Genomic DNA, 115,343 nt, shown 5'->3' with positions numbered 1-115,343 from the left:
GGTTCCGCCGTTTCAGCGGTCGCTGACGTCTCGCCTTCCGCATTTGCCGTCACCGGTTCATCGAGACAAGGTATGAACAGTTCCATCCCAACGGCAAGACTGCCCGGATCAGGTCCGATAATCAGCCTGTTGCGCTGGTGAAGGTTTTCAACCTCCTGTGTTGTGCCATAAGCCCAAGCAGAGATATTCGACAGGCTGTCTGCCTTTTCGACCACATAGGTTGTGTCACATTTGATTTCGTCAGAATGGGCATGGGCGGTCACCGCAAGGTTCGCGCAAATCAGCGACAGTGCGGATACCGAAATACCGGGCAATTTCATGTCTCTCTTTCCCTAAATAACTTACAAACGATGCCATCATTGAATATCATGCTGGCAAAACTAAGGCGACGGGCGTGCCGCGGTCAGATCTGGTCAGACAACCAGCGGCTTTAATCCCTCTGCGAGCAGGTCCCACACGCGCCTGATCCGCGGGGTCTGGCGCATCGCTTCGTGCGCAGTCAGCCACACCGGCAAGGTGGGTAGGGGAATTCCGATGTCGATCTCTTCAATCAACGGATCGTTTCGCCCGATATCGGCTTGGGCAAACCCGATCCCGCAGCCCGCGCGCACCAGTTCCCAATAGGCGATATTGTCATCGCAGCGGGTCTTGAAGAAGTCCCGTTCGACCGGAATGCCAAATTCGGCAAACCCGTTGATGATGTCAGGGTTCGTGTCATAGCCGACAAAATCATGCGCGGGCAGATCAGCCAGGGATTGCGGCTTGCTCCGCTCGGCTAGGTACGACTTGGCAGCAAAGACCCCCAGCGGGATATCCCCGATATGCTGGGTGACCAGGTCCAATTGGGTCGGGCGGTACATGCGCACCGCGATATCCGCCTCGCGATAAAGCAGGTTGCGGCTGTCATCGCTGGGAACAAGCTCAATGGCGATTTCGGGCTCCAGCCTGCGGATACGTGCGATGACCGTTGGCAGATGCATAGCCGAGGTGGCCACGCTGGCGGTGATCCGCACAGTCCCTTCCAGCCGGGCCTGCTGGCCTGCGGCGGTCAGTGCGATCTGCTGGACGGCGGCGCGCATCGCCTGCGCCGGTGCGACGAGATCGGCGCCGGTCTTGGTCAGGGCAAAGCCACGCGGCTGCCTGCGAAACAGCTCGGCCCCCAGTTGCGCCTCGATCGCCCTGATCTGGCGGCCCAGCGTCGGCTGGCTGGTGCCAAGTTCGCGGGCCGCCCCTGAAAGGCTGCCGGTTTCGGCCACCGCCAGAAACGCTTGTACCAGTGACCAGTCCAATGACGAGAGCGGCTTATCCATTCATTCATGAATACATGATCTGCGATTTTCGGCAATTTATTTGACGACATGAATAGATCATCTTGGCTGCAACTGCCCATCAACAGGAGCGATCCCATGCAGCAGACAGTTCTCATTCTTGGTGCCAACGGCAAGATCGGCAGCCATGCCGCCGACGCGTTCTGGAACGCGGGCTGGGCCGTGCGTCACTTTGAACGCGGCACCGACATGGTCGCGGCGGCCAAGGGTGCCGATGTCATCATCAATGGCCTGAACCCGCCCGCCTATCACAACTGGGCCGAAGCGATCCCGGCGATCACCGATCAGGTGATTGCCGCCGCCCGTGCCAGCGGGGCGACAGTTATCATCCCCGGGAATATCTACAACTTCGGTGATCAACCCGGTGTTCTGGATGAAAACACCCCGCAAACCGCCCAAACGCGCAAAGGCCAGGTCCGGGTCGCGATGGAGGACGCCTATAAAGCCTCTGGCGTGCAGACGATCATTCTGCGGGCAGGCAATTTCATCGACCCCAAAGGCAATGGCGATTACATGAGCCTGCTGGCCTTGCGCGACATTGGCAAAGGCAGGGTAACGGCGGCTGGCGATCCAGATGCGTTGCAGGCCTATGCCTATGTGCCCGACTGGGCGCAAGCGGCGCTGGCGCTGGCGGAAAAGCGGCATGATCTGGCACAGTTCGAAGACGTGCCCTTCCCCGGCCATGCCTTTACCACAAATCAGCTTCTAACCGAATTGCAGGCCGTATCGCCCCGCAGGCTGCGGCTGGCCCACTTTCCGTGGTGGCTGATGACCGCGCTGGCCCCGTTCTGGGAACTGGCCCGCGAAATGCGTGAGATGCGCTATCTTTACAGCATGCCCCATCAAATCGGATCAGCCAAATTCAACCGGCTGCTGCCGGGCTTTCGCCCGACCGGTCTGACCGAAGTCATGCGCACTGGCCTACCGGCTGATATCCACCCAGACCAGGTGATGAGGTCCGGCGGCAAGACCATCGCTGCCGAGTAATCCGGTCCCCGGCGCGGGCCAATAGACACCCGCGTCGGCAACCCGCCAATCTGCAGATGGCAGCACATAGCTGACCCGCAGATTGCCTGGCCCGCCCTCTTCGGGCCAGTCCGCGGTATCAAGACCCGGCAACGGATCGTGCAACCGGGGATCCGCGAGAAAATCTGCCATGGCGTCTGAAAACCCGTCGCCGTCCACCGGGTCAAGATTGGCATTGCCCGCAATGACGAAACTGTCCGGCGCAGAACCGAAACCGCCATCCAACACCACCTGCCACAGCCGCAATTCATCGCGGTTGCGCAATCCGTTGCGGTCCTCTGGCCCGTCGAAAACCGGCGGGGTCGCGGCAAAAGCCATCAGCGACAGCGGCCCATCGGGCAGATCAATCCGAACAATCCAATGGCCGGAAGTGGACAGGCGCTGCACCTCCAGCACCTCTGGCGGGTAAAACCCTTCGGGCAGCGTCGCACCCGGCAAATCCCGCCATAGCAGGTCCGAAAGATCCGTCACCTCGTCCAACGCGAAACGCGACAGGATCGCCATGCCCCCATCACCGGCAAAGCGGCCATAGCCGATAGCATCGCGCGGCTCACCCAGTCGCCCGTTGCGGTCTAGATCCAGACCAGTCGCAAGACCGGTGTTCGGACGCAAAGCAAAGCGATACGGGTACAAATCACCAAACGTATCGGCAAAGGCGTTCAGGGCAACGCCATCAAGATCGTAATCGAAATCAGTCAAAATCAGAACATCCGGGGCGATATGGACGATGACCGCTTGACTGGCCGCGATCTGGCTATCCTCGGCCTTCAGAATATCGCGCAGCAGCAGGCCCGGACCATCACGGCTCAGCGGGGTGGCATAGGTGGCAATCCGATAGGTGTCAGCGGCTGCCACCGCCGGTAGGCCGGCCAGAATCAGGCAGGCAGTAACCGATCGGCCGCCGCCTTTTTTGAGGCCTTTTGGCGCTGCTGATGGATCATGCGGGCCACACGGGTCAGCGCGATCCCCCGCATCAGAATACCTGCAGGCAAAAATGCCCATGCTGTCACCGTCCAGATCATGGTGTGCGGATCATCAAGGCGAATGGGTGCCCCCAGATAGCCCGAAAACTTCACCATCGCTGGCACTAAGAAGGGCAGCAGAAATCCTAAGATAATGTTAATCCAGCCATCCCGGCGCAGGCGTTTGACCACGTCGCCACCCGATGTCGGGTCGAATGTTGGCAGGTTGATCCAAACGTTGAACGATCCGCCCCGCGGGGGCCATTGCTGTAGACGCAGCAGAATCATAAACCAGATGATCGACAACAGCGAAAGCAGATAACTGAACCCGGCTGCATCGCGCATCGTTTCGATATATTGTGGGGTGGTAGATGGCGGCATGATCGACACCATCAACCGGACCGGCGAATAAGGAAAATCAATCATCCGCCCGATCTGGGCCCCGCTCATCTGAAAGAATTCAGTCAGCGTGGACGGCGCTACATAACCCCGAAAGATAATCGACAGCGACAACACCGTGGCGAACAGGGCACAGAACCGGACCCGGTTAAACGGCGGCGCGTCGCGAAATTCGACAAGGCTGGGGCTACTGGCGCTATATTCCACCAGAGTAAAAAGGGCCGCAAAGATCGCGATGAGGACGATAACCTGCGTCCCGTCACTGGACCGCCCGGGGACAAGCGCCGCAGGAAGCCCGATCAATATCACGACGAGCACTGCGCGAACCAAAGCTCCTGGCAGTCGAAATAGCAATTTATCCCGTACCCTCATATGATCTACGCCGCGCGGCGGCGTGACCGATGTCCCGATTAGCATGCCGTCCCGACATGCGTCTTTCCTAAGGTGTAACCGTCACTAATTCTTTATGTCCCGACTATATTTTAAAACCCGCAATGCATTTGTCCAATGCTTTGCGTGTAACATGTGGGGACAATGCAACTGATAAATGATAGATCAGCGATCCATCAGCAATGATCAGACCTTTAAGATACACGGATAAATGGCGCAAAGTGAAGGGTTATTTGCGCGACGTCACGCATCCGGCGCGTCGGCGCGCAAGACCACGCGGCCTTGCGCGGATCGTATTACACCCAAGGGCGTGCGGCGGTGGCCTCAGCCTCAAAGCTGTCGATGGCAGCCGCTTTTTCCATTGTCAGACCGATGTCGTCCAGACCGTTCAGCAGGCAGTGCTTTTTGAAAGGATCCACATCAAACGCAAACACATCGCCATCGGATGACGTGATCGTCTGCGCCTCAAGATCAACCTCGATCCGGGCGTTCGACCCTTTTTCGGCGTCTTTCATCAGCACATCGACCTGTTCCTGCGGCAGGGCGATCGGCAGGATGCCGTTCTTGAAGCAGTTATTGTAGAAAATATCGGCATAGCTGGGCGCAATGACACAGGTGATCCCGAAATCGGCGATGGCCCATGGCGCATGTTCGCGCGACGACCCGCAACCGAAATTCTCACCGGCCACAAGGATCTGCGCACCGCGATATTGCGGCTTGTTCAGCACGAAATCCGGAATCTCGTTGCCATCATCATCGTAGCGCATTTCGTCGAACAGGTTCACCCCAAGGCCCGACCGCTTGATCGTCTTCAAGAACTGCTTGGGGATGATCATATCGGTGTCGATATTGACCAGCGGCAAGGGGGCGGCGATCCCGCTCAGCTTGGTGAACTTTTTCATTTGCGTCTCCGTTGAACCGGCCCTGTTGGGGGGGCGTGGCTGTTTCACCAGTCCTTAATCAACTTGATTGCATCTTTCCAGCCCTGCCCCTTCTTTGCATCGGCAATCGCTGCGTCCATGATGGCGTAATCGGCATTCTCATATGCATCCAGCGGCACAGGTCTGCTCAGCACAGGATTGATCCGCGCCATCCGGTGGCCCAACAGGCGGTCGGCGATGGACCCGGCGTTCTGCGCCGACAGATCCATCGTCATGACCAGCAGTGCTGTGGCGGGCGCACCCCTGCTCGATTTCCAAGGCCGCAACCACGACGTCACCCCCCAACCCAGCGGCTTGCCAATCGCCTTGGGCGAGATCCCCTGCGGGGTCAGGCCCGTACCGAACGAGATGACCTCGATATCAGCCAGCGCTGACGCTTTGCCCGTACTCAGCGCCACTTCGATGGCATTCATCACCGGATTATTGGCAAATGTACCGCCATCGGCAAAATAGCCGCGCTTTCCGATCTGATGCGGCGGGAAATAGGTCGGCGCGGCAGAGGTTGCCAGTGCGGCATCCGCCAGCAGGATATCACCATAATCATCGCCGGCCTTCAGGTTATTCAGGGTGACAGGCATCCAACCCGGCGGTTTGGACCCATCATCAAGCAGTTGCGCCGTATTGACGGCAATCATCTTGCCCGTGGTGCCACCCAAGGTAGCTGTCTTGTCCGGCAGCAACTCGTCGATAACTTGGCGCAGACCCGTCGCCACATATTCACATTCGAAAATCCCTGGCCCGGCCCGCAGACCCTCGGCCTCAACCGCCTGACGCATCGCCATATCGGTGGCATCGGCGCTAAAGAATGTGTTTTCTTTGAAAATCGTTGCCGCCTTGGTGGCATAGACCGAAACGATGTCGTCAATCGGCACGCCCGCGCCCAGCGCAATCGAAATCAACCCCCCGGTCGATGTGCCAGCAAACCCGTGCACCCCGTCCAGCAGTTTGCCATTGGTTTCGGTGTTCAGCGCCTTGATCAGCGAACTGGAAAGATAGCCGCGAATGCCGCCGCCATCGCAGGACAGAATACGAAATGTCATCGGAAAATCCCCATCTGAATGTATCAGGGTGCAGTCTAACAGCCGCATCCCGGCTTTGCCGGTGTCCAAGGACACACACGGCAGCGCATCTTTGCCAATGCCACATTCAGGTCATGCTTTGATCACGAATCCGCGTTCTAGATGCCCACCACCACAGATTGACAACCGGACCAGATTTCATGCCCATTCTCATTGCAATCATCGGGGCCGCCACGGCCTTTTACTTTTTCGTCATCCGCGCCCGGAACGCGGCCAATATCGCAACCGATATGATGGATATGGCCAATGATGTGCGGCTGGCCGCCCGCCGGTTCGGCTTCAAGCGGCAAACCAACCTGCACCCGGTGGAAAGCATCGAAGACCCCAACCTTGCCATCACAGCCATCGCGCTCAGCTTTCTGGAACTCAACGACCTGCCCACGCAGGACCAGCGCAACGCGATGGTCGTGCAGGCGCAATCAACACTTGGCATCAGCAAGACCGATGCCGAGGAAATGATGGTGCTGGGCCGCTGGCTGATGAATGAATGCAACGGTGCCGATGGGGCGATCAGCCGGATCAGCCGCAAGCTCTTCAAACTGGACGGCGCGAACGGTTTCGATCCGCTGATGACGCTGGTCAAATCGGCCCTGCCCGAAGACGGGCTAAACGACAAACAGCGCGATGCGCTGGACGACATCAAACGGGCGTTCAAGATCAGGTAGGGCTCTACAAAAGCGGAAGGCCGTGCTGACCTAAGACCTTGTTCTGGCATTGCACGCGACCAGCCAACCTCTCCGCTTCGGTCGGGCCATTCTCAACCCAGCGCGGAGTTTCGTAGTAAATGCAAACATCCAGCGCCTTCGCCCTGATGCTACGGATCGCACAGGCCTCGTCATCCAGATCTTCCCGAGATTCACGCGACCGGTCTGCGCATCGTCCGCGGTAGTAAGCCAAACGTTCGTCTGCTGTTGTTGACAGAAACCATGTCTCTCCGCCAATGCGATCCGGATCAGGCACGTTATCTCCACAATACCCCGTCGGATTGTGACAACCCAACACTGTAGAGCATGAGACTACGCCGAAACCCAGCAGAACAAATGAGAAGCTGATCCAGACCCATTTCATCGAATATCACCAAATGTGAGCGGCGCGTCGGTCACATCATCTCCCGCACATCCGTCAGCCGCCCAGTTATCGCCGCAGCCGCCGCCATCTGTGGCGACATCAGGTGGGTGCGTCCGCCCCGGCCTTGCCGTCCCTCGAAGTTGCGGTTGGATGTGGCCGCACAGCGCTCGCCGGGTGCCAATTGGTCGGGGTTCATCGCAAGGCACATCGAACAGCCCGCAAGGCGCCACTCAAACCCAGCCTCCTTGAAGATATCCGCCAGCCCTTCCTCTTCCGCCTGCGCACGGACAAGACCCGATCCGGGCACAACCATCGCCCGCAACCCGTCCTTCTTCTTCTTGCCTTTCAGGATCGCGGCAGCGGCGCGCAGATCCTCGATCCGGCCATTGGTGCAGGAGCCAATGAACACCGTGTCGATCTCAATCTCGGACAAAGGCGTGCCGGGCTTAAGGTCCATGTAGTCCAGCGAACGCTGCGCGGCACCAACCTTACCGCCCTCGAAATCGTCGGCGGCGGGGACTGTGGCTGTGATCGGCAGCACATCCTCTGGCGATGTACCCCATGTCACCACCGGCGCGATATCCTCACCCTTCAGCGTCACGACCTTGTCGAAATGGGCACCCTCATCAGTGTAAAGCGTGCGCCAATACGCCTCTGCCGCTTCCCATGCGGCACCCTTGGGAGCATGCGGACGGCCCTTGCAGTATTCGAACGTCTTTTCGTCAGGGGCAATCAGACCGGCGCGCGCGCCGCCTTCGATGGCCATGTTACAGACGGTCATCCGGCCTTCCATGGACAGATCGCGGATCGCCTCACCGCAATATTCGATGACATAACCCGTGCCGCCAGCCGTTCCAGTGGCCCCGATCACGGACAGGGTGATATCCTTGGCGGTGACACCGGGGCGCAGCTTGCCCGTGATCTCGACCTTCATGTTCTTGGATTTCTTCTGGATCAGGGTCTGGGTGGCCAGCACATGCTCCACCTCTGACGTGCCGATGCCATGGGCCAGCGCGCCGAAGGCGCCATGGGTCGCCGTATGGCTGTCACCACAAACCACGGTCATGCCGGGCAGGGTCCAGCCCTGCTCCGGCCCCACGATATGCACGATACCCTGACGGACATCGGAAACAGGGTAATAGTGAATACCAAACTCCTTGGCATTGGTATCCAGCGCGGCCACCTGAATGGCACTATCTTCCGTCATGTTCTTGGGATCATCACGCCCCGGCGTTGTCGGCACATTGTGGTCCGGCACGGCAATCGTCTTTTCCGGCGCACGCACCTTGCGGCCCGCCATGCGCAGACCCTCGAACGCCTGCGGGCTGGTCACCTCGTGCACCAGATGGCGGTCGATATAGAGCAGGCATGTGCCGTCCTCGGCTTCGTGGGCGACATGCGCGTCCCAGATTTTATCATAGAGCGTTTTGGGGGACATGGGTCCTCTCCCGTATCTGGTGTCAGTAAAAGGCAGGCGTGCGGAAACGGGGGCGATCAGCCCCGGGCAAGGATCGTGCAGTTGGCACCGTAAAACCGCCATGGCAGGCGGGCGCGGTCATCCATGTCAAAAACCTGTTTCATAAGGGGTCAGATACATCGGCATCGCCTGTCCCGCAAGGGTTCTCAACCTGCTGACCATGCGGTTTTCCGGCTTGCCGCTTTCGCTTGGTCCGGGCATCCTGCCAAAAACCGGAGGTATCATGCGTTTTCTGATCCTGTTTCTGCTTTGGGCCAGTCCGGTAGTGGCCGAACGCGAACTGCATGTCATCGGCGTTTATGAACGTCACAACGACATTCGTGATCGGCCCGAACTGGGGCCCGTCCCCGTGATCGTGGATCGGCCCGATGCCGACGTCACCCTGCTTTTGACCAATTACGAACCTGTGTTCTGGGATGTGACGCTCACCCCCGGCACCCGGATTGAGCGTGTTTTGCTGGGCGGCTATGAGCCTGACCGCAGCCAGGTCACCCTGAACGGCATTCCCTATCCCGGTGTGGACATCGTCACGCTTAGGCATAGCTACACGCGCGACAACATCAAGTTCCGTGCCATCGTCATGGCCGCGCCAGAGCTTGGGGGCTTTGTCAGACCGTCCAGCTTTGAAGGATCATATGAAGCACCGCGCGACGGATTTGTCATAGACGCTGTGCAAACCGACCCGGAACTGGGCCCCGACTATCTGGCCGATGTACTAGCCCCGCTGGATGTCGTCCCTGTCAGCCTGCAACCCCGCCTGACCGACCCTGCCCGCCCCGGACCGACGGTGCGCTTTGAAAATGACGGTGTCACTCTAACCCTTGAAGACGGGGACGCGACATTCTTTCCGATCCCACCCGATTTGCCACGGATCAGCTGGGGGGCCGACGCCATCTATGTCCCCGACCGAAACACGATCTACGCCGTCACCATCGGAGGCGACGGCTTTCTCTATGACATCAACGTCCGAACGGGCGCATGGCGTCTGGCGGCCAACATGCAAGGGTACGACGCCCAGGGGCTGATCTATGACGACGCCCTCGACCGGCTGATCATGACCGGCGGCGGCTTTATGCCCCCCAGCATCCGCATCTATGATCCCGATGGCGAAAGCTTTACCGAGGTGCCGCTGGCCGGGGCCGCACTGATCGGGCTGACGGATATCTATGACCGGGCCAATGAGCGTCCGCCCGCGCTCAGGCCCATTGGCATCGCCGGTGACATGGTGCTTTTGCGCGCATCACCCGACGCTTTCAGGTTTCGCGGCCCCGGCGATCCACCCTACCGGATTTGGCTTGTCGACCTGACCACCGGCACGGGCCAGCTTGTCGGCTATTCCGCAGCCCAACCGACCTGTCCGGAGGGGAGCGGCTGCAAGCCCGAAAACAGGGACTGACGCCACAAAAGTGATCCCATACGCCCTCACCCCCGTAACAGTGTTACGGAGGAAAAAATGATCAGATCCGCAACCATCCTTGCTGCCGGGTTGGCGACGACCACAGCAGCCGTGGCCCAGGACAGCTATAACGGCTACGAAACGCCGCGCTATACCGTGGTAGCGCAGGACGGACGCTATGAAATCCGCGAATACAGCCCCAGCATTCTGGCCGAAGTGACAGTGAAATCCGAACGGTCACAGGCCTTGCGTCAGGGTTTCCGCGTGCTGGCAGGATATATCTTTGGCGGCAATACCAGCGCCGACAAGGTGGCGATGACCACGCCTGTGGCCCAGACTCCCGCGGAAAACATCGCCATGACAACACCTGTGACCCAAACCGGAGAGGCGGGGTTGTGGACCGTCAGTTTCATGATGCCGCGGGAATACACGCTTGATAGCCTGCCAACCCCCGACAGCAACGCGATCCGGTTCAGGCAAACACCGCCTGACACCCAGGTGGTCCTGCGGTTTTCCGGTTGGGCGACACAATCCAGACTGACGCAGCACGAGGCCGATTTACGCCGCTACGCGATACAGGCTGGCCTGTCAGTAAAGGAGCCCGTTCGCCACTATTACTACGACGACCCCATGACGCTGCCATGGAAACGGCGGAACGAAGTGGCGTTCAGTATCGAGTGATTTTGATCAGCCTGGCGGGCTTGTGTTCAGGAAACCAGGCAACGCATTCTTCACGGTCTCTAACGTCGCTTCAGGATTGAACAAGGTGAAATCAGCCTCGGTCAACACATCATCCGGCCCCGGCTCGGGGATATCGTTGTCCGTCAGCACAACCGCAAAATCGCTTTCGTCCAAACTCGCAATAGTGGCACCACGCAGAAACGCGCGGGACACTTCATAATCAAAATCCGGATCGGTTGGATCGCCCATCGCATCCTCGAACCGGGCCTCAACCAGAACGCCGTCTTCACCGTCCAAACTGGTTTCTGTCAGTACAAAATCCACAGCGGGCGCTGTCGCCCCGTCAAGATCAGCGTCAATGGTCAGGACCAGTTTGTGCTGCGCAGGATTGAATTCGACAATCGTCGCCAGCGTGTCCTGATCATCCTCCAGATTGGCGAAGGCGAAAAAGTTGGTGGGGCCTTCGTCGTCCTGCAGATCGGACTCACCGGTCACCAGGATCAACTCATCCAGTTCAGGGGGGCCCACTTCACCCGGCGGTGCACTGTTCACCCCGCCTACAGCCAGGCTCAGGCCCTTCGGATTATCCGGTGTGCTGTTATCGCTGTCATCACCCCACATGAACAGCGTATCCTCGCCCCCCTGACCGCGAATGATGTCCAGCGTCTCAGTCGCATTCACCAGTTCATTGTCGATCAGGCGCGCATTAAAACCGCTTTTGATGACATCGGTGCCACGGCCACCCAGAATGGTGTCTGAACCATAACCGCCGTCGATCGTATCATCACCTGCGCCGCCCTCGATCCGGTCATTGCCGTTATCACCATTGATAATATCGTTGCCTGCGCGACCCTGGATGACATCGCGACCGTCGCCGCCATTCACCGTATCATTACCCAACCCGGCATTGACGAAATCATTACCGCCACCGGCATTAATAACGTCGTCACCCGCCAGAGCAAAAATGCTGTCCGCACCCTCTGTGCCGTTGATCGGTTCGCCTTCGGGACTGCCATCAATCCGGTTGGCCTCATCGTCATCATCGTCCCCACCCAGAAATGGCACGGCCAGGGCCAAACCGAGGCCGAGAAGCAAAAGAATGGAAAGATCCATGATGGCTGATCCAGTACAAATATCCGTTAAGAGTTTGTAAACCTTTCATCGCAGCCGCGACAAGGCTTGCAAAAGGACAGCGTTAATTGCGCATCTCAACTGTGCGTTCGGTGCCATCCCAATGGTCACGAACGGAAACAAAGCCCAGCCTTTCGTAGAATGGTATCCCTACGATGGACGATCGGACGGTAAATCGGTTGATCCCGCTTTCGGCGGCCTTGGCGACCACATGCGCATAAAGCCGCGCACCAATGCCGAGGCGCTGCATGCGCGCATCCACAAAGATGGTTTTGACCGCCGCCGTCTGACCATACTCATCCAGATCAAGACTGGCCGTCCCCACAATTCTGTCGCCCTGTAACGCCACAAACGTGGCATGCCGGTTGCCAAGCATGGTTTTCACGTCCTCCACACTGAAATGACCGGCAACACGGGCGACATTCTCGGCCCCATAATCGGCAAGGTTAGAGGCATAGAGCACCGCAATGACAAGTTCTGACAGGGCGGGCGCATCCGCCGTTACCGCAGGGCGCACGGTAATTTCCTCAGCCATTTCAGCACCTCACCTGTTTGCGGCAACTTGCCTGCCCGGTCCGGCCCGTGCAACACTTGTCCAAACAGCCACCACTGCAGGACCCCCATGTCGCGTCACGTCAATATGAAAGGCCCCGATGACGCGATCACCGAAATGGTGCCGGAAGAGGCGCTTGAACAGGCGCTGACCATTGGCACCGATCTTTACGATCAGGCCCAGGTCTTTATCAGCAGCATGTTCCGGACCTGGAACCTTTATCAGATCCTGATTGCCATTGGTCTGTTCATTCTGGCCCATTTGATGCGCAAGGTTCTGGGCCCGCGTATTCGCGCCTGGATGGGTGCACGGCATGACTGGCCCAAATGGCGCATGCGTATCCTTGTGGTGGTTCACCAACGACTACGGGCGATCTTCTTTGTCGGGCTGATCTGGGCCACGATCTACATCATGCGCGAGGTCACATGGCCCAGCCGCAGCTATCTGCTCAGTATCATCGGGACGCTGGCCTTTGCCTGGCTGGTCATCGCCTTCCTGACGCGCCTGATCAAAAGCCCGTTTTTGCGAAAAATGGTGCGCTACGGGGCGTGGACTTATGCCACATTGGTCATCCTCGGACTGCTGGATCAGGCAGAACAACTGCTCGACGCGGCCGGTTTCCAGATCGGGGAAATCCGTTTTTCCCTGCTGCTACTGGCGCAGGCGCTTGTGGTTCTCGGGGCCACGATCACGCTGGCCCGGTTCCTGACGACAACCACAGCCGGGCGGGTGCGCACCAACGAAGATATCAGCCCGTCCATGCAGGTGCTGATTATCAAAGGTGTGCAGATCGCCTTTTATGGGGCCGCCTTCTTTGTCGGGGTCCGGGCGCTTGGGATCGACCTGACCGGGCTTGCCGTACTGTCTGGTGCTATCGGTGTGGGCCTTGGTTTTGGTCTGCAAAAGGTGGTGTCAAACCTAGTCTCAGGCGTCATCATCCTGCTCGACAAATCGATCAAACCCGGCGACGTCATCAGCCTCGGCGACACGTTCGGCTGGATCAATTCGCTGGGCGCGCGTTACGTGTCCGTCGTCACCCGTGACGGGCGTGAATACCTGATCCCGAACGAAGACCTGATCACCGGTCAGGTCGTCAACTGGTCCCATTCCAACGATTTCGTCCGGCTCGACATCCATTTCGGTACATCCTACGCGGACAACCCGCATCAGGTGCGCCGGATCGCGATCGAGGCCGCGCAAAGCGTTGACCGCGTGCTGAAAAACCGGCCGACCGTCTGCCATATCGTGGGCTTCGGGGACAGTTCGGTCGATTACATCCTGCGGTTCTGGATCAGCGACCCGACCGGCGGGCTGACCAACATTCGGGGGAATGTGTTTCTGGCGCTCTGGGATGCGTTCGCCGAAAATGATATCTCGATCCCCTTCCCCCAGCGCGAGGTCAAGCTGCTGGACAGCGAGACGGTAAATGTCGCCATGGATGGCGGCAGGCCCAATCTGCAAAAGGGTGCTGCGGAATAAGCCTGTACTTACGTGTAGAACTAGCCAGCGGGCTCCGGAAACCACGATGCAGGACTGTGCCTAAACTCGAAAAGCGGGAAACATCTGTTCTTTCCTGACAGGAACTGGCAGCAGCCCCTGCTACTTCGCTGTCAGACACAAGCAACAGGAGAAGCCCAATGATCACCCTCTACTACTCACCACAATCCCGTTCGACCAGCGTTCTCAGCCTGTTGCGCCTTATGGGAAAGGAAACGGAGGCAAAGATCGAAACGGTCCATATCCAGCGTCAGAGCGGCGCCGGGAAAATAGACCCGCGCAACCCACACCCCGACGGCAAGGTCCCTGTACTTGAGGTTGATGGTCAAGTGATCAGAGAACGGGCCGCGATCATGCTGTGGCTGACGGACCATTTTGACAGCGACCTGGGGCGCGGTATCTCGTCACCGGGCCGTGGCGCTTACCTGTCCTGGCTCTTTTACTACGGCAATGTCATGGAACCACTGCTGTATCTGGGCTTTCTCGAAATGGCCGACAACCCACTGGTCAAAAGCTGGTGCCGCGACAGTGCCACCATGTATTCAACAATCGAAGCCGCCCTCGCCCGCCATGACTTTTTGATTGATGATCAGTTTTCGGCAGCCGATCTGCTGATGGTATCACCATTCTCCTGGCTGCCCGATGCCATTCCAGACAGCAAACCGATCCGTGACTGGATCGCCCGCTGCGAGGCCGCACAGGATATGGCATTTATCGCCGAGACGGAAAATGCCGCCATGAAAGAACTTGGGCTGCCAACCGGCGACGAACCAGCAACTTAGTGGCAGAACCCCAGGTCATGACCAACGTCGCATAGGGCGAATCCCTTTGCCCGTGCGAAACTATCCTCTCAATGAGTGGGAGGAACGACTTTGCTTGATACGACAACAAACGATCACGTCACCACATTCCTGAACGATTTCGGCGGTGCGCTGGAGGCTGGCGATATCGACGCCGCCGTCGCCATGTTCGTGGATGATTGTTACTGGCGCGATCTGGTCAGCTTCACCTGGAACATCAAAACCATGGAAGGACCCGATCAGGTCCGCGACATGCTGAACGCCCAACTGGCCAGCACCAAACCATCCAACTGGCAAATCGCCGAAGGTGAAACCGCGGCCGAGGATGGGGGCATCACCACCGCCTGGATCACGTTCGAAACCGGCATCGCCCGCGGCTATGGCCTGCTGCGCCTGCGCGACGGGAAAATCTGGACGCTGCTCACCACGATGTCCGAATTGAAAGGGCACGAGGAACCGCTGGGCCACGAACGCCCGCTTGGGGCCAAGCACGGCGCAGGCAAGCACCGGCTGACCTGGGCGGAAGAGATCGAGAAAGAACGCGCCGAACTCGGCTACAAAACCCAACCCTACACCGTCATCATCGGCGGCGGGCAAGGCGGCATCGCGTTGGGTGCGCGGCTGCGGCAGTTGGGCGTGCCGACGATCATCGTGGAAAAGAACGACAAACCCGGCGACAGCTGGCGCAAGCGGTACAAATCGCTTTGCCTGCATGACCCGGTCTGGTACGACCACCTGCCCTACCTGCCCTTCCCGCCCAACTGGCCAGTCTTTGCGCCCAAGGACAAGATCGGCGACTGGCTGGAAATGTACACCAAGATCATGGAGTTGAACTACTGGACCCGCTCCACCGTCACCAACGCCAAATATGACAAGGCGGCAAAGGAATGGACCGTCACCGTGGACCGGGACGGCGAAACCGTGACGCTCAAGCCGAAACAACTGGTCTTTGCCACCGGCATGTCAGGCAAGGCGAACGTGCCGGATTTCCCCGGCATGGACACGTTCAAGGGCGATCAGCACCATTCCAGCCAGCACCCTGGCCCTGACAAATACAAGGGCAAGAAGGCTGTCGTCATCGGCTCCAACAACTCCGCCCATGATATCTGTGCGGCGCTCTGGGAAAACGATGTGGACGTGACCATGATCCAGCGCTCCACCACCCATATCGTGCGATCCGAGCCGCTCATGGAAATCGGCCTCGGCGATCTATACTCGGAACGAGCCGTCGCCGCCGGGGTCACCACGCAAAAGGCCGACCTGATCTTCGCCTCCCTGCCTTATGCGATCCTGCACGACTTCCAGATCCCCGTGTATGACAAGATCAAGGAGGTCGACGCCGATTTCTACGCCGCCCTGGAAAAGGCCGGCTTCCAGCTGGATTGGGGCGCCGATGGCTCCGGCCTCTTCATGAAATACCTGCGCCGCGGGTCGGGCTATTACATCGATGTGGGCGCCAGCCAGTTGATCATCGACGGCAAGATCAAGCTGAAGGCGGGGCAAGTCACCGAAATCGTGCCCGATGGCGTGATCCTCGATGACGGCACGAAACTTGAGGCTGACCTGATCGTCTACGCCACCGGTTACGGCTCCATGAACGGCTGGGTCGCCGACATCATCGATCAGGACACGGCAGACAAGGTCGGCAAGGTCTGGGGCCTCGGCTCAGACACACCCAAAGACCCCGGACCATGGGAAGGCGAACAGCGCAACATGTGGAAACCGACCCAGGTCGAAAATCTCTGGTTCCACGGCGGCAACCTGCACCAATCGCGGCACTATTCGCAGTTCCTGTCGCTGCAACTCAAGGCCCGCATGGAAGGGATCGACACACCCGTCTACGGCCTGCAAGAGGTGCATCACGACGGGCGGTGAGCGCCACCACACATGAACGATGCGTCCCGGGCTTGACCCGGGACCTCACCCTCACGGGATCAGGATACCACTGCGTTGAAACGTCGCCACATCCATGGTCCCGTCATCGTAATCAATCTCGACCGTGACACTTTGCACGGTTTCAGGTGCAAATGTCACCCAGATCGGAAAGCCCACCGGGTCGGTCAGCGCGGCGGGTTGGGCCGTATCTTCATAACACGGCTCCATCTCCACCACCTGATCGGCAGGCGCGCCGTTGACGCCATAGCGGATTTCCCACAAGCCACAACGCCAGGACAAAAGACTGGTGAAATAAAGCAGATCCTGCCCTTCATAAAGCCGGACCGCGACCCAACTGCCCTTGGTAGCGTCCAGAATAGGGCGCACCTCGGTGGCATTCAGAAACTTGCCGGTTGGTTCCTGCGGCTCTGGCGTGCGTGTGTCGGTGGCAGGCGCCGGCTGCGGGTCTTCGATTGCCTCTTGAGCGGCCTCCGCCGCAGGTGCGTCAACGACAGGAGCCATGGGCGTTGAGCGGGCAGCAGAGTCCGATCCGCCCGGTGTTCCACCAACCAGCACAATGAAAAAGATGACAACAAGTTCCAGCATGATATCGCCTTTCCAAATCCGCGGCCGGGGTCAACCAACCATATCAAAACGTTAATGGCGTCTTCATACATCCACCGCACGCCGCCTTAAACCGGCAATTTGGGCGAAAGGGGTCCGACGCAAGTCCGACGTTTTGCCGACGCGATGCCGACAGGTCAAAATCGCGAAAACCCCTGCATTAACTGGTGATTCGCAAAAAAGGGCCGCGCAAGGGTGTTGCGCGACCCCGAACACAGCACTGAACGTTGCGTCAGCCCCGGTTCATCCGGTTCTCGATCAGGTCATCAACCACCGACGGATCAGCCAGGGTCGAGGTATCACCCAGCGAACCGTAATCATCCTCGGCGATCTTGCGCAAAATCCGCCGCATGATCTTACCCGATCGGGTTTTCGGCAGGCCCGGCGCCCATTGGATCAGATCAGGCTTAGCAATCGGCCCGATCTCGGCCCGGACCCAGGTCTCCAACTCCTTACGGAGGTCATCCGACGGCTCCTGCCCGGTCATCAGGGTGACATAGGCATAGATCCCCTGCCCCTTGACCGGATGCGGATAACCGACCACAGCCGCCTCAGCGACCTTGCCATGGGCGACCAGCGCGCTTTCCACCTCGGCCGTGCCCATCCGGTGACCGGACACGTTGATCACATCGTCCACACGACCCGTGATCCAGTAATAGCCATCGGCGTCACGTTTGCAGCCATCACCGGTGAAATAGTAATTCTTGTAGTCGGCGAAATAGGTCTTTTCGAACCGCTCATGATCACCCCAGACCGTGCGCATCTGGGCGGGCCAGCTATCCTTGATGCACAACACGCCTTCGGCGGCCGTATCGTTAATCTCTTCGCCAGAGGTTGGCTCTAGGATCACAGGCTGCACACCAAAGAACGGCAGCGTCGCCGACCCCGGTTTGGTCGCCGTTGCCCCCGGCAGCGGGGTCAGCAGATGCCCCCCCGTTTCGGTTTGCCACCACGTATCGACGATGGGCACTTTGCCTTTGCCGACGACATTATTGTACCAGTTCCACGCTTCTGGGTTGATCGGCTCACCCACGGTACCCAGCACCTTCAGGTCCGACAGGTCATATTTCTCAACAAAATCATTACCTTGTCCCATCAGCGCACGAATGGCGGTCGGCGCGGTATAGAATTGGTTAACCTTATGCTTTTCGCAAACCTGCCAGAACCGGCCCGCATCGGGATAGGTCGGCACTCCTTCGAACATCAGCGTCGTGGCCCCGTTCGCCAGCGGGCCATAGACGATATAGGAGTGCCCCGTGACCCAGCCCACATCAGCCGTACACCAGAAGACATCACCATCATGATAGTCGAACGTGTACTGATGGGTCATCGACGCATAGACGATATACCCCCCCGTGCTATGCACCACACCCTTGGGCATGCCGGTCGAGCCTGACGTATAAAGTATGAACAGCGGATCCTCGGCGTTCATCTCTTCCGGCGGGCAATCGGCGCTGACCTGTTCTTCCATCTCGTGCAGCCAATAGTCACCTTCGGACCGCCATGCAATCTGCTGTCCGGTGCGGCGCACGCACAGGCATTTGACGTCATGCATCACATTGATCAGCGCCTGATTGACACTGTCCTTGAGGTTCGTCACCCGCCCCCCGCGCGGCGCGCCATCGGCAGTGATCACCACCTTGGCGTTTGATCCGCTGATCCGCGCGGCCAAAGCGTCGGCAGAAAAACCTGCAAAAACAATGGAATGTATGGCGCCGATCCGGGCACAGGCCAGCATGGCATAGGCGGCCTCGGGGATCATCGGCATGTATAGGACGACGCGATCACCCTTTTTGACGCCCAGTTCCTTCAGGCTGTTGGCCATGCGGCAGGTCTTTTCATGCAGCATCTTGTAGCTGATGTGCTGGGCCTCATCATCGGCGCTGTCGGGTTCCCAGATAATCGCCGTCTGATCCCCGCGATCCGCCAGATGCCGGTCGATGCAGTTGGCACTGACATTCAGCGTGCCATCCTCGAACCACTTGATGTCAATATTGCCAGGGGCGAAACTGGTGTTCTTGACCTTGGTAAACGGCTTGATCCAGTCGACGCGCTTGCCATGTTCGGCCCAGAACGCCTCAGGATCATTGATCGAGGCCGCGTACATCGCTTCATACTTCGCCTTATCCGCATGGGCGCCAGCGGCCATTTCGGCGGATGGCGGATAGGTTCCGGCTGGTTGATCGGTCATAGCGGTCTCCCCCTCATTCATGTCGTTCGGGCCGCGCAAGTGCGTCGGCCTCCTCCATCGCTTATCATGGGCAGATTGCAGCGGAATCCAAGTCGGCTAAAAGTGTCAGGCCAGAGTTTGTCAATCCTGGCGCGTCAGGGTCGGTGGCCCCGTCGACGAATTGACACCCCTTTCCTTTCGGTTTGCGGCCCGCTTAGATCGCCACATGGACGCAATCCTGATCCTCGGTGCCGCCGTCTGGCCTGACGGCCCGTCACCCACATTGCGGCGGCGCACGGCCCATGCTGCGCGCCTGTGGCATGCAGGCCGCGCGCCGTTGATCATCCCCTGTGGTGGATTGGGCCGGCATCCGCCCAGCGAAGCGGCCGTGATGCAACAGCTTTTGATCGACGCCGATATACCCGCATCGGCAATCCGGCCCGAGGACCAATCGACCACAACACTGGAAAACATACGCAACGCCAAACAGCTTCTGCCGGGCCCGCGGATCATCATCGTCACCGATCACTATCATGGCCGACGCGCCCTGATGGTCGCGCGGCACCTGCAATTGCAGGCCGAACTTTCAGCGCCAAAGATGCCCCATATCCCCCTGAAACAACATCTACGCGAGGCGCTGGCCCGTCCCGCCTACGCCCTGAAACTGCGCCGCCTGCCGCGCGATGGTTAACACATCTTAACCTGTAATTAACTCATCCAGCAGAAAGATGGTCCCCGTTCAAACGGATGAGTTCATGCGGGTTTTTCTGGTTTCAGTGTGGCTGATGATGGTGGCAAACGTGGCCCATTCCGGGGCGTGGGCCCGCGAAGAAGGACAGTTTTTCATCGCCTCTGCCAGCAATATCACCCTGTTCGAAGATATCGATGACGCGATGTATTACGATCCCACATTCTACGCCGAATACGGGCTGACACCGCTGGTCACGCTGGGTGCGGAATACTTCACAACCGAAAGGGACACGGTGCAGACCGGGTTCGTTTTTGCCCGCATCCCACTGGGGGACACAACCGGGACGGACCGCTTTGCGGCCAGTCTGGCATTTGGGGCGGAAATCCTGCCGTTCGAAGACCCCACGCCGCTGGTGCGCGGCGGCCTGTCCTGGGGCCGCGGTCTGGACAATGGCTGGCTGGCCGTCGACACCAGCGCCACATACAACCGCGCGACGGAGTTGTTCATTCCCAAGGCTGATTTCACCTGGGGACATAACCTGACGGATCGCTGGACGGTCATGTTTCAGCTTCAGACCGGCAAGACCAAGGATGATGCGGACTACAGAAAGATCGAAACCGCTGTGGTTTTCGGTGTCATGGACGGCATGCGCATCACATTTGGCGCGATCCAGCCGCTGAACGGGGATGATCCGGGGGCCTTGCGTCTTGGGCTGTGGCAGACGTTCTAAAGCCCGCCAACCTCACGCAAAAGGCGGATAACCTGATCCACCCCGTCGCCATGGCGCAGACTGGCGAATACCACCGGCAGTTCGCCCCGCATCCGCGCCGCATCGCGCGCCATCACATCCAGCGACGCACCCACATGGGGGGCCAGATCGGTTTTGTTGATCACCAGAATATCCGACCGGGTAATCGCCGGGCCGCCCTTGCGCGGGATCTCTTCGCCCGCAGCCACATCGATGACATAGACTGTGACATCGGCCAGTTCCGGGCTGAACGTGGCCGACAGGTTGTCGCCCCCGCTTTCGATCAGCACCAGTTCCAGATCGTCATGCCGCCCGCGCATCTCGGCCACAGCGGCCAGATTGATCGACGCATCCTCGCGGATCGCCGTATGCGGACAGCCCCCGGTTTCGACCCCCATCACCCGGTCGGCTGGCAGGATCTGCATGCGCATCAGCGCCTCTGCGTCCTCTTGCGTGTAGATATCGTTGGTAATGACCCCAAGGCTTATCTGATCCTTCAGCGCGCGCGCGAGGGCGGCGGTCAGCGTGGTCTTCCCGGCCCCGACCGGCCCGCCAATGCCCACACGCAATGGTCCGTTCGGTGACATTGATCAGCTTCCCAGATTAAGAATGATGAACGCGATGCCAAGGGCCAGGCAGAGCGGGCCATAGATGCGGCGGTCCAACGTGGCAAAGGGTTCCTCCGGCGTCATCAGGCGCCATTTCTTCAGATAGGCCAGCGCGCCTCGGGCCAGAAATACTGCCGTTGCCCCCATCAACAAGACAGTACGCAGGCTGCCCTGCGGCAGGAACAGAACCGCCGCTGCCAGCAGGCTCAGCCCGCCAGCCACCAGAAAACACGGGATCGGCCCCGGCATCCGCGTGACACCGCGCGCGCCGACCACCGCCTTGGCCAGTGCCTCTTCATTCCGGATCGGCACCCAGACGCCAAAGCCCCACAGCGCATGAACCAAAGCCACGCCAAGCAACACGATCACAATGAAGCTGGACAGGATCATGACCTGAAAATCCGCGGATAATGTGTTTGATGCTGCATTGAAGCGATATCGACAGCAAAGGCCGCACTGCCAATATCGTCAAGCGTTGCAGTCAATGCCTCTGCCCCCGTTTCAATGCACACCGGTGACAGGCCCGCCAGAATACGCTGCCCCTCGGTCTGGCCCAGCGGCATCAGACGGGTCGCGGCCTGCACCAGATTGCTGACAAAAGCCTGAAGCCAGAGTTGCACAACAGGCCGCGCATCGAGCCCGATCAAACCAGCGGCCCGGCCAACTGCTACCGGGTAAGGCATATCAGGCAGATCAAGGCCCCAGACCGCACGGGTCGTTGCCGCAAAGGCCGCGCCTTGCTGCAAGGTTTCTTCCCGCCGTTCGCGCGATGGGGCAAGTGCAGCAGCGAGCTCTGCGACCTCTGTCACATCCTCTGCCCCATGTGCGACACACAGCAGGATAGCATCAGACCGGCCTGCCCCATGGGTTAATACAGCACTTAGCCAGTCGACTAAGCTTGCGGAATCTATGACATCCCCGCGACTTACGGCGCGTTCCAAACCATGTGACCATGCAAAGGCGCCGACCGGATAGGATGGCGACAACCATTGCGTCAGGGTCAGAAGATGATTGTCACGCATGGGAATGACTGTGATCATGACCCATGGTGCGGCCATGGCCATAGGCCCCGCCTTCAGGGGTGAAGGGACCGTCGAAATCACTCACCGTAGCACCCAGTTGTTCCAGCATGGCGCGCATGACCTTTTCGCGCTGCACCACCAGCGCATCCGGCTCAATGGCACATGGGGCGTGGCGATTGCCGACATGCCAGGCCAACCGCACCAGATCACCGGTGACCCTCATCAGCGGCTCGTCCGCTGCGGCCACGCCGATGAACCTGCCATCCTCCAGTGCAAACGCATCCCCGGCATTCACGGATGTGGTTTGTGGCAGGTCCACCAGAAACCCCTCGCCCTCTGCCGTCTGCAGCCGTTTGCGACGTAGCATGCGGGCATCATAGGTCAGCCGCACCGTGGCCGATGTTTCAACATCGGTCCCGCTGACAATCTGATGGGCAATCGCGGTCATCCGGTCAGTCCCTGATCGTCTTGATGTCGGCAACCGGATAAATATCAGCTTCCGTCATTTCATCGTCGAAATAGGAATGCAGCACGCTGATCCCCAGTTCGGGCAGATAATGCACAACCTCCTGATGGTCATAATCGTCGCTGGTGTGCGAAAAGGTGCCGGGGATCATCGCGTAGCTGCACTTGCCATATGTGACAGTGGCGCGATCACCCCAATCAATCACGATGTTCTCGGGGTATAATCCGCCACCATCGCGAACGGTGGTGCCAAACTTCATCTGCGTGTTTGGGTCGGGAAGTGGCATGTCACTGGCGGCCATCCTAAAGGCAAAGACCGCCTGAGTGTAAGGATCAATCGATCCATCGACGACATCCGCAACCTCAAGCACGTAAATCCCCTGCCCCAGCAAAGTGCGCGCGACATAGCCATCGGTGTAGGTGCTTATCGTCTCGACCACGCCGGGACGCAGGGCGCGGTAGTCATCCGTTGTGCCGTCCGCCTGCACCAGACGGATGCCGCTGGCCAGATCCGCACCCACCGGGCAGGACGCCATGGCCGGTGACGCTATAACGCAAGCCAAAAAAAGTCTGATCATCATGCTGGGGCCCCCGCACTTCTGCATCGGTCCTCAGATTACGCCACCATGCGCCTGTTGCAATGACTTATCAGTGACTTGACCGGTCACATGTCATTGCAATTGGCGAAGGTCCATTTTTTCAGCGCTTCACGACGCTCAGGCGTCGTGACGGAACATCATGTTGACGGCCTCCGCGCGGGTCAGACCGCGGGCGGCAAGATCGGCATCTGTCATGTTGTTGATCTGACGGAGCGCTTGGGTGCGCGAATTGTTCTCGGCCAGCGAAATGAACCAGCGACCGATAGCCCGGAACGGTGTCAGCACCAGTTCGATCATCATTTCGCGGTTGGAAATCAGTGTGTTGTCGGTTTGGAAAGCCATTTTGTGCCTCTTTTCAGCGAATATCTTTCCTCCCTGCGACAGATGTAGTCTGGCACATGCGGTCCAACAATCGCCGAAGACGCATTCCGACTATGCGCCCAGCGCATTGATAACGTTAGGTCAGAAAAGGAAATAGCGCTGTGCCATGGGCAGGCTTTCCGCAGGCTGGCAGGTCAGCAGTTCACCATCGGCCCGTACCTCGTAGGTTTCGGGGTTCACTTCGACTTGCGGCATTGCATCGTTCAACTTGAGGTCTTTCTTACCAATGCCCCGCGTGTTGACCACCGGCAAAGTCTGTTTGGCCAGTCCAAGGCTGTCGGCGATGCCCATGTCCTGCGCGGCAGCACTCACGAACGTGACCGCAGAGTGTTCGACAGACCGCCCGTAAGACCCGAACATCGGACGGGTATAGACCGGCTGCGGCGTCGGGATCGATGCATTGGGGTCACCCATCTGTGCGGCCACAATCGTGCCGCCCATCAGGATCATCTCCGGCTTCACCCCGAAAAAGGCCGGGTTCCACAGCACCAGATCGGCACGTTTGCCGGTTTCGACCGAACCCACATGCGCCGAAATCCCATGCGCAATCGCCGGGTTGATCGTGTATTTCGCGATGTAGCGACGGACACGCAGATTGTCGTTGTCGCCCGTCTCCTCGCTCAACTGCCCGCGCTGCACCTTCATCTTGTGCGCGGTTTGCCAGGTCCGGATGATCACCTCGCCCACGCGGCCCATCGCCTGACTGTCGGACGCGATGATCGAAAACGCACCCATATCGTGCAGGATATCCTCGGCCGCAATGGTTTCACGCCGGATCCGGCTTTCGGCAAAGGCCACATCTTCGGGGATCGATTTGTCGAGGTGATGGCAGACCATCAACATATCCAGATGTTCATCCACCGTGTTGACGGTGAAAGGCCGGGTAGGGTTGGTCGAGGACGGGATGACGTTCGGCTGACCACAAATCTTGATGATATCCGGGGCATGGCCGCCGCCCGCCCCTTCCGTGTGAAACGCGTGGATCGTCCGGCCTTTCATCGCCGCCACTGTATTCTCCACGAACCCGCTTTCATTCAGCGTGTCGGTGTGGATCATCACCTGCACATCCATCGCGTCCGCCACGTTCAGGCAATTGTCGATTGCCGCCGGGGTCGTCCCCCAATCTTCGTGCAGTTTCAAGCAGGCCGCCCCGGCCAATACCTGCTCTTCCAGCGCGGCGGGCAGTGACGCATTCCCCTTTCCCGCAAAACACAGGTTCATCGCAAAAGCATCCGCCGCCTGCAGCATCCGCCCGATATGCCATGGCCCGGGCGTGCAGGTCGTGGCCAAGGTTCCGTGGGCAGGGCCGGTACCGCCGCCGATCATCGTGGTCAGGCCGGAATGCAACGCATCCTCGATCTGTTGTGGGCAGATGAAATGGATGTGGCTGTCGATCCCGCCAGCGGTCAGGATACGGCCTTCGCCCGCAATCGCCTCGGTCCCCGGCCCGACGATGATATCGACGCCGGGCTGTGTATCGGGGTTGCCTGCCTTGCCGATCCCGACGATCTGGCCATCCTTCAGCCCGACATCGGCCTTGACGATCCCGGTCCAGTCGACGATCAGGGCATTGGTGATGACGGTATCAACGGCACCCTCGGCGCGGGTGATCTGACTTTGACCCATGCCATCGCGGATCACCTTACCACCGCCGAATTTGACCTCTTCACCGTAAAGAAGGGCATTGCTGCCAGACCCGCCGGTCGCTGCTGCCCCCGCCCGTTCAGCGGTCAGATCCCGCTCAACTTCGATGATCAGATCCGTATCAGCGAGCCTGACGCGGTCCCCCACCGTGGGGCCAAACATGGCGGCATAGTCAGCGCGGGGGATCGTTGCAGGCATATGGGTCTCCGGTCAGGTTTTCGCTGGGGCCTTTTCAGCGCTCCAGGGGGCGTCAGGCACAGTGATCTTCTTTGATTTTGGTGCGGGCTTAGCGGGTTTCGCCGGGGCTTTCGCAGCCGAGGTCGCGACAGTTTCCGCGACGGGCTTCGACGGCTTTGTCGTGGCCTTTTTGGCCGGTGCTGGCTTTGCGCTTGCTGTCCTTTTCGGCGCTGACTTTTTCGCCGTCTTTTTCTTTGGTGCTTCAACCTTCGCGGTGGTCTTGGCGACAGCTGGCTTTGGCGCGGCGACCTTGGCAACAGGTTTTGGGGCAGGCTTGGCCTTTTCTGGTTTCGCAGCCGCCGCTTTCGGCGCAACCGCTTCAGTTGTCGGCTTAGCCGGAGCCGACTTCGCGGCTACCTTTGCAGCAGGTGCTGTTTCAACGGGTTTGGCAGCGATGGCTGGCTTGGTTGCCACGACCTTCGGGGTCGGTTTGGGTGTGGGCACTTCTACTACAGCCTTCCGTGCGACCGGGGCTACTGATGCGGGCTTGGTGACAACCTCTGCCAATACCGGTTTGGGCGCGGGAGACTTGGCTGCAGATTTTGATGGCTTTGCCACCGCCGATTTCTTAGCCGGGGCTGCCTTTTTGGCGACCGGCTTGGCTTTGGCCGCCTTTTTCGGGGAAGCCGCTGGCGCAGCCTCATTCCAGAACGGCAGCATCATGGCTTTCTGGGCGGCATAGGTCTGGTCCAGAACGGTCTGCGTCAGGCGCATCTGCTGGCCAATCACCGCGCTGGAGGCGCGCAGGATTTCGGCAGAAACGGTCAGTGTGAATGCTGGGGTCATCTTTCGTCCTTCAGGTTAAGGGAAAATCTCGTGCCGCGATTATACCTTACTTACTTTGCGGTCGCAGCATTTTTCTGCACCGCAGCAAACTGAATACCCCTATAAATCGCCCATGACCTTGCCATTGAAGCCAAACACGCGGCGCGCGCCCGCAATCGGGATCAACGCCACCTCGCGCCGCTGACCCGGTTCGAATCGCACTGCAGTTCCAGCGGCAATATCCAGACGCATCCCGTGCGCAGCGCCCCGATCAAAATCTAACGCCGCGTTCGTCTCGGCAAAATGAAAATGCGACCCAACCTGCACCGGCCGATCCCCGGTATTTGCAACCTCGATCACGGTCACCTCAGCGCCCGCATTCAAGGTAATATCCCCCTCTGCGACCATCACTTCACCCGGTTTCATGTGGTGCCCCCTCTTGTTTCAACGGATCGGATCATGGACCGTCACCAGCTTTGTGCCGTCGGGAAATGTGGCTTCGACCTGCACTTCGTGGATCATCTCGGCAATGCCATCCATCACCTGATCGCGGGTGATGACATGCGCCCCGGCCTCCATCATGTCGGCCACGGACCGGCCATCGCGCGCGCCCTCGACAACCGCGTCGGTGATCAGGGCAATCGCTTCGGGATAGTTCAGCCTGACACCACGGGCGAGCCGCTTGCGCGCAACCTCGGCGGCCATGGCGATCAACAACTTGTCCTTTTCACGCGGGGTCAGTTGCATGTCACAGTCTCCAGACGCGGGGGATCGGGGTCGATGTCAGCGCCTCGATCACGGGGATCAGATCGCGGCGCAGGGCAAAGCTGTCAGGTGCCAGAAAGCGTATCAGCAGCACATCATCAGCGATCAGGCTGGCACCGGCAGTATCGGGCAAGGGCAAGGACCGCACCGCGTCGGGGGCCGCAAACAGAACCGTGGCCATGGCAGCGGCGCCAGCGCCAATTGCATTGCGTTGCAATGCAGCATGCGCGTCACCGATCAGACGGACCGCATCGGCAAAGACAAGCCGCCCATCGCGATAAACCCGCCACTGATCGGTGAACTGCAGATCGTGCAATGCCTCGCCCATGGCCATCCGGCCAAACACCAACGGCTCCACAATCATCGCCGTCGCATCCTGTGCCAGATCGACATGCAGCCGACGGTCAATCGCGGCACCTTCAAACAGGATAGTTTCCTGCGGAATCCAGTCGATGCGACCACCAGGGCCAGCCATCAGGCGTGTTTCAACCCGCGCCACCTGCCCCGGTTGCGCGCGATAGCCCCGTTCAGCCGCCTGCGAAGACAAAACCAGATGCGCGCAATCGGTCGCTGCGGCCTCGATCACCATCCGGTCGCCACCGGTCAGTCCACCGGCGGTATTCAGAAACACCGCCTGCAGGGCCTGCGGTGCGTTGCGCGGAAACAGGGCCTTTAACGACCCAGTCTGGCGCAAGGTGTCGATCACCGTGTCAGGACCGCGCCGTTTCGCGACAAGCCGCAAGGCCCCGCGGGCGCGTGGTGCCGCCTCAACAGTCTGGATTTGCGCAGCGTACGTAATGGTAAAAGCCCAACATTCAGTCAATTGGGCCTTTGCTGCCAAAGAATGCGGCGTCTTGGCCAGAACAAGGGGAGCGAGCACAGATCAAAAAGCGTCCCAGCACAAACAAACCGCACAAGAAACGAGCACCGCACAAAAAAAGGGCGCCAAAAGCGCCCTTTGAAAAAACTGAACCGGATCAGATCTCAGGCTGATCCATCCGGACCTGAAACCGGACCCGCCCCTTGACTGGTCGCGACCAGTTGACCTGCACACTGCGCAGATCAGATCCCTTTTCACCCTCGGCCCACGGAAAATCATGCACGCGGTTGTTAGCGGTGTCCGTGATTGACCCGATCGGGGCTATACTTTCAACCGTTTTCGCGCGGCCACCAAAGGGCAGGACCGTCCCGGTGCTCATCGTCCATGTGCTCGCCTCGGTCGCCTGGGTATGTGTCAGGAACACCGGGTTCTGGGCGGGCTGGTTCACGTTGTGGTAGGTATTGCCACTGAATTCCAGACCGCGTGTGCGGTTGAAATCCAGATCGGCAAAGGTGGTATCCACATGATCAACCCGGTCGATACGGCCATTCAGGGACCGGAACACATTGCTGATCACCGAAAACCCGTTGATGTAATGACCCGGGCCATAAGGTTTGATCACGATGAAATTGAACCATGTCGCCACATCATTGGTGGTGAAAATATTGCCGGTGATTGTCAGCCCGCCAAAGGAAAACTGATTGCCCAGCGCGGGTGAGCTGAAATGCTCATTCGTCCACTCGATAAAGTTGTTGTCGCAATAATTGCCAGTGAATACGCTTTTAGGGTTCAATTCGGTAAGGATGATACCACCCTTGCGCGGGCCGTTGATCTCATCATCGCCATGGAACCAATGGTTTGCCGTGATCAGATTGCCGCTTCCCGCCAGTACACAGAAATGCTTGAACTTGCTGACCCGGTTGTCGCGGATTTTCACATCATTGGCGTTAGTATTGAACCCAATGCTGACGCGATCAGAAACCGGCATCGCCTGCTCGTCCGAAATCAACTGGCAGCGGTCGATCATCATTCCCTGACAGCCAACCCCGGGCGAGGTGATGCCCCGATCCTTCGGCCGGTTGATGAAACTGTCGCGCACGTGAAAGGTAAAGCCATCCGCAGACATCATGATCCCGCTGGCCACGCCCCGGCACTGAAACTCGATATCATCCAGAACAAACTGGCTCAGCTTATTGAAGCCTGAAAAATCCAGCATGTATTTGAAACGGGTAAAGGTAAATTCCTGGGTGCCTTCCGCGTCATAAAGCGGCTGGCTCAACTCAATGGTCTGACTGCCAACATTGACGCCGCGAACGTAAACCTCGCGACCCACGCCATTTCCTTCAACCAAGGCTCCGACCGAAATGTTGGCAATATCGACGACATTGGTCAGCCGCCGGTCGTCAGATACCGCATAAGTCGCCTGAGAGGTGACAATAGTACTGTCCCAAGCCGCGCCACTGACCGGTTCAAACTGGCCATTGCGAATAACACGCCGGGTTTCAAACCGCGTTTTCGACGGATCTGTCGCCTGCATATCCACCGGCTCCGTCAGTGAGATACGCCGCCCGTTCAGATCAAGCGACTCATGATCCGAAAAATTTATGAGCGCCTGAAATGCCTTCTTAAAGGCAACCTCTTCGTCCTCGAATGCTTCAACATAAGTCTCGTAATTATAGTCGCGCTGCAGAATGAACCGGTGTTCCGGCGCCTGCACGATCCGGCCCTCAAACCGCACCCGGCTTTCCAGCGTCACGCTGTTTTCCAGCAGATAAACTCCTGCAGGCACCATGATTGTCCGACCATTCGCCGCCGCATCCGCCGCATCGAAAGCGGCTGAATCGTCCGTCGTACCATCCCCCTTGGCACCGAAATCACGCACATCAACAAGGGCCACCAGGTCGCGGGTGAAGACCGCACTGACATCCTCAATCTCGATATCATCAACCCGGACCAGACCACCATTGGGACCAGTGAGGTCAATGCCGAAGTGACCGTAATTCGCACCGGTCCAGACAAGATCAACACCGTTGCGATCTGCGGTGGCAATGATTGCGCTCACCTCAACAACCTCACCATAGGTGGTCAACTGCACTGATGGCCCTGCCTCAGGCAAACCTGTGGCTTGCGCACCGCCGGCGAGCCCGGACCAACCCGATATGCGCACCGCGGGCAATGGTCCGGCCACGGCTTTGACGCGGGCCGTCACCCGCAGATAGCAACCGGGCAGGATGGGCGTTTCGCCCATGTAACGGACGCGGGTCACAGGTTCTGTCTTGAGAACCTCCAGACATCCGGCAAAATCCTGATCGGCGGCTACGAACACGCCCGACCCGCTGACCGCATAAGTGTCAGACCCCGGCGTGCCGTCCCCGCTCGACCACACCCCCAGACCCGCCGCAAAGGGCAGTGGGTTAAATACAATCCCGTCAGTAATCGCCTTGTTCATCGGTGGTCCCTCTTTGGCAGCCAGATCAAACAGGTCCCGCAGATCGCAGGACCGTCGCCCAAGAGGTATCGCGCAGGTCTGAATTGCATCTGACAGCACCGTGACGGTGGTGGATGCAACACAACAAAAAAAGGGGCGCCGACCATCGTCCGCGCCCCTCATCTTATTCATTTGTGCCAGGTAATCTAGCGCAGGTTGGACCGGCTATTTGGCAACCGCAGCCACACCTCGACCCGGCGATTGCGGGCGCGGCCGACCTCGCCATCGTTGCATGACAATGGCAGCAATTCACCGTAGCTCAACGGCAACAAGCCCAGGCGCCGTCTCGTCTCCGGGGCCAACGCGCGAGCCAGGATTTCGCGGACGGCTTCGGCGCGCGCCTGTGCCAATGCCGTGTTACGCGTCCGCTCACCGATCGAGTCTGCGAAACCAACCAGTAAAACCTCAAGCCCATCAAACTCGCCAGCTTCCATTCTGGCGGCCAATTCCTCGATGTTGCGAATTGATTCAACGTCCAGCACACTTGACCCGGTATTGAACCGGAAGGAAATGCTGAGGCGATCCGCACCGCGCAATTGCTGCATCATGTTGGAATACTGTGCGCCATCGAAATCCGGTTCGACCGCGGCGGTGTGAACCAGCATCATGCCCATATCTTCCAGACGCATGCGCTCCAACTCGCGATCAACGAAATAGCTTTCCTTTATATAGGGCTGCGCTTCGCTCGTCAGTGTCCAGTCAAGGAACGCCTGCGCTTCGGGATGGATCCGGCCCGGTGTTGTATAGGCATACAGGCGGCGCGACAGGGCATAGCCTTCGATCTTCATCCGGAAATCGGTCGGCGGCGATAGCAGCCCACATTCCTCGCGGATATCCAGCAGGTTCACGTCATTCGTCCGTGCCAGCCAACGGCCGACAAATCCGATACCCCCACGGTCTGCCATCACGGCATCGACCAGATCCTGATACGCGCTCCAGCGGGTGACCTGCGCCGTTTCATCACGGCCATTGGGGCGAACCAGCGCATCCATCATGACGGCGCGATCACCGGAACCCTCGCCAAAGGAATTGACGGTGATCGGATAGTTCCCGCCGCCCAACTCAAGCCAGTTGGTGATCTCACCCGACCAAATGCGCGCGATATCAAACGAACTGAGATTGCGCACCGGATTGTCAGGATGGGTGATCATGACGATGCCATCAACACCCAGAACCGTTTCGTTTGCGGTATCTCGCAGGTCGGGAATGCCAGCAACCGCGATCTTTTCAACATCGCTGTCCTTCATGCGGCGGTCAGCAACGCCAATTGCCGCAACACCATCAGCAAGCGCAGGAAAAGCGCTGCCAGACCCACGGGTCTGTAGATCAATTTCGGCACGCAGACTACCGTCGGCATTTGTCAGGCGGACAATACGTTCAGCAGGCTCGTCCGTCGGTATGATTTCGTAAGTTGCCCCGACCGAACTGGCATAGCCTCGCAACAGGTTCGGTATCAGAGTCGTGCCAACAGTCCGCGATCCATAGATGCCAAACTCGGGGCCAAACTCTTCAGGCGCCGGGCATACCAGGCCCGTGCAGGTCACACTTTCCGCTTTGATCCGCAAAACACCCAACTCAACCGTTTCGACCACATAGATGTCATTGTCGAAACTCAGCAGGTTCCCGGTGATCGACATCGATCCGTCGGTAGCTTCCAACTGAACCGGAGCGGTTTGTTGTGCTTGCACCGCCGTCGCACCAAAAACACCCATCACACATAAAAAAGCGCCCGTCAGGGAAATCCCACGACGCGCGCCGACTGCAAAATTCTTTATAACCATTATCACTCACTAACTGTTCAAACCGCCCAGCAAGCGATTCAATGTCGCCGAACTGCGTCAGAAACATGTCAAGATTGCGTCATATTTTTCTGCGACTGACACATTTGCGCCAACTCCTTGAATTCCCGACAAAATCTCAGCCAAACACTACGGGCAGCACTATCACTTTAGTTAGGTTATCGGTCATGCACCTAGCTGCGCACCTGGCAAGAGCTGAACACCGTTTATCTGCCAGCCGCGTGGCGTTTCGATCATCTGGTACAGCAATGTGTGTAAGGTGCCGTTAGCATCTCGGATCATCACCTTCTGTATCTGCCCACCATTCACCTCAAGCAATTCCAGAAACTGTACATCCTTATTGTCCCAGACCATCGGATAGCCGCGCTCGACCATCACACCAAAGTTGTCAGGCGTCCCAAACAGCCGCTTGATATTCGGGCTGGCATAGCTCCAGGCCTCCTGCAGATCGCGGTCATTAAAGGCCTGTAACTGATTGCCTATGACCGTCTCGATTGCATCGCCATCCTGCGCGAGTAACGCCGTCACCGACATCCAAATCCCAAAAAACCCTGCAAAAATCCGGCGCATCCCTGCCTCCAATCAAATCCATACACAATATGAATACGCGCCAAACCGTCGATCAGTTCTTTTTCTTTGTCGGTTTAGGTTTCAGGGTACCGGCAAAAGCAACAGATTTGCCAAACCAATCGGCCAACACGGACTCGTTTTGCAACAACGCGTCCGGCACCGCGACATACCCGTTCATCACGCTGTTGTAACGGATGACCGGATCATTCGGATAGTCCGTGCCATAGGTCGCGATGTCGTCTTTCGACAGCCGGATACAAATCTCGCCGTCCGGGCCAACAAAGCTGAACATATTGCCATTCACCGCCGTATAAGCGCTGGCCTTGCCCTTTCGGGCAAGACCCTCATGCCCGGCGATCAGGCGATCATAGATTGCAATAACAGCATCGCGGTCCATGACCCACAATACCGTAACCCGGCTATTCCGCCAAACGCGCTTCGATCAGGGCAACCGTTTCATCCACGCCATAAAGCGCGATGAACCCGCCAAACCGTGGCCCCTGACTGGCCCCAAGCAACACCTCATAAAGCGCCGTGAACCAGGCTCGTAGCGGCTCAAATCCGTGATCCTTACCGACGGAAAACACCATGGTCTGCAACTCCTCCGCATCCAGCCCACCATCCCAGGCCTTCAGACGCGTGACCAGATCCTCTATCGCCGCACGTTCCTGATCGGTGGGCGCGCGATACACTTTCGACGGCTTCACGAAGTCATTGTAGTAGCGCACGGCAAACCCCGCCGCCTGATCCATCTGCGGATTCTTTTCCGCCGATGCCTCTGGCGCATAACGCTGGATGAAACCCCATAACGTCTCCTTATCCCCGGCCCCCGAAACGGAGGCGAGGTTCAAGAGCATCGCAAAAGGCACAACCATATCCGACGCGGGCACATTGTGGCCGTGGATATGGAACACCGGGTTGTTCATCCGGGCTGTCGCATCCTGATCGGCATAGGCGCGCAATTGTTGGTGATATTCATCCACCGCCTTGGGGATCACATCAAAATGCATCCGCTTGGCCGTCTTCGGCTTGAGATACATGAAATAGCTCAGGCTTTCGGTCGCGGCATAGGTCAGCCATTCATCAATCGAAATGCCATTGCCAGATGATTTCGAAATCTTCTGGCCCTTTTCATCAAGGAACAGCTCATATGAAAAATGGTTTGGCTTACGCCCACCCAAAATCTCGCAAATGCGGTCATAGATCGCGGTGTTAGTGGCATGTTCCTTGCCATACATCTCGAAATCGACATCCAGCGCGGCCCAGCGCGCCCCGAAATCCGGCTTCCACTGCAGCTTCACGTTGCCGCCGGTCACCGGCAGCGTCCATTCGCGGCCATTTTCATCGTCAAACGTGACCTCACCCTTTTCGGCATCCACATGCTTCATCGGCACATACAGCACACGGCCCGTTTCGGGATGAATGGGCAGGAAGATCGAATAGGTTTCCTGCCGCTCCTCGCGCAGCGATTTCAGCATTACGGCCATGACATCGTCATACCGGGCAGCGGCGCGCAGCAGAACCTCGTCAAACTGGCCGGATTTGTAGAACTCACGGGCCGAATAGAACTCGTACTCAAACCCGAACGTATCCAGAAACCGGCGCAGCATGGCATTGTTGTGATCGCCAAAGCTTTCGTGCGTGCCAAACGGATCAGGCACTGATGTCAGCGGCTTTTGCATATGCGCGGCCAACGCCTCTGGGTTCGGCACATTGCCCGGCACCTTGCGCATCCCGTCCAGATCGTCGGAAAAACAGATCAGCTTGGTCGGGATATCCGAAATGACCTCGAACGCGCGGCGGATCATGGTGGTGCGCAGCACCTCACCAAAGGTGCCGATATGGGGCAGGCCGGACGGGCCATAGCCGGTCTCGAACAGCACATACCCCTTTTCTGGGTCCTTCTTTTCATACCGTTTCAGCAATGCGCGCGCCTCTTCAAAGGGCCAGGCCTTCGACGTCATCGCCGCGTCACGCAGATTGCTCATGATATCTCTCACTTCAAATCGTCACCCCAATGGCGACAACACCGCGCACTCCCTATTGCGGCAACGGTCCAGCGTCAATAAATGGGACGTACAACCAAAGGATACAGCATGATCGAAGACGCCCCGATGACGGCCCAGGATTCACTCGCCGCCCTGATGATTGCGGTTTCCGCCTCTGACGAAAACATCAGCACGTCTGAATTGGTCAAGATGAGCAATGCCATCAACAACCTGCCTGTCTTCGCGGGATATGATTCCGAACGGCTGCCGCGAATATCACAAATGGTGTTTGATCTTCTGGAGCAGGAAGACGGGCTTGAGGCCCTTTTTGGCCTGATCCGCGATGCGCTCCCTGAAAGGCTTTATGAAACCGCCTATGCGCTGTCTTGCGACGTGGCCGCAGCTGATGGCAAGATCGTCGGCCCTGAATCGCGCATGCTCGAAGAAATCCGTGATGAGCTTGAACTCGATAGGCTGCATGCCGCCGCAATCGAACGTGGCGCCAGAGCACGACATATGACACTCTGACAGCACCACACCTGTATTCGCCAAAATTTGAACATAGTTCAGATGTAGCCTAAATACTAAATACTCACAAAAGCCGAGAGAAGAGAGAATTATGCCAGTCACCATTATCAGCATCATCGCCCTTGCCTGTGCCGCCTATGCCATTTTGCAGGTTGTTACTTCGGCAGAAACCACAGTGAACAAAACTGTCTGGACGCTTCTGATCCTGGTTTTGCCAGTCATTGGATTTATCATTTGGGTGGTCGCGGGCCCGCGGACAAAAAAAGCCGCCTAATCACCGCCAACCCTTGACCCTGCCGTGAAACCTGCAACCCTTGGATGATAATTCAAGGGAGGTATTCGTGCTCAGATCATTCATCATCAGCCTTACCATATGCTGGGCCACCCAGGCCGCAGCCTTCTGCGGCTTCTACGTGTCCCAGGATGATGGCGAACTCTATAACACCGCCTCCAAGGTCGTATTTGTGCGCGACGGCTACCGGTCACGTATCACAATGGCCTCTGACTATACCGGGCCAACCTCCGAATTCGCGATGATCGTGCCCACACCCAATGTGCTGGAAGAAAAGCACATCCGCACCGTCGATCCCGCAGCAGTGGCGCATCTGGAAAACTACACGGCCCCGCGTCTTGTCGAATATTTCGATTATGACCCTTGCGCACCACAATTCGAACTTACGGCACCCGTCGTAATGGAAGCGCCAGTAGAAAATGCGGCACCGTCCACACCCCGCCGTGGCCCTGCAGCACTTGGCGTCCGGGTCGAGGCGGAATACAGCGTCGGCGAATACGACATCGTGATCCTTTCGGCACAGCAATCTGACGGGCTGATCACGTATCTGCGGCAGGAAGGCTACACCATCCCTGACGGGGCCGAAGACACGCTGGCGGGCTATATCGCCATGGACATGAAATTCTTCGTCGCCCGCGTGAACCTCGAACGCCATGCACAGGGCCAATCGCAAGATTTACGCCCCTTGCAGATCTCGTTCCGATCACCGAATTTCATGTTGCCGCTGCAACTGGGCAAGATCAATTCGACCGGCACTCAGGATTTGCTGATGCTGATGCTGACACGCGAAGGCCGGGTCGAGGCTGAGAATTACCCGAACGCACGGATTCCCAGCGACATCACCGTCCCAACCTTCGTTGAGGATATGTTCGGCCAGTTCTACCGCGACATGTTCGCCAAAAATGCGGCACCCAACACGGTAATGACCGAATACGCCTGGGACATGGGCTGGTGCGATCCCTGCGCCGCTGACCCGCTCAATATCCACGAATTGCGCGATCTGGGCGCCGTCTGGGTCAAAAGCGCCAAATCCAACCCCAGCGAAGATGTCTTCGTCACACGTCTGCACATCCAGTATGACCGCGACGAATTTCCAGAGGATCTGATGTTTCGCGTCACCGATGACAACAGCAACTTCCAAGGGCGCTACATCATGAACCAACCGTTCGAAGGCGAATTGACCTGCGAAGATGGACAGGCCTACCTAGCACGCAAGCGGGAAGACATCCGCGCCGATGCGCTGGCCCTGCGCGAACTCACCAACTGGCGGCAATCAGATATCGACCGGCTGATCAGCGAAAGCGTCCCGGCCCGGTTCCGCTAACGAAAAAGGCCCCCGATAAAAGGGGGCCTTCAGCAATTCAAACTGGCCGGTATCAGCCGTTTTCGTCAGCCGGATTGTCGTCGGCCGGTGGCGTCACCGACAGCGTGGGGACCGACACCGTTTCAGTTGTAGTGGTCACCTCAACCTGTGGCACTTCAACTTCCACTTCGGTTTCACCCATCTGGATGCTGCCCACATCGGCATCAAATTCAGGCATCTGGCCACCCTCGACGGTCACGTCCACATCTGGCAGTCGCGCCTCTTCGGTTTGATCAATATCGACCATGTAGAATGCAAAAAGACCTGCAGCAGCAACAGCAACAACACCCGCAATTGTAAGTCCGGTTTTCATAACGTTCTCCTTTAGTTGGTGCTACGGCGTTGCCATAGCTTTACCTTGCAGACACAACGGCCAAGCACAAAGAAAGTTCCCGAAAAATTCCAAAGCTAACCCGACCCGGCGCGGATCCAATGCCGCAGGATACGCTGCTGCAACGCCTTCGCCTGCCGGTTCCAGCGTGACGCACCAGCGGGTGCTTCGCCACCCGCGTTCTTGCCACGTTCGCGTGCCTCCAGATCAGCACCAAAGAACGCAAACGCCAGATCCTGCCCGTCTGCAGTCCGGATATAACCCGCGAGGCTGGAAACGAAATTCAGCGTGCCGGTTTTGGCAACGATCTGCCAGGCCGCGTCACGGATGATCTGGCGGTTCTGATCGACCAGATCGACCCGCTTCATCAACGGGCGCAAGGTCGGGGCGACACGCTCAGCAGTCAAAAACCGCACCATATCCGCCGCTGTCACACGCGAGGCATCGCCAAGCCCGGAATGATCGACGAAATAGGGGGCAATGCCCGCACGGCCATCCGCCCAACGCGCCATGCCCAGCGCCGATGTGCGCAATCCCCGCTGCTGGCCGGTCAATGCAGCCGTCGCCGACAACCCAGCCGCTTCGGCCGTGATATTGGTCGAAAACCGCATCATCCCGTGCATCATTTGCTGCAAGGGATCACTGTGAAAGGTCGCCAGCACCTGACCATCCGGAAGCGCCGCAACCTCCTCCGGCCGTTTCAACACGATGCCATGCGACCGGGCAAAGGTCGCAAACACCTCACCCGCATAAAGGGCCGGGTTGCGCACTGGCAACCAGCGCGACCCGCCATTGTTCAACGCCCGCCGGGCCACCGTCCATTCATCCACACCCTCCGTCGCACGGTAGGTGAACACTGGCGAGGTGCGATCAACCACCTGCACCCGGGCGACCGTCACCGCCGGGCGGTAATTCTGGCTGCGGGCGTCCACCGCGGTGGTGTATTCCCCATCCGCCCGCTTCCATTCGAAATGCACGCGGTTGTAATTCAGGTTCAGCCCCGTAATCGTCGGATTGTATCCCAGATGATCCAACTGAGCGCTGTCGATCTCATCGAGATTAATCAGCGCGTTGTCCCATACCTGAAAACCACCCTTCACCTCGCGCAGACCGGCATCTTTCAAACGCTTTGCCAGTTCTGCCAGATGATCGGTGACGAGGTTGGGATCACCCCCACCGACCAGCACCAGATTGCCATCCAGAGCACCGTCTCTGACCGGACCGTCCGCAAAGATGCGGGTTTCAAACCGGTGCGCGGGGCCAAGAGCCTCAATTGCGTAAAGACTGGTAAAGGCTTTTGCGACGCTGGCCGGGGGCTGCGGCAGATCCGGGGCGACGGCCTCCAGAATCTCTCCTGTCGCGGTATTGGCCAACACACATCCCACGGTACCCGATAAACCGGACTGCCTGATGATCTGCGCGGCGGCATACTCAGTCAGGCGTGCGCGCGGCCGCATCGATGTGAACGGCGCCTCGGCCAACGCCGTAGTCGCCACCGACGACAACACACCGCCCAACAACGCTCTGCGTGTCACCGACATCACCACTCCCCTCGCGCACGGATCGCCGTTGATGATTGATCGGACAACGGTAGGTTCACGAATGACCACGCCGGTGCCGCCTTCCGCCCCAAGACATGCGCCGCCTGTTTGGGCAGTTTCGCCCGCGCATAAACTCGGGCTGCCTTGGATACTCGGGCCGAGATGCGGTCACCCGGACGCGCCAGCACGCCAATTGGCACGGTTTCCATGATCCAGCGCCAGTCCTGCCATCTATGAAACTGTGCCAAGTTATCTGCTCCCATCAGCCAGACAAAGCGCACGCCGGGATAGCGCATGCGCAATGCCGCCAAGGTCTGCGCGGTGTATCGCGTGCCCAGACGGGCCTCCACATCGGTGACGCGCACCCGCGGATGGCGCATCATCGCCCGTGCCGCCTTCATCCGCTGCATCAGCGGCGCAGGGCCATCGGCCTTCAGCGGATTGCCAGGGCTTACCAGCCACCAGACATGATCCAGCCCAAACCGCTTCAACGCTGCTTTGGTGATATGCACATGGCCCGCATGTGGCGGATCAAACGATCCACCCAACAGGCCAATGACCTGTCCTGCCTTTGCCACCGGAAATCCGCGCACACCATCTCCTTCAGCCCCCTAAGGGCAAAAAGCAGATTGCAGCGCAAAAAGTAAACCCCTGTCAGGTCACAAAGCGCATGAATGCAAAGCGAGGACCATCCGGTGACCAACAGGGCACGTTGATGGTCCCTTGCCCGCCATGCAGGTGGATCAACTCTCTTGCCGCGCCGCCACCAGCAGGCATCAGGCGCAACGACACATCCAATCCGTGGGGATGCCCGACAGTCCCTTCTGGATAGGCCAGATACAACACATGTGCCCCATCCGGCGATGGATGCGGAAACCAGTTGACCAGCATATCCTCTGTCATCCGCTGCAAATCGGTCCCGTCAGGGCGAATACGCCACAGATCAACCGCGCCGCAGCGCTCGCCATTGAACCATATCCATTGGCCATCCGGCGTGTAGTCGGGCCCATCCACATGATCAAACGCTTCAGTAATGACGGTCTCCGCCCCACCGGCCATGGGGCATGTCAGCAAGACAAACCGCTCGCCACGACGCCCCACATAGGCCAGCATCGTGCCATCCGGTGACCAGCCATGCCAGTAGGACGGGATCGCCTCCGTCACCCGGTCAGGTTCCCCGCCACCTACCGGCAAGGTATAAATGCAACTACCCTCAGTCCGACTGCGATCACTGATCACCAGCCGCTGTCCATCAGGCGAAATACCATGATCATTGTTGCACTGCACGGCAAACCCGGTGTCGATGGAATGCAGCTCCGGCGCATCCAGCGGCACGGAAAATAGCCGCCCTTGCCCGTTCACAATCAGATAGCCATCCGGATGCCAGTTCGGCGCTTCAATATGGCCGCCATGATCCAGCAGCACCTCCGCTGCGCCGCGCTCCAAATCAAAGATGCATAACTGACTGCGCATAACGGACCCTCATCGTAAGATGGGTTTCAACCCATCACCCCCGGCAAATAGTCGAAGCGGGAAAACCGCGCCTCGCGCCCTTGCCCGGTCAGATCAAACGCCACCATCCCAACGAAGGCCCCGGTGAACGACGCATGCTCACCCCGACCACCCTCGTCAGAGATGACACTTGCATCCAACTCCGGCCCGATGGCCACCCAATCACCCGCCTGGCGATACCAGAATTGCTGCCGCGCCCGATCAACCGTGACACGCAATTCGACCGGCCCCTCATCCAGCGCCACGGGATCAGCGGGAAAGGTCAGCGCACCCTCAGGCCAGTCACCGGGGCATGACATCAGGGTTAGTACACGCCCCGTGCCAACCTCATGACTCACCAAAACCGCATGAAACTTGTGCCGGTTGTAATAGGTCGTCAGCCCCGCCGCCTGCTGATAGGTCTCCGGCGCAAAACTCACCGCAGTCTCGGCGGCATAGGTGAAGTGCTCCTGCCTGCGCGCCACCAAAGCCTGCTCAAACCAGCTGCCGATACTCTCACGACCGATCAGTACCAGCGCATCGGCATCCTCCCGAAAAATCCGGTCAGGCTGCGGCGTGCGTAACCACTGAAACTCCGGCGGTAGTGCTCCACCCAGTGATCGGCGCACAGGCTGCAGGGCCACGGGCTCCACATCAACCGGCGCCGGCACGACCTCCCGCGCGACCATCCCGCCGGCTTTCAGATATAGCCAGTCGTCGCGCCATTCGACTTCCTCGATCCCGGTCTCGCGACCCATCGGGCAAAACGGGCCAGGCAGGGGACGCCCCATCAGAAACGTATGATAATGGGCACCCCAATGAGTCTCGACATATTGACCATGCCCCGTCCGTTGCACCGGTCCATCCGACCCGGCGGCACAGATCACATGCAAGTCAGGATGATCCTCGTAGGGGCCCCAGATATCGCGCGACCGGGCCAGCGACACAGCATGCTCATACCCCGTGCCCCCTTCGGCCGTGGTCAGATAATAATATCCGTTCCGCTTGAACAAATGCGGGGCTTCGGTCAGTCCGCGCTTCGTGCCAGAATAGATATTCCTGACGGGGCCAAACAACCCGCGCTCCGGCGACCATTCCTGCAACAGAATGCCATCAAACGCATCATGGGCCGGGTTCACACCGGTTCCCGGCCCACGATGGTTCCAGCGCATATTCACAAACCACTTGCGGCCGTCATCATCATGAAACAGCGACGGATCAAAGCCAGAGCTGTTCACATACCACGGGTCCGACCACTTTCCATCAATCGTCTCGCAAGTCGTGATGTAATTCGGTGCATCCTTGAACGCACCATCCAGCCGTTTCACATTCGTATATACCAGCCAAAACAAACCATCAGCATAGGACAGGCACGGTGCCCAGATCCCGCAACTGTCAGGATTGCCGCGCATATCCAGCAGCGCAGCACGGTTCAGCGGACGGGCGACCAGGTCCCAGTTCACCAGATCAGGGGAATGATGAATTTGAACCCCCGGATACCATTCAAATGTCGAGGTCGCGATATAGTAATCCTCGCCCACCCGGCAAATTGACGGATCAGGGTTGAACCCCGGCAGGATCGGATTGCGGATCATTTCTTGCGATCCGCCCCGCCCTTATGCTGCTCCGCCGATTGCGCCCATAAATTGATCTGTTCTTCATCGGCATATTGATCAATCAGCGCCAGCTCCTCCGCGCTGAACTCAAGATTTTCTACGGCACCCGCACAATCAACCACCTGAGAAGGTTTCGATGCGCCAATCAGCGCCGTTGTGATCCCGCCATCGCGCAAAACCCAGGCAATCGCCATCTGCGCCAAGGTTTGCCCGCGTGCATCAGCAATCTCATTCAGTTTGCGGATATTCTCGATGGCCCGGTCCGTCAGCATCGACGGAAACAGGGACTTATCCTGGCTGGCCCGGCTCCCTTCCGGAATACCGCCCAGATACTTCTTGGTCAGCATCCCCTGCGCCAGCGGCGTAAAAGCAATCGAGCCCACGCCGAGCTCCGTCAACGTCTCCTTCAGCCCGTCGTGCTCAACCCATCGGTTCAGCATATTGTAGGATGGCTGATGGATCAGACAGGGCGTGCCCAGATCCTTCAAGATCGCCACCGCTTCCCGCGTACGCTCCGAGTTGTAGGACGAAATACCAGCATAAAGCGCACGCCCCGACCGCACGATGTAATCCAGGGCTCCCATGGTTTCTTCCAACGGCGTATCCGGATCGAACCGATGCGAATAGAATATATCGACGTAGTCCAGCCCCATCCGTTTCAGCGACTGATCACAAGACGCGACCAGATATTTTCGGCTGCCCCACTCGCCATAAGGGCCGGGCCACATGTCATAGCCCGCCTTGGAGCTAATGATCAGTTCGTCGCGATACCCCGCAAAATCCTCGGTCAGAATCGAACCAAATGCATGTTCCGCTGATCCGGGCGGCGGGCCATAATTGTTGGCCAGATCAAAATGGGTGATGCCGTGGTCAAACGCTGTTCGGCAGATCGCGCGCTTGGTCTCATGCGGGGTGTCGTGGCCAAAGTTGTGCCACAGCCCCAATGATACCGCAGGTAGCCTGACACCGGAGGTACCACACCGGCGATAAACCATACGGTCATAGCGATTTTCAGCAGGTACATAGGTCATGGCAGGCTCTCCTATAACGTTTACGGAACACGGCACCATGGAGCAACGAGGATGTCAACCAGACGGTGCGCAAATCCAGACCCAGACAAATCCCAAATCATGTGCTATGCTGTTCTTGTCGCATTGTATTTTCAGCGACCAAAGACATTTTGAAAGGAGGTGCCTTATGGCACATATTTCCGTTGAAACCGGCGCGCTGCCGGCGTTCGAAAAGACCTATAACCCTCAGCCGACCAAATCCGAAAAACGGACCACAGTCGCGTCAATACAAGCGTGGCGCCGCGCGACGTTGGATCCGCGTTTTGACCGGATCCGGCGGCAGGAAGCGATCTGGAGCCAAAGTCTGGACGGACGCCGGATATGACACAGATCCAGCCAACCGACCCGACCACCGCGCTGGCGGTGCCCACCTGCCCCAATGCGGCTTGCGAACCCGGCGCGATCCTTCTGGGTTTCAAGGCCCCCAACGGACGGATTAAAAACCTGCGGACAGCGATGGCGGTCGATGACGCCTTTGTCGCACAGGCCCGCGAAGTCGGGCCGCCGGAACAGCGGATGCGATTTGCCGCACCCTGCCCGACCAAAGATTGCGACAACTGGCAGGATGGCGGCTGCGCGACAATCACCCGCGTGCTCGAACAGCTTGAAAACACGATGACCGACATCGCCGAAATCTTGCCACCCTGCCCGATCCGCAAGACCTGCCAATGGTATAGCCAATGCGGGGCCAGCGCCTGTGTGGCCTGTGATGTCATCACAAATGACCACGCCCCGGTGCAGCCCGGACAACGTGCAACATAAACGGCATCGTAAGATGGGTCTTGACCCATCCACCGGTTGAGATCGTAGGGCGTAACCCTATTCTCTGGTCATGCAAACCCGCAATTGGCCCAGCATCGCCCAGACAACAGCGCTCCTGCTAGTGGCGCTGCTGGCACTGCCTTTCGGGCTATATTCACTGGATTTCGCGCAAGGCGGGCTGCGCAATGCATTACCAGAGCCGCACTATATCCGCTCCGACAATCTCAGCGCCAATCTCGCCATATTCACTCATATGGGCACCGGGGCGCTGATCACCGTACTGGCACCGTTTCAGTTGATCGCACAGCTGCGTTGCCGGTTCCCGCGCCTGCACCGCTGGTCAGGGCGGATCATCACCTTGGCGGCCGTCATCACGGCAATCGGCGGGCTGTGTTACATCGGTTTGCGGGGCACGATCGGTGGAACACCGATGGATATCGGCTTCGCGCTTTACGGCACGCTCACGCTGGTGGCGGCAGTACAAACATATCGGCATGCAAGCGCGGGGCGGATCAATCAGCACAATGCGTGGGCGCTGCGGCTTTTCTGGCTGGCCATCGCATCATGGCTTTACCGGGTGCATTACGGGCTGTGGTATCTGACCACTGGCGGGCTCTGGTCCAACCCTGAATTCGCCGGTGCCTTCGATCTGGCACAGAATTTCGCATTCTATCTGCCCTATCTGATTGCGGTCGAAATCTACTTGTCGCGCAGACGATACCGGGTGGCTGTCAACTGATCGGACACGGCACAGGATTTGCTGTCAACAAACCCCAAGCCTCGCATATGGGCCCGCACGGCCGTATCGCCGACAGCGGCAGCCTTGCCCTTGCGATAGACCATCCAGATGTGTTTGCCCGGATACGCAAGCGCCAGTTTGGACCCCGCGACCAGGTCAGCATCCGCCAAAATCACCGCCAATAGCAGTGCTGCCTGCGCCACATCATCAACAACGGCCCCGGCCAAGGCTTCTGCCAACACTGGATCCTCCAACCGCCCCTGCACAAACACCGGGGCCTCCGGTGACACGCCCAGCTTCTGCGCGAGTGTCGGCGGTGTCTTCAACAACGCCTTCTGCCACCGCGCCGCCTCGACCTGCGCAAACTCCATCAACAGGTCACCCGCATCCGTCCGGACCCGCACCCCTTCATCGCACAGCACAACCTCTCGCATCTCCGGCCGGGCAATCGCCGCGCGAATATCACCGCGCAAGGTCAGTTCCTTACTGTCCAAATGCAGCCGCACCTCAGCCACATCGCCCTGCCAATGGCATACCGACACATCTTCACGCCCCACAATCAGACCTCCTTCAGCGACAGAACAGCGCATCTTTCCATTACCACACTGCCATGCCAGATTGCGCCCATGTCAACACTTTCCACCCGCAGCGGCGCACCCGTGTCCCGCCTCACCTTCGGGACAATGCAATTCGGCGGCAAGGCCGACGCATCGGCCAGTCAGGCCATGTTCGACGCCGCACGCGCGGCGGGGATCAACCATTTTGATACGGCCGTCGGCTACACCGGCGGCGCGTCAGAAACCCTGCTCGGCGGCATGATCAAAGCCAACCGTGACGATCTCTATGTCGCCACCAAGGTCGGGTATCAGGGTGGTGCCAGCCAGACGAACATCGCCAGACATTTCGACACCTGCCGCAGGCAGTTGAACGAAGACGCGGTCGACCTGCTCTATATGCACAGATTCGACCCTGACACCGACCTGCAGGAAACCTTCAGTACCCTGGCCGAACTGCAATCAACCGGCGCAATTCGGCATATTGGTGTGTCCAACTATGCCGCTTGGCAGGTGATGAAGGCCCAGGAAGTCGCCCGATCGCTGGGCACGAAAATCGATGCGATCCAGCCCATGTATAACCTCGTCAAACGCCAGGCCGAGGTTGAGATTTTCCCGATGGCACAGGATCAGGATATCGCCATCATCCCCTATTCCCCACTCGGGGGCGGATTGCTCACGGGCAAATACGCCAGCGGCGAAACCGGCCGCCTGATCGATGATGAACGATACAAGGCCCGCTATGGCCTCGACTGGATGCACAATGCGGCGGCAGGCCTGAAATCGCTGGCGGACGACATGAATATGGACCCTGCGACGCTCGCAGTTGCATGGGCCGCGGCCCACCCGGCAAGGCCGCTGCCCATCATTTCGGCCCGTTCGACGGCGCAACTGGCCCCCTCACTGGCCGCCGAAGGTTTTGAAATGACACCTGATCTTTATGCGCAAATCACCGCACTCAGCCCTACACCAGCGCCAGCGACCGACAGACTGGAAGAAGCGTGATTGATTTTCTGATTATCGGGGGAGGTATCGCGGGTATCTCCGCTGCGGCTCGGCTGTCAGACTTGGGCCAGGTCACCGTGCTCGAGGCCGAGGATGCCCTCGCCTACCACGCCTCCGGACGATCCGCTGCCATGTTCGAAGAAAGCTACGGCAAACCGGCCACTATCGCGCTCAACGCCGCCAGCCGGGATTATCACGCCAGCGCCCTGGTACTCAGTCCACGCGGGCTGCTTATGATCGGTAACGGGGAAAACGCGGACGCCTTCGCTGGCGACTGTAAGAACATGAAACTGGACGAGATCGACGTTGCCGCCGCACTCAATTTCATCCCCATCCTGAACAAGGATAAGTTCGACCGCGCCGCCTATCACAGTGATGCATGGGACATCGATACCGACAAGCTGATCCAGACCTTCGCCCGGGACGCCCGCAAAAAAGGGGCACAGATCAACACAAAGTCCAAGGTGACGCAGATCACGCGTATCCAAACCGGGTGGGAGGTCGTGAGCGAAGGGGCCAGCTATTTCGCCAAGAACCTCGTCAACGCGAGCGGTGCCTGGGTCGATGTGGTCGCCGAAATGGCCGGGATCGCACCCTTGGGTTTCACGCCGTTCCGCCGGTCCATGGCGCGACTGCCAGCCCCCGGCGGGCACGACGTAAAATCCTGGCCCATGCTCTTCGGTCCGGGGGAAACATGGTACGCCAAACCCGATGCCGGTGCGCTGATCGTCTCGCCCGCCGACGAAGACCCAGTCGAACCGCACGACGCCTTCACCGATGACCTGACACTGGCCGAGGGACTGATGCGTTACGAGGACACGGTGACCGAACCAGTCGTGCGGCTTCTGGCATCATGGGCGGGACTGCGCACCTTTGCACCTGACCGCAATCTGGTGTTAGGCCCAGATGCAAACGACGAGAATTTCATCTGGTGCGCCGGGCAAGGCGGCTATGGGATGCAATCGGCCCCGGGTGCCAGCCAGTTGCTCGCCGATATCGTCGGCGGCAGGCAGCCCTGCATCGACGCGGCCACAGTCGCGGCATTGTCGCCCGCCCGGTTTGCATGACCGACCGACGGAACGATCACGGCCAACCCATTGGCCCGGACGTGCCCGGCTGGACCGGTTGCGCCTCGATCCCCCGCACCGCGATGCAGGGGCACTACTGCGACGTGGTGCCGCTCGAAACCAGCCATTCGGCAGACCTGCACACCGCCTACAGCGCCGACACAACCGGCGCGCTCTGGACCTACATGCCAACCGGCCCTTTCAACTCAATGTCAGAGGTAGAAGCCTGGGTCAAAACCTGCAGCCAATCCACCGACCCGCTGTTCTTTGCCATCATCGACAAACGCAATGGCAAGGCCATCGGCGTCGCCAGCTTCCTGCGTATGGACCCCGCCAACGGTGTAGCAGAGGTCGGCTACATCGCCTTTTCCCCAGCCCTGCAGAAGACGCCTATGGCCACCGAAGCGATGTATCTGATGATGGGCCGGGTGCTCGGTGAACTGGGCTACCGGCGCTATGAATGGAAATGTGACGCGCTCAATGCCGCTTCACAGGCGGCGGCAAAACGACTGGGTTTCAGCTACGAAGGCACCTTCCGGCAGGCAATCGTCTACAAAGGGCGAAACCGGGACACAGCGTGGTTTTCGATTATCGACAAGGACTGGCCACGCATCCGAACGGCATTCGAAAACTGGCTGGCCCCCGACAATTTCGATGATAATGGCTTACAGTGCCAACGCCTGAACGCGCTAATGCCTGACGATCTGCAGGCCTAGGCAACACTCGCTAGCCACTTCACAAGCGGCGCACATGATACCATGTTCTCCATATGACACAGGACAGCGAGAAACGCACACGTCGACGTTTTGACCGCCAGTTTCACCAACTGGCCCGTTTCGCGCCGTGGATCGAGAAACTGCGCAGCCCCGGCTGGGCACTCGCGCGGGCGGCTGTCGGTTTGCTTTTCATCATCGCCGGCTTTCTGGGCTTTCTGCCGATCCTTGGCTTTTGGATGATCCCGTTGGGGCTTGTTCTGCTCGCAATCGACATCCCCGCGCTGCAAGCCCCCGTTTCATCCGCAATCATTCGCGGGCGCCGTCGGCTCAGCACGCTGCGACGAAACCGGAACGGACGCTGAAATCTAAACCTGATGAAACCGCAGCGGCTTGCTGTCTTCGCGGATCACCACACCCTTGGCCTCCAGATCAAGCTGCACACATTTCTGCCACCAACCCGACGTGGCCCCGCCCGGAAACAGATGCTCCGGCAAATGCGCTTTTGCGGCTTCTTTCGATTCCTTTGCCGTCATACCGGGCGCGGATCGAGGCAAAGTGGCCAACATGGCCGCCTTCATCGCCTCGTATTTTGCCCGATCCACCCGACTGACCCGCCCGGGTGTGTTGATATTCTCAACCTCGATTTTGTCGTCCATCAGAGCCTCTGGTAAGATGGGTTTAAACCCATCTTACGTTATGGCCGCTGTCAACCATCAGCCCTGATCGTGGCGTTCTTGGGGTCGTAGGGGCTGTCCTCGACAATCTCAGCATTCCACAACTGATCCAGCATCTTGACCTGCAACTTGGTTCCCACCTCGGCGAGCGCAGGTTTAACATAGCCCATGCCAATCGACTTTTCGAATGCCACCGAATATCCGCCGGATGTCAGACGCCCAACCCGATTGCCGTCCATATCATACAGCGCCTCGCGGCCCCATGGATCGGCATCATCAGGCCCATCAATCAGCAGCGTGACACATTTCGACCGGATGCCCTTGGCCTCCATCGCCGCCTTGCCATGGAAATCCTTGGACAAGTCAACAAAGCGCGGCAAATCCGCCTCCAGCGGCGTCGCATCCCGGCCCAACTCGGTCCCAAACGCGCGATAGCTCTTCTCCTGCCGCAGCCAGTTCTGCGCGCGGGCACCAACCAGCTTCATCCCATGTTTCTCACCCGCCTTTTCCAGCAGGTCGAACAGGTAGTTCTGCATCTCGATCGGGTGATGCAACTCCCAGCCCAACTCACCGGTATAGGCCACACGGATCGCGTTCACCGGGCACATCCCCAGCTCGATCTGCTTGGCCGACAGCCACGGAAACCGTTTGTTCGACAGGGCCGTCGCCGGGTCCGCATCCTTGATCACCTCGTTCAGGACATCCCGCGATTTCGGCCCGGCAATCGCAAACACCCCCCATTGGGTCGTCACATCCTGCTCATTGATCCGGCCGAACTCGGCCTCTTTCTCCATGACCGCCTTATACAAATAATCCTGATCATAGGAATGCCATGCCCCGGCAGAGACCAGATAGTAATCATCCTCCGCCAACCGCACGATGGTGTATTCCGTCCGCGTGGTCCCATGCGACGTCAGCGCATAGGTCAGGTTGATCCGGCCCACTTTCGGCAGCTTGTTCGTCGTGAACCAATCCAGAAACGCCGTCGCCCCCGGCCCGCTGATCCGGTGCTTGGTAAAGGCCGTGGCGTCGATCAGGCCAACACCCTCGCGGATCGCCTTGGCCTCTTCCACCGCATATTGCCACCAGCCACCGCGCCGGAACGACCGACTCGCCTTATCGTCAAACCCGGCCGGAGCATAGTAATTCGGGCGTTCCCACCCGTTCACAAAGCCAAACTGCGCGCCGCGTTCCTTCTGCCGGTCATAGGCGGGCGAGGTGCGCAGTGGCCGACAGGCCGGGCGCTCCTCATCCGGGTGATGCAAAATATAGACGTGGTCGTAACATTCCTCGTTCTTGCGCGCGGCAAACTCGGTCGTCATCCAGTTGCCGTAACGCTTGGGGTCTAGGCTGGCCATGTCGATCTCGGCCTCGCCCTCCACCATCATCTGCGCAAGGTAATACCCCGTGCCGCCCGCCGCCGTGATACCGAACGAAAACCCTTCCGCCAGCCACATATTCGTCAGCCCCGGCGCAGGCCCCACCAGCGGATTGCCATCCGGCGTATAACAGATCGGCCCGTTGAAATCGTCCTTCAGCCCGGACTCCTCGCAAGACGGAATGCGATGGATCATCGCCATATACTGTGCCTCGATCCGCTCCAGATCGAGCGGGAAGAGGTCCGCTCGGAAATTCTCCGGCACACCATATTCGAAACAGGCAGGGGCGCCCTTTTCATAAACCCCCAATATCCAGCCGCCACGCTCCTCGCGCACATAGGACTGCGCGTCAGCATCGCGCACCACAGGGTGCTCCACATTCCCCTCGGCCCGGAACTGCACCAGTTCCGGGTCCTTATCCATCACAATGAACTGATGCTCAACCGGGATCGCCGGGATCTTGATACCCAGCTTCTTCGCCGTGGTCTGCGCATGGTTGCCCGACGCGGTGACAACATGTTCGGCGGTAATCACAATCTGCTCGTCAGAAGGAACCAGATTGCCCCCCTTCTCGACCATCTTGGTGCAGGTCACTTCCCACGCGTCGCCATTCCAGTGAAACGCATCCGCCTGCCACTTGCGCTCGATCATCACGCCGCGCTGACGGGCACCCTTGGCCATCGCCTGAGTGACATCGGCCGGGTTAATGTAACCATCGGTATGGTGATACAGCGCACCTTTCAGATCATCGGTGCGGATCAACGGCCATTTCGCCTTGATCTCATCCGGGGTCATCCAGACATAAGGCACATCGCAGGTCTCGGCGGTGGAGGCATAAAGCATATACTCATCCATCCGCTCCTGCGTCTGGGCCATGCGCAGGTTGCCAACAACAGCAAACCCGGCATTCAGGCCGGTTTCAGCCTCCAGCCTCTTGTAGAAATCGACCGAGTATTTGTGGATATGGGTTGTCGCAAAAGACATGTTGAACAGGGGCAGCAGACCGGCGGCGTGCCATGTGGACCCGGATGTTAGCTCATCGCGTTCCAGCAGCATCACATCGTCCCAGCCTGCCTTGGCCAGATGATAGGCAATCGAGGTGCCGACGGCGCCACCACCAACAACCAATGCTTTGACCTGCGTTTTCATGACGACGACTCCCTGCGATCCTTGCCCATAATCTGCGCGAAAGCACGAGGCGACGAAAGAACCAGCCGACATCTTGATGGCCGATTGCGACAGTGCGGGTCGGAACGCCGGGAAAGCCGGGTGTCAGTTGCCGCCAATCGTGCAGCGGCGCACGCCATTTTCCACACGGCAGTTGTTGTTTTTGTCACCAGGGCGGCGAACCGTCGGCGCAGGAGGTGCTGCCGGTTCTGCAGGTTCGGTGGCAGCAACAGGCGCTGGTAAGGCTGGTGACGCGGCACCTGCTCCGGGCTCAATGGCAGTCAGCGTGGGCAAGGTCGCGCCCACAGTTTCAACCGGTTCCATCAGCATCGCGTTCAGGCTGCCGAAATTGACCTTCGACAGCAGTTCAAGCACGGCCTCATCATCGGCATTGGTCTGCACCGAAACATCAACTTGCTTGCCCAGATGCCCCCTGAAACGGCGACCCTCGGGCGATTCCTCAATCGGCGCGACCCGAAACGGCACCCCTTGCACCGTCGCGAATGGTTCATCCATGAACTCGATCGTGTTCATCATATTGTCTTGGACCGAAGACAGAATGCCGCCGCTCAAACCGCTATACATCCGCTCAGACCGGAAGGTCAGGGTCAAGATCATGATGTCATCACCGCGTGTCAGCGTTATCCGTTCTTGATCGACATCGCGCGCCTGCTGGGCCTGTACTTGCTGAAATCCGGGATCGGCCTCCAGTAACGCGTTCAACTCGGCCTCCTTGATCTCATATTCCGTCAATTCCCGCGGGGGGATCTGCGCCATCCGGTCAAAATCAGCCTGCTCAAACGGCGCAATCTGCCAACCGCCCAAAAACCCCGGAAGTGCTGCAGCCAGCGTCGATGTTGGCCCGGATCCGGCATCAATATCAGCCTTCGTCTGTGAAACACGGCCCGGTATCTCTGACAGATAACCGGCAAAGTTCATCTGCGTACCTTCCTCGGTACGTTTCTGAGTATATGAGACGTAATCAAGCCCCATAACCATACCTAGCCCCGCGACAAGAAGAATGATTGGCGATGCGGTCACGAAAAAGCGGTTCACGATGCGGCTCCTGCTCAAGAATCAATGCGTTGGCGCATTATCCCAGAACAGGTGGCTACAACTTTGGCGCGTTGCGGGCAACAGATGGGCAAATCGCAGGGTCAGGGTTTCCTCACTGGACGGCTAGCAAGGCAAAACGGTCTAATTCCAGACAGGAGGTTTTTCAAATGACTGCATTTTCAATACGTGACGCGGCAATTCTGGCCGAAGCAAGCTACACCCCCGGTGCAATCAGGCAGCCCGCCATCATGCATTCCTGCGCCCATGATGACGTGCAGGCACATATGCTGGAAGGCAACATCCTGCTCCTGCCCGGATCCAACTCAATCAGCGATTACAAGAACTTCAACCTGCGCCCGATCCGGCTCGGGCGCAGGAAACTGCGGATGGATGACAACAAGGCCGAAACCGGCGCATCCGGCACGGTCTGGCATCAGGGCTTTCTGGCCTACGCGTCGGAGATTTTTCATTGGCTGATCCAGAAAGGCACGGCACCAAATTTCATCATCGGGCATTCCCTTGGGGCCGCGGCGGCACAAATCCTCGCCAAAAGCTACAACGTCCCCGCCATCGGGTTTGCCGCGCCGCGCCCGAAATTCTCGCGCGGGCCGGTCAAACATCACAGGCAATGCCTGCTGATCAATCGCAATGACGACATCGTGCCGCGCCTGCCCACCAGTTTCTTTCACATGGGCCAGGTCAAAAAACTGTCCCCGGCGGTCAAACGGGCGCTGCCGGCCCATTCGATGAAACAGTACCGGGCGATCGTGGACGAAGCGCAAGCAAGTGGTGCACTGCCAGATAAATGGGCAGGCGGGGCCTGATCGCGGCGGATCAGGGAAGCTGGGACACCAATGCCAGCACTTCGGGCGCAATGTCATCCCGCAGCGACAGATAATCCAACAAGTCTGCCTGCGTCGTGTCCGGCCGCGCCACTTGGGTCAGGATGAACGCTTCTGTCTGGCTCCAGGCACGATCCCCCTTCAGCAGGCGGACCGCCGCAAACCGGGCTGAAACCTCTGGTGTCGGTTGGCCCAGCACGGCCATCATCGCAACGGTGGGCGCAATAAGGTCGGGAAAGCGCGCCTGCAGACCGGCCATGTCAGATATCTCACCTGCACGGACACGCTCCAGCACATCACGATCAAGCGCGGTCAGCGTTACACCGCTTTGCAGCGCGCGATAGGCCAGCAACGCAGGCGCTGGTGTCGGCGGGGTCTGGGACAGCGGGCCGTCGGCGGCGGGCACAAAACCCCCGTCGGGTACGATCCGCACATCAGGTTCGGGCAGGCGCTCATTCAGGGCGGCGATATCCAGGCTGTCAAAGACCGACGCGACAAAGGCATCACTGGCATTGGTCAGAACCGTGATCTCCACCGTTTCAGGACCGCCCGGATCGCCAAGGTTCACAACAAAGTGGCGGTAGCTCACCGGTTCCTGATCAGGCGCGCGTTCCGGGGCCGGTTGCAAGATCACTTCAATACCGGCCACCGTTCCAAAAACATCCGGCTCGATCTCAGGTTCCGGGTTGGGTTCGTCAAGACCCAACTGGCTGGCAAGGGTCTGGGGCGGGGCAACATATGGAGCGCGATGCAAACTTAACGCGACCCGCTCCTCTCCTTTGACAAAAACCTGGGCCACCCCATCGTCGATACCACCGGCAGAGGCTTCGAACCGGCGCAGCAATTCATTGGTCGGGTCGGTCACCTCTGGATCAAGGTTAAACGCGCGCCCGGTCAGCGCCATACCTTGCGCCGCATCGTAATCAACAACATCAACCCCCGCCGGGGCCACAATCTCAACGGCGGCCAGGCTCTTGTTCGCCAGATAATCATCCAGCCCCTGTTTGAACAAATACAAGGAAAGGGCAGCAAGCCCGGCCAGCAACACCCCCACTACAGGCAGCATGATCTTCATCGGGATGTCCTTTGCTCGGTCATTCGGTTGCAGCCATTCTGGGGCATGTCTTGGCAATGTCCACGCCGCCTGCCCAATCAGCCCGCTACCGTGCGTCCGCAACAACAGTGCTGGCGGATTTCCGCTAAAGCATACTCGGAACAACAAGATCGGGCGGCCGGTGGCCATCCTCAAAGGTCTTAATATTCACGATCACCTTCTCACCCATCTCGATCCGGCCTTCCAGTGTGGCCGACCCCATATGGGGCAGCAGGATCGCATTGGGCAGTTCTTTCAGGCGCGGGTTGATCAAATGACCACGTTCAAACACATCCAACCCGGCACCGGCAATCTCGCCCGCGCGCAACATGCGGGTCAGGGCGTTTTCGTCGATCACCTCGCCACGGGACGTATTCACGATCACCGCACTTGGCTTCATCAGCTTCAGCCGACGGGCATTCATCAGATGAAATGTCGACGGGGTGTGCGGGCAGTTGATCGACAGGATATCGACACGGGCCACCATCTGATCAAGGCTTTCCCAATAGGTCGCCTCCAGTTCGGCTTCCACCTCGGGGCGCAGACGCTTGCGATTGTGGTAATGCACTTGCATCCCGAACACGGCGGCACGACGGGCCACGGCCTGCCCGATACGGCCCATCCCCAGAATCCCCAACCGGCGACCCTTGATCCGGCCACCCATCATCGCCGTGGGTGACCAGCCCTGCCAGTCATTCGACTGGGCGAGCCGCAACCCCTCAGCCAGACGGCGGGTCACACCCAGGATCAAGGCCATAACCATATCGGCGGTATCTTCCGTCACCACGCCCGGCGTATTGGACACATGAATGCCCCGCTGGCGGGCGGTAGACACATCAATATTGTCCACCCCTGCCCCATAATTGGCAATCAGCTTCAACCTCTCACCTGCACGGCCCAGCAGTTTGGCATCGATATGATCGGTGATCGTGGACACCAGCACATCGGCCTGCCCCATTGCATCGGCCAGCTGATCAGTTGTCATGGGCGTGTCATCGTCGCGCAATTCCACGTCGAAAAGCTCTTTCATCCGGGTCTCAACCGCCTCGGGCAACCGTCGCGTCACAACAACACTTAATCGCTTACCTGGCATATCCGGGCCTCCCGTGGCTTTTCAAAACGCAGCTTTGATGGCAGGTTGCGCCAAAGGGATGCGCAGCACAAGAACCGCGCACCACAAAAAAGAGCAGACAAGGGCAAACAATGCGTAGATGGGTGCAGTGGTTCCGCGTGATCCGGACGGCAGCAATTGCCGTGGTGATTTGCGCAAATGTCGGGTACGCGCAACAGACCGAAGCGCCGACGCTTGGCCCCGAAACCAACCTGCCGCTGCCGCGCTTTGTCTCGCTCAAGGCCGCCGAGGCCAATGTGCGCCGCGGCCCCTCCCTGTCCCACCGGATCGACTGGGTCTTCCAGCGGCGGAACATGCCGCTGCAAGTCATCGCTGAATATGGACACTGGCGGCGGGTCATCGACCGCGACGGGCAAGGCGGCTGGGTCCATTACACCATGCTGTCAGGGGCGCGGACCGTGCTGATCAACGGCGACACGACCGCTCTGCGATCCCGACCTGATCCGAATGCCCTTGAAAACGCGATGCTCGAACCCGGCGTGATCGCGCGATTGGGGCGGTGCGACCCCGACTGGTGCCGCCTGACCGCTGGCGGCTACAAAGGCTGGGTGCCCAAGGCTGACCTCTGGGGCGTGGCCGCGGGTGAGATCAGGGATTGATGGCGGCACCTGCCCCAAACCAAAACCCCGACATTGCATTTCAGTACCGTTTGGCCCCGATGACGTCCCTCGGCATCATGCTTTCATTCGGTGTCTTTGCCTTTGCCATCCTCCACTTCGCCCTCACCTACCCCGACAGGATAGGCCCCCCCATTCATGTTCCCATTGTCAGGTGCTACATCGCGATTTGTCATCGGGCTTGGCAGCGCCCCCTTTCTGGTCGGCATGGGCATCTGTTTTTGGGCCATCCGCCTCGGGCTTGATCCTGATCGTCAGGTGATCCTGTCCAGTCACGACCTGATCGCCCCCAAATCCCTTCTTTCGAAAACCACCTTTGCGCTTCCATACCGTGAAATCGGCCCTCTCGGCGCGATTAACTACCGGGGCACCGTCATCCTGAAAATCCCGCATCCGCAACACCGGCTGACACTCACCAGCTGGGGCTTTTCGGACGCCAGCACCTTCACCAAATTCGTCAATGCATTGGAAACAAGGCTGGCAGAGAACAGGAAAGAACCATAGCTACAGATCATGCCACACCGCCACGACACCCGCCTCAACCTCTCTGCCGGCCTCCTCTCGGTCGCGGTCGCCCTGATCCTTGTGCTGCTCAAGCTCTGGGCGCTGGGGCAAACCGGATCTCTCGCCGTGGCGGCCACGCTGGCCGACTCGGCCATGGACCTGATGATGTCACTCGGCGGGCTGATCGCCATCGCCTACGCGGCCAAACCTGCCGATGACGACCACCAGTTCGGGCACACCTCTGCCGAGGATCTTGCCGCCCTCGGTCAATCCCTCTTCATCCTCATTTCCGCCGGCGTGATCGCCGTTGCGGCCGTCCTGCGGCTGCTTGACGACACCGTCACCCTGCCCGAACGCGAAGGGCTGGGGATCGGGATCATCGTCTTCTCCATCGCAATCACGCTGGCTCTCGTGTTCTGGCAAAGGCATGTGGCGCGCAAGACCGGCAACAAGGTCGTTCAGGCCGACAGCCTGCACTATCTCGGCGATCTGATCCCGAACATGGGCGCGATCCTCGCGCTCTGGGCCTCGGCCAAGTTTGAACTGCACCAGATCGACAGCGTCGTGGCACTGGCCGCGGCGGCCATCCTTGCGGTCGGCGCGTTGCGCATCGGCAAATCCGCTTGGGACGCCCTGATGGACCGACAGGCCGACCCCGACATGATCGCAGGGATCCAGGCGATCGCAGCGGATTTCGAAGGGGTGCACGGCTATCACGACCTGAAAACACGGGTCGCGGGCAGCAAGGTCTTCGTCAACCTGCATATCGAACTGGATGGCGGGCAGACGCTTGATGCGGCACACGCCATCGGCGCGGCCTTGCGCCGGGCCATCATCGCGGAATATCCGCGGGCCGATGTGCTGATCCACAAGGACCCCGTCGGCGTCCAGCGGCACCCGGATGACGACCGGTAAGCCGGGTTTCGCCCCGCCAATCGCTAACGAAACCTTAACCGACCCGGCTATGGGGTCCGACGCTTTGCCGACGCAAATCCGACGCAACGCCGACCGGCCAAAATCAGGCCGCCTTGTCCAGTCCCCGGCCCTTCAGCAAGGCCTCAACCCCGGGCAAACGTCCGCGAAACGCGATATATAGCTCGGCGGCATCCACCGACCCGCCGGACGACAAAACCGTCTCTTCCAACTTGCGGGCTACGTCGGAGTCAAACGGGTCCCCCGCCTCCTCGAACGCCTCGAATGCATCGGCATCCATCACCTCGGACCACATGTAACTGTAGTAGCCGCTGGAATAGCCATCACCCGCAAATACATGGGCAAAATGCGGGGTTGCGTGGCGCATGCGAATGGCATGGGGCATCCCGATTTCTTCAAGGATTTCAGCCTGTTTCTGCATGGGATCAGACGGTGCCGGGCCATCGTGAAAGCCCAGATCAACCAAGGCAGAGGCGATATATTCCACCGTCTGAAACCCCATGTCATAGGTCGTCGCATCCAGCATCCGCTGCAACAGATCCTCCGGCATCGGCTGACCGGTTTCGGCATGTGTCGCAAACTCCGCCAGCACCTCCGGCACCTCCAGCCAATGCTCATACAACTGGCTCGGCAGTTCCACGAAATCGCGCGCCACGGACGTGCCGCTAATACTTTCGTAAGTCACATCTGACAACATCTGGTGCAGCGCATGACCAAACTCGTGAAACAGGGTCCGCGCATCATCGTAAGACAACAACGCAGGTTTGCCCGCCTCCGGTTTGGCGAAATTGCAGACGTTCAGAACAATGGGGCGCTCGTCGCCACCCAACCGTTTCTGATCGCGCATCGTGGTGCACCATGCGCCCGACCGTTTCGATCCACGGGCGAAATAATCGCCCATGAAAACAGCAACATGTTCGCCCTTGCGGGTGACATCCCACAACCGCACATCCGGATGGTAAACCGACCCTTCGACTTCCCTGAATTCCAGTCCGAACAACCTGTTGGCACAGGCAAACGCCGCCTCGATCATCCGGTCCAGCTGCAGATAAGGCTTCAATTCAGCTTCATCCAGATCATGCAATTCCTTGCGTCGTTTTTCGGAATAGAACCGCCAATCCCACGGCTCCAGCGGGCCATCCCAGCCGTCCTGATGCAGCATCCGTTCCAGCATCTTCGCATCCGCTTCAACCGCTGCCTTGGCCGGCTCCCAGACTTTCATCAAAAGATCCCGCACAGCCCCTGGCGTCTTGGCCATCTCTGTCTCAAGCTTGAAATCGGCAAAACTGCCATAGCCCAGCAAATCGGCCCGCTTCTGGCGCAGTTTCAGCGTCTCCGCCGCAATCGCACGATTATCCGTCTTGCCACCATTCGCCCCACGGGCCACCCATGCCTCATAAGCTGTCTTGCGCAAATCCCGCCGCTCAGAAAATTGCAGGAAGGGCACGATCAGCGACCGGGACAGGGTCACAACCGGTCCGCCCGCCTCCTTCTCTTCGCCCGCCGCCTTCGCCGTCGCGATCACGAAATCAGGCAGACCCTGCAGATCATCCGCCTCGAGTTTCATGAACCATTCGCGTTCATCGGCCAGCAGGTTCTGGGTAAATTCGGTCCCCAGCACCGACAGCCGCGATTTCACGTCGCGCAACGCTTCGGCCCCATCACCTTCCAATTGCGCACCCGACCGGACAAAACCGCGCCGGGTCAGCATCAGAACCCGCTGCTGTTCATCGGTCAGGTCCAGATTGTCGCGATCTTCCCAAACCGCCTCAACACGCGCAAAAAGTTCTTTGTTTTCAGACACCTCAGAACTGTAGGCACTCAGTTTCGGAGCAAATTCCCGCTGCAACGCCTCGCGCTTTTCATTGCTGTCAGCCGCGGCAATGCCGTAAAAAACGCCCAGAACCTGGCCCAGCTTCTCGTCAGCCAATTCCAACGCTTCAATCGTATTCTCGAATGTCGGTGCCTCCGCATTCTCGGCAATCGCCGCGATATTCGCGCGCGACTGCTGCAAAGCGGCATCCACAGCCGGGGCAAAATCCTCGTCGGAAATCTCCGCGAAGGGTGGCAGTTCAAAGGGCGTGGTCCAGTCGGAAAGCAGCGGGTTTGTCATCACAAATCTCCTTTGCCTACAACCTAGGGGCGGGGCCTTCGACTTGCCAGCGACCTGTTTATCATTTTGGCAAAAATGCTCAAAAATCCGCCCTTACCGCGTGCGCATCCGCTTTTCGAACCGGCGCAAGGCCAGCGATAATGAAATGGTGATCGTCAGATAAACCAGCGCCACCACATTATAGGTTTCGAAATAGCGGAAATTTCCCGCCGCCGTGACCTTGCCCAACTGGGTCACATCCGTAACCCCCAGAACGGACACAAGCGACGAATCCTTCACCATCGCCACAAAATCATTGCCCAATGGCGGCAGGATGGTGCGCAGCGCCTGCGGAAAGACGATCAGGCGAAACCGCTGCCAGCCATTAAGGCCCAGCGCCTCGGCGGCCTCGATCTGGCCTTTGTCGACCGATTGCAGACCAGCACGAAACACCTCGGCCAGAAAGGATGAATAGGCGATGGTCAGCGCGATCACTGCCCGCCACAACAGGGAAAAATCGCGGGTACGCACCGGGCCCAAACCCACCGCCTCCGCAATCCAGTTCCACCCCGCCACCATGGCAGGGGCCAGCACAAAAGCCACGTAAAGCAGCAGCACGATGATCGGAATGCCGCGCACCACCTCGATATAGAACCGCGCCACCTGGCGCAGCACCAGCCAGCGCGACAACCCCGCCAGCGCCAGCCCCAACCCCAGCACACAGGCCATCGAATAGGACACCAGCGTCACATAGATCGTGACCCAGATGCCCTTTTGCAGGGTGTTCAGCACGCGGGAATATTCCTCGGCCGTCAGCACCTGCCAGAACAGGTAGATGCCTATGGCCACGACAGCGACCAGCCACCACGGAAAATCCTTGTCGCTCGGGGATGTCGGGATCATCGGCGCATGTCCCGGGCCTGACCCGGGACCTCCTGATCAGCGCCTACTCACCCAGCTTGTACTCAAGGAACCACTTGGTGTTCAGCGCATCAATCGTGCCATCAGCTTCCATATCAGCTATGGCCGCATTGATCGGATCCACCAGATCGGACCCCTTTGGAAATATGAACCCGAAATCCTCGGTCCCAAGCTTCTCACCAATGATCTTCAGGCCGCCGTCTGAGGCCTCGACATAGCCGTTGCCGGCCGTGCCATCGGTCAGCACCAGATCAACATCACCGGCCCGCAGCGCCTGCACTGTGGCACCAAAGGTCTCCATCAGCTTGATACGCGGGTTCGCCTCATCCCCGTCCAGCACGTCATAGACACCCACATAGAACGGGGTCGTACCGGGCTGGGCCGCCATCAGCAGATCGTCATCGGCAGCAAAACTTGCAGCGTCGGTGAACCGGCCCTCATCGCCGCGCACCATCATCACCATCTCTGACGTCATGTATTTATCCGAAAAATCAACCACTTCCGCGCGGTCTTCGCGGATGGTGATGCCGGTCATACCCATGTCATACTGGCCTTCGGACACGGCCGGGATCATCGCATCCCAGCTGATATTCTCGTAAACGACCGTCGCATTCAGCCGCTCCGCAATCTCAGCCATCGCGTCATATTCCCAGCCGACCGCATCGCCATTGCCGTCAATGAACTGCAGCGGCGGATAGGCGTTTTCCGTCACCACCACGAGCTCGCGGCCTTCAAGGTTCGGCAAATGGCCGTCGGCCACAGCCGTTGTGGCCAGCATCACGGCGGCCAGTGTTGCTAGAATCTTCATGCGTTTCTCCCCAGATAAAAACTCAAGATGGCAGTATGATCTTCAGCCTTTGGCTTGCAAGCCCCTGCCGCCGCAAACCGCACAATCCGCACGCGGTTTGACCGCGATGGTCCGGCTCTGGGCATAAAGCGCGTCATAAATCAGCAACCTGCCCCCCAGCCCATCACCGGCACCGGTGATCACCTTCAGCGCCTCAACCGCCATCATCGCGCCGATCACGCCGGGCAGCGGGCCGATCACGCCAGCCTCGGCGCAACTCGGCACCAATGCCGCATCCGGGGCGGTGGGGAAAACGCATTCGTAACAGGGGGTTCCATGCGCCGGATCATACAGGCTGATCTGACCTTCCCACTGCGTCAGCGCCGCCGCGATCAGCGGCTTGCCCAGCGCCACGGCGGTCCGGTTCACCAGATAGCGCGTGTCGAAATTATCCGTGCCATCAAGGATCAGATCATAATCGGCAAACAGATCGGCAGCGATGTCTTCGTCCAGCCGCCGCTGATACGGGCGCACGGTGACAAACGGGTTCTGCGCCCGCATCGCCTCTGCCGCCGAATGGACCTTGGGCATCCCGATATTGCGGTCCAGATGGATCACCTGCCGCTGCAGATTGGCATTCTCGACCACATCATCGTCAATCACACCAATCGTGCCGACACCCGCCGCCGCCAGATACTCCAACACAGGCGCGCCAAGCCCCCCGGCCCCCACGACCAGCACCCGCGCATCGCGCATCGCCTTCTGGCCCGGGCCACCCACCTCGCGCAGGATGATGTGGCGGGCATAACGCTCAAGCTCGGTATCAGAAAACGTACCCGGTCGCGCCACCGGCGTCTCCTTTTCGGCAATCCGGGCACGCAACCCGCCCAGAAACCTGCGATATCCCCAGACAATGAAACCAAAGGCAATGAATAACGCCCACAGCCGGGCATCGCCCCCTGTCGCCTCGCGCAACGGGTGGCCAGCGGGAAGCACAACATGCAGCATCATGACCCCAACCAGAAGGATCGCCAGCATGGTCCAGCGCGCATGATAGGGCGCCTTCATCGCAATGCCGATGCCCCACAGGGTGGCCGCCATCGCCCCCACCATAATCATAAGCCGGTGGACCCAAATCCGCCGGGGCCACGCACCGTGCTGTTCAGGAACGCGACCTCCTTGAACGTGGCCTGCACCACGGGCGCTGCGACCATCTGGGCGATACGCATGCCATGGGTCACGGTGAAATATTCCGCGCCAAGATTGACCATGATCACCCCCACCGGCCCGCGATAATCACTGTCAATCGTGCCCGGCGTGTTGAGCAGCGTGATCCCGTGTTTCAGCGCCAGACCAGACCGCGGTCTGATCTGCACCTCGAACCCGTCAGGGATCGCCATGCGCAATCCTGTCGGGATCAGTTGCCGGGCACCAGGGGGCAGTTCCACCGACCGCTGATCCGGCAGGTTCGCACGAATATCGGCACCCGCAGCACCGGCGGTTTCATATGACGGCAACCCGAGCGACATATCGGCGCCCGCATCCCACTGAAACTGGATTTCGGGCGTCACGCAATCGCCTCAGCAATCCGTTCGGCCAGCGCAACCGCGACCGCATCCTTGCTCATCCACGGCCAGTCTTCGGCACCTGCATCCGTGATCAGCGTCACCGCATTTTCGGACCCGCCCATGATCCCCGTCGCAGGCGACACATCATTGGCGACGATCCAGTCACACCCCTTGCGGGCACGCTTCGCCGTGGCATGGGCAACCACATCATCCGTTTCAGCGGCAAATCCGACGACCAGTTTCGGGCGACCGCTCGTCATCTGCGAAACCGTCGCCAGAATGTCCGGGTTTTCCGCAAATTCCAGCTTTGGCAGCCCGCTGCCATCCTTTTTGATCTTGCTTGCACCAGCATTGGCCACATGCCAATCAGCGACGGCGGCAGCAAAAACGGCGGCGTCAGCAGAAGGGGCACCTTCGACCGCCTCCAACATTTCCTGCGCGGTCTGGACGCGGATCACATGCACACCCTGTGGCGGCGGCACATCCGCCGGGCCGGTCACAAACGTCACTTGCGCACCCAATCCCGAAAGCGCGCGGGCAATCGCCGTGCCCTGCGCGCCCGACGACCGGTTCGCGATGTAACGGACGGGATCAATCGGTTCATGCGTCGGGCCAGAGGTGACCAGCACATGCTTGCCCTTCAACGGCCCATCCGACAAGGCCGCATCAATTGCATCAATGATTTCTGGCACTTCCGCCATCCGGCCCGGGCCAAATTCACCGCAAGCCATGTCACCTTCGGTCGGGCCGACAACCAGCACACCGTCACTTTGCAACGTGGCGAGGTTCCGCTGTGTCGCGGCATGTTCCCACATCCGCACATTCATCGCGGGCGCAATCAGCACCCGTTTGTCGGTCGCCATCAAGAGGGTCGAGGCAAGGTCATCCGCATGCCCCCCAGCCATCTTGGCCATCAGATCCGCCGTCGCCGGAACAACGACCACCAGATCAGCCGCGCGGGACAGCTCGATATGGCCCATCTCGGCCTCATCAGTCAGATCGAACAGATCCTGATACACCTTCGCGGCCGACAGCGCCGACAGGCTCAGCGGGGTGACGAACTCTGTCCCCGCACGGGTCAGCACCGGGGTGACGCGGCAGCCGCGCTCGCGCAATCTGCGGACCAGATCCAGCGCCTTGAACGCCGCGATCCCGCCCCCCACAATCAATAGGATATGTCTGTCAGCCAGCATTTGGCGTCTCCGGTATCTTGCGATCCGACACTAGGTCAGAAGATACCGGAAACACAATGTCAGGCGTCACGCAAAAAAAGCGTGGACCTCATGGCTCTGCGCCTCAAGGCTCTTGCGCATCTTGCCAAAGGCAGCGGCCTCCAACTGGCGCACCCGCTCCTTGGACAGGCCAAGCTCGGTTCCAAGGCTTTCCAGCGTCCTTGGGTCATCGCGCAGTTTGCGTTCGCGCACGATGAACTGCTCGCGGTCGTTCAATGCGGTCAGGGCCGTCACAAGCCACTGGCGCAATGTTGCATTGTCATGGCTGTTGGCAACTGTTTCGGCCGCCTGCGGACCATTGTCCTCAAGCGCGTCAATCCATTCGCGACCTTCATCCTCGGTCGATTGCGTCGCATTCAGCGAAAAATCAGAGCCTGACAAACGGCCTTCCATCATCTCCACATCGTGCAACGGCACACCAACCTCGGTCGCGATCAACTCGCGCATTTCTTGGCGGTCCAACTCGCGACCTTCGGCTGCGGCCTCACGCTCCAGCCGGGCCTGCACGCGGCGCATGTTGAAAAACAGCGATTTCTGCGATGATGTCGAACCGGTCCGCACCATCGACCAGTTACGCATCACGTAATCCTGGATCGATGCCTTGATCCACCAGACCGCATATGTCGAAAACCGCACGCCACGATCCGGGTCAAACTTGTCAGCGGCCTTCATCAGGCCGACCGACGCTTCTTGGATCAGATCGTTCATCGGGGCACCATAGCGCTTGAACTTGGAGGCCATGGAAATCGCCAGCCGCATATAGGCGGTAATCAAACGATGCAGGGCCTGTTCGTCGCGCTGATCACGCCACGCATAGGCTAGCGCCAGCTCGGTTTCGGCATCCAGCAACTCTGCTTTCATCGCGGTACGCGACAGTGTTTGATCAGAAAAACCCATAGCGGCCATGTTATTTCTCCCAGATTGCGTGCGATGCATTAACTTTGTTGGTCAATTTAGTTACGCAAAGACTAACGATCTGGATCAAACAAAGTTGCGTCATGGCACTGGAAAAACTCACATTTGTACTAGGCGGCGCGGCATCCGGCAAATCAGCCTTCGCCGAAAGCCTTGTTTTACAGGGCGGATTGGACCCGGTCTACATCGCCACAGCACAGGTCTTTGACGATGAAATGGCAACCAAAGTTGCGCGCCATCGCGACATGCGCGGCAATAACTGGACCACAATCGAAGAACCCATCGCCGTCGCCAGCACTCTCAAACAGATCGGCCCCGACCATGCCGTTCTGATCGATTGTGCCACGCTCTGGCTCACCAATATCATGCTCGCCAAACACGATATCGCCGCCGAATGTTCCGCATTGATCACCGCGCTGCGCACCTGTCGCTGCCCTGTGGTGATCGTCTCGAACGAGGTCGGACAGGGGATCGTTCCCGAAAATGCGCTGTCACGCAATTTCCGCAACGCCCAGGGCACGCTCAATCAGGCCATCGCGGCAGAGGCTGAGGTCGTCGTCGCGGTCATGGCCGGGCTTCCACTCATGCTCAAGGGCAGCCTGCCATGACCCGGCTCTGGCTGGTCCGGCACGGGCCAACCCATGCCAAATCCATGGTCGGATGGTCCGATCTGTCCGCCGATCTGTCCGACACCGCCGCGATCGCACGGCTGCGGGATTACCTGCCAGACGCCCCCGTCGTGTCATCGGATCTGTCACGCGCCACCGCCACGGCTGATGCCCTGACACCGCAGCACCGGCTGCGCCACAACCCCGCCTTCCGCGAAATCCATTTCGGCGCGTGGGAACTGCGCAAATTCTCCGAGGTCGAGGCCGAAGACCCCGACACCATCCGCGCCTTCTGGGAACAACCGGGGCACATCGCCCCACCCGGCGGTGAAAGCTGGAACATGGTCCGGGCCCGGGTCGATGACGCCATCGACAGCTACCTGACCCACGACAACCTGATCGTCGTGGCCCATTTCGGCGCCATCCTGACACAGGTGCAGCGGGCGTTAGGGATCGGGGCTTATGCCGCCTTCAGCCACAAGATCGACAACCTGTCCGTCACCGATCTTTGCTACGATCAGGGGCAATGGCAGGTCGGCCGGATCAATCACTGCCCGTGATAGCCAAATTCAATTTTCATCGTTAGGCGCGCGATCCGCATCCGGCTATGCATGCGCCATGACATATGAACTCTATATCGGTGATCGCACCTTCAGCAGTTGGTCCTTGCGGGGCTGGCTAATGCTGGAAAAATTCGGCCTGCCCTACAACACACATCTGGTCGGGCTCTACGCCGGAACCTACCGGGACGAACTCGCCCATCTGGCCCCTGCCCGAACCGTACCGACGATGCAAACGGCAGAGGGCCATGTGCTCACCGACAGCCTCGCCATGGCCGAAACGCTGGTGGAAAATCACCCCGATATCGACCTTTATCCGCGCGACCCGGCAGCCCGGGCGCTGGCCCGGTCGATCACGGCAGAAATGCACAGCGGCTTCATGGCATTGCGAGAGGCGTGCCCGAACATGATCACCCATGTCTGGAAAGGGTTCAAACCGTCCGACGCCGTGCAGGCTGATCTCGACCGGATCGAGGAACTCTGGGCGCTGGCGCGCAAACGACACGGGTCCGGTGGGCCATGGCTCTTTGGGCAATACAGTCTCGCCGATGTGTTCTATGCCCCCGTCACCTTGCGTATGACCGCCTACGGACTGCCGATCAGCGACGCGGCGCAACGCTATGTCAACGCCCACCTGTCAGACCCCGCATTTCTAACCTGGCGCGAGGCGTCCAAATCCGAAATCTACGACCCATGGCCTTATCCAATGCCGCTTGACCGCCTGCCCTGGCCAGACGTTAACCATTCCTAAACCACGCCCCACTACCCGTTAACCATATCGGGGAGATGGCGATGGTCGCAAAGGCCTATACAGTAGCATTTGAAGGGATCGAGGCACGGCTGGTCGAGGTGCAATGCGCCGTCAGCCCGGGCGTCCCGGCCTTCTCTGTGGTCGGCCTGCCGGACAAGGCCGTGTCAGAGGCCAAGGAACGGGTGCGCGCCGCACTGACCGCCATGGCCATTGCCCTGCCGTCGAAGCGGATCACGATCAACCTGTCGCCCGCCGACCTGCCAAAAGAGGGATCGCATTTCGACCTACCCATTGCGCTGGCACTGCTAGCCGCGCTCGAAATCATTCCGCCGGAAGACGCCGAACAAACGGTCGCCTTGGGCGAACTCTCACTTGATGGCGCGCTGGTCGCGGTCGTCGGCGCCTTGCCCGCCGCCATGGCCGCCGCGAACGATGACCGCACGCTGCTCTGCCCGCAAGCCTGCGGCGCAGAGGCCGCGTGGGTTGGGGCCGCCAACGTCATCGCCCCCCGAACACTGGCCGATGTGGTGCGGCACTACACCGGCCAATCGGTACTCAACCCCTCCGAACCGGGTGAGGTGCATAACCGCGCAGAAAACAAGGACCTGTCCGAAGTCAAAGGTCAGGAACGGGCCAAACGCGCGCTCGAAATCGCCGCCGCCGGGCGGCACCATCTATTCCTGGTCGGCTCACCCGGGTCCGGCAAATCCATGCTGGCCGCCCGCATCCCCGGCATTCTGCCACCCCTGACTCCGGCCGAGGCGCTGGAAACCTCCATGATTCACTCGCTTTGCGGTCTGCTGGACGAAGGCGGGATCAACCGCGAACGGCCCTTTTGCGAACCGCATCACACTGCCTCCATGCCGGCGATTGTCGGCGGCGGACGCACCGCCAAACCCGGCCAGATCAGCCTTGCGCATAATGGCGTTCTCTTCATGGATGAATTCCCGGAATTTGCGCGCACCGTTCTGGAAACCCTGCGCCAACCCATCGAAACCGGTGAGGTCGTGGTCGCCCGCGCCAACGCGCATGTCCGTTACCCTTGCCGTTTCATGCTAGTCGCCGCCGCAAACCCCTGCAAATGCGGGTATCTGGCCGATCCGGGCCGGGCCTGTACCCGCGCCCCGGTCTGCGGCGAGGATTATCTGGGCCGTATATCCGGCCCGCTGATGGACCGGTTTGATCTGCGGGTCGAGGTCCCGCCAGTGGCCTTCACCGATCTTGACCTGCCTGAAGATGGGGAAAGCTCCGCCACTGTGGCAGCACGGGTTGCCAAAGCGCGCCAGACCCAGACCAAACGCTATGACGCGCGCGACGATATCCGCGTCAACGCCGATGCCGAAGGTCACATTCTTGAGGAAGTCGCAACACCCGACACGGAAGGGCGCGAACTGCTCATCAAGGTCGCCGAACGGTTCGGGCTGTCCGCCCGCGGCTATCACCGGGTTCTGCGGGTGGCACGCACCATCGCTGATCTGGACGGCTCCGACACCGTACGCAAACCCCACGTGGCTGAGGCGGTGAGCTACCGGCTCGCCATGACGAAAGAGGTCTGAACAAAATCCGCAATCTCGCGCAACGCCGCTCCTGCCTCTGGAATATAGCCATCGAACATTTGCCAGACATGCGGGACGTCGTCCCAGACACGCAGCAGCGCGGCATCACCCAAAACATCCGCCATGCGCCTTGCATCATCCAGCAGCGCCTCGCCCCCGCCCACCTGGATCAACACCGGCGGCGGCGTATCGAACCGTGCAAACAACGGCGATGCACGGGGATCGTCCGCGGCAGCGCCCTGCAGATACCGCGCCACCAGTTCCGGCATCCGGCCGACCGGCAGCAACACCTCTTCGCGCGACCGCAAGCTGTCGCCGCAAAGCGTCATATCCGTCCACGGCGACATCGCAAAACACGCCGCAGGACGGGTGCCACGTGCGCAAAGCCGCACCAGCAGCGCCAGCATCAGACCGCCCCCGGCACTGTCACCGCCAAGGACAATGTCGGACGGAAGATACCCCTTGGCCAACAGCGCATCCCAAGCGCCTACCGCATCATCAAACGCCGCCGGAAACGGGGTGTCCTGCAACAACCGGTAATCCGGGGCGCAAACCCGCAACCCGGTCAGTTTCGCAATCCGGCCCAGCAAACCCCGATACGCAACCCCACTGCCCACAATGAACGCGCCACCATGCAGGTACAGGATCACGCGCCGGGGATCAGTCCTTCCGACACTGATCCAATGCAGGCGCAAATCGCCCGCCCGCTCGGTCAGATGGCAGATAAACGGTGGTGCCCGAAACAGGCGCGGACCGATCCGGTCAAACGCGCGAGCCTGCCGTTCCGGCGACCGCGCGCGACCCAGAACAGGCCGGACAGCGTAGCGCAGCCAGGCATTCAGGATACGTAAACGCATATCAGCCAGCGCGACGCGCCTCGATCGCGATCCAGATCTTTTCGGCGATATTCACCCCGTCGAACCGCTCAAGTTCCTGAATACCAGTGGGCGAGGTCACGTTGATCTCGGTCAGCCAGTCACCGATCACGTCGATGCCGACGAAAATCTGACCTTTCTCCCGCAACAGCGGGCCGATCCGGGCACAAATCTCGCGGTCGCGGTCGGTCAGTTGAACCTTCTCAGGCCGCCCCCCCACATGCATGTTCGACCGTGTTTCGCCAGCAGCCGGCACACGATTGATCGCCCCCACAGGCTCGCCATCGACCAGGATAATCCGCTTGTCCCCTTTGGAAACGGCAGGCAGAAATTGCTGCATAATCAACGGCTCGCGGTTGATACCCGTGAACAGCTCATGCAGCGATGCGAGGTTGCTGTCTGCATGGGCCAGCTTAAACACACCGGCACCACCGTTTCCATAAAGCGGCTTCAGGATTACATCGCCATGCGCCTCGCGAAACGCCCGCAATGTGGCAAGGTCGCGGGCAATCATCGTCGGCGGCGTCAGATCAGGAAACTGCAGCACCAACAGCTTTTCAGGATAATTGCGGACCCAGAACGGATCATTCACAACCAATGTCTCAGGATGCACCATATCCAGAATATGTGTCGTGGTGATGTATCCCATATCAAAAGGCGGGTCCTGGCGAAGCCACACCACATCCATATCCGCCAGATCGACGACCTGCGCGTCACCCAAACGGAAATGGTCACCCTTGATACGCTGAACGGTTAGCGGCCAACCGCGTGCAACCACCTGGCCCCGATCATAAGCCAGCTTATCGGGTGTATAATAGAAAAGCTGATGACCTCGCGCTTGGGCCTCTTCCGCTATGCGAAACGTGCTGTCCGCATCGATATCGATCGGCCCAATCGGGTCCATCTGAAAAGCTATCTTCAGCGCCATGGCCGACCTCATGCATATCAAAGCTGAGGTGATACATGGCGCAGTCAGCCCGCTGGTGCAATGGCTGCGTCAGGCCTCCATGAACGCATTCTCGATCACTTTGACGGCGCCGTACCCATCCACCATCGCCAGATCAAAGCGCATATCGGTCAATTGACCACGCGGTTCGCCCGCCAGAAATTCAGCCGCCGCACCGCACAGCCGATCCATCTGACGACGGCCCAGACGGCTGGCCGCACGCGCAAATGTCTTGCTTTTCTTGACCTCAACAAACACGACCGTCTCGCCATCGCGCATGATCAGATCAATCTCACCACTTTGGCCCCGCCAACGCCTTGCCGCCAGACGATGCTGCCTGCGCCCATAGTCGCCCGCAACGATCTCTTCCGCAGCCAGGCCGGCTTGATAACCCGTTTGTCCTGTCATTCATATTCTCCCAGTTTGAGGGCCACCTGATAAACCTGTCTGCGTGGCAGCCCAAGCGCACCGGCCACGACCGTGGCTGCATCCTTGACCCGCATGGTTTTCATTGCATCCCTCAACGCCGTCTCTACATCCATTTCGGCCACATCCGTCGCACCTGCACGGCCCACAAGTACAACCAATTCGCCCTTCACCGACCTCTCGCCAAAGGCCGCTGTCAATTCGCCCAAAGTGCCCCGACTGATCTCTTCAAACCGTTTTGTCAGTTCCCGACAGACAACCGCCTGCCGTTCCTCTCCCAGAACATCACGCAAATTACCTAACATTTCACTAACGCGTTTCGGGCTTTCATAAAACACCAGCGTAAATGGGATATCGCGCATCGCCGCAATCTCGGTTTCGCGCTGCTGTCTTGCCGCGGGAAGGAACCCAACAAACGCAAACCTGTCAGTTGGCAAGCCTGATACAGTCAGCGCGGCCAGCACCGCCGACGCCCCCGGCGCGGTCGTCACGGGCAATCCTGCGGCAATCATTGCCCGGCCCAGCTCATAACCCGGATCGGCAACCAAAGGCGTACCCGCCTCGGACACGTAAGCGACCGACTTACCGCCCGCCACAGCCGCCACCAACCCGTTTATGGCCCCCTCGCTGCTATGATCATGAAAGGCCACAACCTTGCGCCTATTCAACGGAACGCCATGAATTTCCATCAGTTTTCGCGCCGTGCGGGTATCCTCTGCAGCGATTAGATCAGCCGAGGCCAGGATATCCAGCGCCCGCAAAGTGATATCCCGCGCCGACCCGATTGGGGTAGCTACAAAGTATAACCCGGCAGAGAGTGGCTTGCTGACATAATTCATCGCTGGACCCGCGTGCCCCCTGCTTTATGATGTGCCCCGAATAGCAGCGATGCCCGGGCACAGATCCGGCAACCGCGGCGCCATCCAAGGGGGATATCATTTATGTTTGCTCGTTTCAGCCAGGCCCGCAACCCGGCGGCGCGGTTTTTTGCCTTTATGTCACTGATGTGGCTTGCGGCCTGTGACCCCGTCCTGTCAACCACGGCCAATGTCGGCCCGCAAATCGATGCCGATGACCCCGTGCAGGTGGCCCTTCTGGTACCCGGTGGATCAGGCGCGGGCAGCGATGCATTCCTCGCACAAAACCTTGAAAACGCGGCCCGGCTGGCCATTGCCGATCTCGATGGGGCGGATATCCGGTTGCGGGTTTACAACACCGGTGCGAGCCCCGCACTTGCCGCCGATGTGGCCCGTGCCGCCGTCAATGACGGTGCACAAATCATTCTGGGACCGCTTTTCGCCGAAGCCGCCAATGCCGCAGGCGTGGCCGTGGCCGACCGTAATGTGAACGTGCTGGCATTTTCCAACAATCCGACGATTGCAGGCGGCAATGTCTTTATCCTTGGCAACACGTTCGACAATACCGCAAACCGGCTGGTGCAATATGCCAACCGGCAGGGGATCAGCCGCTATCTGGTTCTGCATGGGGATGATGTGGCCGGCAATCTGGGACGCGATGCCATCACAAACGCAGTGCAGCGCAATGGATCACAGGTCGTCGCCACAGATAGTTATCCCTTGTCACAGCAGGGCATCTTTACATCGACCCGGCGGATCGTGTCATCGGCCCGCAACGCCGATGCGATCTTTATGACCGCAGGCGTCAACGCCGACCTGCCCATTCTGGCGACCGCCCTACCAGAGGCCGGGATTGACACCACCAGCACCCGATTCATCGGACTGACCCGCTGGGATGCGGTACCGCAGGCCGCCGCGCTGCCCGGGCTGCAGGGCGGTCTGTTTGCCATGCCGGATCAATCCACCGCCGCGCTTTTCGCCAATCGCTACGCTGCTACCTATGGGGAAAACCCGCATCCGCTGGCGGGGCTCGCCTATGACGGGATTGCGGCAATCGGTGCGCTGGTGGCAGCTGGCAATGACCAGGCGCTGACCAAAGGCGCATTGACCAGCCCGCAGGGTTTCCGGGGCACAGCGGGCGTGTTCCGGCTCTTGCCCAACGGGCTCAACGAACGCGCGCTGGCAATTGCAACAATTCAAAACAATCAGGTGGTCGTCCTTGAACAAGCCCCCAGAAGCTTTGGCGGCGCAGGATTCTGATCCTGCCGACACGCTGACAATAGCTGCGCCGGACGGTTTGATCTGTCCGGCGCCTGTCATTTTCGATACACCCACCGTGTCAGCCGCCATCGCCGAGGCGGCAAGCAATGCCACGTCCGAGATGGACCTGCGCAGTGCTGTCGTATCGATCTTAGGCAAGGCGCGGCAAGATGGGCGGACAGCCATTGCCACGGCTTTCCAGGCACAGCCCTTTGCCGCGCGGCCCGCGACCCGCAGCTATAGCTGGCTGACCGATCAGATCGTCACGCAGGTGCTGCACATCGCCATGCGCCACCTTCACCCACTGCCCAACCCGACCGAAGGCGAAAAACTGTCGCTGATCGCCGTGGGCGGCTATGGCCGCGGCGAAATGGCAGGGTATTCTGACGTCGACCTGCTGTTCCTGACGCCCTATAAAATGACCCCATGGGCAGAAAGCGTCATCGAATCGATGCTGTACATCCTCTGGGACCTCAAGCTGAAGGTCGGCCATGCCAGCCGCACGATCAGCGAATGTATCAGACTGGCGCGCGACGACTATACCATCCGAACCTCACTAGTCGAATACCGCTATCTGGCAGGCGACGCCGCCTTGGCCGAGGAGCTGGGCAAGCGGCTTTGGAAAGATCTGTTCAAATCGACCACCGCCGAATTCATTGATGCCAAGCTTGAAGAACGGGCCGAACGTCACCGCAAGCAGGGCGGGCAGCGTTACGTGGTCGAACCCAATGTAAAAGAGGGCAAGGGTGGGCTACGCGATCTGCAATCACTATTCTGGATCAGCAAATACGTACACGGGGTCAAAGACGCCGCCGATCTGGTCGACCTCAAGGTTTTCACCCCGGAAGAATTCGAAACATTTGTTACAGCAGAGGATTTCCTCTGGGCCGTGCGTTGCCATCTGCACCTGATCGCCAACAGGGCGATGGATCAGCTCACCTTCGACATGCAGGTCGAGGTGGCGGCCGCCATGGGCTATACCGATCACGGGGGCAGACGGGCCGTCGAACATTTCATGCAGGCCTATTTCCGGCAGGCGACCAAGGTCGGCGAACTGACGCGGATCGTGCTGACAGCGCTCGAGGCGGATCACACTAAACCTGAACCCATGCTCGCCCGGTTGCTCAGCCGGCGCAAGAAGGCCAAACCGCCCTATGCTATCAAACAGAACCGGCTGACGGTCGCCGACGAAAAGGCCTTCTTCGCCGACAAGCTCAACATGCTGCGGATCTTCGAAGAGGCGCTGCGCACCGGCACCCTGCTACACCCGGATGCGATGCGACTGCTCTCGGCCAATCTCGACTTGATTGACGAAGACATGCGTCAGGACAAGACGGCGACACGCATCTTTCTTGACCTGATGCTCAAACACGGCAATCCCGAACGGGGGCTGCGGCGGATGAATGAACTGGGTGTGCTCGATGCGTTCATACCCGAATTCGCGCCCATCGTCGCCATGATGCAATTCAACATGTACCACCACTACACGGTGGACGAACACACGATCCAATGCATCAGCAACCTGGCCCAGATCGAACGCAAGGAACTTATCGAGGAACTGCCCGTCGCCTCGGGCATCCTGGAACGTGGGGTCAACCGCAAGGTGCTCTACGTGGCTCTGCTCCTTCATGATATCGGTAAAGGCCGGAACGAGGATCATTCGATCCTCGGCGCGCAGATCGCGCGCAAGGTGGCGCCCCGTCTTGGGTTGAACAAGAAAGACTGCGAAACAGTCGAATGGCTCATCCGCTATCATCTTCTGATGTCAGACGTCGCCCAGAAACGGGATATCTCTGAACCGCGGACGGTGCGTGGCTTTGCCAACGCGGTCAAATCGGTGGAGCGGCTTGATCTGCTGACAGTGCTGACAGTCTGCGACATCCGGGGCGTCGGACCCGGCACATGGAACAACTGGAAGGCCGTTCTGATCCGCAACCTTTACAAGGCGACCAAGAACGCCCTTCAAACCGGGATTGAGGATATCAACCGCGAAACCCGCGAAGTCGAAGCGAAACGCGCCCTGCGCGATGCGCTCGCCGATTGGGCACCCAAGGACATCAAGACTGAAATGGGGCGGCACTACGGACCCTATTTGCAAGGGATGCCACTGGCCGCTCAGGTCATTTTTGCCGATATGCTGCGTGACATCGCGGATGACCAGATCAAGGTTGATCTGATGCTCGACGAAGACCGTGATGCGACAAGGGCCTGTTTTGCCATGGTCGATCACCCCGGTCTCTTCAGCCGGATGACCGGTGCGCTGACCCTTGTGGGTGCCAATATCGTGGACGCGAGGACCTATACGACCAAGGATGGCTATGCCACAGCCGTGTTCTGGATACAGGACAATGACGGCAATCCTTACGAGGAAGCACGTCTGCCCCGCCTACGCGATGTGATCGTCAAAACGCTCAAGGGCGAGGTCGTGCCGCGCGACAAATTCAAGGACAAGGAAATCAAGAAACGCGAACGGGCGTTCAAGGTGCCCACCAACATCACTTTCGACAACGAAGGGTCCGACATCTACACCATCATTGAGGTCGATACACGTGACCGCCCCGGACTTCTGTTCGATTTGACACGAACTCTTGCACATAATCACGTCTATATTGCCTCTGCAGTCATCGCGACTTACGGGGAACAGGTGGTGGATACATTCTATGTCAAGGACATGGTCGGGCTGAAATACCATTCCGAACCCAAACGCAAAGCGCTGGAACAGAAACTGCGCGACGCGATCAGCCAGGTCGCTGAGCGGGCCGGCGCATGACGAGGCATCATAAGGGGGCAAATTTCTTGCAAGAAATTTGTCAAAAGTTCTCCAAAACTCTTGGGCGCGCCGTATGAAACCTATCCGCTTAATGGCAGGCTTTTTCACGGTCGGCATCTGGACGTTGCTCAGCCGTGTGCTTGGTTTTGTCCGCGACATCATGATCGCGGCATTCCTCGGGACCGGACCGGTGGCAGAGGCCTTTCTGATCGCCTTCTCGCTACCCAACCTCTTCCGCCGCTTCTTTGCCGAAGGGGCGTTCAACATGGCCTTCGTGCCGATGTTCTCTAAGAAACTCGAAGGCGATGATGACGCGCACCGCTTTGCCCAGGACGCCTTTGTCGGTCTGGCCGGTATCCTGACGGTGTTTACCGTGATCGGCGTCGTCCTGATGCCTGCCCTTGTGACCATGATGGCCAGCGGGTTCATCGGCACCGAGCGATTTGACCTTGCCGTTTATTATGGGCGCATCGCCTTTCCATACATTCTATTTATCTCTCTCTCAGCACTGCTGTCGGGGGTTCTCAACGCCACGGGACGATTTGCGGCGGCGGCGGCGGCACCGGTTCTACTCAATATCATCTTTGTCGGCGCCTTGCTGATCGGCGCTGTCTTCAGCGATAACAGCCAATCCGAAATCGGCAGCACTTTGGCCTATGCCGTCCCTTTTGCGGGCATCGCCCAAATGATGCTGGTCTGGGTGGCCGCCAAACGGGCGGGCTTTGCGCTGATGCCGGGCTGGCCCAAAATAACGCCCGAACTCAAACGGCTGGCTATCATCGCTGCACCCGCCGCGCTCGCCGGTGGGGTCGTGCAGATCAACCTGCTGGTCGGGCGACAGGTCGCCAGCTTCTTTGATGGGGCGGTGGCCTGGCTCAACTACGCTGACCGGCTGTACCAGCTTCCGCTTGGGGTCGTGGGCATCGCAATCGGCGTCGTGCTACTTCCCGATCTGTCCCGTCGCTTGCGCGCTGGGGACGATACAGGTGGCAAAGACGCCTTCAACCGGGCCTGCGAACTCAGCCTCGCTCTGACCATTCCAGCCGCCATCGCTCTTATGGTCATTCCCCTGCCCCTTGTCAGCGTCCTTTACGAACGCGGGGCGTTTACCAGCGACGACACCGCCAATACGGCCATAGCCGTTGCCATATACGGGCTCGGCCTGCCTGCCTTCGTGATGCAAAAGGCGCTGCAGCCGCTATTTTTCGCCCGCGAAGACACCAAACGGCCATTCTACTATGCCCTTGTCGCCATGGCGCTCAACGCTGCCCTGGCCATCGGCCTGTCACCCATCATCGGCTTCACCGCCGCCGCGATCGGAACAACCATCACTGGCTGGGCCACGGTTGCACTATTGTGGTGGGGGTCACGCAATATGGGCGATGCCGCACAGTTCGACGACCGGTTCAAACGGCGGCTCTGGCGGATCATCGTCGCCGCCATCGGCATGGGGGTTGTCCTTGCCATCAGCGCCACCATCATGAAACCGTTCTTTGGCACCGCGACCATCCGCTACGCCGCCCTCGCTTTGCTCGTCAGCATCGGGATCATCAGCTATTTCGGGATTGGTCACCTGATCGGTGCCTTCCGCATGGGCGAATTCCGGCGCGCGCTCAGACGTTAGAGCCAACCTCACCTAGCCAATAATGAATCATGTCAGCGCGACTACCGCATGCAATTGGCCATAATTGTAATATCGCTTCATTTATCGCGGGGAAACGCGGTACTCAGGACCTCTGACAGATACAATAGCTAATGAAAATCGCGCGATTTTGGGATCACCCGCACATTGCGTGGATGGCCATGGGTGCTGTTGGGCAGGGCCTTCTTGACCTCATCGGCGCGCGCAAGCGGGGGTTCCATCACGTCGTTTGACAGTCGTTCCAGCGCATCGCTGCGGTCCGCAAGATGTGTGGCAACGACGTGGATCACATCCTCGTCCCGCTGCACATACCCTCTTACATCAATGATACGAGCCCGCATGATCACCTTGCGAAATGCCTCCATCACCTTTGGCCAGACGACCAGATTTGCCACGCCGGTTTCATCCTCAAGTGTAATGAAGCAAACACCTTTTGCGCTGCCCGGCCGTTGCCGGATCAGCACGATCCCAGCCAGCTTCACCGACTGCCCGTTACGCATGTCATTCAGCGCAGCCGTCGTGCGATACCCCTGCTTGCCCATGCTTTTGCGCAGGAATGACATCGGATGCGCCTTCAGCGACAGGCGCGTGGTCTGATAGTCGGCCACCACATGTTCGCTGATCGGCATCTGTGGTAGATCAAAACGCACCTCCTCGCCTTCGTCCCTTTTGTCGATGAAAAGCGGCAGATCAGGCGCATCGCGCAGCGCCCGCGCATCCCACAGCGCCTGCCGCCGGTCCAGCATCATCGAGCGCACCGCATCCGCTGCCGCCAGTTTGCGCATGGTGCCCGCATCCAGCCTTGCACGTTTCTTCAGATCGGCAAGCTCGGTAAAGGGCTGCTGGCGCGCGCGCATCATCCGCTCGGCCATTTCCTCGCGCACGCCATCGACTTGCCGCAACCCGAGGCGGACCGCAAAAACACCGGGGCTGATCGGCTCTAACGTGTTGTCCCAATCGGAGTAGTTCACATCAGGAGCGCGCACGATCACCTTGTGTTCGCGAGCATCTCGTACGATCTGGGCCGGGGCATAGAACCCCATAGGCTGCGCGTTCAGCAGCGCCGCGCAGAATACATCCGGATAGTGGCATTTGATCCAGCTGGACACATAGACCAGATGCGCAAAGCTTGCCGCGTGGCTTTCCGGAAAGCCATAATCGCCGAACCCCTTGATCTGGTTGAAACAGCGATGCGCAAATTCCGGGTCGTAGCCGCGGCGGATCATGCGGCTGACCATCTTGTCTTCCAACTCACCGATAGTGCCTTTGGACCGGAACGTCGCCATGGCTTTGCGCAGCTGGTTCGCCTCGTCCGGGGAAAACTCTGCCGCGACCATGGCCAGCTTCATCGCCTGCTCCTGGAAGATCGGCACGCCCTTCGTCCGCGACAGCACCTTGCGCAATTCGTTCGGATCATGCGGCGGGGCGGGTGACGGGTAATCTTCTGGCTCTTTCCCGGCACGCCTACGCAGGTAGGGATGAACCATGTCGCCCTGGATCGGGCCGGGCCGGACAATGGCGACCTGAATGACCAGATCGTAGAACTCGCGCGGTTTCAGCCGGGGCAGCATGTTCATCTGCGCCCGGCTTTCGACCTGAAACACACCAAGGCTGTCGCCTTTGCAGAGCATGTCATAGGTGGCTTTATCGCCCTCTTCGATACTGGCGAGCGTCAGTTTTTTTCCGTAATGCGCATCGATCAGATCGAACGCCTTGCGGATACAGGTCAGCATCCCAAGTGCGAGCACATCGACCTTGAGGATGCGCAATTCGTCGATATCGTCTTTGTCCCATTCGATGAAGGTCCGGTCGGGCATCGCCCCGTTGCCTACGGGTACGGTTTCGATCAGCTTTTTCTCGGTCAGGATGAACCCGCCTACATGCTGGCCCAGATGACGGGGCATGCCGATCATCTGGTCCGCCAGCTTGATCGTGCGCGCCATCAGCGGGTCGTTCAGGTCAATTCCCGCCTCTGCCGCCTCGCGCGCGCCAACCTCGCGGCCCCATGACCCCCAGATCGTCTTGGCCAGCGCGCTGGTGATATCCTCCGACAGCCCCATGACCTTACCCACCTCGCGCACGGCCATGCGGGGGCGATAATGGATCACGGTGGCACACAGCGCCGCCCTGTCGCGCCCATATTTATCATAGATATGCTGGATCACCTCCTCGCGTCGTTCATGTTCAAAATCGACGTCGATATCGGGGGGTTCCTTGCGTTCCTCGCTGATGAAACGTTCGAAGAGCAGGTCGTTTTTATCTGGGTCCACGGCGGTGATCCCCAGTACATAACACACGGCAGAGTTGGCGGCTGATCCTCTGCCTTGGCACAGGATCGGGGGTTTGCAGTCGTAACGCGCGTAGTTCACAACCTGTTGGATTGTCAGGAAATATTGGGCAATTTCCAGCTTTTTGATCAGGGCCAGTTCCTTGCGCAACGTGTCTTTCAACGTCTCTGGCACACCGTTAGGATAGCGCCAGGCGGCCCCTTTCCATGTCAGTTCCTCCAGATATTCCTGTGGCGTCCGCCCCTCCGGCACGGTTTCGCGCGGATATTCATAGGCCAGTTCGCGCAGGTCGAAATCGCAGGCATCCGCCACGTCCCGCGTTGCCCGGATCGCATGCGGCCAGTTGCTGAAAAGCTGCACCATTTGCGCAGGCGATTTCAGGTAGCGTTCGGCATTAGCATCCAGCAAGAACCCTGCCTTTTGAATTGTCGTCTTGTGCAGGATGCAGGTCATCACATCCTGCAAAGGCCGCCTGTCAGGCACATGATAGCGCACGTCATTGGTGGCGAGGATCGACAGGCCATTGCCCCGTGCCAGTTGATCCAGCCGGTTGATCCGCGCCCGGTCGTCGCCGTGGTAAAGATAGCTGGCGGCAATGTATTTCAGTGTGGGCAACGCCCGTTTCAGCCGCCGGAACCCGGCGCTGAAATGGTTCAGATCTGCGCCGGGCATTGCGATCAGTTGGACATCGGCGCTGTGTCTGGCGAGGTCATCGAGCGTGATATCGCAGGCCCCCTTGGCCTGCCAGTCGCCGTTGGTGTCATGCATTTTTCCCTTGGACAGCAGCATGCAAAGCCGCCCATAGGCTGCCCGGTTGCGGGGGTAGGCCAGGAATTCTTCGCCCGTGACAAGTTGCAGCCGGCACCCAATGACCGGAGTAATTTGCGCCTTCAGCGCTTCCGCATGCAGCCGGACGACGCCTGCCATTGTGTTGAGGTCGGCGCAGCCCAGTTTGTCATAGCCCAAAGCGTTGGCCGTCGTGGCAAGGTCCACCGCGTCCGAGGCCCCGCGTAGAAAGGAAAAACATGTGCTGATGCCGAGTTCAACATAAGCAGCACGCGGGTTCTGGCAAAACCCGTCATCTTCAATCGTGCGCCGCGGGCGCTGGTTGTCCATTTCAGGCATGGCGGTTGCTTTCTGCTTTCGCCCGGCTTGCCCTGCCGGCGCCTGACCCTCCCCCCGGGAGGGCGCATTGCAACCTCAGCCTACAGAAATACCGCCGCGTTTGTTGCGACTTTGGTCGCCACATGCCCCCTCTCAGCGCCCACCCAGGGTCGGGCGCCGCCCTCTGTTGCACCAGAATACCCATTACGCAAAACACCCATGCACAAACCAGCGCGGGTCGCCGCCGCGCCCGTCTTCGTGCAAGCCCTCGCGGTAAAGCCAGATGCGTCGCCCCGCCTGATCCTCGACCTTGAAATAATCCCGCAGCCGGGTGCCCGGCCGGTCATGCCACCATTCGGGTGCGATCCGTTCAGGGCCGGCATAACGGGCCACCCGATGCGTCTGTCTGCGCCAGATGAATTGCGCGGGCGGGCCTTCAGGGACGGCATAAAGCACGCGCACTTCTTCGGGGTGGTCAAACAGGCGGATGGGCCGGTCCTTGGCCACAGGTGCAGGGACATCGGCCAGTTTGACCAAGGCGGCCACTTGCGTTTCGGCCCGTTCGGGCACGTGGCTTTCTCGCAAGATCGGCCGGGTCACGGTGCGCGCCCCGAATTTCGCGCTAAGCCTGTCCACCAACCGGGTCAGATGCAGATCATCGTCCGATCCGCCATCAAGGCGGTTCTGGACCACCTGCATATCCTCCACACCACCCGCCTCAAGCGTGATCAGATCAAAACCGAAACCGGGGTTGATCCGCTCGACCTTATCCCGGAACAGCCCATGCAGGTGGTTTGGATCCCGGGTCGTGGCAGAGGTCGCCACATCAACATGGCTGACATCCCCATCGGTGCGATAGACCATCAGGTGCAGGCGGCGGCAGCCCTGACCGGCCTGTTTGAGTGCCTCGCAAAGGTTTTCACACAACTCCGGCAGATAGGGTGTCGGGTCAAAGATCGGTTCGGCCAGCCGACTTTGCACCCGAAACCGCGCTTTGGCATCGACGCTGGCGACCGGTTCGGCCAGTTTGCCCAGCGCCTGATCAAGCCGCAAAAGCGGGTTGGACGTCAGCCCCGCCTTGACGAACCGCCGGGTCAGCGACAGGCGGGGTACATCCATCACCGCACCAATGGTTTTCAGCCCCAGGCGGCGCAGAAGTAGCACAGTGTCATCATCCAGCCGCAGCCCCGTGACGGGAAGTGCGCCCAGCTTGAACCCCATCTCATCCGGCCCGCAAATTGATCGCACCGGCCCGAACCGCGCCAGCGCCCAGGCCGCCCCCCATGTGGGAGCAATGGCCAACTGGGCGCTCAACCCCAGCAGGGAAAGCTGCGTTTCCATCTCCACCAGCATTACGGCCTCGCCACCCAGCAGATGGTCAGCCCCGGTGGTATCAAGGATCAGCCCGTTATCGCCATCGCGCACCGTCCATGGGCACCAGCGCCGTGCCCAGATCACCAGCCGGTCCAATGCGGCCCGGTCTCCTGCCGGATCGGCATATTCGACCTGCAGTTCAGGGCAGATTGCCCGCATATCGACCACCCGCGACCCCGGGTTGATCCCCGAAAGCCGTGCGGTCCGGTTGGCGGCGTGGATCACCGGGCCATGATGCCCCTCGCGCGCCAGAACGATAGGGATGTCATCCGGCGGCCCGTTGCCTTGCCGTTCCATGACCCACTGCCAGCGTTCCATCGCGAACTGCGGCAGACAGATCGAGACGATCCGCCGCCCGGTCATAGGTGGCCACCCATTGCCCCGGTTTGGAGCGGCGCGAGCGAAACAAATCGAGCGACCAGCGCGGCAGGCCTGGTGCTTGGGCATCGTGTGGATGGGGGGCGGAAGGCAGCGAGGCGATACGCCAGCGGTCGCGTGCCGCGCTCAGGTCGGGACTGGCCGCGCGCCGGATCAGCCAGCAGGGCACATCCGCTGCCTCGGACCGCATCGCCAGCCTTTTGGTGGCGGTAAAGTCGAGCACGGGCGGATCGCCCCATACCTCGCCAATCACGCCACCCAACGCCTTGCATCGCAATCCATCCTCCATCGCCCAGAGCACATCCGCAGCGCGGGACAGGCTGACCATGATCAAAGGCCTGTCCGTACCGATCCCCGCCAGATAAGGGCGCCCCGCCTCCTTGCGTGAAAGTCGGTCCTGCACCCACAGGATTGGCGCGGTCGTGCGGGGCAAGCGGGCCAGGACAAAGCCGACAGCTGCGGCATCGGTGGCAGTTTCGGGAAAGGCTTCGGACAGGGTATGTGTCAGCGGATCGGGCTGGCGAACCTGACCTGCAAGACGTTTCTGCACCCGAAGCGAACCCATACACGACACACCGAATCCCAACTAATGTTCTATGTTTGTTCTAATCCATCTGGTGGCTTTCGTCAAACCTTGCAGGGGTTGAAGTTGGACCCGACATTCTACCTCTGGTTCATTAACCTTTTGGAAAGGTTCGTTAACGTAAGGTAAGCGGCAGACTCAAAAGCAGTTGGATTGAAGATGAGTGCCGCCACGTATCTTGGCCAGTTATCAGATTACCTGACGACCAGGATGTTATCTCAACACCGGGCGGACGCATCTGCCGATCTGGTGCGCGATCGTCAGGGCGTCGTGCGCAAGGCGCAAATCTCGGCCATCATGGCCACGTCCCAGCCCATGATGATCGCCAACATCCTGAACATCGCAGCGCTCATCGCGCTTGAACATCATGTTGGCAGTCTTTCGGGCTGGACGCTCGCCTGGTCGGCCATCGTTGTTGCCTTTGCCATTTACGGGCTGCGCAGCGCCCATCGTTTCAAAAAAGCACCCCGGCGCCCCACGGCCAGTCCGCGCGCACCGGGCAAGATCGTGATTTCGTCCGCACTGCTTGCGTTGGTCTGGTGTTACCCGTTGATAGTGCTGCTGCCCCATGGGGAATTGCTGGAGGTTGCGTTTCTCAGCGCGCTGGTTGCGGGTATGATCGCAGGTGGCGCATTAGCGCTTTATCCGGTGCCGCTGGCAGGGCTGCTTTATACATCGACACTGTCATGCGTTGCCTTTGTGATGATCATCTTCAATGGCATCCTGCCGATCCTGCCCTTCGGCATCGTGATCGCTGCGTTCTGCTTTATCGTCTATTTTTCGGTCCGGCGTCATACCAGCATGTTTCTGTCCGAACTACTGGGCAAGATGGAAGCCGAACGTCAGCGCGATGTGGTAGCCTTGCTGCTGGACACGTTTCAAGGGGAAGGCGGCCAGTATATATGGCGTGCCGATAAGGACCTGACCCTGAGGACCGATCCTGAGCCACTGTGCCAGATGCTCGGCCTGCCTGCCCCCAAGATGGCCGAGCCCAACCTGTTGACGATCCTGGATCAGGCGAAAGCGACAGATCACAATCCCGATTTCAGCATGCAAGTGTCGCATCTGCAGTCCCCCGACAACACCTTGTCCGGCAATTTCGAAACCACTCTGAAGATCCATCATGACCGTGTGATCCGGCTGGCAAGCCGCCCCGACCCCGGAGAAAGCGGGCCCACAGCCGGCTATCACGGCTATATCAAGGATGTGACCGCCGAAACCCAGGCCAAGGCCAAGATCTATCAGCTTGCCACTCGCGATACGATGACCGGCCTTCTGAACTATTCGACCTTCAACGAGCGGGCGCGCAACGCACTCACCGATCCGGCCAACACTGATCAGAAGGCTCTTTTTGTCTTTATTGATGCCGATAATCTGAAGCCGGTGAATGACAATTTCGGCCATGCAGCAGGTGATGTCCTGATCCGAACCCTGGCCTCCAGGTTTGAAGCACAGTTCCACCTGCCCAGCCTGATCGGACGAAAAGGCGGCGATGAATTTGTGGCGCTGGCCTTTGTCCCGTCAGATACGGATGAGACCGCCTGGGCGCGCGATCTGGTCGCCCGCATTAATGGACGTTTTCACTTTGGCGAGGCGGAAATCCCCCTATCCTGCTGTATCGGGATCAGCGTTGCTGATGATGTTAGCGCATCGCTGCGCGCGCTTGAGGTTGAGGCTGACCGCGCCCTTTATCGGGCAAAATCCCGCGGCAAGGGTGAGGTCAGCGTCTACGACGCCGCGATCGGTATCGAAATTCATCGGGACCGTCTGCTCGCCAATGACATTCAAGATGCAATGCAGAAAAGGCATCTGACGCTGGAGTTTCAGGCCATCGTTGATCTGAAAACCGACGCCATCGTCGGGGCAGAGGCCTTGGCGCGCTGGGATCATCCGATCCTCGGCGCGATCAACCCTGAAAAAGTTGTCGCCGTGGCTCAGGCCGAAGGGTCGGGGCCAGCCTTTCTTGACTATATTCTGCAGGTCGCCGCTACAAACGCCAAGGCCTGGCCCGGCGCCCGATTTTTGTCGGTCAATATGAACTCTGCCGATCTGCAGCAGACTAATCTGGCCAGCCGCGTCGCCGATATCCTGCGCAAAACCGGCTTTGCCCCGCAGCGGCTTTGGCTCGAAGTGACCGAGACCGGATTGCTGCTGGACAGCGACGCCGTGCAGGCGAACCTGCGCGACCTGCGCGCGCAAGGGATCCGGATTGCCATTGACGATTTCGGCACCGGATATTCCTCACTTGGCTATCTGGGCCGGTATCCGACCGATATCCTGAAGATCGACAAATCCTTGATCGAGGATCTGGACACTGACGAAAGCAGTCAGATCATCGTCAAGGCCATGCGCGAGCTTGCCCAGACGAATGGATTCCAATTGGTCGCAGAGGGGGTTGAGACCCAGAACATCACGCGGGAACTGAATGCGGCCGGGATTGAGATGGGTCAGGGTTTTGCATTTTATCGGCCCATGACACCAGCGCGTTTCAGCCGTCTGTTGCACCGTCGCCATGCAGAGGCAGACGCCGATCAGCTTTTGCGCACCACCCTGCAATCGACAGGTTAACCGTCACTGTCACCATATTTGAACCGTGATGCCGGCTCGGCAGTTGCAGGCCAGGCCTGAAAGGCGCAAGCTAAGCGCGAATGAAGCAAAGGTGGGAGCATTCATGAAGGTAAACGGGACGCATTACCGTTCGCTCTGGTGGGACGATGCCAAAGGCGCGCTTCAGATCATTGACCAGCGCTGGTTGCCACATGACTTCCGCGTTCAATCCGTCGAAACGCTTGAGGATTTCGCCGCCGCAATCGTGGAAATGCGGGTACGTGGCGCGCCACTGATCGGCGCAACCGCCGCCTATGGCATGGCTCTGGCGATGAAGCTGGACCCAAGCGACGCCCATATGAACAAGGTCTGGGAGTATCTCAACGCCACCCGCCCGACTGCCATCAATCTGCGATGGGCGCTGAACCGGTGCCAAGCAGCGCTGCTGCCATTGGCGGAAGCGGATCGAGCAGCGGCGGCGCTGAGACTGGCGCATGAGATCGCGGATGAAGATGTCGAAATCAACCGCAATATCGGTCTGAACGGGCTGGAATTGATCCGTGACATCGCCGCGAAAAAACCCGCGGGCGAACCCGTGCGCCTACTGACCCATTGCAACGCAGGCTGGATCGCTACGGTTGATTGGGGCACCGCGACCAGCCCCATGTATCACGCCCATGATGAGGGCATTCCGCTGCACATCTGGGTCGATGAAACCCGCCCGCGCAATCAGGGTGCGTTGACGTCGTGGGAACTGGGCAGCCACGGGATCCCCCACACCTATATCACCGATAATGCCGGTGGGCATCTGATGCAAAACGGGCAGGTCGACATGGTCATCACTGGCACCGACCGGACAACACGGCGGGGCGACGTGTGCAACAAGATCGGCACCTATCTAAAAGCTTTGGCCGCAAAGGATAATGGTGTGCCGTTCTATGTCGCCCTGCCCTCACCCACGATCGATTGGACAGTCGATGATGGCGTCGCCGATATCCCGATTGAAGAACGCAACGCCCGTGAAACGACTCACATTCAGGGGCTCGCTCCTGATGGTCAGATCGGTGAGGTGCAGGTCACGCCGATGGGGACCCCAGGCGGCAACCCCGCCTTTGATGTGACCCCAAATCGGCTTGTCACCGGCCTGATCACCGAACGGGGGGTTTGTCCTGCCACAGCCGAAGGGCTGGCCGGTCTTTTCCCTGAAATGGCGCAGGCGGCGGAATGACCACCTGCCTGCCCGACACGACAGAGACCCGACAGGCGATCATAGATACCTGCCTGCGGATGGAGGCATCTGGAATTAATCAGGGAACCGCTGGCAATGTGTCGGCCCGAGTGGCGGATGGCCTGCTGATCACCCCCTCGGCGGTGCCCTATGTCGAAATGACCCCGGATATGATCTGCAAGCTGCCCTTGCACGGTGACCCGGACCCGGCGGACCGCAAGCCATCAACCGAATGGCGGTTTCACCAATCCATCATGCAGGCCCGCCCTGATGTCGGTGCCGTGGTGCACGCGCATCCCGCCCATGCCGCGGCGATTGCGACCCAGCGTCGGGGCATTCCCCCGGTGCACTACATGATTGCAGCATTCGGCGGCAGTGATGTGCCGATCACAGGCTATGCATTGTTCGGCAGCCCGGAGCTGGCGGCGATGGTCGCGGACGCGCTGAAAGATCGTGACGGCTGCCTGATGGCCAATCACGGTGCCACGACGGTTGGCCCTACGCTGGACCGCGCGCTGTGGCGCATGGAAGAGCTGGAAAATCTGGCCCGCGTCTACATTCTTGCACTGTCCAGCGGCACACCGGTGTTGTTGTCGCAGGCCGATATCGATGATGCCCTTGGTTCATTTGCCAGCTACAAGCCGCAATAGTCGCGATCAGTCGTGTGATTGGTCGCCCGGTCTGATCGTCTTGATATCCTCGGTCGCGGCCCAGCTTTGCACGTCTTCGCGCCGCAGGGCGGTGGCCATCAGATCGGGGAACTGATCGGGGGTGCAGGCAAAAACCGGGATGCCCAGGCTGGCGACCTTGCCGGCCATATCTTTATCGTAATAGGGCTGGCCGGTATCGGTGAGTGCAAGCAGCACGATCACGTTGACCCCGGATGCCTTGAGCGCCATCAACCGCGCGATCAGCGCCTTGGCATCGCCCCCTTCCATCAGGTCGGTGATCAATATCAGGTGCGATTTGGTCGGTCGTTCGATCCGTTCTTCGCAATAGGCCACCGCCCGGTTGATATCGGTGCCGCCGCCCAGTTGGACCCCGAACAGGACCTGCACCGGGTCTTCCAATTCTTCGGTCAGGTCGATGATGGCAGTGTCGAAGCAGACCAGTTTGGTCTGGACCGACGGGATCGACGCCATGACCGCCGCGAAGATCGAGGAATAAACGACCGATGTCGCCATCGACCCGGACTGGTCCACGCAAAGTGTCACCTCGTCCAGATCTGTGATCCGGCGTTGCTGGCGCAAGAAGCCAATCAGCTTTTCCGGCACGATGGTTTGATATTCCGCCTGATAGTGCCGCAGATTGGCCTGAATGGTGCGCGGCCAGTGGATATCGTTGAACCGGGGCCGGTTGGTGCGGACAGAGCGGTTGATGGCACCGCGGATCGCCTCTGCTGTCTTTTTCTCAAGCCGCTCCATCAGTTCATCCACGACCTTCTGGATCACGATCCTAGCGGTTTCGATTGTTTTGGCGGGCATGGCGGAGCGGAGCGAGACGAGGTCGGCGACCAGATGCACGTCAGCCTCGAGCGCTTCGAGGAATTCGGGCTGCAGCAGCATCTGTTTGAGGCCAAGCCGGTCGAACGCGTCTTTCTGGATGACCTGCACCACGGTGCCGGGAAAGTATTCGCGGATATCGCCCAGCCAGCGCGAAACCTTGGGCGCGGATTTGCCAAGCCCCGCACCCTTGCCGCCGCTGTCCTGATAGAGCGCATCAAGCGCCGCGCTGATCGCCATGTCGCGGTCGGACAGCGCCCCGGCATCTTCTGTTTCGCCCAGCGCCATGCGCCAGCGGCGTTCGTGTTCATCGGTCATGTGCCGCACCCGAAAATGCGTGTCAGCGTTGCCATCTGGGCCGCCCATATCTGGTCGGCATCGGGGGCGAAATCGGCACTGGTGCCACCGCTGACCTTGCCCAGCAGATGTTCGAGCAACACCTTGCGTTCATTGGCGTCAAGCGTGGAAAACACCCGCCGGAACAGGGGCAGGTTTTCGGTGAATGCCTCATCGTCGAGTGACATCACCCAGGCATCCACCGCCCCCCGCAGGTCGGCATCGTGGACGAGTTTGAGGCCCGCCCCTGTAAAGAACCCTTCGAAAAAGGCGGCGGCCTCGCTGGCTGGTTTGGCGCGTGACAGGCGCAGGGACATGATGGTTGCGATCTGGTCGGCGTTCAATCGCCCTGCCTCGTAGGCGAGCCGTGCTGTCAGGCCGCCGACGAGAGGCACGGTATGGTCGGAGGTACCTGTGTCGTGCAGGGCGGACAGCCACAGGTCAAGGACGGCATCCGACCGTTCGGCCAGCGCGATGGACCGGTCGGCTGCGGCGATCAGGCTGAGCAGGCGTTCCGCCTCTTCCGCGTCCAGACCGCGCGCGGCGCGTGGCAGGGCCAGTGCCGCCTGCACGATCAGCCGGTCCAGCAAAGCCTTCATCCTATCAAGCGCCATGTCGCGGGCGGTGCCATAGCGCAACGTGTCGACGATGGGTTGCAGCGCGGTCAGCATCAGTGCGCAGTCATCCGTTTCGGCGGCCAGCGCATCAAGCCGGTCGATGCCGATGCTGGCGACCTCTGGTAATTGCGCCACCAGCGCGTCGCGCACTCGTTCGGCCACATCGGCCAGCCGCGCCTCGCCCTGCATCGCCTCGGTCAGGCGCCCGGCGGCGGCGGCGGCGATGGTGGGGCCGTAGACCAGATGTTCGACAAGGCGCACGGCGAATTCCGCGTCCCATTGCAGCATCCATTTTTCGCGGAACGTGCCGCGGCTGCGGCCCGGATCAATCAGCTTGCCCCATGGTACGTCAAGTGCAGTCAGCCGGTGCAGAAGGGTAGACCGAGCCAGCCCGCTGTCGGTACGCAGGTCAAGCGAAAGTTCCCGTTCCAGCGCCTCTGGCTTGAGCCGGAGTTTCTTTTGCTGTTGCTGCAGGTCTTCCAGCAGCGGGGCCAGTGGCAGGTTGCCGGGGATCTGTCCGACCTGCGCGCCCAGAAGCAGGCGCGTTTCGATGATCCGCCATTGCAGCGGTTCGCCCATCATCAGGGTGGAAATCGCCGCATCGCGCATTTCCTCAAACCCCGGCGCGGGCCGGTCGCGCACGGCCGCCAGATTGCGCGTGAGCCGGACCGTTTCGATCAGGCTGGCGGTGGAGGCGTCAAACCCTTCATCCCGCAGGACCTGCGCCATGCGCGCGACCCAGAGCGCGTCAGCCTTTGGCCCGGTGCCGTTTTCCCAGATGTGATCGTACCAAAGCGGGGCCGCCACCCCTGCCCCGTAACCGGTCGCGCGGGCCAGCCGGGGTGATGTCCAGGGCGCCCATGTCGCCTGCACCTTGACCTTGGGCAGGTGGCGCAACAGGGCGTTGTCGTCTGACGCTTTGAGCTTTTGGCGCAGGGCGGGCACGTGCCAGGCACCGCAGATTACGGCGACCGGGCCGTCCGCACCTTTGGCCGCCTTGCCGATGGCGCGCCGCATATGCGCCTCGCGCATAGCCTCGCGGGTGTCGGGATCGTGGCCCTCGCGCAGGGTGCCCATGGCGTCGCCGATGGCGTCAAAGAGCGTGCCGGGCTCCGGGTTTTCTTCGATCACGTCGGACCACCAGCTTTCGCCGTCTTCGTACCCGGCAGCCCCCGCCAGCGCGCCGATGGGGTCGCGGGCCACGGGGTTTTCGGGCGATAGCCGGTCTTCGGCCTCCTCTGACAGGGTGGCGGATGCGGGCAGGTCAATGAAAGCGACCGGGATGTTGCGGGCCAGCGCCCAGCGCATGGCCTGATATTCCGGGGAAAACCGGGCGAAAGGCCAGAATATCGCGCGTTCCGGCGCATCCTTGGCGTAGGCGAGCAACGCCACGGGCGGCACCATGGCGGCGTCGGCCACATGGGCGATCTGGTCGGTCAGGTCTGCGGGCCCTTCGATCAGAATGACGGCCGGTTGCAGATCATCCAGCGACGCCACGACCTGCTGGGCCGATCCCGGCCCGTGGTGCCTGATGCCAAGGTAGTGGATGTCGGCCATCGGATCAGAGCAGTTCGGTCAGGACCGAATAGTAATCGGCATAGTCGCGCCGTTTTTTCACGACGGTTTCGAGGTATTCTGCCAGCACGGTCTTGTCCTGGACTGGATCCTTGACCACCGCGCCGAGCACGTTGGGGGCAAGCCCATCCACATTCAGTGTCCCGTCGGTAAAGAACGCGGCCTGCGACAGACCGCCTACCATGACCGCAATCGCCTCTGCCGTGGACAGGGTGCCGCTGGGCGCCTTGAGCGCGGTTTTGCCATCCATCGTCTGCCCGTCGCGCAATTCGCGGAACATGGTGACGACGCGCCCCACCTCTGCCGCCACGTTCTTAGGCAAGGGCAGGTCAAGCCCGGCTGCCATTTCGCCGACCCGTTTGGTGACAATCGACACCTCTTCGTCGATGGTGTCCGGCAGCGGCAGGACGACCACGTTGAACCGGCGTTTGAGGGCCGAGGACAGTTCGTTAACCCCTTTGTCGCGATTGTTTGCGGTGGCGATGATGTTGAAGCCGCGTGTGGCGTAGATTGATGAGTTCAGTTCCGGGATCGGCATCATCTTTTCCGACAGGACGGTGATCAGCGTGTCCTGCACGTCTGATCCCATGCGGGTCAGTTCCTCCATCCGGCAGAGTTTGCCTGCTTCCATCGCACGGTAAAGTGGTGTGGGAACCAGCGCGTCCGGGCTTGGCCCCTTGGCCAGCAATTGGGCATAGTTCCAGCCATAGCGGATCTGGTTTTCATCCGTCCCTGCGGTGCATTGCACCACAAGGGTTGAATCGCCCGCCACGGCGGCGGCCAGATGTTCCGATACCCATGATTTCGCCGTCCCCGGCACGCCCAGCAGCAATAACGCCCGGTCGGTGGCCAGGGTTGCCACGGCTGTTTCGATCAGCCGTTTCTGTCCCACATATTTCGGGGTGATTTCTGTGCCATCCGCCGCCTTGCCACCCAAAAGGTAGGTCACAACCGCCCGTGGCGACATCGCCCAGCCAGCGGGTTTGGGGCCGTTATCATCGCCGCGCAGGGCGTCGATTTCGGCTTTCCAGACGATTTCGGCAGGTTGGCGGAGCACATCGGTCATGGGGTGGGTCCTTGCAGGGCTATATTGAATTTCAAAGGGCGCAAAACCGGGTCAGCGCTATGAAAACCCAGCGCTTCAAGATCGGCCATAACACGCGTGGCATGCGACGCCGTGATCAGAAAAGCCAACAGCGTGATGAAGTTTTCAAACTGGGAGATTGTGTGGCTGCCCTGATAATCACCCTCGCCTTTTGCCCGCTTGGCAAGGGCCGCTTTGACATCCTTCAGCTTGTTTGCGTAGAACGGCGCGGCCAGCAGCGCATCCGACAGGGTGGGGCCAACATCAGGGCCGGTCACGGCCAGCATATCACGCAAATCCGTCAGGCTGTTTGCGCGCAGCAGCGCCCGCGCCTCTGCCAGTACCTGATCCTTTGACAATCGTTGGGCCATATCTGCGAGCATGGCGAACTGGGCCACACCATCGGCACGCAAACGATCCCAATAGATCAGCAACGCATCATTGGGTGCTGTGCGGATGCACATCTGCAGGAACGGTGACATCATCGGGCGCGGTTCAGTGACGTAGCCGGCGGCAAGCGTGTCAGGTGTTACCGCAAGAGCAGAGGCCAATCGAGCGAAGGATACGTTTTCGAAAAGGCTATTCGCCCGCTTCTTTTGCGCCTCGTTCAGTTTGCCGCGCAGTTTGATCACGTTACGCCGCCGGATCAGGCCGGTCGTAGATTTCTCCATGAAATCCGCCAGTTCCTGCGCATCACCTCCGTCAGCGACGACTCCAAGGCGCGCCAAGAGGCCTTGCGCACGCGCTTTCACTTTGGATGAGCGGTCGTGTTGGGTCAGTGCCGTCAGATACTCCGCGTCGTCCATGCTGAGGCCGATAGCGAAGCCGTCGACCAGACCCAGCCGATCTTCGGCGGGCAATCCACCGCCGTGATCCTGCATCAATTCTCGTGCGGCGGTTGGGTCAGACGCGCGCAGGTCGGCAAAGGCCTTGCGCCGCTCGGCCGAGTACATATCATCCCATGTGTCAGCAGTCAAAGCGACGGTGTTGTCGCTAAGCCCGGCCTTCCATTTCGCCAGTGGGATATAGGCGTCGGGGTAGCCTGACATGTCCTGCGGCGGCAGCCAGTCGAACGGATGGGCCATCACGCCACGGGCTACCATCAACCCCATCAGTCCCTGCCAGACACTCCGATCCTGCTGCTGCATCATCTGCCGAAATGCGGGTCGCAAAGGTTCTGGCAAAAGCGGCAGGGTGGGTGCCGGCAGCGGCTGCATCTCTGTCAGGTCACCGGGCGGTTCCGGGCGCAGACAGGATTGCCGGAACAACGCTGCCTGTGCCAGCAGGCGCAGTTGGGTTTCAGCGCTGTCAGTACCCTTGGTGAATGAATCGTCGCCTGCCTCCGCGACCCCGCCCGTCATCCAGCGCAGTTTTGCCGCCTCAAGCCGACCTAAGGTTTCGTCAAGCATCGGCATGAAACCTTCCCATATTGGTGTCCGCGGCCAGCAGATCGGCGGCATGGCCATTCCACAACACAACTGACTGGCGCAACTCCGCGCCAAGAACCTGATCCGCAAGGCCGGTGGCGGTCAGCGGCAAAACGGCCTCGCTCCCACGCCAGTAATGTGCCTCCTTCGCCGTGGCCAGCCGCCCGGCAGGTAGCAGGACCGGTAGTTCGGTCAACCAAGGCTCTTGCCCCAACGCATCGGAAAACGACCGTAGGATGTCGGCATCCGCCGCAGCTGCGGGCCAGTCCCGATGCTCATCCGCATTTATCCGCTCGACTATTTGCGCCCGCAGCGGCACGGGCGCGGGGTAAAACACCAACTCAGCCTGAAACTGATCCCCGGCGGTGAAGGCCGCCCCTTGCTTACCCAGACTGGCCGGAAAGAAATCCTGCAGCAGCGCAAAACGCGGTCCGGCCTGATCAAGGCCCAGCAACCATGTGGAACGGGCAATCAGCCCATCACGGCGGGTTTCGTCGCGGCTTGCCAAAACCTCCCAGCGGCCCTTGTGGCGTAGGGCGTTCTTGTCCTCCAACAGCACATCGCGATTTTCTGCGCCCGCGATAATGCGGCGCAAGGCGGGATCAGGGTTATCACCATTGCCCCACGCCCACGCGATGATGACCAACTTGCCAAGTTCCGCGATCAACGCGTCTGGCCGATCCTTTTGCGGCAGCGCCAGAACGCGCGCCGGTATACCGTCAATTCGGCCAGCCAGTGATCCCGCCTTGGCATCCACAAGGCGCGAGGCAATCCGGCGGCATCGCCCGGTCAGATCGATCAGCAGTTCCGCCAACCCGGTGCGCAACTGGTCGGCGATCCACGCCTCCATCTCTGCTAGACCATCAGTGATTGACTTTTGCGTGGCCGCAGCCCGCTTCGCCGCGGCAGCTTCACTGCGGGCGACTGTTTTCGGGTCATCGGGTCTTTCGGGCGTGTCAGCTTGCGCGGCGGCGAGGCTTTTCTTTTCGCCACTTGCGGTCGTTGTCGCCGCACTCTTGCGCCGCCGCCCCAGCCATTCGGTCACCCAATCGGGGACATCACCGGGTCCAAAATCAGACGGTGCGCTGCTATATAGCAGCATCAGAGCCAATGCATGTTTGCAAGGGAACTTACGCGATGGGCAGCTGCATTTCGTCCCCAGGTCGCTCAGGTCCACAACCACCCGATAGGGGTTCGCCCCAGATCCCTGACAAGCCCCCCAGATCAGCCGGCTGTCACCCGAAATCAGCCGCTCCGGCCATTTGTTGGGTGACAGCAATTTGCTCGCAGCCTTAAGCGATGCCTGATCGGGGGCAGCGTTTTCAATGGCGGATGTGGTCAGGCTCATGTCTGAAGTCAGAGCAAAACCACATCACAAGTTCAAGACGCATTCTGCGGCTGCGATACGACCGTTGCGCGTGTGTCGCGTGCGCCAGTCATTTGCTGTAATGCGTGGTCCAGATCGGGTTGCCAGAAGGTAAAGCCTGCGGCCTGTGCCCCGGCGGGCACGACCCGTTGACCGGACAACATCGTCTCTTCCGCCAGATCGCCCAAACCCACACGCAGGATCGCGGCAGGAAAGCGCAGAACCGCCGGTCTCTGCAGTGCGCCTGCCACGGCCTTGGTGAAATCCGCGTTTGTTACTGGGTTCGGCGCAGTGGCGTTCAGCGGCCCCTGGATATCCGCCGCCACGGCAAAGACGATCATCCGCACAACATCATCCAGATCAATCCAAGACATCCATTGTTTTCCGTCGCCAATAACGCCGCCAAGGCCGAATTCGAACGGGGTCAGGAACTTGGCCAGCATCCCGCCCTCGACACCCAAAACCAGCCCGATACGGAGTGCCACAACACGGACACCATGGGCCTGCGCCGCCTCCGCGGTCGCTTCCCAGCGGGCGCAAACCTGATGGGTAAAGCAATCCTGCGGGGCTGCATCCTCGGTCAGTTTTTCGTCGCCACGCAAACCATACCATCCGATGGCAGAGCCATTGACCAACACCTTTGGTTTTACGGCAAGCCGGTCAATCAAGGCTACGATTTCGCGAGTCATATCCACACGCGATCCGATAATCCGGGCGCGTTTGCGTGCGGTCCAAGGGGCGCTGGCAACCGGGTCACCGGCCAAATTGATGATGCTGTCGATAGGTTCATCATCCGGGATCTGCCCCAGATCAGTGACAATCCGGATCGGATGGGCCAGATCATCTGCATTGGCCCTGGTCCGCGTCAATACGGTGACACGGTGCCCGCCAGCCACCAGGGCGGCAGTAAGGCGCGCGCCAATGAACCCGGTCGCGCCAGTGATCAGAACATTCTGACGACCCGGTAGATCAGTCACCAGCGTTGCAGGGTCTGGGCGTGCCAACCTGTCGCTACGCCCCGCCGCCAGCAGATCACGTGCGCTGAACAGGCCGACAGCCAGGGCAGACAGGGTCGCCATGACGCTCCACCAGCCATAGCTGGTTGGGATCAGCGCCGTTTCCATCCTTGCCCACTCCAACAGGTAGGGCGCGGCAAGCGAAAGGATTGCACCGTAGTTGAGGGCAAGGAGGGTATGGTTCACCCGTTCGGTCGCTGGCAGTTTCCGTGTCAGGTCCTCCTCCACGAAATCCCATAAGGTGATCAACACCTCGACCACCAGAATACCTGTCAGGATCATCGTGAAAACACCACGCGGCTCCAGCCAGGCAAAGCACAGGAAAATTACCATATAGAAGAAGTTGCGCACCCCGTGCAGGCGCAGTTCCTGCCGCTGCGACGGGCGCCACGCCAGACGTTCAGTGCCTTCATGGTGGACAAGCGTGTCAAACGCGCCCATCACAACCTGAATGGCAATAAGGGTCCAGAGGATCGGATCATCCATTATTCTATTCCTTTGCGTCCTGGAAAACGGCGTCTTGCGCGATCATCTCGCCAAAGACGCGGTGTTTGAGCGAAAGTGTGAAGGCGAACTGGCCGTCGCCGAGGTCATGGTGACCAATCACCAACGCACCCGGGCTGAGCAAACGTGGCAGCCTGATGCGGCGGCCCCATAGCTGCAGAAAGAAATGATCGCTTTTGAAGAGCAGGGCATGGGCGGTCGCCTCGACCCGCAAGGCCATGCCGATGCCGTAGCCGATATATTCCTCGAGCCCGGTGGGACCTGCAAAACGTTTGGAACTGTGCACAGTCTGGGGGAAACCCTTGGCCCGCCCGTATTGCCTGATCCAGAACTGGCCATTTGTCACGCTGTCCTCGGTCACAATCACAACAGCGGGACGATCCACCGAAGTCATATCATAGGGCAATGGCGCGCCCACAAGGCGCGCCATTTGCGCCAGAACATGCCCCGTCCGGTTCATGCGCATGGATGTCACAACACCCTGATAGGTCACACTATCCCCACCCTTCAGCCGCTTACCAAATCGTTTGCGGATCGCTGCAGGCAGCCGGTTCCAGCCATCACCCAGCAGGTTGCGAAACCGGCTGTCTGGCAAAGGCTGCGGTGCCTTGGCGTCATTGGCAGGCACAAACGGTATGACCTTTTGCTTATGTCCCTGAACCTCCATCATTTCCTCCGTTTCGTATCATCATATATTTCTGTATGAACAGAAATTAATTGTCAAAAAAAGGGCAGCCTATTTGGCCTTGCGCCCCGTGAACTTCAAAACCTTCAGCACCTTGTCACCCATGCCGATCAGCCGCGTCAGCTGGGCCTTGGGCACACCCAGCATCTGGTCGTACCAACGGGTCGTCGTGTTAAGGAACTCCTGCATCTCGCGCAGCCGGTGCAGTACCTCGGGGTTCAACCCCTTCTCGGTCTCTGCCTTGGTTACGCAATCACGCAACGCTGCGGCGGCTGGATCAATCTCGCGCTCTTTGCGGCCCTGGGCGATGCGCATCGCCATCTCCCAGACATCAACCTCTGCCTCGAAATGTTCGCGCCTGTCACCCACGATGGGAACGCGACGGATCAGTTTCCAGCCGACCAGTTCCTTGAGCGAGTTCGATACGTTTGACCGGGCAATCCCCAGCGTCTCGGATATCTGCTCTGCATTCATCGGACTGACCGAAAGATATAGCAACGCATGGATCTGCGCGACCGAGCGGTTGACGCCCCACTGGCCGCCCATGTCACCCCAATACAGAATGAATTGCTCAACGGCTGCCGATTTGGTTATTTGTGATATTTCTGTCATCACAGAAACTTAGAACACGCCGGCACGTTTTGCAAGCCAAATCGCCTAGCCATTTTCGCCAAAGGGAGTCCTGTGTGCACAAAAATGAGAGGAAGCGCCCAAATACCCGGCAAATCCCTTACCGATGGCCAAGGCCACAAAAACTCTGGCTGTCACGTCGTCATCATCATTGACTCATGTCGAAAATTGCTGAACCAATGTGTAATTGGTTCACCATTGGGATGAAGACGCTGACCAAAACCGCCCCCTTGCTGTCGCTAACTGCGTTGAGCCTTCGATTTAAGGGGCAAGCAAGTTGTGCGGTGGAGAATGTCAGCCTGTCGGTGGCGTCTGGTGAAATCCTCTGTGTCGTGGGCGAATCTGGATGCGGAAAAAGCGTGACCGCCATGGCCATGATGGGGCTTTTGCCGCCGGGTGCGGCGCATATTCCTTCGGGAAAGATGGTGTTTGACGGGCAAGTCTTTGATTTAACAAAGGAACGCATCCCCGCAGACCTGCGCGGCGATCGCATGGCGATGATTTTTCAAGAACCGATGACTTCTCTTAATCCCGCCTTCCGTATCGGCGACCAGATTGCAGAATCAGTGCAACGTCACACCGGCTGTTCCCGCACCAAGGGGCTGGAACGCGCATTGGAGATGCTGCGCCGCGTCGGTCTGCCATCACCGGAACTGCAACTGGATCGGCACCCGCACCAATTGTCAGGTGGTCAGCGCCAGCGCGTCATGATCGCCATGGCGCTGGCCAATGACCCCAGCCTTCTAATCGCGGATGAGCCGACGACAGCACTGGATGTCACCATTCAAGCGCAGATTCTCGACCTGATCCGCGATCTGCAGCGCGATACCGGCATGGGCACCATCATGATCACCCATGATCTGGGTGTGGTGGCCGAAATCGCTGATACCGTAGCGGTCATGTATGGCGGGCAGATGGTGGAATACGGGCCCATGTCCGAGATATTCGGCAATCCGCAGCATCCCTACACGATTGGTTTGATGGCCTCGGTGCCGCGCCTGTCAGGACCCCGCGCAAGACTGACCACGATCAAGGGCACCGTGCCGACAATGAACAACATGCCTCAAGGATGCCGCTTTCGCAGCCGTTGTCCGTTTGCAACCGGCGTTTGCAGTACTCAGCCGTCCTTGTCCGATGTAGGGCCCAATCACCAGACCGCCTGTCATTTTGCACCACTCGAACAAACCTTACAGGTGGCCGGATGAAACCCATCCTCGAAGCACAGGGGCTGAAAAAGCACTTCCAGACGGGCGGCGGCCTGTTTGCCAAGAAGGGATCGGTGCGCGCAGTGGATGGTGTATCACTGTCGATCACGCCCGGTGAAACCTTCGCCATCGTGGGCGAATCCGGCTGCGGGAAATCCACCCTCGCCCGGCTACTGGCACGTCTGCTGGACCCGACAGCAGGCGACGTCATCTTTGACAGCAAGGCAGTGACCCAAGCGCGGGGCCATGCACTGTCAGACCTGCGTCGGGATGTGCAGTTCATCTTTCAGGACCCTTTTTCGTCGCTGAATCCGCGCATGTCGGTGGGCCGGCTGGTGGCAGAACCACTGGAGGTTCACGCGCCAGACCTGTCCAAACAGGACCGCCGCGCCAAAGTATCCGAACTGCTGAAACAGGTGGGTTTGCAGCCCGAACATGCCGACCGGTATCCGCATGAGTTTTCAGGCGGGCAGCGCCAGCGGATCGGCATCGCCCGCGCTTTGGCATCAGGGCCGCGACTGATTATTGGGGATGAACCGGTGTCTGCGCTGGATGTGTCAGTTCAGGCGCAGGTGGTGAACCTGCTCAGCGACCTAGGCCGCGATCTTGGTCTGACCCTGATCCTGATTGCGCACGACCTTGCCGTCATCAGACACATGTCGGATAGGGTCGCGGTCATGTATTTAGGCAAAATCGTCGAGCAAGGCACGACCGATGCCCTTTTCGACACGCCTCGCCACCCCTACACGCGCGCCTTGCTTGATGCCATTCCCGATCCGGATGACCGCAATCGCACCGATCGTGCCCGGATCGAAGGCGAAATGCCAAGCCCGTCCGCGCCACCGTCTGGCTGCGCCTTTCACACGCGCTGCCTGTTTGTCACCGACCTGTGCCGCAGCACAACGCCAATGCCGGAAGAAACACCGGATGGCCATATGACGGCCTGTCATCACTGGCAGGACATCGGTGTAACGGCCAGCCGCAACCCCCCTCCCAAACGAAGCCCTGCCACCGAAGCGCGGCTCGCCCTTTACCGAAAAGCGACCGAGGGGGCGAAGATCACCCCGGTCGCACATCATCCCGACAGAGAGGAAACATGATGAAATCCCTGACAATGACAACTGCCGCACTGGCGCTGATGGCGACCGGTGCCATGGCGCAAGATCTGCGCATCGCCTTGCAATCAGATGCCGACATTCTGGACCCCGACCAGTCGCGTACATTCGTAGGCCGCATCGTTTATGCGTCGCTATGCGACAAACTGGTCGATATCACCCCGGACCTTGAAATCATTCCGCAACTCGCCACCGAATGGACCGTGGCCGAGGATGGCATGTCCATCGACATGACCGTCCGAGAAGGTGTGGTGTTCCATGACGGGACCGCTTTCAATGCACAGGCTGTCGCCGACAATATCGAACGATCGCAAACGCTTGAGGAAAGCCGCCGCAAATCTGAATTGTCGTCAATCACCTCGGTTGATGTCACTGGCGATTACACCCTGACACTGAACCTTAGCGCACCTGATGCGACTGTGATGGCGCAACTGGCAGACCGGGCTGGGATGATGGTCTCGCCCACAGCTGCCGCCGAAACGGGTGTCGATTTCGGGCTCGCGCCGGTCTGCTCCGGCCCATTCAGCTTTGGCGAACGTGTGGCGCAGGACCGGATTGTCCTGAACAAGTTTGACGATTACTGGAACGCCGATGCGATCAATTTCGACAGCGTGACCTTCCTGCCGATCCCGGATACCACGGTGCGTCTGGCCAATCTGCAATCGGGCGATATCCATATTCTGGAACGTCTAGCCCCCACTGATCTCGCGCAGGCCGAAGCAGACCCGGACATCAATGTGGTCTCTGCCGTATCGCTTGGCTATCAGGGCGTCACCTTTAACGTTGGCAACGGCGATAAGGCCGACAACCCCTTTGGCAACGACAAACGGCTACGTCAGGCGTTCAGCTATTCCATGGACCGCAACGCGATCAATCAGGTGGTATTTGAAGGCGCTTATGCCCCGGGCAACCAGTCCTTCCCGCCAACCTCGCCTTGGTACAACACCAATTTCCCGATCGAAGAACGCAATGTGGATAAAGCGAAGGCCTTGCTGGCAGAGGCGGGTTATCCCGACGGTGTCGACCTGACGGTACAGGTGCCCAACACCACGATCCCGTTGCAATTGATGCAGGTTGTCCAGTCGATGGCGGCAGAGGCGGGCATCCGGGTTGAGATTGTGTCGAAGGAATTCGCAACCCTGCTGGCCGACCAGTCTGCCGGTGACTATCAGGCAAGCCAGATCGGCTGGTCCGGCCGCGTCGATCCAGATGGCAATATCCACCAGTTCGTGACCACCGATGGTGGCATCAATGACAGCGGATTTTCGCACCCCGACGTGGATGCGGCGTTGAATGCAGCCCGCACACAGGCTGATATGGAGGCCCGCAAGATCGAGTATGACAAGGCCCGCGCCGTCCTGATCGACGAAGCACCGCTGGTTTATCTCTATCACCAAAGCTGGATCACCGCGCTTGATGCCGGGATCGACGGCTTCACCCCTTACCCCGATGGCATGATCCGTCTGGAAGGCGTGTCACTGTCTGAGTGATGTGGAGCCGGCCCGACCTTGGTTGAGGTCGGGCCACCCAACAAGAGGCATTCCATGCTGTCATACTTCCTGCGCCGCGTCGCCATCGCGATCCCGACGATCCTGCTGATCTCGATCTTCGTTTTCGCATTGCAAAAACTGTTGCCCGGCGACCCGCTGCTGGTTCTGGCTGGGGAAGAGCGTGACCCAGAGGTGCTGGAATTCCTGCGCGAAAAATACCGTCTGAATGATCCGATCCCGGTGCAGTACATCACTTGGGTGGGCAATGCGCTGCAGGGTGATCTGGGCACCTCTTTCCGCACCAATCAGCCTGTGACCGAACTTATCGGGCAAAAGCTGCCAGTGACGATCCAGCTGGCAGTGATGTCGTTGATTTTCGCGGTGCTGATCGGCATTCCGGCAGGTATCCTGTCGGCTTATAAAAAAGGCACGCTGACTGATTACATCGCCAATATCGTCGCGCTTTCAGGACTGTCTATACCGAATTTCTGGCTGGGGATCATGTTGATCCTGCTGGTATCAGTGAAATGGCAATTGCTGCCGGCGTCGGGCTATGTCCCGCTAAGCGAGGATTTCTGGTTGTCGATCAAGACAATGCTGATGCCCGCCTTTGTCTTGGGCACAGCATTGGCGGCCACGCTGATGCGGCATACCCGTTCCGCGATGCTGGGGGTGCTGACCTCTGACTATGTTCGAACCGCACGCGCCAAGGGGTTGTCAGAGCGCAAGGTTGTGCTGAAACACGCCTTTCGCAACGCGTTGACGCCCATCGTTACCCTAACGGCCCTACTGTTCGGGGAGTTGATCGCGGGTGCCGTTCTAACCGAACAGATCTTTACCATCCCTGGATTTGGCAAACTGGTCGTCGATGCCGTCTTCAACCGCGACTATGCCGTCGTGCAGGGCATTGTTCTGGTGACTGCGGTTGGTTTCATCATCATGAACCTGTTGGCAGATATGGCATACTTCTTGCTCAACCCTCGTCTGAGGAGCGCCTGATGTCCGTTGCTGAAACGAGCAATACAGCACTCCCCAAACCCGAAAACCGGGTCTGGAAGAAATTCCGCAGCCACAAATCGGCGATGTTGGGCGGCATTCTGGTGACCTTCTTTATCGCCATCGCCCTGCTCGCGCCCGTCTTGCCAATCCCTGACCCGGCCGCGACAGATTGGGGTGCGGTGCGTCAGGCACCGTCTGCGGCCCATTGGATGGGAACCGATGAGATCGGGCGCGATGTGCTGTCGCGGATGATCTGGGGGGCGCAGGCGTCACTCCTCGCGGGGGTCATCTCGGTCGGGATCGCGGTGGCCATCGGGGTGCCGCTCGGCATCGTGGCCGGTTATTTTGGTGGCTGGATTGACGCCATCATTTCGCGCTGTACCGAAGCGCTATTGGCCGCCCCCTTCCTGATCCTTGCCATCGCGCTGGCTGCCTTTTTGGGACCGAGCCTGACGAACGCAATGATCGCCATCGGCATCTCGGCCACACCGATATTCATACGTCTGACCCGCGGCCAGGTGATCAATATCAAGGTCGAAGATTACGTGGAGTCCGCGCATGCCATAGGCTTGCCGACACGGCTGATCCTGTCGCGCTACATCCTGCCGAATGCCTTGCCGCCAATCCTTGTGCAGGCGACGCTGACCATCGCGACAGCCATCATTGCAGAGGCGTCGCTTTCATTCCTCGGCCTCGGCCAGCAACCCCCGTCGCCAAGCTGGGGATCAATGCTGAATACGGCCAAGAACTTCCTCAACCAGGCGCCGTGGATGGCGCTTTATCCCGGCATCTCGATCTTTCTTGTTGTGTTGGGGTTCAACCTTCTGGGCGACGGGCTGCGCGACGCGCTTGACCCGCGCGAACACTGAAAGGCATCGCATGACTTTTACCACGCGTCCTGAGATCCGAGGCACCTTCGGCGTTGCAACCTCGACCCATTGGATCGCCTCTGCCATTGGCATGTCGATCCTCGAAAAGGGCGGCAACGCCTTTGACGCCGCGGTCGCAACCGGTCTGACGTTGCAGGTTGTGGAGCCGCATTTGAACGGCCCCGCCGGCGACATGCCCGCCATCTTTCAGAAGGCTGGCGAGGACGTGCAGGTCATATGTGCGCAGGGGCCTGCCCCTGGAGCTGCCACCATCGCGCACTATCGGGAACAGGATCTGACACTGGTTCCGGGGTCGGGTTTGCTGGCCACCGTGATCCCCGGCGCATTTGACGGCTGGATGCTGATGCTGCGCGACCACGGCACGATGACCCTGCGCGATGTTCTGGAACCCGCTATCGGATACGCCCGCGACGGCCATCCTGTATTGCCACGGGTGGCAAACACGATTGACGGGCTGACGGAGTATTTCGCCGAACACTGGCCCAGCAGCGCCGCAGTCTGGACACCCGGCGGCACGGCCCCTGCCCCCAACACGATTTTCAAGAACCCCGATCTGGCCCGCACCTATGACCGTCTGGTCGCCGCGGGCGAGGCCGCAGGCGATGACCGCACAGACCAGATCGACGCTGCCCGCAAGGAATGGGCAAACGGGTTCGTGGCCGACGCCATCGAAACATATCTGCAGGATGCCAACATCATGGATGTGTCCGGCAAACCGCACAAAGGCGTGCTGCGCAAATCGGACATGGCGGGCTGGTCCGCCACAACAGAACCATCGCTGTCCTATACCTATCACGGCTGGACCGTGCACAAGACCGGGCCGTGGTCGCAAGGGCCGGTCCTGCTGCAGGCGCTGGCCATCCTGAAACATCACGATCTGGCGGCGATGGACCCGCTGGGCGCGGAATTCGTCCACACCATCATCGAAGCGATCAAACTGTCCTACGCGGATCGCGAGGCGTATTACGGCGACCCCGCGCATAGCGAAATCCCGATGGATCACCTGCTGTCAGATGCCTACAACGCCGAACGCGCGCGGCTGATCGGGCCAACGGCCAGCCTCGAACAACGCCCCGGTCATGTGCCCGGGTTCGGCCATCTGGCCGACGCCTATGTCACCCGCGCCGCCAGCGATTTCGGGGCCGCCGATGCTGCCCCGCAGGAACCGACAATGGCGCATCTGACCGAAAAGCGCGGCGATACGGTGCATCTCGATATCATCGACCGCTGGGGCAACATGGTCGCGGCCACCCCATCGGGCGGCTGGCTGCAATCGAACCCGGTGATCCCCGGCCTTGGCTTTCCGCTGAACTCCCGCGCGCAGATGTTCTGGCTTGAAGACGGCTTGCCCACCTCACTGGCCCCGGGACGACGACCGCGCACCACGCTGACCCCGTCACTGGCCGTGCACGAAGACGGGCGGCGCATGGTCTTCGGCACTCCCGGCGGCGACCAGCAGGATCAGTGGCAACTGGTCTGGTTCCTGCGGTTCGTCCATTGGGGCATGGAATTGCAGGCCTGCATGGATGCGCCACTGTTCCATTCGATGCACTTTCAGGGGTCCTTCTATCCGCGTGAGGCCAAACCCGGCGAAATGATGCTGGAACCCGCCTTTGGCGATGCCGTCATCAATGATCTGCGGGCGCGTGGCCATGTCGTTCATGTGGCCGAACCCTGGTCCGTCGGGCGTCTGACGGCCGCTTTGCGCGACCCTGACGGGGTGTTGCGCGCCGCCGCAACCCCGCGTCTGATGCAAGCCTATGCGGTGGGCCGATGACCTGGAGCCTGATTGCCCGCGACGGGGATGACATCGGCCTGATCGTCGCCTCCAAATTTTTTGCCTGCGGCGCCTTGGTACCCTATGTCGGCCCCCGCACGGCGGTGGCCAGCCAGGCCTTCTGCAACCCGATCTGGGGAACCGAAGGGCGCGGGCGGCTTGAAACCGAAGATGCGACAGCCGTCATCGCCGACTTCTCGTCGCGCGATGCAGGTCAGGCGATCCGGCAGGCTCATATGATGGATGCCAAGGGCCAGTTCGCAGCCCATACCGGAGCGGATTGTGTCGATTGGGCCGGGCATCTGATCCGTGACGATCACTCTGTTGCCGGCAATATGCTGACCGGTCTTGATGTTATCGAAGCCACCTCTGACGCCTTTCAGAGCGCCACCGGCTCCTTTGCCGAAAGGTTGATCACAGCCATGCAAGCTGGCGAGGCCGAAGGCGGCGACAAACGGGGCCGGCAGGCCGCCGGGCTGACGATCCACCGTGGCGAGGATTATCCGTGGCTATCGCTCCGGGCGGATGACCACGCCGATCCGCTGGCAGAACTCGACCGTCTCTGGCAGGTGGCCCAGGAACGGTATGTGCATTTCACACTCGGCGTGCCCACGGCCAAGGCATTTTCCGGCAGCCCCACCCGCGATCATATCGATGCGGCTATTGCCGAAGCCGAAGAACGTAGGCTATCGGAGGGACGCCCAAGCCTGTCGCAAGCCGTGGAAAAATGACCGAACCACTCAAATCCCGCCTGATGGCACTGATCGAATCCGAGCTGCCCCCCGATGGCCGCCTGCCAACGGAACGGGCCTTGGCCGACAGGTTCGGCACATCACGCCGGCTGGTGCGACAGGCGCTTGACCAACTGGAGGTCGAAGGGTTGGTCTGGCGCAAACAGGGGTCCGGTACATATGCCGGCCAACCCTCAGACCCGACAGGTGATCTGGCGGCACGCATTGCCGGTGAAACCGATCCCCTTCAGGTGATGGAGGCGCGCCTGTGCATCGAACCGGAACTGGCCGCCCTTTGTGCCACCCGAATGACGGATGAAGAGATTTCACGCCTGCGCACCCTTGCCTCGCGCCAAGTGGTCGCTGATGCGCAGACGATCGAGCTGTGGGACGGGGCGATTCACCGGCTGATCGCGCAATGCGCACGTAACAGGCCCTTGCTGACCGCATTTGCGCTGCTGGATCGCATCCGTTCCAACCCCGACTGGGTCGCCGTGCGCGCCAGGGCGCGCAGTCGCACCTCACTCACCGTACCCCAGAACGAACATGAGGTTCTGATCAACGCCATCGCCGCCCGCAGCCCAAGTGCTGCACGTCAGGCGATGCATGATCATCTCTCAGCACGTTTCGCCGCTCTGAAGGTGGAATTCAACGCCGGAATGCGCGAAGCGGGCGAATAAGGCTAACCGCCTCAAATCACTCAAGCTTCACTTACGCAGTACGTCTGCTGAACCGCTTGGCCTGCGCTTCGGAGCAAATGGGGCTTGAGGAGTGGTTCAGAATCTCGCTAAGATATAAAATGAAACACTGTTTTACATAGTGAAATTTAGGGAGGAAAACATGAAACTTTTCAAAGCCACGGCGCTTGCCGTGTCGATGGGGCTATTGACCGGTTCCGCCATTGCAGAAACAGTGCTGATCCATGGTGAGGCTGGCCCAAATCGCGGCGCGCGTGCCAACGCAATCCAGTGGTTTGCCGATCAGGTCGCTGAACGCTCCGGCGGGGATCTGCGGATCGATATCCAGTGGGGTGGTGCGCTGTTCAAGGCGAACGCGGCCCTGCAATCTATTGGCGATGGGGTGGCTGACATGGGAACCGTGATCGCCGTCTACTATCCGCAGGAATTCGTGGCCTACGGTGTCGCTGACCTGCCGCTAGACAACCCTGACGCCTGGGTTGGCATGCGCGCAACCGATGAGCTGTTTCGCAACAACGCGGCGGTAGAAGCTGCGGTCGCTGACAAAAACCTTGTCTACCTTGGCACATTCACCACCAGTCAGGTTAATATCGGCTGCAATGGCGCGGCCATCCGCACAGCGGACGATATCGACGGGCTGAAGGTGCGCGGCGTCGGGGCCTATGGCAAAGTGTTCGGCGAGATGGGGGCAAACATGGTCCGCATGTCGATCTATGATGCCTATCAGGGATTAGACAGCGGGCTAATCGACTGTTCACAGGGTTATTCCTATGCGGTGTCCGCGCTGAAACAGGCCGAAGTCATGGACAGCTACACGCTGCTGAATTGGGGGCAGGTCGGCGGCGTCGGCACCTTCATGAACAAGGATGCCTTTGATGCGCTGACACCTGAACAACAGGCCATTCTACTGGAGGTCGGATCAGACACAGTGGACTATTTCGCCCGCATTCTGACCGGAGCCAACGACCAAGCGGTCGAAGACATGCGCGACCAGGGGCTTGAGATCATCGAGCTGCCCGAAGCAGAGCGCGCCAAGCTGTTGGAGATGGGGGCCAGCTATCTGGATGAATGGGCTGAAACCGCAACGGCGACAGGGCTGGATGGCCCGGCGATCCTTGAGGAATACCGAGCGCTGATCGCGAAATATGCAACTGAGCGGGATGCCAACGGCTATCCATGGGAAGACAGCTGATCGCGCATGCTCAAACGCGTTGAAACCATATTGCTGGGGCTTGCGGCCCTGGCGGTGCTGATGATGGGGGCCATGATCACGGTCAACGTGATCCTGCGCCTGTTCGGCACGTCATTGCCCGACAGCGTGGTCATCGTGCGTGAATTGATGGTGGCGGCCATCGTGCTGCCATTGGCGGCGGTGACGGCGGCGCGAGCGCATGTTTGTGTCGAGGTGCTGGTGAACCGCCTGCCGGTGCGGATCAAGGAGGGGTTGATCCTGTTTGGCTGGGTTGTGGGGCTGATTGCGCTGACGCCGCTGGTCTATGCCGCATGGCGCGAACTGGCGACGACCGCCACCAATGGCAGTTTCTATTTCGGTGATCTGTCGCTGCCGAAATGGCCGGGCCGGCTGGCGTTTTTCGTGGGCCTGGCGGTGTGTTGGGTGCGGCTGCTGGTGGTGCTGGTCGAAGACACCCGCGCGTTCCTGCGCGACGCGGAGGCCGGATAAATGGACCCGTCACAGATCGGCCTGATCGCGTTTTCCGCTGTTCTGGTGATGCTGGCCTTGCGGGTGCCGATTGCCTTTGCCATGGCGAGTGCGGCGATTGTCGGCACCTTTTTCGTCTTTGCCCTGCGCACTGGCGATTTCGCGCCTGACCGGGCCATTCGACCAACAACTTCGATGATCTTCTCGAACGCCTTCGATCTGATCCACAACTACAATCTGTCCATGATCCCGCTTTTCGTGGCCCTTGGGCATATCGCTTATCGCGCGCAAATCACGACGAATATCTATGAGGCCGCAAAGGTCTGGATGACCAATCTGCGCGGCGGTGTCGCCATGGCCTCCATCGTCGGATGCGGCGGGTTCTCGGCGATCACCGGCAGTTCGATCGCCTGCGCATCGACCATGGGGCGCATCTGCACCCCAGAAATGCTGCGCATGGGGTATGACAACCGCCTTGCCACAGCCTCGGTCGCGGCGGGCGGCACCTTGGGGTCACTGATCCCGCCGTCGGTTCTGTTCATCATCTATGGGATTTTCACAGAAACATCGGTGTCCAAGCTGTTCCTTGCGGGCATTCTCCCTGGCCTGCTGACACTCGCCGGTTTCGTGCTGGTTGTCGCCGTCTGGGTGCGGCGCGACCCGTCCATCGCGCCAATGACTGACATCAAATATTCCGCAACAGACCGCCAGAAGGCAGCCATCGCCGCATGGCCGGCCGTCCTGCTGTTTGTGACTATCGTCGGCGGCATCTACGGTGGCATTTTCACAGCGACAGAAGCCGCAGCGGTTTCCGTGGCGGCCGCTGTCACCATCGGGTTTGCGCAGCGCCGTCTGACCTTCGCAGATCTGTGGGCTTCGATGAAAGAAACCTGCATCCAGACCGCTAGCATCTTCATCATCGCAGCAGCGGCCAAGATCTTTGTGGCCTTCATCGCGCTGACCGGCGTGGCACCACAACTGGTGGCGTTGGTGTCGTCGGCTGATCTTTCGGTCTTTGCACTGATGGCTGCCATTGCGGTGATCTATCTGCTGCTGGGCATGTTCCTCGACCCTATCGGGATCATGGTCTTGACCTTGCCGCTGGTGATCCCGCTGGTCGAAGGTTACGGGCTTGACCTGATCTGGTTCGGTGTTGTGGTCATCAAACTGCTGGAGATCGGGCTGATCACCCCGCCCGTCGGGCTGAACGTGTTCGTGATTGCCAGTGTCGTGGGCAAGGACGCCCCGCTGGAGCGGATATTTGCGGGGATTGCCCGGTTCCTTTCGGTTGATTTCATTGTTCTTCTGCTGATCATGTGCTTTCCCATCATCTCGCTTTGGATCCCGGGGGGTATGTGATGAGTGACCGCAAGTTTGCCAATACACTGGCGCGGGGGATGTCGGTGCTGCGCGCCTTTCGCGTGAGCGATGACGGGCTGACCCATGCCCAGATCGTCAAGCGTACCGGTCTGTCGCCCGCCACTGTGACCCGGCTGACCTATACCCTGCGCGAGTTGGGGTATCTGAGCCAGAATGGCAATCTGTTGCGGTTTGGCCCTGCGGCCCTGTCGATGGCCAGCGTGGCGAATGCGACGACGTCGTTTCTTGATCTGGTCAGCGGGGCCTGCCAGAGCCTTGCGGATGAGACCGGGACGCTGGTGCTGATGGCGGTCCGCGACGGGGCGAGCATGACACTGGTCCGCACATGGCGCCCGCAAGAGGCGTCATCGATCTGGCTGGAAGAGGGCAACCGCGTGCCCGTGGTCGGATCATCGACAGGTCAGGCGTTTCTGGCGGCCCTGAATGCGGATAAATTCGCCGCCATGTCACCGGATGAGGTGCTGAAGGATCAACGGGCCGCAGGGCGCGCCCAACTGGCGATGCAGGGGTTCACGTTTGTGGATCGTGACAAGCGGTTTGCCAATACGATCAACGCGGTTGCCCGGCCCTATTTCGCAAGCGATCTGGGGGAACCGGTTGTCTTTACATGCGGTGCCGTGCCTGAGACGCTGACCGACGAACGGATCATGACCGAGGTCGGACCGGCCTTGCGCGACATCATCCGCGATCTGGAAATGAAAACCGGCAGCGCCCGTCTGCTGGACGAAGCTGTGGCAGGTGCAACATGATGGTGCAGTACGAACTGGATGACGGCGTTGCCGTTCTGGCGGCGGATAATCCACCGGTGAATGCGCTGGGCGCTGCCGTGCGGCAGGGTTTGCGTGACGGGATCGCCCGTGCGGTGGCCGATGGCGCGCAGGCGGTTGTGATCTATGGTGAGGGCAAGACATGGTTTGCCGGCGCCGATATCCGCGAGTTCGGCAAGCAGCCGGTTGATCCGATCCTGCCTGCGGTCTGCGACCAGATCGAGGCCTGTCCGATCCCGGTGATCGCCGCCATGCATGGCACCGTTCTGGGGGGCGGGTTGGAGGTGGCGCTGGCCTGCCATTACCGGCTGGCTGTGCCCGGCACGCGGCTGGGTCTGCCTGAGGTGACGCTTGGCATCATTCCCGGCGCGGGGGGCACCCAGCGCCTGCCGCGTCTGACCGGTTATGCCAATGCGATTGCGATGATCACAAGCGGCAAGCCGGTGATGGCAGACGAGGCGCTGACGATGGGGATCATCGACCGGGTGGAAGAGGGCGCGCCACGCGCGCTTGGCCTTGCCTATGCCCGTGCGCTGATCAGCGAAGGTGCCGCGCCGCGCCCTGTGCGTGATATTGCCCCGCCTGAACCGGTGGATTTCGCTGCCGCCAAGGCCGGATTCGCCAAGGCCGCACGCGGTCAATTGTCGCCGGTGACGGCGGTTGATGCCATCGCTGCATCGGCGCGCATGACCTTTGATGACGGTCTGGCCGAGGAACGGCGGCTGTTTCAGACCCTGATGCAGACCGACCAGCGCAAGGGGCTGATCCATGCGTTTTTTGCCGAACGTCAGGTGTCCAAATTGCCCGAGCTTGAGGGCGTCAGCCCACGCGCCTTTGACCGGATCGGCGTGATCGGTGGCGGCACGATGGGTGCGGGCATTGCGACTGCCGCACTGCTAGCAAGGCTGCAGGTGACGCTGATCGAACAGTCTGACGATGCCGCGGCGGCGGCACGCACGCGGATTGCAGGCAACCTGTCAGGCGCGGTCAAACGCGGCAAGATCAGTCTGGACGCCTATGACCGCCTGATGGCCGAGGCGCTGCAGGTCGGGACGGATTACGATGCGCTTGCCACCGCCGACGTGATCATCGAGGCCGCGTTCGAGGATTTCGCGGTCAAGCGCGACATCTTCACCCGGCTGGATCAGGTTGCCCGCCCCGGCGCGATACTGGCCAGCAACACGTCCTATCTTGATCTGGATGCCATTGCGGATGTCACGGACCGGCCCAAGGATGTGATCGGGTTGCATTTCTTTTCACCTGCCCATGTGATGCGCCTGTTAGAGGTTGTTGTTGGTGAAAAGACCGCGCCGGATGTAGTCGCGACCGGATTTGCGCTGGCCAAGCGGCTGGGCAAGACGGCGGTGCGCGCCGGGGTCTGTGACGGGTTTATCGGCAACCGTATCCTGTCCAGCTATCGGACGGCGGCCGACCACATGGTGCTGGACGGCGCGTCACCGTTTCAGATCGACCGGGTGATGGAAGAGTTCGGTTTTGCCATGGGGCCGTTTGCGGTGGCCGACCTGGCCGGGCTGGATATCGGCTGGGCCAATCGCAGGCGGCTTGCACCGACCCGGCATCCAAAGGAACGGGTGCCGACCTATCCGGATCGTCTGTGCGAACAGGGGCATTTCGGTCAGAAAACGGGCCGTGGTTATTATGTCTATGACGGGCGTAACAAGGTCGAAAATCCTGATGTGGTGGGTTTGATTGATGCGGAACGGGCGGCATTGAGGATCACCCCAAGGGCGTTTGATGACGCCGAGATTCTGCGCCGCTACATGGCGGCCATGGTCAATGAGGCAGCGAAGGTGGTTGGCGAAGGCATCGCCCGCCGCTCGCTGGATGTCGATGTCACGCTGCTGCTGGGTTACGGATTTCCGCGCTATCATGGCGGGCCGATGAAATGGGCGGATCTGCAGGGGCTGGACACGATCCTCGCCGATATCAACGTGTTTGCGCAGGACGACGCGCATTTCTGGCAACCCGCCTCGTTGCTGGAACAACTGGTGGCGGATGGCCGCGAATTTGATGATCTGAACAAGGAGACCGGCGCATGAAACAAGCGGTGATCGTGGATGCGGGCCGCACCGGCCTTGCCAAATCGCATCGGGGGTCGCTGAACCGCACCCATGGTGCGACCATGACCGGCCATGTGATTGCCGGGCTGCTGGAACGGACCGGGCTGTCGCCCGACATGATCGAGGATGTGGTGATCGGCTGCGGTTACCCCGAGGGCGAGACCGGCGGCAACATTGCGCGGCAAAGCGCGCTGCGCGCCGGGCTGCCGGTGACCAGTGCCGGACAGACCGTCAGCCGGTTCTGCGCCAGTGGTTTGCAGGCCGTGGCCACCGCAGCACAGGCGATCATGGATGGTGCCGGTCCGCAGATTGCGGGGGGTGTCGAAAGTATTTCGCTTGTCATCCCGAATGTGCGGCGTGTGCCGGAACCCACGCTGGCGCAGACGATGCCGCAGGTTTACATGACCATGATCGAAACCGCCGATCTGGTGGCGAAGCGCTATGGTATTGCGCGCGACGCGCAGGATGCCTTTGCACTGGTCAGTCAGGAACGGGTGGAGGCCGCACAGGAGGCCGGACGCTTTGACACGGAAATCCTGCCGATGACGACCGTGATGGCGGTCAAGGACAAGGAAACCGGAGAGGTTGACGAGCGCGAGGTTACGCTGGACCGCGATGAATGCAACCGGCCGGGCACGACGCTTGACGGTTTGGCGGGGCTGGCACCGGTGCGCGATGGCGGCTTTGTCACGGCCGGCAATGCCAGCCAGTTGTCGGACGGTGCTGCGGCCCTGATCATGATGGACGCGGGCGAAGCAGAGCGGCGCGGGCTGGAGCCGCTGGGTGCGTTCAAGGGGTTTGCCGTGGCGGGCTGCGGGCCGGAGGAGATGGGCATCGGCCCGGTTTTTGCCGTGCCCCGCCTGCTGGAACGGCACGGACTGACGGTCGATGATATCGACCTGTGGGAACTGAACGAGGCGTTCGCCAGTCAGGCGCTTTATTGTCAGCAGCAACTGGGCATCGATCCTGACAAGCTGAACGTTGATGGCGGGTCGATTGCCGTGGGCCATCCGTTTGGCATGACAGGTGCACGTCTGACCGGGCACCTGCTGCATGAAGGGCGGCGGCGGGGTGCAAAGCTGGGCGTCGTGACCATGTGCATCGCTGGTGGCATGGGTGCCGCTGGTCTGTTCGAGATTTATCGAGAGGCCAAAACATGGACCTGACATTCGCCGAAGAAGACGAAGCGTTCCGCGCCGAACTGCGTGACTTTCTGGCCGAGGCCCTGCCGCAAGAACTGGCGGAAAAGGTCCGCCTGTCGCAGCCGCTGAAAAAGGCCGATTACGATGGTTGGCATGCGAAGCTGAACGCACGCGGCTGGTTGGCCTCGAACTGGCCCAAACGCTTTGGCGGGGCAGAATGGGGGGCTGTCCGGCGGTACATTTTCGAAGAAGAATGCGCGATGGCGAACGCCCCGCGGATCGTACCATTCGGGCTGTCGATGCTGGGGCCGGTCTTGCAGAAATTCGGGACAGAGGCGCAGCAGGCGCATTGGTTGCCGCGCGTGCTGAGTGGTGAGGACTGGTGGGCGCAAGGCTATTCCGAGCCGGGGGCAGGCAGCGATCTGGCGGCACTGCGGACCCGGGCTGTGCGCGACGGTGACCACTATATCGTCAACGGGCAAAAGACGTGGACCACGCTGGGCCAATACGCCAACATGATGTTCTGCCTTGTGCGCACCGATCCGGAGGCCAAGAAGCAGGAAGGCATTTCGTTCCTTCTGATCGACATGACAGCGCCGGGGGTGGAGGTGCGCCCGATCACCCTGATCGATGGATCGGTCGAGGTGAACGAGGTCTGGCTGACGGATGTGCGTGTGCCGGTCGAAAATCTGGTGGGTGAGGAAAACAAGGGTTGGACTTATGCCAAATATCTGCTGACCCATGAGCGGACCAATATCGCGGGTGTCGGGTTTTCGCGGGCCGGTCTGGATGCGGTCAAGCGGATCGCGGGCCGGGTGCGGATGCGCGGGCGCCCCCTGATCGAAAATCCGCATTTCGCGGCCCGTGTCGCGCAGGTTGAAATCGACCTGATGGCGATGGCCACGACCAATCTGCGCATTGTGTCGAAGGCCACTGCCGGGCAGGCACCGGGGCTGGAAAGCTCGCTTTTGAAGATCAAGGGCACGCAGATCCGGCAGGAAATCACCGATCTGGCCCGCCGCGCGGTCGGGCCGCATGCGATGCCGTTTGCGTCCGAAGCGATCGAAGGGACCAACATGACGCTGCCCGACCCGTTTGACGCGGGCAATGTGACGGGTGCCTATTTCAACAACCGCAAACTGTCAATCTTTGGCGGCTCGAACGAGATCCAGCGCGAGATTTTTGCCAAACACATGATGCGGGACGCGACATGAATTTCGATCTGACAGATGAACAGCGCATGCTGCAGGACACGCTGCGCAAGGCGCTGGCGACAGCAAGCGATCCGTGGGCGGCATTGGCCGAACTGGGTGTGATCGGCGCGCTTTTTGACGAAGAAACTGGCGGGTTCGGCGGCACCGGGTTTGACATTGCGCTGGTTTTTGAGGAGCTGGGGCGCGCTGATGTATTCCTGTCGATGATCGACCGCGCGTTGGTGCCCGGTCTGCTGCTGACAGCGGCGGGGCACGACATAGCCGATGTCATCGCGGGGACTGAAAAACTGGCCTGGGCGCATGGCGAATTGGGCGCGCGCTACGATCTTGACTGGGTTGAAACCCGCGCGGTTGGCGATGCGATCAGCGGGCAGAAAACCGTTGTGGTGGGGGCAGAGGATGCCGACAGCATCCTTGTCACGGCCCGCCATGGGGGCGCTGCAGATGATCAGGCGGGTATCGGACTGTGGCGCGTCGCGAGCGATGCCGCCGATCTGTCGCTGCATGGCTACGACATTGCCCAGGGGGGCCGCGCGGCAGAGCTGACGGTGGAGAATACGCCGGGCTCGCCGCTGTTGCCTGAAGCCTTTGACGCGGTGTCGCAGGCGGTGGCTGCCGCCACGCTGGCGCAGATGGCCGAAACGCTGGGTGCCATGGAAACTGTGGCGGCCATGACCCAAGACTACCTGAAAACCCGCAAGCAGTTCGGGCGGCCCATCGGCAGC

General features: G+C 59.8%; 110 protein-coding genes (2 of these 110 cut by a window edge). 49 read left to right on the top strand and 61 right to left on the bottom strand.

Annotation, left to right across the window (positions count from 1 at the left end; genetic code table 11):
* A protein-coding gene (locus tag ACFWW4_RS12300) for a hypothetical protein (protein WP_411891122.1) crosses the window boundary here: on the bottom strand, positions 1–320 show its 5' portion. Its footprint begins 25 nt before the window's first position; the window shows 320 of its 345 coding nt (coding positions 1–320); the start codon lies at positions 318–320; the stop codon falls past the left edge of the window.
* 93 nt (positions 321–413) lie between these two features.
* A complete protein-coding gene (locus ACFWW4_RS12295; protein WP_411891121.1) occupies positions 414–1,310 on the bottom strand; it encodes a LysR family transcriptional regulator in 897 nt (298 codons plus the stop codon).
* A 96-nt stretch (positions 1,311–1,406) separates the two neighbouring features.
* Between ACFWW4_RS12295 and ACFWW4_RS12290 the strand changes: the two genes are divergently transcribed.
* Entirely contained in the window at positions 1,407–2,315 is a 909-nt protein-coding gene (locus tag ACFWW4_RS12290; protein ID WP_411891120.1) for an epimerase, read from the top strand.
* Here ACFWW4_RS12290 and ACFWW4_RS12285 read toward each other — a convergent pair.
* The 4 genes from ACFWW4_RS12285 to ACFWW4_RS12270 form a co-directional block, all read right to left on the bottom strand.
* Positions 2,250–3,209, bottom strand: a complete 960-nt coding sequence (locus ACFWW4_RS12285) for an endonuclease/exonuclease/phosphatase family protein (protein WP_411891119.1) — start codon at positions 3,207–3,209, stop codon at positions 2,250–2,252. The genes ACFWW4_RS12290 and ACFWW4_RS12285 overlap by 66 nt on opposite strands.
* Positions 3,210–3,229: 20 nt before the next feature.
* Positions 3,230–4,033 (bottom strand): hypothetical protein, encoded by an 804-nt coding sequence (locus ACFWW4_RS12280; protein WP_411891118.1) that lies wholly within the window; start codon positions 4,031–4,033, stop codon positions 3,230–3,232.
* Between the two features lie 368 nt (positions 4,034–4,401).
* Entirely contained in the window at positions 4,402–5,007 is a 606-nt protein-coding gene (gene leuD, locus ACFWW4_RS12275) for a 3-isopropylmalate dehydratase small subunit (protein WP_411891117.1), read from the bottom strand.
* 44 nt (positions 5,008–5,051) lie between these two features.
* A complete protein-coding gene (locus tag ACFWW4_RS12270) occupies positions 5,052–6,086 on the bottom strand; it encodes a patatin-like phospholipase family protein (protein ID WP_411891116.1) in 1,035 nt (344 codons plus the stop codon).
* Between the two features lie 179 nt (positions 6,087–6,265).
* Between ACFWW4_RS12270 and ACFWW4_RS12265 the strand changes: the two genes are divergently transcribed.
* Entirely contained in the window at positions 6,266–6,790 is a 525-nt protein-coding gene (locus ACFWW4_RS12265; RefSeq protein WP_411891115.1) for a hypothetical protein, read from the top strand.
* A gap of 434 nt (positions 6,791–7,224) precedes the next feature.
* On the opposite strand, the gene leuC is transcribed toward ACFWW4_RS12265, so the two are convergent.
* Positions 7,225–8,631, bottom strand: a complete 1,407-nt coding sequence (gene leuC / locus ACFWW4_RS12260) for a 3-isopropylmalate dehydratase large subunit (RefSeq protein ID WP_411891114.1) — start codon at positions 8,629–8,631, stop codon at positions 7,225–7,227.
* 262 nt (positions 8,632–8,893) lie between these two features.
* Between leuC and ACFWW4_RS12255 the strand changes: the two genes are divergently transcribed.
* On the top strand, positions 8,894–10,066 hold the full coding sequence (locus ACFWW4_RS12255) for a hypothetical protein (protein ID WP_411891113.1): 1,173 nt from the start codon (positions 8,894–8,896) through the stop codon (positions 10,064–10,066).
* 57 nt (positions 10,067–10,123) lie between these two features.
* Complete coding sequence (locus ACFWW4_RS12250) at positions 10,124–10,747, top strand: SOUL family heme-binding protein (protein WP_411891112.1); 624 nt, start codon at positions 10,124–10,126, stop codon at positions 10,745–10,747.
* Between the two features lie 6 nt (positions 10,748–10,753).
* Here ACFWW4_RS12250 and ACFWW4_RS12245 read toward each other — a convergent pair whose 3' ends face one another.
* On the bottom strand, positions 10,754–11,860 hold the full coding sequence (locus ACFWW4_RS12245; protein WP_411891111.1) for a calcium-binding protein: 1,107 nt from the start codon (positions 11,858–11,860) through the stop codon (positions 10,754–10,756).
* 82 nt (positions 11,861–11,942) lie between these two features.
* Positions 11,943–12,413 carry a GNAT family N-acetyltransferase gene (locus ACFWW4_RS12240; protein ID WP_411891110.1) on the bottom strand — a complete coding sequence of 157 codons (471 nt, stop codon included), beginning with the start codon at positions 12,411–12,413 and terminating at the stop codon, positions 11,943–11,945.
* Positions 12,414–12,500: 87 nt separating this feature from the next.
* Here ACFWW4_RS12240 and ACFWW4_RS12235 point away from each other — a divergent pair, with 87 nt between their 5' ends.
* From ACFWW4_RS12235 to ACFWW4_RS12225, 3 genes are all read left to right on the top strand, one after another.
* Positions 12,501–13,910, top strand: a complete 1,410-nt coding sequence (locus ACFWW4_RS12235) for a mechanosensitive ion channel family protein (protein ID WP_411891109.1) — start codon at positions 12,501–12,503, stop codon at positions 13,908–13,910.
* A 158-nt stretch (positions 13,911–14,068) separates the two neighbouring features.
* Positions 14,069–14,710, top strand: a complete 642-nt coding sequence (locus ACFWW4_RS12230; RefSeq protein ID WP_411891108.1) for a glutathione S-transferase family protein — start codon at positions 14,069–14,071, stop codon at positions 14,708–14,710.
* Positions 14,711–14,800: 90 nt separating this feature from the next.
* A complete protein-coding gene (locus ACFWW4_RS12225) occupies positions 14,801–16,603 on the top strand; it encodes an NAD(P)/FAD-dependent oxidoreductase (RefSeq protein WP_411891107.1) in 1,803 nt (600 codons plus the stop codon).
* Between the two features lie 51 nt (positions 16,604–16,654).
* On the opposite strand, the gene ACFWW4_RS12220 is transcribed toward ACFWW4_RS12225, so the two are convergent.
* Positions 16,655–17,209, bottom strand: coding sequence for a hypothetical protein (locus ACFWW4_RS12220; RefSeq protein WP_411891106.1), 555 nt, complete (start codon positions 17,207–17,209; stop codon positions 16,655–16,657).
* Positions 17,210–17,459: 250 nt separating this feature from the next.
* Positions 17,460–19,418, bottom strand: a complete 1,959-nt coding sequence (gene acs, locus ACFWW4_RS12215) for an acetate--CoA ligase (RefSeq protein WP_411891105.1) — start codon at positions 19,416–19,418, stop codon at positions 17,460–17,462.
* A 205-nt stretch (positions 19,419–19,623) separates the two neighbouring features.
* Between acs and ACFWW4_RS12210 the strand changes: the two genes are divergently transcribed.
* The gene (locus ACFWW4_RS12210; protein WP_411891104.1) at positions 19,624–20,088 is read left to right on the top strand and encodes a YdcF family protein; all 465 of its coding nucleotides are present in this window, start codon (positions 19,624–19,626) and stop codon (positions 20,086–20,088) included.
* A 64-nt stretch (positions 20,089–20,152) separates the two neighbouring features.
* Entirely contained in the window at positions 20,153–20,818 is a 666-nt protein-coding gene (locus tag ACFWW4_RS12205; RefSeq protein WP_411891103.1) for a hypothetical protein, read from the top strand.
* Here the strand turns inward: ACFWW4_RS12205 and ureG are convergent.
* From ureG to ACFWW4_RS12125, 16 genes are all read right to left on the bottom strand, one after another.
* Positions 20,815–21,423, bottom strand: a complete 609-nt coding sequence (gene ureG / locus ACFWW4_RS12200) for an urease accessory protein UreG (RefSeq protein ID WP_411891102.1) — start codon at positions 21,421–21,423, stop codon at positions 20,815–20,817. The genes ACFWW4_RS12205 and ureG overlap by 4 nt on opposite strands.
* Before the next feature lie 3 nt (positions 21,424–21,426).
* Positions 21,427–21,834, bottom strand: coding sequence for a DUF3995 domain-containing protein (locus ACFWW4_RS12195; protein WP_411891101.1), 408 nt, complete (start codon positions 21,832–21,834; stop codon positions 21,427–21,429).
* Positions 21,831–22,466 carry an urease accessory protein UreF gene (locus ACFWW4_RS12190; RefSeq protein ID WP_411891185.1) on the bottom strand — a complete coding sequence of 212 codons (636 nt, stop codon included), beginning with the start codon at positions 22,464–22,466 and terminating at the stop codon, positions 21,831–21,833. Before ACFWW4_RS12190 ends, ACFWW4_RS12195 begins: the two co-directional genes overlap by 4 nt.
* Complete coding sequence (locus ACFWW4_RS12185) at positions 22,459–22,914, bottom strand: urease accessory protein UreE (RefSeq protein ID WP_411891100.1); 456 nt, start codon at positions 22,912–22,914, stop codon at positions 22,459–22,461. Before ACFWW4_RS12185 ends, ACFWW4_RS12190 begins: the two co-directional genes overlap by 8 nt.
* A 4-nt stretch (positions 22,915–22,918) precedes the next feature.
* Positions 22,919–23,512, bottom strand: a complete 594-nt coding sequence (locus ACFWW4_RS12180; RefSeq protein WP_411891099.1) for a hypothetical protein — start codon at positions 23,510–23,512, stop codon at positions 22,919–22,921.
* A 135-nt stretch (positions 23,513–23,647) separates the two neighbouring features.
* Positions 23,648–23,872 (bottom strand): DUF1127 domain-containing protein, encoded by a 225-nt coding sequence (locus ACFWW4_RS12175; protein ID WP_411891098.1) that lies wholly within the window; start codon positions 23,870–23,872, stop codon positions 23,648–23,650.
* 120 nt (positions 23,873–23,992) lie between these two features.
* On the bottom strand, positions 23,993–25,753 hold the full coding sequence (ureC, locus tag ACFWW4_RS12170) for an urease subunit alpha (protein ID WP_411891097.1): 1,761 nt from the start codon (positions 25,751–25,753) through the stop codon (positions 23,993–23,995).
* 12 nt (positions 25,754–25,765) lie between these two features.
* Positions 25,766–26,578, bottom strand: a complete 813-nt coding sequence (locus ACFWW4_RS12165) for a hypothetical protein (protein WP_411891096.1) — start codon at positions 26,576–26,578, stop codon at positions 25,766–25,768.
* A 99-nt stretch (positions 26,579–26,677) separates the two neighbouring features.
* Positions 26,678–26,983 carry an urease subunit beta gene (locus tag ACFWW4_RS12160; RefSeq protein ID WP_411891095.1) on the bottom strand — a complete coding sequence of 102 codons (306 nt, stop codon included), beginning with the start codon at positions 26,981–26,983 and terminating at the stop codon, positions 26,678–26,680.
* An 18-nt stretch (positions 26,984–27,001) separates the two neighbouring features.
* On the bottom strand, positions 27,002–27,304 hold the full coding sequence (locus tag ACFWW4_RS12155) for an urease subunit gamma (RefSeq protein ID WP_393931624.1): 303 nt from the start codon (positions 27,302–27,304) through the stop codon (positions 27,002–27,004).
* Position 27,305: 1 nt separating this feature from the next.
* The gene (locus ACFWW4_RS12150; RefSeq protein WP_411891094.1) at positions 27,306–28,202 is read right to left on the bottom strand and encodes an urease accessory protein UreD; all 897 of its coding nucleotides are present in this window, start codon (positions 28,200–28,202) and stop codon (positions 27,306–27,308) included.
* 97 nt (positions 28,203–28,299) lie between these two features.
* Entirely contained in the window at positions 28,300–30,591 is a 2,292-nt protein-coding gene (locus ACFWW4_RS12145) for a glycosyl hydrolase family 28-related protein (RefSeq protein WP_411891093.1), read from the bottom strand.
* Positions 30,592–30,776: 185 nt separating this feature from the next.
* Positions 30,777–32,411, bottom strand: coding sequence for a substrate-binding domain-containing protein (locus ACFWW4_RS12140; RefSeq protein WP_393931620.1), 1,635 nt, complete (start codon positions 32,409–32,411; stop codon positions 30,777–30,779).
* A 183-nt stretch (positions 32,412–32,594) separates the two neighbouring features.
* Entirely contained in the window at positions 32,595–32,999 is a 405-nt protein-coding gene (locus ACFWW4_RS12135; RefSeq protein WP_411891092.1) for a DUF4864 domain-containing protein, read from the bottom strand.
* A 52-nt stretch (positions 33,000–33,051) separates the two neighbouring features.
* A complete protein-coding gene (locus tag ACFWW4_RS12130) occupies positions 33,052–33,396 on the bottom strand; it encodes a hypothetical protein (RefSeq protein ID WP_411891091.1) in 345 nt (114 codons plus the stop codon).
* 22 nt (positions 33,397–33,418) lie between these two features.
* Positions 33,419–34,987 (bottom strand): lysine--tRNA ligase, encoded by a 1,569-nt coding sequence (locus ACFWW4_RS12125; protein WP_411891090.1) that lies wholly within the window; start codon positions 34,985–34,987, stop codon positions 33,419–33,421.
* 108 nt (positions 34,988–35,095) lie between these two features.
* On the opposite strand from ACFWW4_RS12125, the gene ACFWW4_RS12120 reads away from it, so the two are divergent.
* The 3 genes from ACFWW4_RS12120 (at position 35,096) to ACFWW4_RS12110 (ending at position 37,131) form a co-directional block, all read left to right on the top strand.
* Positions 35,096–35,515 carry a tellurite resistance TerB family protein gene (locus ACFWW4_RS12120; RefSeq protein WP_411891089.1) on the top strand — a complete coding sequence of 140 codons (420 nt, stop codon included), beginning with the start codon at positions 35,096–35,098 and terminating at the stop codon, positions 35,513–35,515.
* A gap of 91 nt (positions 35,516–35,606) precedes the next feature.
* Positions 35,607–35,789, top strand: a complete 183-nt coding sequence (locus ACFWW4_RS12115; protein WP_393931610.1) for a PLDc N-terminal domain-containing protein — start codon at positions 35,607–35,609, stop codon at positions 35,787–35,789.
* 67 nt (positions 35,790–35,856) lie between these two features.
* Positions 35,857–37,131 carry a DUF2330 domain-containing protein gene (locus tag ACFWW4_RS12110; protein ID WP_411891088.1) on the top strand — a complete coding sequence of 425 codons (1,275 nt, stop codon included), beginning with the start codon at positions 35,857–35,859 and terminating at the stop codon, positions 37,129–37,131.
* 52 nt (positions 37,132–37,183) lie between these two features.
* Here the strand turns inward: ACFWW4_RS12110 and ACFWW4_RS12105 are convergent, their stop codons facing one another.
* The 6 genes from ACFWW4_RS12105 to mgrA all read right to left on the bottom strand — a co-directional run bounded on the left by ACFWW4_RS12105 (position 37,184) and on the right by mgrA (position 43,180).
* Positions 37,184–37,483 (bottom strand): hypothetical protein, encoded by a 300-nt coding sequence (locus ACFWW4_RS12105; protein WP_411891087.1) that lies wholly within the window; start codon positions 37,481–37,483, stop codon positions 37,184–37,186.
* A 95-nt stretch (positions 37,484–37,578) separates the two neighbouring features.
* Positions 37,579–39,042, bottom strand: a complete 1,464-nt coding sequence (gene dacB, locus ACFWW4_RS12100; protein ID WP_411891086.1) for a D-alanyl-D-alanine carboxypeptidase/D-alanyl-D-alanine-endopeptidase — start codon at positions 39,040–39,042, stop codon at positions 37,579–37,581.
* Positions 39,042–39,635: a nicotinate-nucleotide adenylyltransferase gene (locus tag ACFWW4_RS12095; protein ID WP_411891085.1), complete on the bottom strand. Its 594-nt coding sequence runs from the start codon at positions 39,633–39,635 to the stop codon at positions 39,042–39,044. Before ACFWW4_RS12095 ends, dacB begins: the two co-directional genes overlap by 1 nt.
* Positions 39,636–39,696: 61 nt before the next feature.
* Positions 39,697–40,515 carry a TolB family protein gene (locus ACFWW4_RS12090; protein WP_411891084.1) on the bottom strand — a complete coding sequence of 273 codons (819 nt, stop codon included), beginning with the start codon at positions 40,513–40,515 and terminating at the stop codon, positions 39,697–39,699.
* Between the two features lie 26 nt (positions 40,516–40,541).
* Positions 40,542–42,128 (bottom strand): glycoside hydrolase family 43 protein, encoded by a 1,587-nt coding sequence (locus ACFWW4_RS12085; RefSeq protein ID WP_411891083.1) that lies wholly within the window; start codon positions 42,126–42,128, stop codon positions 40,542–40,544.
* Positions 42,125–43,180 carry an L-glyceraldehyde 3-phosphate reductase gene (mgrA, locus tag ACFWW4_RS12080; protein ID WP_411891082.1) on the bottom strand — a complete coding sequence of 352 codons (1,056 nt, stop codon included), beginning with the start codon at positions 43,178–43,180 and terminating at the stop codon, positions 42,125–42,127. Before mgrA ends, ACFWW4_RS12085 begins: the two co-directional genes overlap by 4 nt.
* Positions 43,181–43,346: 166 nt before the next feature.
* On the opposite strand from mgrA, the gene ACFWW4_RS12075 reads away from it, so the two are divergent.
* The 3 genes from ACFWW4_RS12075 to ACFWW4_RS12065 all read left to right on the top strand — a co-directional run bounded on the left by ACFWW4_RS12075 (position 43,347) and on the right by ACFWW4_RS12065 (position 44,720).
* A complete protein-coding gene (locus ACFWW4_RS12075) occupies positions 43,347–43,544 on the top strand; it encodes a hypothetical protein (RefSeq protein ID WP_411891081.1) in 198 nt (65 codons plus the stop codon).
* Positions 43,541–43,981: a hypothetical protein gene (locus ACFWW4_RS12070; protein ID WP_411891080.1), complete on the top strand. Its 441-nt coding sequence runs from the start codon at positions 43,541–43,543 to the stop codon at positions 43,979–43,981. The genes ACFWW4_RS12075 and ACFWW4_RS12070 overlap by 4 nt, the downstream gene beginning before the upstream one ends.
* Positions 43,982–44,051: 70 nt before the next feature.
* Entirely contained in the window at positions 44,052–44,720 is a 669-nt protein-coding gene (locus tag ACFWW4_RS12065; protein WP_411891079.1) for a DUF2306 domain-containing protein, read from the top strand.
* Here the strand turns inward: ACFWW4_RS12065 and ACFWW4_RS12060 are convergent.
* Positions 44,681–45,277 carry a hypothetical protein gene (locus ACFWW4_RS12060; protein WP_411891078.1) on the bottom strand — a complete coding sequence of 199 codons (597 nt, stop codon included), beginning with the start codon at positions 45,275–45,277 and terminating at the stop codon, positions 44,681–44,683. The two genes, ACFWW4_RS12065 and ACFWW4_RS12060, sit on opposite strands and share 40 nt — an antisense overlap.
* Positions 45,278–45,346: 69 nt before the next feature.
* Here ACFWW4_RS12060 and ACFWW4_RS12055 point away from each other — a divergent pair, with 69 nt between their 5' ends.
* From ACFWW4_RS12055 to ACFWW4_RS12040, 4 genes are read left to right on the top strand one after another with little or no spacing between them, the layout of a single operon-like run.
* Positions 45,347–46,279: an aldo/keto reductase gene (locus tag ACFWW4_RS12055; RefSeq protein WP_411891077.1), complete on the top strand. Its 933-nt coding sequence runs from the start codon at positions 45,347–45,349 to the stop codon at positions 46,277–46,279.
* Positions 46,276–47,346, top strand: a complete 1,071-nt coding sequence (locus tag ACFWW4_RS12050) for an NAD(P)/FAD-dependent oxidoreductase (protein WP_411891076.1) — start codon at positions 46,276–46,278, stop codon at positions 47,344–47,346. The genes ACFWW4_RS12055 and ACFWW4_RS12050 overlap by 4 nt, the downstream gene beginning before the upstream one ends.
* Positions 47,343–48,062, top strand: a complete 720-nt coding sequence (locus ACFWW4_RS12045; protein ID WP_411891075.1) for a GNAT family N-acetyltransferase — start codon at positions 47,343–47,345, stop codon at positions 48,060–48,062. The genes ACFWW4_RS12050 and ACFWW4_RS12045 overlap by 4 nt, the downstream gene beginning before the upstream one ends.
* A 53-nt stretch (positions 48,063–48,115) precedes the next feature.
* Positions 48,116–48,424 carry a hypothetical protein gene (locus ACFWW4_RS12040; protein WP_393931580.1) on the top strand — a complete coding sequence of 103 codons (309 nt, stop codon included), beginning with the start codon at positions 48,116–48,118 and terminating at the stop codon, positions 48,422–48,424.
* Positions 48,425–48,427: 3 nt separating this feature from the next.
* Here ACFWW4_RS12040 and ACFWW4_RS12035 read toward each other — a convergent pair whose 3' ends face one another.
* The 3 genes from ACFWW4_RS12035 to ACFWW4_RS12025 all read right to left on the bottom strand — a co-directional run bounded on the left by ACFWW4_RS12035 (position 48,428) and on the right by ACFWW4_RS12025 (position 52,338).
* Positions 48,428–48,718, bottom strand: coding sequence for a DUF6958 family protein (locus tag ACFWW4_RS12035; protein WP_393931578.1), 291 nt, complete (start codon positions 48,716–48,718; stop codon positions 48,428–48,430).
* Between the two features lie 50 nt (positions 48,719–48,768).
* Positions 48,769–51,264: a GcvT family protein gene (locus ACFWW4_RS12030; RefSeq protein WP_411891074.1), complete on the bottom strand. Its 2,496-nt coding sequence runs from the start codon at positions 51,262–51,264 to the stop codon at positions 48,769–48,771.
* 123 nt (positions 51,265–51,387) lie between these two features.
* The gene (locus ACFWW4_RS12025; protein WP_411891073.1) at positions 51,388–52,338 is read right to left on the bottom strand and encodes a hypothetical protein; all 951 of its coding nucleotides are present in this window, start codon (positions 52,336–52,338) and stop codon (positions 51,388–51,390) included.
* Between the two features lie 167 nt (positions 52,339–52,505).
* On the opposite strand from ACFWW4_RS12025, the gene ACFWW4_RS12020 reads away from it, so the two are divergent.
* Positions 52,506–53,162, top strand: a complete 657-nt coding sequence (locus ACFWW4_RS12020; protein WP_393931572.1) for a hypothetical protein — start codon at positions 52,506–52,508, stop codon at positions 53,160–53,162.
* A gap of 10 nt (positions 53,163–53,172) precedes the next feature.
* Here ACFWW4_RS12020 and ACFWW4_RS12015 read toward each other — a convergent pair whose 3' ends face one another.
* Together ACFWW4_RS12015 and ACFWW4_RS12010 are read right to left on the bottom strand one after the other, a co-directional pair.
* Positions 53,173–54,255, bottom strand: a complete 1,083-nt coding sequence (locus tag ACFWW4_RS12015) for a hypothetical protein (protein WP_411891072.1) — start codon at positions 54,253–54,255, stop codon at positions 53,173–53,175.
* Positions 54,256–54,379: 124 nt separating this feature from the next.
* On the bottom strand, positions 54,380–55,366 hold the full coding sequence (locus tag ACFWW4_RS12010; protein WP_411891071.1) for a 2-hydroxyacid dehydrogenase: 987 nt from the start codon (positions 55,364–55,366) through the stop codon (positions 54,380–54,382).
* 110 nt (positions 55,367–55,476) lie between these two features.
* On the opposite strand from ACFWW4_RS12010, the gene ACFWW4_RS12005 reads away from it, so the two are divergent.
* The 3 genes from ACFWW4_RS12005 (at position 55,477) to ACFWW4_RS11995 (ending at position 57,441) form a co-directional block, all read left to right on the top strand.
* Positions 55,477–56,004, top strand: coding sequence for an SH3 domain-containing protein (locus tag ACFWW4_RS12005; protein ID WP_411891070.1), 528 nt, complete (start codon positions 55,477–55,479; stop codon positions 56,002–56,004).
* A gap of 156 nt (positions 56,005–56,160) precedes the next feature.
* Entirely contained in the window at positions 56,161–56,526 is a 366-nt protein-coding gene (locus ACFWW4_RS12000) for a hypothetical protein (protein WP_411891069.1), read from the top strand.
* A gap of 9 nt (positions 56,527–56,535) precedes the next feature.
* Positions 56,536–57,441, top strand: a complete 906-nt coding sequence (locus ACFWW4_RS11995) for a cation diffusion facilitator family transporter (RefSeq protein WP_411891068.1) — start codon at positions 56,536–56,538, stop codon at positions 57,439–57,441.
* A 103-nt stretch (positions 57,442–57,544) separates the two neighbouring features.
* On the opposite strand, the gene ACFWW4_RS11990 is transcribed toward ACFWW4_RS11995, so the two are convergent.
* From ACFWW4_RS11990 to ACFWW4_RS11960, 7 genes are all read right to left on the bottom strand, one after another.
* A complete protein-coding gene (locus tag ACFWW4_RS11990; protein ID WP_411891067.1) occupies positions 57,545–59,572 on the bottom strand; it encodes a M3 family metallopeptidase in 2,028 nt (675 codons plus the stop codon).
* A 93-nt stretch (positions 59,573–59,665) separates the two neighbouring features.
* Positions 59,666–60,454, bottom strand: a complete 789-nt coding sequence (locus tag ACFWW4_RS11985) for an amino acid ABC transporter permease (RefSeq protein ID WP_411891066.1) — start codon at positions 60,452–60,454, stop codon at positions 59,666–59,668.
* Positions 60,455–60,497: 43 nt separating this feature from the next.
* Positions 60,498–61,250, bottom strand: a complete 753-nt coding sequence (locus ACFWW4_RS11980; RefSeq protein ID WP_411891184.1) for a transporter substrate-binding domain-containing protein — start codon at positions 61,248–61,250, stop codon at positions 60,498–60,500.
* A gap of 72 nt (positions 61,251–61,322) precedes the next feature.
* The gene (locus ACFWW4_RS11975; protein WP_411891065.1) at positions 61,323–62,378 is read right to left on the bottom strand and encodes a HesA/MoeB/ThiF family protein; all 1,056 of its coding nucleotides are present in this window, start codon (positions 62,376–62,378) and stop codon (positions 61,323–61,325) included.
* The gene (dut, locus tag ACFWW4_RS11970; RefSeq protein ID WP_411891183.1) at positions 62,375–62,788 is read right to left on the bottom strand and encodes a dUTP diphosphatase; all 414 of its coding nucleotides are present in this window, start codon (positions 62,786–62,788) and stop codon (positions 62,375–62,377) included. Before dut ends, ACFWW4_RS11975 begins: the two co-directional genes overlap by 4 nt.
* A gap of 38 nt (positions 62,789–62,826) precedes the next feature.
* A complete protein-coding gene (gene coaBC / locus ACFWW4_RS11965) occupies positions 62,827–64,020 on the bottom strand; it encodes a bifunctional phosphopantothenoylcysteine decarboxylase/phosphopantothenate--cysteine ligase CoaBC (protein WP_411891064.1) in 1,194 nt (397 codons plus the stop codon).
* A gap of 66 nt (positions 64,021–64,086) precedes the next feature.
* Entirely contained in the window at positions 64,087–64,965 is an 879-nt protein-coding gene (locus ACFWW4_RS11960) for an RNA polymerase factor sigma-32 (RefSeq protein WP_393931546.1), read from the bottom strand.
* Between the two features lie 92 nt (positions 64,966–65,057).
* On the opposite strand from ACFWW4_RS11960, the gene cobU reads away from it, so the two are divergent.
* The 4 genes from cobU to ACFWW4_RS11940 are packed head-to-tail and all read left to right on the top strand — an operon-like array spanning position 65,058 to position 68,449.
* A complete protein-coding gene (cobU, locus tag ACFWW4_RS11955; protein WP_411891063.1) occupies positions 65,058–65,582 on the top strand; it encodes a bifunctional adenosylcobinamide kinase/adenosylcobinamide-phosphate guanylyltransferase in 525 nt (174 codons plus the stop codon).
* Positions 65,579–66,142, top strand: coding sequence for a histidine phosphatase family protein (locus ACFWW4_RS11950; protein ID WP_411891062.1), 564 nt, complete (start codon positions 65,579–65,581; stop codon positions 66,140–66,142). The genes cobU and ACFWW4_RS11950 overlap by 4 nt, the downstream gene beginning before the upstream one ends.
* A gap of 58 nt (positions 66,143–66,200) precedes the next feature.
* A complete protein-coding gene (locus ACFWW4_RS11945; protein ID WP_411891061.1) occupies positions 66,201–66,893 on the top strand; it encodes a glutathione S-transferase in 693 nt (230 codons plus the stop codon).
* Positions 66,894–66,934: 41 nt separating this feature from the next.
* Positions 66,935–68,449 (top strand): YifB family Mg chelatase-like AAA ATPase, encoded by a 1,515-nt coding sequence (locus ACFWW4_RS11940; protein ID WP_411891060.1) that lies wholly within the window; start codon positions 66,935–66,937, stop codon positions 68,447–68,449.
* Here the strand turns inward: ACFWW4_RS11940 and ACFWW4_RS11935 are convergent.
* From ACFWW4_RS11935 to rsmI, 4 genes are all read right to left on the bottom strand, one after another.
* Complete coding sequence (locus tag ACFWW4_RS11935; protein WP_411891059.1) at positions 68,419–69,306, bottom strand: alpha/beta hydrolase; 888 nt, start codon at positions 69,304–69,306, stop codon at positions 68,419–68,421. The two genes, ACFWW4_RS11940 and ACFWW4_RS11935, sit on opposite strands and share 31 nt — an antisense overlap.
* Before the next feature lies 1 nt (position 69,307).
* Positions 69,308–70,252 carry a glutathione synthase gene (gene gshB, locus ACFWW4_RS11930; protein ID WP_411891058.1) on the bottom strand — a complete coding sequence of 315 codons (945 nt, stop codon included), beginning with the start codon at positions 70,250–70,252 and terminating at the stop codon, positions 69,308–69,310.
* A 69-nt stretch (positions 70,253–70,321) separates the two neighbouring features.
* Entirely contained in the window at positions 70,322–70,678 is a 357-nt protein-coding gene (locus ACFWW4_RS11925; RefSeq protein WP_393931534.1) for a YraN family protein, read from the bottom strand.
* Positions 70,675–71,535: a 16S rRNA (cytidine(1402)-2'-O)-methyltransferase gene (gene rsmI, locus ACFWW4_RS11920; RefSeq protein WP_411891057.1), complete on the bottom strand. Its 861-nt coding sequence runs from the start codon at positions 71,533–71,535 to the stop codon at positions 70,675–70,677. The genes ACFWW4_RS11925 and rsmI overlap by 4 nt, the downstream gene beginning before the upstream one ends.
* Before the next feature lie 102 nt (positions 71,536–71,637).
* On the opposite strand from rsmI, the gene ACFWW4_RS11915 reads away from it, so the two are divergent.
* The 3 genes from ACFWW4_RS11915 to murJ all read left to right on the top strand — a co-directional run bounded on the left by ACFWW4_RS11915 (position 71,638) and on the right by murJ (position 77,207).
* Entirely contained in the window at positions 71,638–72,813 is a 1,176-nt protein-coding gene (locus ACFWW4_RS11915; RefSeq protein ID WP_411891056.1) for a penicillin-binding protein activator, read from the top strand.
* On the top strand, positions 72,773–75,583 hold the full coding sequence (locus ACFWW4_RS11910; protein WP_411891055.1) for a [protein-PII] uridylyltransferase: 2,811 nt from the start codon (positions 72,773–72,775) through the stop codon (positions 75,581–75,583). The genes ACFWW4_RS11915 and ACFWW4_RS11910 overlap by 41 nt, the downstream gene beginning before the upstream one ends.
* Positions 75,584–75,656: 73 nt before the next feature.
* The gene (murJ, locus tag ACFWW4_RS11905) at positions 75,657–77,207 is read left to right on the top strand and encodes a murein biosynthesis integral membrane protein MurJ (protein WP_411891054.1); all 1,551 of its coding nucleotides are present in this window, start codon (positions 75,657–75,659) and stop codon (positions 77,205–77,207) included.
* Between the two features lie 128 nt (positions 77,208–77,335).
* Here murJ and ACFWW4_RS11900 read toward each other — a convergent pair whose 3' ends face one another.
* The 3 genes from ACFWW4_RS11900 to ACFWW4_RS11890 form a co-directional block, all read right to left on the bottom strand.
* A complete protein-coding gene (locus ACFWW4_RS11900; protein WP_411891053.1) occupies positions 77,336–80,638 on the bottom strand; it encodes an error-prone DNA polymerase in 3,303 nt (1,100 codons plus the stop codon).
* 183 nt (positions 80,639–80,821) lie between these two features.
* Positions 80,822–82,288 (bottom strand): Y-family DNA polymerase, encoded by a 1,467-nt coding sequence (locus tag ACFWW4_RS11895; protein ID WP_411891182.1) that lies wholly within the window; start codon positions 82,286–82,288, stop codon positions 80,822–80,824.
* Positions 82,257–82,934, bottom strand: coding sequence for an ImuA family protein (locus ACFWW4_RS11890; RefSeq protein WP_411891052.1), 678 nt, complete (start codon positions 82,932–82,934; stop codon positions 82,257–82,259). Before ACFWW4_RS11890 ends, ACFWW4_RS11895 begins: the two co-directional genes overlap by 32 nt.
* A gap of 177 nt (positions 82,935–83,111) precedes the next feature.
* Between ACFWW4_RS11890 and ACFWW4_RS11885 the strand changes: the two genes are divergently transcribed.
* The 3 genes from ACFWW4_RS11885 to ACFWW4_RS11875 all read left to right on the top strand — a co-directional run bounded on the left by ACFWW4_RS11885 (position 83,112) and on the right by ACFWW4_RS11875 (position 87,377).
* Positions 83,112–85,520 (top strand): putative bifunctional diguanylate cyclase/phosphodiesterase, encoded by a 2,409-nt coding sequence (locus ACFWW4_RS11885; RefSeq protein ID WP_411891051.1) that lies wholly within the window; start codon positions 83,112–83,114, stop codon positions 85,518–85,520.
* 103 nt (positions 85,521–85,623) lie between these two features.
* Positions 85,624–86,727, top strand: coding sequence for an S-methyl-5-thioribose-1-phosphate isomerase (mtnA, locus tag ACFWW4_RS11880; protein ID WP_411891050.1), 1,104 nt, complete (start codon positions 85,624–85,626; stop codon positions 86,725–86,727).
* Entirely contained in the window at positions 86,724–87,377 is a 654-nt protein-coding gene (locus tag ACFWW4_RS11875) for a class II aldolase/adducin family protein (RefSeq protein ID WP_411891049.1), read from the top strand. Before mtnA ends, ACFWW4_RS11875 begins: the two co-directional genes overlap by 4 nt.
* A 6-nt stretch (positions 87,378–87,383) precedes the next feature.
* Here ACFWW4_RS11875 and ACFWW4_RS11870 read toward each other — a convergent pair whose 3' ends face one another.
* The 8 genes from ACFWW4_RS11870 to ACFWW4_RS11835 all read right to left on the bottom strand — a co-directional run bounded on the left by ACFWW4_RS11870 (position 87,384) and on the right by ACFWW4_RS11835 (position 97,451).
* A complete protein-coding gene (locus ACFWW4_RS11870) occupies positions 87,384–88,547 on the bottom strand; it encodes a VWA domain-containing protein (protein WP_411891048.1) in 1,164 nt (387 codons plus the stop codon).
* Positions 88,544–90,739: a DUF5682 family protein gene (locus tag ACFWW4_RS11865; RefSeq protein WP_411891047.1), complete on the bottom strand. Its 2,196-nt coding sequence runs from the start codon at positions 90,737–90,739 to the stop codon at positions 88,544–88,546. Before ACFWW4_RS11865 ends, ACFWW4_RS11870 begins: the two co-directional genes overlap by 4 nt.
* Before the next feature lie 4 nt (positions 90,740–90,743).
* A complete protein-coding gene (locus ACFWW4_RS11860; protein ID WP_411891046.1) occupies positions 90,744–91,823 on the bottom strand; it encodes an AAA family ATPase in 1,080 nt (359 codons plus the stop codon).
* Positions 91,820–93,256: a DUF5691 domain-containing protein gene (locus ACFWW4_RS11855; RefSeq protein WP_411891045.1), complete on the bottom strand. Its 1,437-nt coding sequence runs from the start codon at positions 93,254–93,256 to the stop codon at positions 91,820–91,822. Before ACFWW4_RS11855 ends, ACFWW4_RS11860 begins: the two co-directional genes overlap by 4 nt.
* Positions 93,243–94,616, bottom strand: a complete 1,374-nt coding sequence (locus ACFWW4_RS11850) for an SWIM zinc finger family protein (protein WP_411891044.1) — start codon at positions 94,614–94,616, stop codon at positions 93,243–93,245. The genes ACFWW4_RS11855 and ACFWW4_RS11850 overlap by 14 nt, the downstream gene beginning before the upstream one ends.
* 32 nt (positions 94,617–94,648) lie before the next feature.
* Complete coding sequence (locus ACFWW4_RS11845) at positions 94,649–96,136, bottom strand: TIGR01777 family oxidoreductase (protein WP_411891043.1); 1,488 nt, start codon at positions 96,134–96,136, stop codon at positions 94,649–94,651.
* Positions 96,137–96,140: 4 nt separating this feature from the next.
* Entirely contained in the window at positions 96,141–96,821 is a 681-nt protein-coding gene (locus ACFWW4_RS11840; protein WP_411891042.1) for a DUF4166 domain-containing protein, read from the bottom strand.
* Positions 96,822–96,890: 69 nt separating this feature from the next.
* Positions 96,891–97,451, bottom strand: a complete 561-nt coding sequence (locus tag ACFWW4_RS11835) for a GbsR/MarR family transcriptional regulator (RefSeq protein ID WP_393926234.1) — start codon at positions 97,449–97,451, stop codon at positions 96,891–96,893.
* 176 nt (positions 97,452–97,627) lie between these two features.
* On the opposite strand from ACFWW4_RS11835, the gene ACFWW4_RS11830 reads away from it, so the two are divergent.
* From ACFWW4_RS11830 to ACFWW4_RS11755, 16 genes are all read left to right on the top strand, one after another.
* Positions 97,628–98,674 carry an ABC transporter ATP-binding protein gene (locus tag ACFWW4_RS11830; protein WP_411891041.1) on the top strand — a complete coding sequence of 349 codons (1,047 nt, stop codon included), beginning with the start codon at positions 97,628–97,630 and terminating at the stop codon, positions 98,672–98,674.
* Positions 98,671–99,774, top strand: coding sequence for an ABC transporter ATP-binding protein (locus tag ACFWW4_RS11825; RefSeq protein ID WP_411891040.1), 1,104 nt, complete (start codon positions 98,671–98,673; stop codon positions 99,772–99,774). The genes ACFWW4_RS11830 and ACFWW4_RS11825 overlap by 4 nt, the downstream gene beginning before the upstream one ends.
* A complete protein-coding gene (locus ACFWW4_RS11820) occupies positions 99,774–101,279 on the top strand; it encodes an ABC transporter substrate-binding protein (protein ID WP_411891039.1) in 1,506 nt (501 codons plus the stop codon). The genes ACFWW4_RS11825 and ACFWW4_RS11820 overlap by 1 nt, the downstream gene beginning before the upstream one ends.
* Before the next feature lie 54 nt (positions 101,280–101,333).
* Entirely contained in the window at positions 101,334–102,278 is a 945-nt protein-coding gene (locus ACFWW4_RS11815; RefSeq protein WP_411891038.1) for an ABC transporter permease, read from the top strand.
* Positions 102,278–103,147, top strand: a complete 870-nt coding sequence (locus tag ACFWW4_RS11810) for an ABC transporter permease (RefSeq protein ID WP_411891037.1) — start codon at positions 102,278–102,280, stop codon at positions 103,145–103,147. Before ACFWW4_RS11815 ends, ACFWW4_RS11810 begins: the two co-directional genes overlap by 1 nt.
* Positions 103,148–103,157: 10 nt before the next feature.
* Positions 103,158–104,945 (top strand): gamma-glutamyltransferase family protein, encoded by a 1,788-nt coding sequence (locus ACFWW4_RS11805; RefSeq protein ID WP_411891036.1) that lies wholly within the window; start codon positions 103,158–103,160, stop codon positions 104,943–104,945.
* Positions 104,942–105,676, top strand: coding sequence for a DUF1028 domain-containing protein (locus tag ACFWW4_RS11800; RefSeq protein WP_411891035.1), 735 nt, complete (start codon positions 104,942–104,944; stop codon positions 105,674–105,676). The genes ACFWW4_RS11805 and ACFWW4_RS11800 overlap by 4 nt, the downstream gene beginning before the upstream one ends.
* Entirely contained in the window at positions 105,673–106,356 is a 684-nt protein-coding gene (locus ACFWW4_RS11795) for a FadR/GntR family transcriptional regulator (protein ID WP_411891034.1), read from the top strand. The genes ACFWW4_RS11800 and ACFWW4_RS11795 overlap by 4 nt, the downstream gene beginning before the upstream one ends.
* A gap of 160 nt (positions 106,357–106,516) precedes the next feature.
* Positions 106,517–107,566, top strand: a complete 1,050-nt coding sequence (locus ACFWW4_RS11790; RefSeq protein ID WP_411891033.1) for a C4-dicarboxylate TRAP transporter substrate-binding protein — start codon at positions 106,517–106,519, stop codon at positions 107,564–107,566.
* Positions 107,567–107,572: 6 nt separating this feature from the next.
* Positions 107,573–108,055 carry a TRAP transporter small permease gene (locus tag ACFWW4_RS11785; RefSeq protein WP_411891032.1) on the top strand — a complete coding sequence of 161 codons (483 nt, stop codon included), beginning with the start codon at positions 107,573–107,575 and terminating at the stop codon, positions 108,053–108,055.
* Positions 108,056–109,393, top strand: a complete 1,338-nt coding sequence (locus ACFWW4_RS11780) for a TRAP transporter large permease (protein WP_411891031.1) — start codon at positions 108,056–108,058, stop codon at positions 109,391–109,393.
* Positions 109,393–110,163: an IclR family transcriptional regulator gene (locus tag ACFWW4_RS11775; RefSeq protein ID WP_411891030.1), complete on the top strand. Its 771-nt coding sequence runs from the start codon at positions 109,393–109,395 to the stop codon at positions 110,161–110,163. Before ACFWW4_RS11780 ends, ACFWW4_RS11775 begins: the two co-directional genes overlap by 1 nt.
* Positions 110,163–112,241 carry a 3-hydroxyacyl-CoA dehydrogenase NAD-binding domain-containing protein gene (locus tag ACFWW4_RS11770; protein WP_411891029.1) on the top strand — a complete coding sequence of 693 codons (2,079 nt, stop codon included), beginning with the start codon at positions 110,163–110,165 and terminating at the stop codon, positions 112,239–112,241. Before ACFWW4_RS11775 ends, ACFWW4_RS11770 begins: the two co-directional genes overlap by 1 nt.
* Positions 112,238–113,428 carry an acetyl-CoA C-acyltransferase gene (locus tag ACFWW4_RS11765; protein ID WP_411891028.1) on the top strand — a complete coding sequence of 397 codons (1,191 nt, stop codon included), beginning with the start codon at positions 112,238–112,240 and terminating at the stop codon, positions 113,426–113,428. Before ACFWW4_RS11770 ends, ACFWW4_RS11765 begins: the two co-directional genes overlap by 4 nt.
* A complete protein-coding gene (locus ACFWW4_RS11760; protein ID WP_411891027.1) occupies positions 113,419–114,618 on the top strand; it encodes an acyl-CoA dehydrogenase family protein in 1,200 nt (399 codons plus the stop codon). Before ACFWW4_RS11765 ends, ACFWW4_RS11760 begins: the two co-directional genes overlap by 10 nt.
* Positions 114,615–115,343, top strand: the 5' portion of a protein-coding gene (locus tag ACFWW4_RS11755) for an acyl-CoA dehydrogenase family protein (protein WP_411891026.1). The gene runs 309 nt beyond the window's last position; the window shows 729 of its 1,038 coding nt (coding positions 1–729); its start codon is at positions 114,615–114,617; its stop codon lies off the right edge, out of view. Before ACFWW4_RS11760 ends, ACFWW4_RS11755 begins: the two co-directional genes overlap by 4 nt.

Origin of the sequence: Yoonia sp. SDW83-1 (assembly GCF_046762885.1) — a bacterium.
Lineage (GTDB): Bacteria > Pseudomonadota > Alphaproteobacteria > Rhodobacterales > Rhodobacteraceae > Yoonia.
Note: the sequence above shows the minus strand (reverse complement) of the source record. Positions and strands in the feature narration are given on the sequence as shown.

Bases quoted from the DNA above. Each gene is read 5' to 3' on its own strand.
- acs (WP_411891105.1), bottom strand. From the start codon at position 19,418: ATGACCGATCAACCAGCCGGAACCTATCCGCCATCCGCCGAAATGGCC.
- ACFWW4_RS12120 (WP_411891089.1), top strand. From the start codon at position 35,096: ATGATCGAAGACGCCCCGATGACGGCCCAGGATTCACTCGCCGCCCTG.
- ACFWW4_RS11765 (WP_411891028.1), top strand. From the start codon at position 112,238: ATGAAACAAGCGGTGATCGTGGATGCGGGCCGCACCGGCCTTGCCAAA.
- ACFWW4_RS11990 (WP_411891067.1), bottom strand. From the start codon at position 59,572: ATGACAAACCCGCTGCTTTCCGACTGGACCACGCCCTTTGAACTGCCA.
- rsmI (WP_411891057.1), bottom strand. From the start codon at position 71,535: ATGAATTATGTCAGCAAGCCACTCTCTGCCGGGTTATACTTTGTAGCT.
- ACFWW4_RS11785 (WP_411891032.1), top strand. From the start codon at position 107,573: ATGCTCAAACGCGTTGAAACCATATTGCTGGGGCTTGCGGCCCTGGCG.
- ACFWW4_RS12165 (WP_411891096.1), bottom strand. From the start codon at position 26,578: ATGACCCCAGCATTCACACTGACCGTTTCTGCCGAAATCCTGCGCGCC.
- ACFWW4_RS11870 (WP_411891048.1), bottom strand. From the start codon at position 88,547: ATGACCGATGAACACGAACGCCGCTGGCGCATGGCGCTGGGCGAAACA.
- ACFWW4_RS12035 (WP_393931578.1), bottom strand. From the start codon at position 48,718: ATGGACGACAAAATCGAGGTTGAGAATATCAACACACCCGGGCGGGTC.
- ACFWW4_RS11865 (WP_411891047.1), bottom strand. From the start codon at position 90,739: ATGGCCGACATCCACTACCTTGGCATCAGGCACCACGGGCCGGGATCG.
- ACFWW4_RS12145 (WP_411891093.1), bottom strand. From the start codon at position 30,591: ATGAACAAGGCGATTACTGACGGGATTGTATTTAACCCACTGCCCTTT.
- ACFWW4_RS12070 (WP_411891080.1), top strand. From the start codon at position 43,541: ATGACACAGATCCAGCCAACCGACCCGACCACCGCGCTGGCGGTGCCC.
- ACFWW4_RS12125 (WP_411891090.1), bottom strand. From the start codon at position 34,987: ATGAGCAATCTGCGTGACGCGGCGATGACGTCGAAGGCCTGGCCCTTT.
- ACFWW4_RS12005 (WP_411891070.1), top strand. From the start codon at position 55,477: ATGCGTAGATGGGTGCAGTGGTTCCGCGTGATCCGGACGGCAGCAATT.
- ACFWW4_RS12175 (WP_411891098.1), bottom strand. From the start codon at position 23,872: ATGGCTTTCCAAACCGACAACACACTGATTTCCAACCGCGAAATGATG.
- ACFWW4_RS12090 (WP_411891084.1), bottom strand. From the start codon at position 40,515: ATGCGCAGTCAGTTATGCATCTTTGATTTGGAGCGCGGCGCAGCGGAG.
- ACFWW4_RS12185 (WP_411891100.1), bottom strand. From the start codon at position 22,914: ATGACCGCGATTGCCCATCAGATTGTCAGCGGGACCGATGTTGAAACA.
- ACFWW4_RS11805 (WP_411891036.1), top strand. From the start codon at position 103,158: ATGACTTTTACCACGCGTCCTGAGATCCGAGGCACCTTCGGCGTTGCA.
- ACFWW4_RS12105 (WP_411891087.1), bottom strand. From the start codon at position 37,483: ATGAAAACCGGACTTACAATTGCGGGTGTTGTTGCTGTTGCTGCTGCA.
- ACFWW4_RS12250 (WP_411891112.1), top strand. From the start codon at position 10,124: ATGATCAGATCCGCAACCATCCTTGCTGCCGGGTTGGCGACGACCACA.
- ACFWW4_RS11925 (WP_393931534.1), bottom strand. From the start codon at position 70,678: ATGACAGGACAAACGGGTTATCAAGCCGGCCTGGCTGCGGAAGAGATC.
- ACFWW4_RS11825 (WP_411891040.1), top strand. From the start codon at position 98,671: ATGAAACCCATCCTCGAAGCACAGGGGCTGAAAAAGCACTTCCAGACG.
- cobU (WP_411891063.1), top strand. From the start codon at position 65,058: ATGGCACTGGAAAAACTCACATTTGTACTAGGCGGCGCGGCATCCGGC.
- ACFWW4_RS12015 (WP_411891072.1), bottom strand. From the start codon at position 54,255: ATGAAGATCATGCTGCCTGTAGTGGGGGTGTTGCTGGCCGGGCTTGCT.
- leuC (WP_411891114.1), bottom strand. From the start codon at position 8,631: ATGTCCCCCAAAACGCTCTATGATAAAATCTGGGACGCGCATGTCGCC.
- ACFWW4_RS12075 (WP_411891081.1), top strand. From the start codon at position 43,347: ATGGCACATATTTCCGTTGAAACCGGCGCGCTGCCGGCGTTCGAAAAG.
- ACFWW4_RS12155 (WP_393931624.1), bottom strand. From the start codon at position 27,304: ATGCAACTGACCCCGCGTGAAAAGGACAAGTTGTTGATCGCCATGGCC.
- ACFWW4_RS11830 (WP_411891041.1), top strand. From the start codon at position 97,628: ATGTCGAAAATTGCTGAACCAATGTGTAATTGGTTCACCATTGGGATG.
- ACFWW4_RS12135 (WP_411891092.1), bottom strand. From the start codon at position 32,999: ATGCGCCGGATTTTTGCAGGGTTTTTTGGGATTTGGATGTCGGTGACG.
- coaBC (WP_411891064.1), bottom strand. From the start codon at position 64,020: ATGCTGGCTGACAGACATATCCTATTGATTGTGGGGGGCGGGATCGCG.
- ACFWW4_RS12180 (WP_411891099.1), bottom strand. From the start codon at position 23,512: ATGATGATCAGACTTTTTTTGGCTTGCGTTATAGCGTCACCGGCCATG.
- ACFWW4_RS12000 (WP_411891069.1), top strand. From the start codon at position 56,161: ATGTTCCCATTGTCAGGTGCTACATCGCGATTTGTCATCGGGCTTGGC.
- ACFWW4_RS12030 (WP_411891074.1), bottom strand. From the start codon at position 51,264: ATGAAAACGCAGGTCAAAGCATTGGTTGTTGGTGGTGGCGCCGTCGGC.
- ACFWW4_RS11915 (WP_411891056.1), top strand. From the start codon at position 71,638: ATGTTTGCTCGTTTCAGCCAGGCCCGCAACCCGGCGGCGCGGTTTTTT.
- ACFWW4_RS12045 (WP_411891075.1), top strand. From the start codon at position 47,343: ATGACCGACCGACGGAACGATCACGGCCAACCCATTGGCCCGGACGTG.
- ACFWW4_RS11875 (WP_411891049.1), top strand. From the start codon at position 86,724: ATGACCACCTGCCTGCCCGACACGACAGAGACCCGACAGGCGATCATA.
- ACFWW4_RS12245 (WP_411891111.1), bottom strand. From the start codon at position 11,860: ATGGATCTTTCCATTCTTTTGCTTCTCGGCCTCGGTTTGGCCCTGGCC.
- ACFWW4_RS12205 (WP_411891103.1), top strand. From the start codon at position 20,153: ATGCGGGTTTTTCTGGTTTCAGTGTGGCTGATGATGGTGGCAAACGTG.
- ACFWW4_RS11800 (WP_411891035.1), top strand. From the start codon at position 104,942: ATGACCTGGAGCCTGATTGCCCGCGACGGGGATGACATCGGCCTGATC.
- ACFWW4_RS11935 (WP_411891059.1), bottom strand. From the start codon at position 69,306: ATGCGTTTACGTATCCTGAATGCCTGGCTGCGCTACGCTGTCCGGCCT.
- ACFWW4_RS11855 (WP_411891045.1), bottom strand. From the start codon at position 93,256: ATGCCGATGCTTGACGAAACCTTAGGTCGGCTTGAGGCGGCAAAACTG.
- ACFWW4_RS11845 (WP_411891043.1), bottom strand. From the start codon at position 96,136: ATGGATGATCCGATCCTCTGGACCCTTATTGCCATTCAGGTTGTGATG.
- ACFWW4_RS12220 (WP_411891106.1), bottom strand. From the start codon at position 17,209: ATGCTGGAACTTGTTGTCATCTTTTTCATTGTGCTGGTTGGTGGAACA.
- ACFWW4_RS11820 (WP_411891039.1), top strand. From the start codon at position 99,774: ATGAAATCCCTGACAATGACAACTGCCGCACTGGCGCTGATGGCGACC.
- ACFWW4_RS11950 (WP_411891062.1), top strand. From the start codon at position 65,579: ATGACCCGGCTCTGGCTGGTCCGGCACGGGCCAACCCATGCCAAATCC.
- ACFWW4_RS12040 (WP_393931580.1), top strand. From the start codon at position 48,116: ATGACACAGGACAGCGAGAAACGCACACGTCGACGTTTTGACCGCCAG.
- ACFWW4_RS11835 (WP_393926234.1), bottom strand. From the start codon at position 97,451: ATGACAGAAATATCACAAATAACCAAATCGGCAGCCGTTGAGCAATTC.
- ACFWW4_RS11895 (WP_411891182.1), bottom strand. From the start codon at position 82,288: ATGGAACGGCAAGGCAACGGGCCGCCGGATGACATCCCTATCGTTCTG.
- ACFWW4_RS11840 (WP_411891042.1), bottom strand. From the start codon at position 96,821: ATGGAGGTTCAGGGACATAAGCAAAAGGTCATACCGTTTGTGCCTGCC.
- ACFWW4_RS12295 (WP_411891121.1), bottom strand. From the start codon at position 1,310: ATGGATAAGCCGCTCTCGTCATTGGACTGGTCACTGGTACAAGCGTTT.
- ACFWW4_RS12130 (WP_411891091.1), bottom strand. From the start codon at position 33,396: ATGGACCGCGATGCTGTTATTGCAATCTATGATCGCCTGATCGCCGGG.
- ACFWW4_RS12140 (WP_393931620.1), bottom strand. From the start codon at position 32,411: ATGGTTATAAAGAATTTTGCAGTCGGCGCGCGTCGTGGGATTTCCCTG.
- leuD (WP_411891117.1), bottom strand. From the start codon at position 5,007: ATGAAAAAGTTCACCAAGCTGAGCGGGATCGCCGCCCCCTTGCCGCTG.
- dut (WP_411891183.1), bottom strand. From the start codon at position 62,788: ATGTCGCTCGGGTTGCCGTCATATGAAACCGCCGGTGCTGCGGGTGCC.
- ACFWW4_RS12235 (WP_411891109.1), top strand. From the start codon at position 12,501: ATGTCGCGTCACGTCAATATGAAAGGCCCCGATGACGCGATCACCGAA.
- ACFWW4_RS11890 (WP_411891052.1), bottom strand. From the start codon at position 82,934: ATGGGTTCGCTTCGGGTGCAGAAACGTCTTGCAGGTCAGGTTCGCCAG.
- ACFWW4_RS12065 (WP_411891079.1), top strand. From the start codon at position 44,052: ATGCAAACCCGCAATTGGCCCAGCATCGCCCAGACAACAGCGCTCCTG.
- ACFWW4_RS11775 (WP_411891030.1), top strand. From the start codon at position 109,393: ATGAGTGACCGCAAGTTTGCCAATACACTGGCGCGGGGGATGTCGGTG.
- ACFWW4_RS11810 (WP_411891037.1), top strand. From the start codon at position 102,278: ATGTCCGTTGCTGAAACGAGCAATACAGCACTCCCCAAACCCGAAAAC.
- ACFWW4_RS12195 (WP_411891101.1), bottom strand. From the start codon at position 21,834: ATGATCCTGTCCAGCTTCATTGTGATCGTGTTGCTTGGCGTGGCTTTG.
- ACFWW4_RS11900 (WP_411891053.1), bottom strand. From the start codon at position 80,638: ATGCCTGAAATGGACAACCAGCGCCCGCGGCGCACGATTGAAGATGAC.
- ACFWW4_RS12290 (WP_411891120.1), top strand. From the start codon at position 1,407: ATGCAGCAGACAGTTCTCATTCTTGGTGCCAACGGCAAGATCGGCAGC.
- ureC (WP_411891097.1), bottom strand. From the start codon at position 25,753: ATGCCTGCAACGATCCCCCGCGCTGACTATGCCGCCATGTTTGGCCCC.
- mgrA (WP_411891082.1), bottom strand. From the start codon at position 43,180: ATGACCTATGTACCTGCTGAAAATCGCTATGACCGTATGGTTTATCGC.
- ACFWW4_RS11980 (WP_411891184.1), bottom strand. From the start codon at position 61,250: ATGCTGGCCACAACGGCTGTGGCCGACGGCCATTTGCCGAACCTTGAA.
- ACFWW4_RS11940 (WP_411891060.1), top strand. From the start codon at position 66,935: ATGGTCGCAAAGGCCTATACAGTAGCATTTGAAGGGATCGAGGCACGG.
- ACFWW4_RS12240 (WP_411891110.1), bottom strand. From the start codon at position 12,413: ATGGCTGAGGAAATTACCGTGCGCCCTGCGGTAACGGCGGATGCGCCC.
- ureG (WP_411891102.1), bottom strand. From the start codon at position 21,423: ATGTCACCGAACGGACCATTGCGTGTGGGCATTGGCGGGCCGGTCGGG.
- ACFWW4_RS12190 (WP_411891185.1), bottom strand. From the start codon at position 22,466: ATGCGTGACAATCATCTTCTGACCCTGACGCAATGGTTGTCGCCATCC.
- ACFWW4_RS12210 (WP_411891104.1), top strand. From the start codon at position 19,624: ATGGACGCAATCCTGATCCTCGGTGCCGCCGTCTGGCCTGACGGCCCG.
- gshB (WP_411891058.1), bottom strand. From the start codon at position 70,252: ATGGCGCTGAAGATAGCTTTTCAGATGGACCCGATTGGGCCGATCGAT.
- ACFWW4_RS11850 (WP_411891044.1), bottom strand. From the start codon at position 94,616: ATGAGCCTGACCACATCCGCCATTGAAAACGCTGCCCCCGATCAGGCA.
- ACFWW4_RS12085 (WP_411891083.1), bottom strand. From the start codon at position 42,128: ATGATCCGCAATCCGATCCTGCCGGGGTTCAACCCTGATCCGTCAATT.
- ACFWW4_RS11885 (WP_411891051.1), top strand. From the start codon at position 83,112: ATGAGTGCCGCCACGTATCTTGGCCAGTTATCAGATTACCTGACGACC.
- ACFWW4_RS11770 (WP_411891029.1), top strand. From the start codon at position 110,163: ATGGTGCAGTACGAACTGGATGACGGCGTTGCCGTTCTGGCGGCGGAT.
- ACFWW4_RS12115 (WP_393931610.1), top strand. From the start codon at position 35,607: ATGCCAGTCACCATTATCAGCATCATCGCCCTTGCCTGTGCCGCCTAT.
- ACFWW4_RS12055 (WP_411891077.1), top strand. From the start codon at position 45,347: ATGTCAACACTTTCCACCCGCAGCGGCGCACCCGTGTCCCGCCTCACC.
- ACFWW4_RS12255 (WP_411891113.1), top strand. From the start codon at position 8,894: ATGCGTTTTCTGATCCTGTTTCTGCTTTGGGCCAGTCCGGTAGTGGCC.
- ACFWW4_RS12270 (WP_411891116.1), bottom strand. From the start codon at position 6,086: ATGACATTTCGTATTCTGTCCTGCGATGGCGGCGGCATTCGCGGCTAT.
- ACFWW4_RS12265 (WP_411891115.1), top strand. From the start codon at position 6,266: ATGCCCATTCTCATTGCAATCATCGGGGCCGCCACGGCCTTTTACTTT.
- ACFWW4_RS11815 (WP_411891038.1), top strand. From the start codon at position 101,334: ATGCTGTCATACTTCCTGCGCCGCGTCGCCATCGCGATCCCGACGATC.
- murJ (WP_411891054.1), top strand. From the start codon at position 75,657: ATGAAACCTATCCGCTTAATGGCAGGCTTTTTCACGGTCGGCATCTGG.
- mtnA (WP_411891050.1), top strand. From the start codon at position 85,624: ATGAAGGTAAACGGGACGCATTACCGTTCGCTCTGGTGGGACGATGCC.
- ACFWW4_RS11995 (WP_411891068.1), top strand. From the start codon at position 56,536: ATGCCACACCGCCACGACACCCGCCTCAACCTCTCTGCCGGCCTCCTC.
- ACFWW4_RS11985 (WP_411891066.1), bottom strand. From the start codon at position 60,454: ATGATCCCGACATCCCCGAGCGACAAGGATTTTCCGTGGTGGCTGGTC.
- ACFWW4_RS11860 (WP_411891046.1), bottom strand. From the start codon at position 91,823: ATGACCGATGTGCTCCGCCAACCTGCCGAAATCGTCTGGAAAGCCGAA.
- ACFWW4_RS11960 (WP_393931546.1), bottom strand. From the start codon at position 64,965: ATGGCCGCTATGGGTTTTTCTGATCAAACACTGTCGCGTACCGCGATG.
- ACFWW4_RS12010 (WP_411891071.1), bottom strand. From the start codon at position 55,366: ATGCCAGGTAAGCGATTAAGTGTTGTTGTGACGCGACGGTTGCCCGAG.
- ACFWW4_RS11795 (WP_411891034.1), top strand. From the start codon at position 105,673: ATGACCGAACCACTCAAATCCCGCCTGATGGCACTGATCGAATCCGAG.
- ACFWW4_RS12160 (WP_411891095.1), bottom strand. From the start codon at position 26,983: ATGAAACCGGGTGAAGTGATGGTCGCAGAGGGGGATATTACCTTGAAT.
- ACFWW4_RS11975 (WP_411891065.1), bottom strand. From the start codon at position 62,378: ATGATTATGGTGGGGGCGATGGCGGCCACCCTGTGGGGCATCGGCATT.
- ACFWW4_RS12230 (WP_411891108.1), top strand. From the start codon at position 14,069: ATGATCACCCTCTACTACTCACCACAATCCCGTTCGACCAGCGTTCTC.
- ACFWW4_RS11760 (WP_411891027.1), top strand. From the start codon at position 113,419: ATGGACCTGACATTCGCCGAAGAAGACGAAGCGTTCCGCGCCGAACTG.
- dacB (WP_411891086.1), bottom strand. From the start codon at position 39,042: ATGTCGGTGACACGCAGAGCGTTGTTGGGCGGTGTGTTGTCGTCGGTG.
- ACFWW4_RS11780 (WP_411891031.1), top strand. From the start codon at position 108,056: ATGGACCCGTCACAGATCGGCCTGATCGCGTTTTCCGCTGTTCTGGTG.
- ACFWW4_RS11945 (WP_411891061.1), top strand. From the start codon at position 66,201: ATGACATATGAACTCTATATCGGTGATCGCACCTTCAGCAGTTGGTCC.
- ACFWW4_RS12020 (WP_393931572.1), top strand. From the start codon at position 52,506: ATGACTGCATTTTCAATACGTGACGCGGCAATTCTGGCCGAAGCAAGC.
- ACFWW4_RS11790 (WP_411891033.1), top strand. From the start codon at position 106,517: ATGAAACTTTTCAAAGCCACGGCGCTTGCCGTGTCGATGGGGCTATTG.